This is a genomic window from Streptomyces sp. NPDC002784 (assembly GCF_053592135.1).
Map to the genome: position 1 here is coordinate 1 of NZ_JBSFVD010000025.1, position 81,573 is coordinate 81,573.

77 protein-coding genes and 5 pseudogenes are annotated in these 81,573 nt (G+C 72.5%); 34 read left to right on the forward strand and 48 right to left on the reverse strand.

Annotated features, from left to right (window positions below; all coding sequences use genetic code 11):
- From ACWD1Z_RS30725 to ACWD1Z_RS30750, 6 genes and pseudogenes are all read right to left on the reverse strand, one after another.
- Positions 1–143: pseudogene (locus ACWD1Z_RS30725) on the reverse strand (ABC transporter ATP-binding protein); the annotation flags it as partial.
- 32 nt (positions 144–175) lie between these two features.
- Entirely contained in the window at positions 176–1,282 is a 1,107-nt protein-coding gene (locus ACWD1Z_RS30730; protein WP_451123035.1) for an aliphatic sulfonate ABC transporter substrate-binding protein, read from the reverse strand.
- Positions 1,283–1,479: 197 nt separating this feature from the next.
- Positions 1,480–1,593: a putative leader peptide gene (locus ACWD1Z_RS30735; RefSeq protein ID WP_451123037.1), complete on the reverse strand. Its 114-nt coding sequence runs from the start codon at positions 1,591–1,593 to the stop codon at positions 1,480–1,482.
- 107 nt (positions 1,594–1,700) lie between these two features.
- A pseudogene (locus tag ACWD1Z_RS30740) lies at positions 1,701–2,033 on the reverse strand (acyl-CoA dehydrogenase family protein); the annotation flags it as partial.
- Positions 2,034–2,155: 122 nt separating this feature from the next.
- On the reverse strand, positions 2,156–3,142 hold the full coding sequence (gene sph, locus ACWD1Z_RS30745; RefSeq protein ID WP_451123039.1) for a sphingomyelin phosphodiesterase: 987 nt from the start codon (positions 3,140–3,142) through the stop codon (positions 2,156–2,158).
- Positions 3,143–3,263: 121 nt separating this feature from the next.
- Entirely contained in the window at positions 3,264–3,722 is a 459-nt protein-coding gene (locus ACWD1Z_RS30750) for a pyridoxamine 5'-phosphate oxidase family protein (protein WP_451123041.1), read from the reverse strand.
- A 155-nt stretch (positions 3,723–3,877) separates the two neighbouring features.
- Between ACWD1Z_RS30750 and ACWD1Z_RS30755 the strand changes: the two genes are divergently transcribed.
- Both ACWD1Z_RS30755 and ACWD1Z_RS30760 read left to right on the forward strand, forming a co-directional pair.
- The gene (locus tag ACWD1Z_RS30755) at positions 3,878–4,264 is read left to right on the forward strand and encodes a VOC family protein (RefSeq protein ID WP_451123043.1); all 387 of its coding nucleotides are present in this window, start codon (positions 3,878–3,880) and stop codon (positions 4,262–4,264) included.
- A gap of 598 nt (positions 4,265–4,862) precedes the next feature.
- Positions 4,863–5,927, forward strand: a complete 1,065-nt coding sequence (locus tag ACWD1Z_RS30760) for an adenosine deaminase (protein WP_451123045.1) — start codon at positions 4,863–4,865, stop codon at positions 5,925–5,927.
- Here the strand turns inward: ACWD1Z_RS30760 and ACWD1Z_RS30765 are convergent.
- Together ACWD1Z_RS30765 and ACWD1Z_RS30770 are read right to left on the reverse strand one after the other, a co-directional pair.
- Entirely contained in the window at positions 5,915–6,424 is a 510-nt protein-coding gene (locus tag ACWD1Z_RS30765; protein WP_451123047.1) for a mycothiol transferase, read from the reverse strand. The two genes, ACWD1Z_RS30760 and ACWD1Z_RS30765, sit on opposite strands and share 13 nt — an antisense overlap.
- Before the next feature lie 27 nt (positions 6,425–6,451).
- The gene (locus tag ACWD1Z_RS30770; protein ID WP_451123049.1) at positions 6,452–7,339 is read right to left on the reverse strand and encodes a LysR substrate-binding domain-containing protein; all 888 of its coding nucleotides are present in this window, start codon (positions 7,337–7,339) and stop codon (positions 6,452–6,454) included.
- Positions 7,340–7,466: 127 nt separating this feature from the next.
- On the opposite strand from ACWD1Z_RS30770, the gene mgrA reads away from it, so the two are divergent.
- From mgrA to ACWD1Z_RS30795, 5 genes are all read left to right on the forward strand, one after another.
- Complete coding sequence (gene mgrA / locus ACWD1Z_RS30775) at positions 7,467–8,456, forward strand: L-glyceraldehyde 3-phosphate reductase (protein ID WP_451123051.1); 990 nt, start codon at positions 7,467–7,469, stop codon at positions 8,454–8,456.
- A 293-nt stretch (positions 8,457–8,749) separates the two neighbouring features.
- Positions 8,750–9,160 carry a hypothetical protein gene (locus ACWD1Z_RS30780; protein WP_451123053.1) on the forward strand — a complete coding sequence of 137 codons (411 nt, stop codon included), beginning with the start codon at positions 8,750–8,752 and terminating at the stop codon, positions 9,158–9,160.
- A 46-nt stretch (positions 9,161–9,206) separates the two neighbouring features.
- Positions 9,207–11,549 carry an FHA domain-containing protein gene (locus tag ACWD1Z_RS30785; RefSeq protein ID WP_451123055.1) on the forward strand — a complete coding sequence of 781 codons (2,343 nt, stop codon included), beginning with the start codon at positions 9,207–9,209 and terminating at the stop codon, positions 11,547–11,549.
- Positions 11,550–11,558: 9 nt separating this feature from the next.
- The gene (locus ACWD1Z_RS30790) at positions 11,559–12,104 is read left to right on the forward strand and encodes a hypothetical protein (RefSeq protein WP_451123057.1); all 546 of its coding nucleotides are present in this window, start codon (positions 11,559–11,561) and stop codon (positions 12,102–12,104) included.
- On the forward strand, positions 12,094–13,098 hold the full coding sequence (locus ACWD1Z_RS30795) for a serine/threonine-protein kinase (protein ID WP_451123059.1): 1,005 nt from the start codon (positions 12,094–12,096) through the stop codon (positions 13,096–13,098). Before ACWD1Z_RS30790 ends, ACWD1Z_RS30795 begins: the two co-directional genes overlap by 11 nt.
- Here the strand turns inward: ACWD1Z_RS30795 and ACWD1Z_RS30800 are convergent.
- The gene (locus ACWD1Z_RS30800; protein WP_451123061.1) at positions 13,095–14,360 is read right to left on the reverse strand and encodes a streptophobe family protein; all 1,266 of its coding nucleotides are present in this window, start codon (positions 14,358–14,360) and stop codon (positions 13,095–13,097) included. The two genes, ACWD1Z_RS30795 and ACWD1Z_RS30800, sit on opposite strands and share 4 nt — an antisense overlap.
- A gap of 161 nt (positions 14,361–14,521) precedes the next feature.
- Between ACWD1Z_RS30800 and ACWD1Z_RS30805 the strand changes: the two genes are divergently transcribed.
- From ACWD1Z_RS30805 to ACWD1Z_RS30815, 3 genes are all read left to right on the forward strand, one after another.
- Positions 14,522–15,754 carry a DUF6777 domain-containing protein gene (locus ACWD1Z_RS30805; RefSeq protein ID WP_451123063.1) on the forward strand — a complete coding sequence of 411 codons (1,233 nt, stop codon included), beginning with the start codon at positions 14,522–14,524 and terminating at the stop codon, positions 15,752–15,754.
- Positions 15,755–15,851: 97 nt separating this feature from the next.
- On the forward strand, positions 15,852–16,304 hold the full coding sequence (locus tag ACWD1Z_RS30810; protein ID WP_451123065.1) for an ATP-binding protein: 453 nt from the start codon (positions 15,852–15,854) through the stop codon (positions 16,302–16,304).
- A gap of 124 nt (positions 16,305–16,428) precedes the next feature.
- A complete protein-coding gene (locus tag ACWD1Z_RS30815; protein ID WP_451123067.1) occupies positions 16,429–16,833 on the forward strand; it encodes a helix-turn-helix domain-containing protein in 405 nt (134 codons plus the stop codon).
- Between the two features lie 18 nt (positions 16,834–16,851).
- Here the strand turns inward: ACWD1Z_RS30815 and ACWD1Z_RS30820 are convergent, their stop codons facing one another.
- The 5 genes from ACWD1Z_RS30820 to ACWD1Z_RS30840 form a co-directional block, all read right to left on the reverse strand.
- On the reverse strand, positions 16,852–17,454 hold the full coding sequence (locus tag ACWD1Z_RS30820) for a ClpP family protease (RefSeq protein WP_451123069.1): 603 nt from the start codon (positions 17,452–17,454) through the stop codon (positions 16,852–16,854).
- 2 nt (positions 17,455–17,456) lie between these two features.
- Positions 17,457–18,095: an ATP-dependent Clp protease proteolytic subunit gene (locus tag ACWD1Z_RS30825; protein WP_389420219.1), complete on the reverse strand. Its 639-nt coding sequence runs from the start codon at positions 18,093–18,095 to the stop codon at positions 17,457–17,459.
- Positions 18,096–18,220: 125 nt separating this feature from the next.
- Positions 18,221–19,096: a geranyl diphosphate 2-C-methyltransferase gene (locus tag ACWD1Z_RS30830; protein ID WP_451123071.1), complete on the reverse strand. Its 876-nt coding sequence runs from the start codon at positions 19,094–19,096 to the stop codon at positions 18,221–18,223.
- A 52-nt stretch (positions 19,097–19,148) separates the two neighbouring features.
- A complete protein-coding gene (locus tag ACWD1Z_RS30835) occupies positions 19,149–20,192 on the reverse strand; it encodes a family 2 encapsulin nanocompartment cargo protein terpene cyclase (RefSeq protein ID WP_451123073.1) in 1,044 nt (347 codons plus the stop codon).
- A 30-nt stretch (positions 20,193–20,222) separates the two neighbouring features.
- On the reverse strand, positions 20,223–21,656 hold the full coding sequence (locus ACWD1Z_RS30840) for a family 2B encapsulin nanocompartment shell protein (protein WP_451123075.1): 1,434 nt from the start codon (positions 21,654–21,656) through the stop codon (positions 20,223–20,225).
- Positions 21,657–22,058: 402 nt separating this feature from the next.
- Between ACWD1Z_RS30840 and ACWD1Z_RS30845 the strand changes: the two genes are divergently transcribed.
- The gene (locus ACWD1Z_RS30845) at positions 22,059–22,859 is read left to right on the forward strand and encodes a VOC family protein (RefSeq protein WP_451123077.1); all 801 of its coding nucleotides are present in this window, start codon (positions 22,059–22,061) and stop codon (positions 22,857–22,859) included.
- Between the two features lie 46 nt (positions 22,860–22,905).
- The gene (locus tag ACWD1Z_RS30850) at positions 22,906–23,592 is read left to right on the forward strand and encodes a ribonuclease H family protein (protein ID WP_451123079.1); all 687 of its coding nucleotides are present in this window, start codon (positions 22,906–22,908) and stop codon (positions 23,590–23,592) included.
- Between the two features lie 9 nt (positions 23,593–23,601).
- On the opposite strand, the gene ACWD1Z_RS30855 is transcribed toward ACWD1Z_RS30850, so the two are convergent.
- The 3 genes from ACWD1Z_RS30855 to melC1 all read right to left on the reverse strand — a co-directional run bounded on the left by ACWD1Z_RS30855 (position 23,602) and on the right by melC1 (position 25,407).
- A complete protein-coding gene (locus ACWD1Z_RS30855) occupies positions 23,602–24,054 on the reverse strand; it encodes an SRPBCC family protein (protein WP_451123081.1) in 453 nt (150 codons plus the stop codon).
- Positions 24,055–24,161: 107 nt separating this feature from the next.
- Positions 24,162–24,986, reverse strand: a complete 825-nt coding sequence (gene melC2 / locus ACWD1Z_RS30860; RefSeq protein WP_451123083.1) for a tyrosinase MelC2 — start codon at positions 24,984–24,986, stop codon at positions 24,162–24,164.
- Between the two features lie 52 nt (positions 24,987–25,038).
- Positions 25,039–25,407: an apotyrosinase chaperone MelC1 gene (melC1, locus tag ACWD1Z_RS30865; protein ID WP_451123085.1), complete on the reverse strand. Its 369-nt coding sequence runs from the start codon at positions 25,405–25,407 to the stop codon at positions 25,039–25,041.
- 345 nt (positions 25,408–25,752) lie between these two features.
- Here melC1 and ACWD1Z_RS30870 point away from each other — a divergent pair, with 345 nt between their 5' ends.
- The 3 genes from ACWD1Z_RS30870 to ACWD1Z_RS30880 are packed head-to-tail and all read left to right on the forward strand — an operon-like array spanning position 25,753 to position 28,537.
- Positions 25,753–26,967, forward strand: a complete 1,215-nt coding sequence (locus tag ACWD1Z_RS30870) for an FAD-dependent monooxygenase (RefSeq protein WP_451123087.1) — start codon at positions 25,753–25,755, stop codon at positions 26,965–26,967.
- Positions 26,968–27,024: 57 nt separating this feature from the next.
- Positions 27,025–28,008: an aldo/keto reductase gene (locus tag ACWD1Z_RS30875; RefSeq protein WP_451123089.1), complete on the forward strand. Its 984-nt coding sequence runs from the start codon at positions 27,025–27,027 to the stop codon at positions 28,006–28,008.
- A 37-nt stretch (positions 28,009–28,045) separates the two neighbouring features.
- Positions 28,046–28,537 carry a DUF6328 family protein gene (locus tag ACWD1Z_RS30880; RefSeq protein WP_451123091.1) on the forward strand — a complete coding sequence of 164 codons (492 nt, stop codon included), beginning with the start codon at positions 28,046–28,048 and terminating at the stop codon, positions 28,535–28,537.
- Here ACWD1Z_RS30880 and ACWD1Z_RS30885 read toward each other — a convergent pair.
- On the reverse strand, positions 28,519–29,568 hold the full coding sequence (locus ACWD1Z_RS30885) for a hypothetical protein (RefSeq protein ID WP_451123093.1): 1,050 nt from the start codon (positions 29,566–29,568) through the stop codon (positions 28,519–28,521). The two genes, ACWD1Z_RS30880 and ACWD1Z_RS30885, sit on opposite strands and share 19 nt — an antisense overlap.
- A 100-nt stretch (positions 29,569–29,668) precedes the next feature.
- Entirely contained in the window at positions 29,669–30,640 is a 972-nt protein-coding gene (locus ACWD1Z_RS30890; RefSeq protein WP_451123095.1) for an LLM class F420-dependent oxidoreductase, read from the reverse strand.
- Positions 30,641–30,698: 58 nt separating this feature from the next.
- Between ACWD1Z_RS30890 and ACWD1Z_RS30895 the strand changes: the two genes are divergently transcribed.
- The gene (locus tag ACWD1Z_RS30895; protein WP_451123097.1) at positions 30,699–32,099 is read left to right on the forward strand and encodes a serine hydrolase domain-containing protein; all 1,401 of its coding nucleotides are present in this window, start codon (positions 30,699–30,701) and stop codon (positions 32,097–32,099) included.
- Here the strand turns inward: ACWD1Z_RS30895 and ACWD1Z_RS30900 are convergent.
- The 12 genes from ACWD1Z_RS30900 to ACWD1Z_RS30955 all read right to left on the reverse strand — a co-directional run bounded on the left by ACWD1Z_RS30900 (position 32,091) and on the right by ACWD1Z_RS30955 (position 47,174).
- Positions 32,091–33,638 carry a serine/threonine-protein kinase gene (locus tag ACWD1Z_RS30900; RefSeq protein WP_451123175.1) on the reverse strand — a complete coding sequence of 516 codons (1,548 nt, stop codon included), beginning with the start codon at positions 33,636–33,638 and terminating at the stop codon, positions 32,091–32,093. The two genes, ACWD1Z_RS30895 and ACWD1Z_RS30900, sit on opposite strands and share 9 nt — an antisense overlap.
- A gap of 132 nt (positions 33,639–33,770) precedes the next feature.
- Positions 33,771–34,796, reverse strand: a complete 1,026-nt coding sequence (locus ACWD1Z_RS30905) for a polyprenyl synthetase family protein (protein WP_451123099.1) — start codon at positions 34,794–34,796, stop codon at positions 33,771–33,773.
- On the reverse strand, positions 34,793–35,827 hold the full coding sequence (locus ACWD1Z_RS30910; protein ID WP_451123101.1) for a tetratricopeptide repeat protein: 1,035 nt from the start codon (positions 35,825–35,827) through the stop codon (positions 34,793–34,795). The genes ACWD1Z_RS30905 and ACWD1Z_RS30910 overlap by 4 nt, the downstream gene beginning before the upstream one ends.
- Before the next feature lie 177 nt (positions 35,828–36,004).
- A complete protein-coding gene (locus tag ACWD1Z_RS30915; RefSeq protein ID WP_451123103.1) occupies positions 36,005–36,682 on the reverse strand; it encodes an AIM24 family protein in 678 nt (225 codons plus the stop codon).
- A gap of 55 nt (positions 36,683–36,737) precedes the next feature.
- On the reverse strand, positions 36,738–38,171 hold the full coding sequence (locus ACWD1Z_RS30920) for a CAP domain-containing protein (protein ID WP_451123105.1): 1,434 nt from the start codon (positions 38,169–38,171) through the stop codon (positions 36,738–36,740).
- A gap of 85 nt (positions 38,172–38,256) precedes the next feature.
- The gene (locus ACWD1Z_RS30925; protein ID WP_451123107.1) at positions 38,257–39,444 is read right to left on the reverse strand and encodes a serine hydrolase domain-containing protein; all 1,188 of its coding nucleotides are present in this window, start codon (positions 39,442–39,444) and stop codon (positions 38,257–38,259) included.
- Positions 39,445–39,568: 124 nt separating this feature from the next.
- Complete coding sequence (locus ACWD1Z_RS30930) at positions 39,569–42,490, reverse strand: ATP-binding protein (protein ID WP_451123177.1); 2,922 nt, start codon at positions 42,488–42,490, stop codon at positions 39,569–39,571.
- A 94-nt stretch (positions 42,491–42,584) separates the two neighbouring features.
- Positions 42,585–42,935, reverse strand: a complete 351-nt coding sequence (locus tag ACWD1Z_RS30935; protein WP_451123109.1) for a UBP-type zinc finger domain-containing protein — start codon at positions 42,933–42,935, stop codon at positions 42,585–42,587.
- Positions 42,932–44,392 carry an ATP-binding protein gene (locus tag ACWD1Z_RS30940; RefSeq protein ID WP_451123111.1) on the reverse strand — a complete coding sequence of 487 codons (1,461 nt, stop codon included), beginning with the start codon at positions 44,390–44,392 and terminating at the stop codon, positions 42,932–42,934. The genes ACWD1Z_RS30935 and ACWD1Z_RS30940 overlap by 4 nt, the downstream gene beginning before the upstream one ends.
- A complete protein-coding gene (locus ACWD1Z_RS30945) occupies positions 44,389–46,065 on the reverse strand; it encodes an FAD-dependent oxidoreductase (RefSeq protein WP_451123113.1) in 1,677 nt (558 codons plus the stop codon). Before ACWD1Z_RS30945 ends, ACWD1Z_RS30940 begins: the two co-directional genes overlap by 4 nt.
- Positions 46,066–46,160: 95 nt before the next feature.
- Positions 46,161–46,793 (reverse strand): dihydrofolate reductase family protein, encoded by a 633-nt coding sequence (locus ACWD1Z_RS30950; RefSeq protein WP_451123115.1) that lies wholly within the window; start codon positions 46,791–46,793, stop codon positions 46,161–46,163.
- Between the two features lie 27 nt (positions 46,794–46,820).
- The gene (locus ACWD1Z_RS30955) at positions 46,821–47,174 is read right to left on the reverse strand and encodes a VOC family protein (protein ID WP_451123117.1); all 354 of its coding nucleotides are present in this window, start codon (positions 47,172–47,174) and stop codon (positions 46,821–46,823) included.
- Between the two features lie 61 nt (positions 47,175–47,235).
- Between ACWD1Z_RS30955 and ACWD1Z_RS30960 the strand changes: the two genes are divergently transcribed.
- Positions 47,236–48,111 carry a universal stress protein gene (locus ACWD1Z_RS30960; protein WP_451123119.1) on the forward strand — a complete coding sequence of 292 codons (876 nt, stop codon included), beginning with the start codon at positions 47,236–47,238 and terminating at the stop codon, positions 48,109–48,111.
- A gap of 1 nt (position 48,112) precedes the next feature.
- Here the strand turns inward: ACWD1Z_RS30960 and ACWD1Z_RS30965 are convergent, their stop codons facing one another.
- Together ACWD1Z_RS30965 and ACWD1Z_RS30970 are read right to left on the reverse strand one after the other, a co-directional pair.
- A complete protein-coding gene (locus ACWD1Z_RS30965) occupies positions 48,113–49,354 on the reverse strand; it encodes a DUF4032 domain-containing protein (RefSeq protein ID WP_451123121.1) in 1,242 nt (413 codons plus the stop codon).
- Positions 49,355–49,395: 41 nt separating this feature from the next.
- Positions 49,396–50,142 (reverse strand): MBL fold metallo-hydrolase, encoded by a 747-nt coding sequence (locus ACWD1Z_RS30970; protein WP_451123123.1) that lies wholly within the window; start codon positions 50,140–50,142, stop codon positions 49,396–49,398.
- Positions 50,143–50,291: 149 nt separating this feature from the next.
- On the opposite strand from ACWD1Z_RS30970, the gene ACWD1Z_RS30975 reads away from it, so the two are divergent.
- The 4 genes from ACWD1Z_RS30975 (at position 50,292) to ACWD1Z_RS30990 (ending at position 53,619) form a co-directional block, all read left to right on the forward strand.
- Positions 50,292–50,807 carry a toxin-antitoxin system HicB family antitoxin gene (locus ACWD1Z_RS30975; protein ID WP_451123125.1) on the forward strand — a complete coding sequence of 172 codons (516 nt, stop codon included), beginning with the start codon at positions 50,292–50,294 and terminating at the stop codon, positions 50,805–50,807.
- A gap of 114 nt (positions 50,808–50,921) precedes the next feature.
- Positions 50,922–51,764 (forward strand): DUF4097 family beta strand repeat-containing protein, encoded by an 843-nt coding sequence (locus tag ACWD1Z_RS30980; protein ID WP_451123127.1) that lies wholly within the window; start codon positions 50,922–50,924, stop codon positions 51,762–51,764.
- An 80-nt stretch (positions 51,765–51,844) separates the two neighbouring features.
- Positions 51,845–52,834: an ATP-binding cassette domain-containing protein gene (locus tag ACWD1Z_RS30985; protein ID WP_451123129.1), complete on the forward strand. Its 990-nt coding sequence runs from the start codon at positions 51,845–51,847 to the stop codon at positions 52,832–52,834.
- Positions 52,831–53,619: an ABC transporter permease gene (locus ACWD1Z_RS30990; RefSeq protein WP_451123131.1), complete on the forward strand. Its 789-nt coding sequence runs from the start codon at positions 52,831–52,833 to the stop codon at positions 53,617–53,619. Before ACWD1Z_RS30985 ends, ACWD1Z_RS30990 begins: the two co-directional genes overlap by 4 nt.
- Before the next feature lie 174 nt (positions 53,620–53,793).
- Here the strand turns inward: ACWD1Z_RS30990 and ACWD1Z_RS30995 are convergent, their stop codons facing one another.
- Positions 53,794–54,420 (reverse strand): alpha-ketoglutarate-dependent dioxygenase AlkB, encoded by a 627-nt coding sequence (locus ACWD1Z_RS30995; protein WP_451123133.1) that lies wholly within the window; start codon positions 54,418–54,420, stop codon positions 53,794–53,796.
- 154 nt (positions 54,421–54,574) lie between these two features.
- On the opposite strand from ACWD1Z_RS30995, the gene ACWD1Z_RS31000 reads away from it, so the two are divergent.
- Both ACWD1Z_RS31000 and ACWD1Z_RS31005 read left to right on the forward strand, forming a co-directional pair.
- On the forward strand, positions 54,575–55,174 hold the full coding sequence (locus ACWD1Z_RS31000; protein ID WP_451123135.1) for a TetR/AcrR family transcriptional regulator: 600 nt from the start codon (positions 54,575–54,577) through the stop codon (positions 55,172–55,174).
- A gap of 16 nt (positions 55,175–55,190) precedes the next feature.
- Positions 55,191–56,864, forward strand: coding sequence for an FAD-binding dehydrogenase (locus ACWD1Z_RS31005; protein ID WP_451123137.1), 1,674 nt, complete (start codon positions 55,191–55,193; stop codon positions 56,862–56,864).
- A gap of 3 nt (positions 56,865–56,867) precedes the next feature.
- On the opposite strand, the pseudogene ACWD1Z_RS31010 reads toward ACWD1Z_RS31005, so the two are convergent.
- Positions 56,868–57,114, reverse strand: a pseudogene (locus ACWD1Z_RS31010) (DUF488 domain-containing protein); the annotation flags it as partial.
- A gap of 38 nt (positions 57,115–57,152) precedes the next feature.
- On the opposite strand from ACWD1Z_RS31010, the gene ACWD1Z_RS31015 reads away from it, so the two are divergent.
- The 3 genes from ACWD1Z_RS31015 to ACWD1Z_RS31025 are packed head-to-tail and all read left to right on the forward strand — an operon-like array spanning position 57,153 to position 60,436.
- The gene (locus ACWD1Z_RS31015; protein WP_451123139.1) at positions 57,153–57,884 is read left to right on the forward strand and encodes a L,D-transpeptidase family protein; all 732 of its coding nucleotides are present in this window, start codon (positions 57,153–57,155) and stop codon (positions 57,882–57,884) included.
- An 18-nt stretch (positions 57,885–57,902) separates the two neighbouring features.
- Entirely contained in the window at positions 57,903–58,607 is a 705-nt protein-coding gene (locus ACWD1Z_RS31020) for a response regulator transcription factor (protein WP_451123141.1), read from the forward strand.
- Entirely contained in the window at positions 58,604–60,436 is a 1,833-nt protein-coding gene (locus ACWD1Z_RS31025; RefSeq protein WP_451123143.1) for a sensor histidine kinase, read from the forward strand. The genes ACWD1Z_RS31020 and ACWD1Z_RS31025 overlap by 4 nt, the downstream gene beginning before the upstream one ends.
- Before the next feature lie 7 nt (positions 60,437–60,443).
- Here the strand turns inward: ACWD1Z_RS31025 and ACWD1Z_RS31030 are convergent, their stop codons facing one another.
- Positions 60,444–60,698, reverse strand: coding sequence for a WhiB family transcriptional regulator (locus ACWD1Z_RS31030; protein ID WP_451123145.1), 255 nt, complete (start codon positions 60,696–60,698; stop codon positions 60,444–60,446).
- Positions 60,699–60,809: 111 nt separating this feature from the next.
- On the reverse strand, positions 60,810–62,024 hold the full coding sequence (locus tag ACWD1Z_RS31035; protein ID WP_451123147.1) for a saccharopine dehydrogenase family protein: 1,215 nt from the start codon (positions 62,022–62,024) through the stop codon (positions 60,810–60,812).
- Positions 62,025–62,145: 121 nt separating this feature from the next.
- Here ACWD1Z_RS31035 and ACWD1Z_RS31040 point away from each other — a divergent pair.
- A pseudogene (locus tag ACWD1Z_RS31040) lies at positions 62,146–62,849 on the forward strand (TetR/AcrR family transcriptional regulator).
- Between the two features lie 18 nt (positions 62,850–62,867).
- Here ACWD1Z_RS31040 and ACWD1Z_RS31045 read toward each other — a convergent pair.
- Positions 62,868–63,764, reverse strand: a complete 897-nt coding sequence (locus tag ACWD1Z_RS31045) for a LysR family transcriptional regulator ArgP (RefSeq protein ID WP_451123179.1) — start codon at positions 63,762–63,764, stop codon at positions 62,868–62,870.
- Between the two features lie 69 nt (positions 63,765–63,833).
- Between ACWD1Z_RS31045 and ACWD1Z_RS31050 the strand changes: the two genes are divergently transcribed.
- Both ACWD1Z_RS31050 and ACWD1Z_RS31055 read left to right on the forward strand, forming a co-directional pair.
- The gene (locus tag ACWD1Z_RS31050) at positions 63,834–64,448 is read left to right on the forward strand and encodes a LysE/ArgO family amino acid transporter (protein WP_451123149.1); all 615 of its coding nucleotides are present in this window, start codon (positions 63,834–63,836) and stop codon (positions 64,446–64,448) included.
- A gap of 78 nt (positions 64,449–64,526) precedes the next feature.
- The gene (locus ACWD1Z_RS31055; protein ID WP_451123151.1) at positions 64,527–65,807 is read left to right on the forward strand and encodes an MFS transporter; all 1,281 of its coding nucleotides are present in this window, start codon (positions 64,527–64,529) and stop codon (positions 65,805–65,807) included.
- 6 nt (positions 65,808–65,813) lie between these two features.
- Here the strand turns inward: ACWD1Z_RS31055 and ACWD1Z_RS31060 are convergent, their stop codons facing one another.
- Both ACWD1Z_RS31060 and ACWD1Z_RS31065 read right to left on the reverse strand, forming a co-directional pair.
- Positions 65,814–66,269, reverse strand: a complete 456-nt coding sequence (locus ACWD1Z_RS31060) for a cyclic nucleotide-binding domain-containing protein (protein ID WP_451123153.1) — start codon at positions 66,267–66,269, stop codon at positions 65,814–65,816.
- A 381-nt stretch (positions 66,270–66,650) separates the two neighbouring features.
- Positions 66,651–66,872: a hypothetical protein gene (locus tag ACWD1Z_RS31065; RefSeq protein WP_451123155.1), complete on the reverse strand. Its 222-nt coding sequence runs from the start codon at positions 66,870–66,872 to the stop codon at positions 66,651–66,653.
- A gap of 146 nt (positions 66,873–67,018) precedes the next feature.
- Here ACWD1Z_RS31065 and ACWD1Z_RS31070 point away from each other — a divergent pair, with 146 nt between their 5' ends.
- The 4 genes from ACWD1Z_RS31070 (at position 67,019) to ACWD1Z_RS31085 (ending at position 69,666) form a co-directional block, all read left to right on the forward strand.
- Complete coding sequence (locus tag ACWD1Z_RS31070; RefSeq protein ID WP_451123181.1) at positions 67,019–67,420, forward strand: ATP-binding protein; 402 nt, start codon at positions 67,019–67,021, stop codon at positions 67,418–67,420.
- 63 nt (positions 67,421–67,483) lie between these two features.
- Positions 67,484–68,305: an ANTAR domain-containing protein gene (locus ACWD1Z_RS31075; RefSeq protein WP_451123157.1), complete on the forward strand. Its 822-nt coding sequence runs from the start codon at positions 67,484–67,486 to the stop codon at positions 68,303–68,305.
- Between the two features lie 58 nt (positions 68,306–68,363).
- The gene (locus ACWD1Z_RS31080) at positions 68,364–69,206 is read left to right on the forward strand and encodes a DUF1206 domain-containing protein (protein ID WP_451123159.1); all 843 of its coding nucleotides are present in this window, start codon (positions 68,364–68,366) and stop codon (positions 69,204–69,206) included.
- 28 nt (positions 69,207–69,234) lie between these two features.
- Entirely contained in the window at positions 69,235–69,666 is a 432-nt protein-coding gene (locus ACWD1Z_RS31085; protein WP_383308988.1) for a hypothetical protein, read from the forward strand.
- 6 nt (positions 69,667–69,672) lie between these two features.
- Here the strand turns inward: ACWD1Z_RS31085 and ACWD1Z_RS31090 are convergent, their stop codons facing one another.
- The 4 genes and pseudogenes from ACWD1Z_RS31090 to ACWD1Z_RS31105 all read right to left on the reverse strand — a co-directional run bounded on the left by ACWD1Z_RS31090 (position 69,673) and on the right by ACWD1Z_RS31105 (position 75,840).
- Positions 69,673–71,784: an FUSC family protein gene (locus ACWD1Z_RS31090; protein ID WP_451123161.1), complete on the reverse strand. Its 2,112-nt coding sequence runs from the start codon at positions 71,782–71,784 to the stop codon at positions 69,673–69,675.
- 113 nt (positions 71,785–71,897) lie between these two features.
- The gene (locus ACWD1Z_RS31095; RefSeq protein WP_451123163.1) at positions 71,898–73,265 is read right to left on the reverse strand and encodes an NAD(P)/FAD-dependent oxidoreductase; all 1,368 of its coding nucleotides are present in this window, start codon (positions 73,263–73,265) and stop codon (positions 71,898–71,900) included.
- Positions 73,266–73,460: 195 nt separating this feature from the next.
- Complete coding sequence (locus ACWD1Z_RS31100) at positions 73,461–73,892, reverse strand: ATP-binding protein (RefSeq protein WP_451123165.1); 432 nt, start codon at positions 73,890–73,892, stop codon at positions 73,461–73,463.
- Positions 73,893–73,939: 47 nt separating this feature from the next.
- Positions 73,940–75,840, reverse strand: a pseudogene (locus ACWD1Z_RS31105) (AMP-dependent synthetase/ligase).
- Between the two features lie 165 nt (positions 75,841–76,005).
- Between ACWD1Z_RS31105 and ACWD1Z_RS31110 the strand changes: the two are divergent.
- Positions 76,006–76,239: a DUF6480 family protein gene (locus ACWD1Z_RS31110; RefSeq protein ID WP_389420271.1), complete on the forward strand. Its 234-nt coding sequence runs from the start codon at positions 76,006–76,008 to the stop codon at positions 76,237–76,239.
- A 13-nt stretch (positions 76,240–76,252) separates the two neighbouring features.
- On the opposite strand, the gene ACWD1Z_RS31115 is transcribed toward ACWD1Z_RS31110, so the two are convergent.
- The 4 genes from ACWD1Z_RS31115 to ACWD1Z_RS31130 form a co-directional block, all read right to left on the reverse strand.
- Positions 76,253–77,344 (reverse strand): glutamate--cysteine ligase 2, encoded by a 1,092-nt coding sequence (locus ACWD1Z_RS31115; protein ID WP_451123167.1) that lies wholly within the window; start codon positions 77,342–77,344, stop codon positions 76,253–76,255.
- Between the two features lie 104 nt (positions 77,345–77,448).
- Positions 77,449–79,659 (reverse strand): 1,4-alpha-glucan branching protein GlgB, encoded by a 2,211-nt coding sequence (glgB, locus tag ACWD1Z_RS31120; protein WP_451123169.1) that lies wholly within the window; start codon positions 79,657–79,659, stop codon positions 77,449–77,451.
- A 4-nt stretch (positions 79,660–79,663) separates the two neighbouring features.
- A complete protein-coding gene (locus ACWD1Z_RS31125; protein WP_451123171.1) occupies positions 79,664–81,031 on the reverse strand; it encodes a maltokinase N-terminal cap-like domain-containing protein in 1,368 nt (455 codons plus the stop codon).
- A 42-nt stretch (positions 81,032–81,073) separates the two neighbouring features.
- Positions 81,074–81,573 (reverse strand): alpha-glucosidase C-terminal domain-containing protein (locus ACWD1Z_RS31130; protein ID WP_451123173.1); only part of this gene is annotated, 500 nt, incomplete at its 5' end.

The window sequence follows — 81,573 nt, forward strand, 5'->3', positions numbered from 1 at the left end:
CCGGGCGCGACATCGAGGGTGATGTCGTCGAGGACGAGCTGCTGCCCGGCCGGGCCGGCGAAGGACTTCGACACGTGGTCGATGCGCGCGGCGTGGTCGACCGACGTGTCCGTGCCGTCGGCCTTGGGAATCGTGATGGCCATGGTCGTCACCTCCTGGGAGCTCTGGGAATCCGTTACTTGACGCCGAGACCGGCGTCGTCGACCTCGTCCTTGCCCTCGGCCGCGAGGACCTTGTTGAGGAGCGCGAGGTCGTAGATGCCGTCCAGGTCGGGCTGTTCGAGCAGACCGGCCTTCACCGCGTGCTCGGCCTCGGTGTCGAGGGTCGCGGCCAGCGGGTCGTCGAGGAAGCTGATCGACTTCCAGGCCGGGTCGATGACCTCGGCGGGCAGCGCCTTGCCGGACTCCTTCTCCAGGGCCTTGTTGGCGGATGCCTTGGCCTGGTCCGGATTGGCGTTGATCCACTCGTTGGTCTTCACCGAGCCGCGCAGTACGGCCTCGACGACGTCCGGGTGCTCCTTGAGGAACGTCTGGGACACGATGATGTTCGTGATCACGAACTTCTTGTCGGGCCACAGGTCGGCCTCGTCCAGCAGCACCTTCGCGCCGTCGGCGACCAGCTTGGAGGCGGTCGGCTCCGGCACCCAGGCGCCGTCGATGGAACCGGACTTGTAGGCGTCCGGGGTCACCTTGTTGTCGGTGCGGACGACGGAGACGTCACCCTTGCCGCTCTGCGCGTCGACCTGCCAGCCCTGTTCGGCGATCCAGTTGAGGAAGGCCACGTCCTGGGTGTTGCCGAGCTGTGGGGTGGCGATCTTCTTGCCCTTGACGTCCTTCAGGGACGTGATCCTGCCGGGGTTCACGACGAGCTTCACCCCGCCGGACGCCGAGCCGGAGATGATCCGCAGGTTCGAGCCGTCCGCCTTGGTGTAGCCGTTGATCGCGGGGGAGGGGCCGATCCAGCCGATGTCGATGGAACCGGAGTTGAGGGCCTCGATCTCGGAGGGGCCCGCGTTGAAGGTCGATGCCTCGATCGTGGTGCCGCCGAGTTCCTTCTGGAAGATGCCCTCCTCGACGCCCACCAGGGCGGTGGCGTGCGTGAGGTTCGGGAAGTAGCCGATCCGCACCTCGTCGGCGGAGAGCTTCTTGGCGTCGGCCGCGACCTGCGCCTGCTTGTCGTCGTCGGCGGAGTCCGAACCGTAACCGCATGCGGTGAGCAGCAGGGGGAGCGCGGCTATGGCGGCGAGGGTGCGCAGGGCGGTGAGCGGTCTTGCGGCAGACACGGAGGTGTCCTCTCGGGAGTCGTGGATCACGGGTACGCGGGCACACGCCTGCTCCGGGGAGGGCGCGGGTGATCGCTGAAGGGAGTAAGGGGGGGGCCGACAGGTTCGGCGAATGACTTGATGCAGGGCCACCGGGCCACCGGGTCGACACGGCTGGCTCAGGGCCTCGGGTCAGGCCGGAAGGTCGGCTCGCGGCCTCAGAAGGGCCGACAGATGGCGCTCGACGTACGGCGAAGGTCGATGTGGCGGCGGGAGGTCAGCAGCGGCAGCGAAAGCGCTGCGCGGACACACGGTCCCATGGCCACCCCCATCGATCCCTAGCTTTCCTACCTGGTTGCTAGGGATCGTGGCAGAAGTCGGCCGCCGACCCAAGAGGGTGTTCGCATGCTGGACGAGCTGATCTTGCTAAGTGAGATGCTCAGACCGGCAGAGTGAACGGCGGGTGCTCCCCGCTGAGGAAGTAGCCCCCCACGTCACGGAGTCGATGGATCACGGACTCCTGCAGCGTGTGGGTCCTGGCGTCGCGCCAGAAGCGGTCCAGGCCCAGGCGCGCGGAGGTGGAGCGGGCGCCGATGATGTCCAGGGCGCGGGCCGTGGATTCGTGTGCGGCCTTGGCGGCGGCGGCCTCGGCGACCGTCACCAGGACCGAGATCTCGGCGCCCTCGTCGTACGTGAGGTCCGCTCCGCGTCGCAGCCCGCCGTCCAGGGCCGTCAGCGCCTCGGCGGCGAGTGCGGACGCGGCGCGCGTGACACCCCTCGCCATCGCCCCGGGCTCCGCCGAGGCCCTGGCCCAGGTCACCGACCAGTTCTCCCTTTCTCCCTCGCCCTCGGCGGCGGCCCCGTACTGGCCGCCGCCGGCTGAACCCGCCGTGGTCAGCCCGCCGACCCGGTCACCGGGTAGTGGTCCGACAGATTGGTGTACGTGTGGTCGGTGCCCCAACTCGACACCGTCCAGGGCGCACTCCGCTCCTTGACGACGTCGTTCTTCCATACGGCCGGACGGGCGTGGCCCGCGCGGTGCAGGACGTAGTCCAGGTCCTCGCGCGGGTCGTCCGGGTAGCGGTCGCGCGCCAGGGAGTTGTCCTGGGTGTCGAAGGAGTACGGGTGCCCGGTGCGCGCGTCGGCGCCGACCAGACCGGCGTCGGTGAGCATCGTGCCGTACTCCGCGGTGTGCGAATCGACGTTCAAGTCGCCCGCGACCAGAACCTGTTCACCCGCCGGGATGTTCTTGGCGTCCAGGAACGCGTCGATCGTCCGGAACTGACGGCTGCGCATCGCGGCCGCCTCACCGGCGTCGCACCCGGGGTCGGTGGACTGGGCGTGCGTGCCCACGACGTGCACCTTGGTGCCGCCGACGTTCAACACCACGTACGCGAAGCCCTTGTTGGACCACCAGTCCGCGCCGCACGCGTCCTGGTAGACGTGCTGCTCCTTGCGGACGATCGGCCACTTGCTGAGCACCGTCACCCCGCCGTCCTCCGGCGTCGTCGCCGAGTACGCCCCGCCCGTCGCGTCCCAGCCGGTCCTGCTCCGGCCGACCACGGGCGTCTGGTACGGATAGGCGCTCGCGGCGGCCGACTTCAGCGCGTCCGAGGAGGAGTTGTCGAACGCCTCCTGGAGCACCACCACGTCGTTGCCCTGGAAGAACGGCGCCTTCACGATCTCGGCGGCCCGGTGGTCCTGGCCCCAGTTCGGGTAGAGGCTCTTGCTGAACAGGAACACGTTGTACGACAACACCCCCAGTGCCGGGGTCTGTTCGGCGGCGGACGCGGGGGGCGTCGCGCCCGCCAGGCCCGCGACGGCGAGCGAGAGGGCGAGCGCGGCCGATCCCTGTGCACGGCGCTGTGCGGAAAGCGTCACTGGTTCTCCCTGTGGTGGAGGGGGGTTGGGTGGCGCCGCACATCAAACCAGCAGGGGTTACCCTCAGGTAACACCTTTGGGGGATTCGGATGTCCCGGGGCGGTACAGGGGCCGAACCTGTCTAGACCAGCCAGTTCCCGTCCCGCATCAGATGCCGCTGCGGTAGCTCCCGCTGCTCGTGCCAGGCCTGTACGGCCAGCGGGCGCACCCGGAAGAAGGCGTACGGCGCGCGCTCGGCGCGCGGGTCCCAGCCGGTCCTGGCCGCGAACGCCTCCGCCGCCGCGGCCGGCACCTCCTCGGCGGTGAACGCCTCCGCCTCGCCGTCGATCAGGACGACGTCACGAGTGTCCCCGAACGCCAGCCGGGTGCGCCGCCCGCTGCGCAGATTGCGGCCCGTGGGGTTGGTGCCCCGGGTCGACAGCCACAGCGCCTCGCCGTCCCAGACGAACCAGAGTGCCACCAGACACGGCACGCCGTCGGCGTCCGCCGTGGAGACCCAGATGTCGATCTCCCGCTCCAGCCGGTGCAGGACGTCGCGTCGGCGCTGTTCGGGGGTGCGGGGCGGCTCGGTGATCGTCATGCCGGGGACGCTACCCAGCACCGGGCCGGGACGCCTCGGGCCGTGGGCCTAGGCCCGTGGACCGAGCCCCGCGCGGGGTCGCGGTCATGGACTGGCGCCCGGGTGGGTTTTACGTATAACCTCTCCCGTCAATCGCCCGTCCCCGGAAGGTACCGATGAGACGCATCGCCCTGGTCACCCTCGTCGTCGACGACTACGACGAGGCGATCCGCTTCTACACCGACGCCCTCGGGTTCCGGCTCGCCGAGGACAGCCCGCGCCCGGACGGCTCGCGCTGGGTCGTGGTGGAGCCCGGCGAGCAGGGGACCGGCCTGGTGCTGGCCCGCGCCAAGGGTGACGCCCAGGCCGCCCGGGTCGGTGACCAGACCGGCGGGCGCGTCGGGTTCTTCCTGCACACCGACGACTTCGCCCGCGACCATGCCCGGATGCTCGCCGCGGGCGTGACCTTCCTGGAGGAGCCGCGCCACGAGCCCTACGGCTCGGTCGCTGTCTTCCAGGACCTGTACGGCAACCGCTGGGACCTGCTCCAGCCCGCCGACTGAGCCCGGCCGTGCGGCACCGCAGGGAGCCGCCGGGCTGGCTTGAGCCCGGCCCGCCGCACCGCTGGGCAGCAGCTGGGGTGGCTCGGGCCCGGCCGCCGCACCGCCGGGCATTTGCTGGGTGGCTCAAACCCGCTGCCGCACCGCCGGGCAGCCGCCGAGCCAGCTCAAACCCGCCGCCGCACCGCCGGGCAACCGTCGGGGTAGCTCGGACCCGGTCCGCCGCACCACCGGGCAGTTGCTGGGGCCCGATCGGACTCGCCGACTGACCCCCGCAGGCCCGCACCGCCGGGCACCCGCCGGGCCCCGCTCAAGCCCGCCGACCAACCCTCGCCCGCCGCCCCACCGCGCACCCGCCGGTGCCCGCTCAAGCTCACCGCCCAGCCCCGTGCCGCACGCCGGGCAACAGGCAAAGCCCGCCCAGCCGCCCGGTTGAACCCTCCCTCGCTCCACCACTCTCCCAGCCACCCCGCCCGCTCAAGCTCACCGCCCAGCCCCGCCCGCCGGGCAACAGCCAATCCCCGCCCAGCCCGCCCGGCTGAGCCCCCGCCCGCTCCACCACCCCTCCCAACCGCCCCACCCGCCCAAGGAAAGACCCACCATGATCGCTACGCGCGTAGACACCGACGTGATCCGCCGGCTCCCCAAGGCCGTCCTGCACGACCATCTCGACGGCGGCCTGCGCCCCGCCACCGTCGTGGAGCTCGCCGAGTCCGTCGGTCACACCCTGCCGACCACCGACCCGGACGAGCTGGCCGCCTGGTACTTCGCGGCCGCGAACTCCGGTGACCTGGTCCGCTACATCGCCACCTTCGAGCACACCCTCGCCGTGATGCAGACCCGCGAGGGCCTGCTGCGCACCGCCGAGGAGTACGTCCTGGACCTGGCCGCGGACGGTGTCGTCTACGCCGAGGTGCGCTACGCCCCCGAGCTGAACACCACCGGCGGGCTCGCCCTCGCCGAGGTCGTGGAGACCGTTCAGGAGGGGCTGGCGGCCGGAATGGCGAAGGCGGCCGCGGCCGGCACCCCGGTCCGCGTCGGCACCCTGCTCTGCGGCATGCGCATGTTCGACCGGGTGCGCGAGGCCGCCGACCTGGCCGTGGCCTTCCGGGACGCCGGTGTCGTCGGCTTCGACATCGCCGGCGCCGAGGCCGGTTTCCCCGCCGCCGACCACCTCGGCGCCTTCGAGCACCTGCGCCGCGAGAACGTGCCCTTCACCATTCACGCCGGTGAGGCCGACGGCCTGTCCAGCATCCACCAGGCGGTCCAGATCTGCGGCGCCCAGCGCCTCGGTCACGGCGTGCGCATCACCGACGACATCGTCGACGGCAAGCTCGGCCGGCTGGCCGGCTGGGTCCGCGACCGCCGTATCGCGCTGGAGATGTGCCCGACCTCCAACCTGCAGACCGGCGCCGCCACCTCCATGGCCGAGCACCCCATCACCGCCCTGAAGGACCTCGGCTTCCGCGTCACCCTCAACACCGACAACCGTCTGGTGTCGGGTACGACGATGACGCGCGAGATGTCGCTGCTGGTCGAGCAGGCCGGCTGGACGGTGGAGGACCTGCGCACGGTCACGGTGAACGCCGTCAAGAGCGCGTTCATCCCGTTCGACGAGCGCAAGGCCCTCATCGAGGACGTCGTCCTGCCGGGTTACGCGCTCTGAAGCAGTCCGCGGACGTAGGCGGCCTGTCCGAGGTGCTGGAGATCGTCGGACAGGACGCTGACCAGCCGGACGCCCAGGGTGACCGGCGGGTCCCAGCGCTCGTCGACGATGCGCTCCAGATCCTTGGCGGGCAGCTCTCGCAGCGCCGCGAGGGTCTGGGCGTGGACGGCGTCGTAGTACCCGGTCAGCAGGTCACCGGAGCCGACCCGCACCTTGCCGACCTGCGCCGAGGTGTGCCCGTACCCGATGTCGCTGGGGGGCAGATCGAGGCCGAAGGTCTGCTGGAAGTCCTGGGTGAGCCACACCTGGTCCAGGCCGAAGGCGTCGGCGATGTGGTCGTCCTGGACGCGGGTGAGATGCCAGACGAGCCAGGCGATGGAGTTGGCGTCCGGGCCGGGCCGGGCGTGCAGGTCGTCGGGGGCGAGGCCCTCGACCGTGGCGTGGACTTCTTCCTGGATGCGGCTGAAACCGTCGATGAGGATGTCCTTGGCATGCATGGCTCCACCATCGCGCACAGCCGTCCCTCACGCGCCCTCTGCCTCCAGCAGTTCCATCAGCGCCCGCGCCGCCGGGCTCGTGGCCTGCGGGGGCGGCAGCAGGGCGACCGTCTCGTACACCCGCTCGCCGGTGCCCTTGACCGGCAGCGCGGTCAGTGACTCGCGCTTGTGCCGGAAGTGGCGCGGTACGACGGCGATGCCGAGGTTCTCGTCCACCAGGTCCAGCAGGCTGTGCACGTCGTTGACCTCCAGGGCGACCGTCCGCCGTACGCCCGCGGCGGCGAACGCGGCGTCGGTGGTGCGGCGCGGTCCCCAGTCCGGGTGGAAGTCGACGAACACCTCCGCGCCCAGCTCCTCGGGGGTGACCGCGGCTCCGGTGGCGGCGAGCCGGTGGCTCGGGTGGCACAGCACCGTCATGGGCTCGCTGGACAGGGGTACGGCGCGCAGCTGGTCGGTGTCCTTCTGCGCCGCACGCACGGCGAAGGCCAGGTCCAGGCGGCCGGCCGCGACCTCCTCCGCGAGCGCCCCCGCGCCGGCCTGGCGCAGGCAGATCTCCACGTCCGGATGGCGGCGCCGGAACGCGGCGAGCAGTCCCGCCACATGCACCCCGGCGATGCACTGCTCGGAGCCCAGCGCCAGCATCCCGCGCAGCACGCCCTGCACCGCGGCCACCGCCTCGTGGGCCGACCGCACCTGCGCGAGGATCCGCTCCGCCTCGCCCAGCAGCGCGCGCCCGGCCGGCGTGAGCGTCACGCTGCGGGTGGTGCGTACGAACAGCGGGGTCTGGAGTTCCCGTTCCAGGGAGCGGATCGAGGCGGAGAGCCCGGACTGGGAGACCATGAGCCGTTCGGCGGCCCGGGTGAAATGCTGGTCCTCGGCGACCGCGACGAAGTGCTGGAGATGGCGCAGTTCCATGGCTGAGAAGCGTATCCGCTGAATTCCATCGGATTCTTCTGTTGGACCGATGCCCACAGGTCACGGCAGAGTGGGCAGCGGTTCTCAGGGACCCTGGTTCCTCCGTGCCCACCCCTCTGGAGTCGCGTTGTACACCGCACACCCCGACCGCTACGCGGACATGCCCTACCGGCGCACCGGACGCAGCGGCCTCAAGCTCCCCGCCCTGTCCCTCGGTCTGTGGCACAACTTCGGCCCGGACCGCCCGGTCGAGACCCAGCGGGCCATCCTGCGCCGCGCCTTCGACCTCGGCGTCACGCACTTCGACCTGGCCAACAACTACGGCCCGCCGCCCGGCGCCGCCGAGTCGGCGCTCGGTGAGGCGCTGAAGGCGGACTTCGCGGCCTACCGCGACGAACTCGTCATCTCCACGAAGGCCGGATACCTGATGTGGCCGGGACCGTACGGCGAGTGGGGCTCGCGCAAGTACCTCATGTCCTCGCTCGACCAGAGCCTGCGGCGGATGGGCCTGGATTACGTCGACATCTTCTACTCGCACCGCCCGGACCCGGAGACTCCGCTGGAGGAGACGATGGGCGCGCTGCACTCGGCCGTCCAGCAGGGGAAGGCGCTGTACGTCGGTGTCTCCAACTACTCGCCGGAGCAGACCCGGGAGGCGGCCCGCATCCTCGGTGAGCTGGGCACCCCGCTGCTGATCCACCAGCCGCGCTACTCCATGCTCGACCGCCGCCCGGAGGAGGGACTGCTCGACGTCCTCGACGAACTGCGGATCGGCTCCATCGCCTACTCGCCGCTGGAGCAGGGCCTGCTGACGGGCCGCTACCTGAACGGCATCCCGGAGGACTCCCGGGCCGCGAGCGACAGTCCCTTCCTCAGCTCCGACGCCCTCACCGAGGACCTGGTGGCCCGGCTGCGCACCCTCGCCGACCTCGCCAAGGACCGCGGCCAGACGCTGGCGCAGATGGCGCTGGCCTGGGTGCTGCGCGGCGGCCGGGTGACCTCGGCCCTGGTCGGCGCGAGCAGCCCGCAGCAGCTGGAGGACAGCGTGGCGGCGATCGGCAACCTGGACTTCGACGCGGAGGAGCTGTCCCGCATCGACGAGGCCGTGAAGGCCTGAGCCCGAGGTGACGCCCCGCCGGATCCGGCGGGGCGTCGGTCGCCGGAGCGGCCGAAGGGGCACTCACCGCCGTCTTGCCTGGGAAAACCTGCCCCTATCGCCTTTCGGCCATCGATCTTGGCGAATATGCCAGGAGAGTGGCCAAAAAGTCATGGTGACAGTGATTCAGTAGTGAACATACTCAATCGCAGAGGGCACTTCACCCGCAGCGAAGACCCCATCACGCACAGCAGCTGAGCCGCCCGGAAAGCGAGGCCCGGCCCACCGGCGAGCGCACCACGGGGGAGTGAGACGTGCACGACGAATTCCTGTGCCATGTCACCGCATACGGCACCTGCGGCGGCCGGCGCATCGGCGTACCGCTCGGCACCTACCGGGCGCCCACCCTGGCCCTCGCCCTGTGGTGGCTGCGCGACCGGGCCGCGTGGATCGCCGAGCGGCTGGACCCGCACCCCGACGCCGAGCACTTACCCGCGGGCGCGCTCGTCCCGGTCGCCGGCACCGTGCCCGACGTGCCCGCCGTACTGCGCGCCTGGTGCGGGGACGCCGCTCAACAGGAGCTGGTCGCCGAGCAGTTGGCGGCCGGACGGCTGGTCCGTATCGCCACCCACGACGACACCACCGAGTACGAACTGCTCGCCGAGTCGATCGACGCGCTGCGGATGCAGCGCACCAGCCCCGCCCTGGTCGTCCCGGTCGCCTGATCCTCCGCGCCAGGCGCGCAAGTGGGCACATCGGTAGAATTCAGGCATGGCGGAGCGGCCGCTCGCACCGACTGCGCCCGTACTCGTGCTGGAGACCGAGTCGGGCTCCACCGTGATGACCCCGAGCCGCGACTACCACGTAGGACGCGACCCGCTCAGCGACATCGTCATCGACGACGCGCGCGTCTCCTGGCACCACGCGGTCCTGCGCCCCGAGTCCGGCCACTGGACGCTGGAGGACGAGGGCAGCACCAACGGCACCTACACCGACGGCCACCGCGTCCACGAGTGGGACGTCGGACCGGGCACCGTGATCCGCTTCGGCAACCCCGCCGACGGCCCCCGCGCCGTCCTCCTCGGCCGACCGGAAACCGCCGTCCCCGAGCGCCCCTCGGCCGTCTCGATGCCCGCCCAGACCGGCACCTTCCGGCAGCCGACGAGCGTCCGGCCGCTGCCCGCCCGTACCGTCCGCATCGGCCGCGCCGCCGACAACGACCTCGTCCTCGACGACCTCGTCGTCTCCCGCTACCACGCGGAGCTGCGCGCCCTGCCCGACGGCGGCCACGAGATCGCCGACCTGGGCAGCCACAACGGCACCTTCCTCAACGGCAGCCCCGTCACCGCCGCCCCCCTGCTCCCCGGCGACGTCGTCGGCATCGGACACTCGGCGTTCTGCCTGGTCGGCGACGAGCTCCAGGAGTACGTCGACACCGGCGAGGTCTCCCTGGAGGTGCAGGACCTCACCGTCGCCGTCGACCGCGGCCGCAAGACCCTCCTCGACGACGTCTCCTTCCCGGTGGGGGAGAAGTGCCTGCTCGCGGTGGTCGGACCGAGCGGCGCCGGAAAGTCCACCCTGCTCAACGCCCTCACCGGACAGCGGCCCGCCGACCACGGCACCGTCGTCTACGACGGCCGCGACCTCTACCGCGACTACGCCGAACTGCGCCAGCGCATCGGCCTGGTCCCGCAGGACGACATCCTGCACTCCCAGCTCACCGTCCGCGCCGCCCTGTCCTACGCCGCCGAACTCCGCTTCCCGCAGGACACCGCCAAGGCCGAACGCCGCGCCAGGGTCGACGAGGTCATCGGTGAACTCGGCCTGGAGCAGCGCGCCGGACAGCCCGTGCACAGCCTCTCCGGCGGCCAGCGCAAGCGCGTCAGCGTGGCCCTGGAACTGCTCACCAAGCCCTCCCTGCTCTTCCTGGACGAGCCGACCTCGGGGCTCGACCCCGGCATGGACCGCTCGGTGATGCACATGCTGCGCGACCTGGCGGACGACGGCCGTACCGTCATCGTCGTCACCCACAGCGTGCTCAGCCTGGACGTCTGCGACCGCCTCCTGGTCCTCGCGCCCGGCGGCCGGATCGCCTACTACGGCCCGCCCGAGGACGCCCTCGCCTTCTTCGGCTTCGCACAGTGGCCGGAGGCCTTCGAGGCCTTCGAACGCGACCAGCACCGCGACTGGGCCGGCGACTACGCCGCCTCGCCCCTGCACCGCCGCTATGTCGCCGACGCCGCCGCCCAGCCGCGGCTGCTGCGCTCCGGACCGGTCGTCATCACCCCGCCGAGCCGGCCGCGCAGCCGCGGCGCCCAGCTCGGCACGCTGATCCGCCGCTACGGCGCCGCGCTCAGCGCCGACCGCACCTTCCTCGCGATCATGATCGCCCTGCCGTTCGTGATGGGCGCCATGGCCCGCGCCCTGGCCGGCAGCGCCCTGACCCGCGAGACCGCGCTGAACGCCCTGCTCATCCTGTGCGTCGGCGCCGTCCTCACCGGCGCCGCGAACGCCGTGCGTGAACTCGTCAAGGAACGGGTGATCTACCGGCGCGAACGCGCCGTCGGCCTGTCCAGATCGGCGTACCTGATGTCGAAGGTCGTGGTGCTCGGCACGATCACCGTGCTCCAGGCCGTGGTGCTGACGCTCGTCGGCCTGCTCGGCGTCGATCTCAACGCCCCCGGCGGCGAAGGCGTACTGCTGCCGCCCCTGGCCGAGATCATCGTCGCCGTCGCCCTGCTCGCCTTCACCGCGATGATGCTCGGCCTGCTGGTGTCCGCGCTGGTGCGCAAGGAGGAGGTGACGATGCCGCTGCTGGTGCTGCTGGCCATCGTCCAGGTGGTGTTCTGCGGCGCCCTGCTGAAACTCGACGGCGTGCCCGGCCTGGAACAGCTGGCCTGGCTGGCGCCCGCGCGGTGGGCGCTGGGCGCGATGGCCGGCACCGTCGATCTGGCGCGGCTCGTGCCCGGCGACCTGACCGGCGACCCCCTGTTCCGCCACTCGGCGGGCGTCTGGCTGCTCGACATCGGCATGCTGATCGTGCTGTCGGTGGTCTTCGGCTACGTGGTCTCCCGGCTGCTGCGCCGCCAAGAACCCGTCGTGATGCGGAAGTAGGCCGAGGCCATGGCGACACCCGGATTCCGGCCCACGCACGTCGTCCCCGCCCGCGGGATGCCGGCCTGGCAGAGCCCCGACCCGGCCCGGCCCACCGTGCCGCTCGACCCGCTGCTGCCGGTGCAGCTCCTCGAGCGACGCGGCGACTGGGGCCACGTCCTGTGCGCCAACGGCTGGTCGGCCTGGGTCGACGGCCGCCACCTGGTCGCCGTGCCCCAGGACCCGCCCACCCCCGACGCCGCCCTGGCCCGCACCGCCGACCCCCGGCCCCAGCTCGTCCGCGCCGAGCAGAACCTCGCCCGCTACCGGGCCGCGCTGGAGGATCTCGCGGCCGGCGGCCTGGACGGCGAGTCCTTCCGCGACCGCACCCGCGGACTGCGGATCGGCGTGGTCGTCGAGGGCGAGCACGTATGGCTCTACGACACCGAACACGGACGCTGGGTCTACGCCGACGGCCTGCGACTGACCACCTTCGCCACGGACGAGGCGCCCCGCGCCGCCGCCGCGGACCGCGACCACACCGCCACCCAGGTGGTGACCCCGGATGGGCCATGAGACGAGCCTGTTCTCGGGCCGCCCCTCGGAGCTGATCGGCAAGCAGATCGCCGCCTACCGCATCGAGCAGGAGATCGGCCGCGGCGGCATGGCCGTCGTCTACCGGGCCCGCGACCTGCGCCTGGACCGCACCGTCGCGCTGAAGCTGCTCGCCCCCGAACTCGCCCGCAACGACACCTTCCGCCGCCGTTTCACCCATGAGTCCCGGGCCGCCGCCGCGATCGACCACCCGCACATCGTGCCGGTCTTCGAGGCGGGCGAGACCGACGGCGTCCTGTACATCGCCATGCGCTACGTCGCCGGCAGCGACCTGCGCCACCTCCTGGACCGGCAGGGCCCCCTGGCGCCGGCGACGGCCCTGCGGATCGCCGCGCAGGTGGCGTCCGCGCTGGACGCCGCCCACGAGCACGGGCTGGTCCACCGGGACGTGAAACCCGGCAACATCCTGGTCGCCCGCGGCACCGACAGCGACCACCCCGAGCACGCCTATCTGACCGACTTCGGGCTGACCAAGAAATCGCTGTCCCTGACCGGATTCACCACCGTCGGACAGTTCGTCGGCACGCTGGACTACGTGGCGCCCGAGCAGATCTCCGGCAAACCGGTCGACGCGCGCTGCGACGTGTACGGCTTCGCCTGCGTCGTCCACGAGTGCCTGGCGGCGCGGCCGCCCTTCCGGCGGGACGACGACATGGCGCTGCTGTGGGCGCACCAGTACGACGAACCGCCGCCGCTGACCTCCTCCCGGCCCGACCTCCCGGCACCGGTCGACGCGGTCTTCGCCAAGGCGCTGGCCAAGAGCCCCGACGACCGGTACGACTCCTGCCTGGCCTTCGTGGCGGCGCTGCGCCTCGCCCTGCGGGGCGACCCGGAGCGGGCCCACCCGCCGACCCGGGTGGACGTACGGGCCGTGGACCAGGGGGACGAGCGGGCCGAGGGGCCGAAGCCGCCGCCGCGGTGGGCCGAGCCGTTCTTCGGCGGGAGGTACAGCTAGCGCGGCACTTCGCCCCGTCGGTGCACCGGCCGGGCCAGCAGGGCGCCCAGGAATCCCGCCACCAGGCCCCACAGCAGCGCGAAGCCCAGCGCGCCCCAGATCCGCGGCCTCAGCACCAGCTCCCCGGCCAGATCGCCCCCCAGGTCGCCGATGCCGAGGACGGACAGGCCGTAGTGCGCCGAGATCCGGGCGACCAGGCAGATCATCAGCACCGTCAGCGCCAGCGCCACCGCCATCCGCACCGCGTGCTGCCAGGCCCGCATCCGGCGCGGGGAACGGGCCGCCATCACGAACGCGGCGGCGAGCACCAGGACCGCGTCGACGACCACCAGCCACCACACCCGGCCGTCGTGCTCGGCGAGCGTGCCCAGATTCAGGGCCGCGGTGTCCGAGCCGCGCAGCACCTCGTCCAGGACATGCGGCATCGGCAGGCCGAACGGGCCCTCGACCCGGCCGTCCCAGGTGGCGCCGAGGCCGACGGTGAAGGCCAGCCACACCAGGTTCGGCAGACCGAGCAGCAGCACCGCCAGGGTCTCCGCCGCGTGGCCGCGGGTGGCGGCGACGACCAGACCGATGACGGCGCCCAGAGCGGCGCAGGCGAGCAGCAGCACGACCATGGCGTACGCGGCGGGCCGCACCGCCTCCTGGAAGCGCAGCAGCCGGGCCGGCAGGGGAGCCCCGCGGGACACCAGCAGCGCCAGGACCAGCACGCCCGCCAGCCACAACAGGCCGAAGAGCAGGGTGAGCGGCACGTCCGCGCGGAAGCCGACCCGGGGCGTGACGCCGAACAGCTCACCCAGCTCGCCGAGCGCATCGTCGCCCAGCGAGACGGTGAAGGTCTGCCGGGCGGCCAGCGCCAGCCCGAGCAGCGCCAGCAGCCACAGCACGGCGATCCGGGCCGCCCATCCCGCCAGCTCGCGCGCCCCGGCCACCGCCCGGTGCCGCAGCGGCCGCAGGAAACCGGCGGCGATCACCAGCGCGCCGACGAGGGTGACGGACAGCGGGATCACGGCGAGGTCGGCCGCGGACTCGGCGAGGCCGCCGGCGTCGCCCGACATCTCCACGGCGCCGCCGACGGCGGTCACCACGGTCGCGGCGGCGACCCGCGGGAAGGCGCCGTCCGGGAGGCCGGCCGCCCCCGCCGCCCACAGGCCGAGCGCCGCGACGATCGCCATGGCGAGCAGTCCGGCCAGCACGGCGACGACGGCCTGCGGCCAGCCGTGGCGGGCCACTGCCTGGTCGGAGGGGGTGCGCGTGATCACCCTGCCACGCTAAGCAGCCTCCGTCCGCCCCGCCTGCCGGGAGGGCCGTCCGCGTCGGCTTGCGCGGCGCACCGGCCCGGAGCGCACAATGGTGATGATATGGAGAAACACGGCTATTCAGGTGAAAGGCCGTGAGAGTTCCCTATCGGGAAGAAGGGCTCGTGAGCGCCGAACCTCCCTCCTCGGGCAGGCCCACAGGACCCCCTTCGGGACCCCTGTCCGGCCCCTCGCAGCCGCCTACCGGTCCGCCCTCCCAGCCCCCGGGCGGCAGCGGCGGCGGCCTGCCCCCGAGCACCGGGGGCGGCGGTGTCCCCCCGCCACCGGAACCCCGTCGGCCTTGGTGGCGGTCCGTGCCGCGGATCGCCGTGCTCGCCACGGTGGTGGTCGCGGCCGTGGTCATCGCCGTCGTCCTCGGCCGCGGTGGCGGTGGCGGCGGTGGCTCCGCGGCGGGCGGCGAGGTCTTCCTCCAGGCCGCCGGGAAGACCGGCCCCGACCCCTTCACCGAGTCCACCGCCAAGGACAGCTCCGCCCCGCCGGCCACCCCCTCCCCGGCCACGGAGACCCCCACCGGCAACGCCGTCCGCGGCGTCGACGGCGCGGCGCCCGGCCTGTACGGCGGCACCCGCAACGCCGCCAGCTGCGACGTGGAGAAGCAGATCAAGGCCCTCCAGGCGGAACCGGCGAAGAACAGGGCGTTCGCCTCCGTCGCCCGCGTCGACCCCGCCGGAGTTCCGGCCTATCTGCGCGGCCTGACCCCCGTGCAGCTGCGCATGGACACCCGCGTCACCAACCACGGCTACCGCGACGGCACGGCCACCAGCTACCAGGCCGTCCTCCAGAGCGGCACCGCCGTCCTCGTCGACGACCGCGGAGTGCCCCGGGTGCGCTGCGCCTGCGGCAACCCGCTGACCGAGCCGGTGGCCCAGCGGAGCCCGAGGACCACGGGCGACTCCTGGCCGTCGTACACGTCCTCGAACGTCGTCGTGGTCGCCCCCGCCACCACCGTCGTCGAGGTCTTCGTCGTCCACGACCCCGAGCGCGGCGACTGGTTCGAGCGGCACCCCGGTGACACCGGTTCCAAGGACCGCAGGACGGACCCGCCCGCCCGCCAGCCCTCTCCGTCGATGACCGAACCGCCCTCCACGTCGACGTCCCCCGACGACCCGCCGGCGTGCCCGGACACGCCCGACGGCTCGGAGAACACCTGCCCGCCGTCCTCCATCACCCCCTCCGGCCAGATCCAGCCGCCGACCCCGGTGCCCCCGACCTCCCAGCCCCCGGCGGAGCCGGAGTCTCCCGGGACGACCACCCCCGAAGTGCCGCTGACCTCGGACTCGACCGCCACGGCGACCCAGTCCCTGCCGGGCGTCAGCCCGCTGACTCCGTCGATGTGACGTATCGGTCCCCTGTGCGGGGGGATGCGGAGCGCGGCACTGGGTACGAGCACTGATGCAGCAGTGTCCGGCCAGGTCGGCTTCGAGAGAGAAACGCATGATCGAACACGACGGGGCAGTGATTCCGACTGGTTTCGACGTGCCCGTGGAACCGCTCCGACGGGCGGCCCATTACACCGGTGAGCCGGGATGCATCGCCGAGGCGCGGTCCTTCGCCGCCCTCTTCCTCGGCAGGCTGCGCACCGAATGGTGCGCCCACATCGACGACCGCGCCCAGGAAGAGGTGCTCCTGGTGGTCAGCGAACTCGTCACCAACGCCGACCGGCACAGCAACGGCCCCTACATCCTGGAGCTGGAGGGCACCGACTCCGGGGTCACGGTCTGCGTCTACGACAGCAGCGCCGCGCTGCCCCGCCGCTTCCCGCGGGACCCCCAGCGCATCGGCCGGCACGGTCTGGAGATCGTGCACGCGCTGGCGGGGGACGTCGCCGTGGAACGGATCCCGGTCGGCAAGCGGGTCCGTGCGGTGATCGGCTTCGCCGGGCAGTGACCCGAACCGGACAGTCACCCGAACCGGCTCGGCTCGGCTCAACTCCCTGTTCGCTCCTGGCGATTCCTCCCAGCGCGGAACGCCGCGCCCTTCCCGTCCCGGCCCTGGCTCCTAGGCTGGGAGGGTGAGCAACCAAGCGCCGAACCAAGCCCGCGTCGTCCCGCTGCGCCCGCCCGCGCGCCCGGAACCCTCGCCCCCGCGGTCCGCCGGACCCACCACCAGGGAACCCCTGTGGCGGGACCTGGTCGGAGACGTCCTGCGACGCGAACGCCTCGCCCAGGAACGCACCCTGAAGGACGTGGCCGACGCCGCCCGGATCTCGATGCCCTACCTCTCCGAGGTGGAGCGCGGCCGCAAGGAGGCCTCCTCGGAGGTCCTCGCGGCCGCCGCCCACGCCCTCGGACTCGGCCTCGGCGACCTGCTGTCCCGGGCCCAGGGCGAACTGATCCGGCTCACCAGCCGCCACAGCCCGGTCCGCAGCCGCGGCACGGCCGGTTCGTCGTACGACGGACTCTGCCTGGCCGCCTGACGCCGCCGGCCCGGCGCCTCACACCCCGACGAGGCGCCGGTTCATCACCTGGTCGGCCAGGCCGTACGCCACGGCCTCCTCGGCGGTGAACACCTTGTCGCGGTCCATGTCGGCGCGCAGCGTCCCGACGTCGTGGTGGGTGTGCCGGGACAGCACATCCTCGACCTGGGCGCGGATCCGGACCATCTCCTTGGCCTGGAGCGTCAGATCGGAGACCGTGCCCTGCCGGCCACCGCTGGCCGGCTGCCCGAGCAGCACCCGCGCGTGCTCCAGCACGGACCGCCGCCCGGGATCCCCGCCGGCCAGCAGCACGGCCGCCGTGGACGCCGCCTGCCCCACGCAGACCGTGGCGATCGGCGCCTGCACGAAGGTCATCGTGTCGTAGATCGCCATCAGCGAAGTGAACGATCCGCCGGGGGAGTTGATGTAGATCGAGATCTCGTTCTCGGGCGCCGCGGCCTCCAGATGGAGCAGCTGCGCGATGACCACATTGGCCACCCCGTCGTCGATCTCCGTGCCGAGGAAGATGATCCGCTCGTTCAGCAGCCGGCTGAACACATCGAAGGACCGCTCGCCCTGCGGGGTGCGCTCGATGACGTTCGGAATCGTGTAACTGCCCATGACTACAGCCCCATCCGTCGCTTCGAGGCGGCCGGGCGGACGTCGGTGAGCGACTCCACCACCCGGTCGACCAATCCGTACTCCTGGGCCTCCTCGGCCGTGAACCAGCGGTCCCGGTCACCGTCCCGGGAGATCGTCTCCGGGCTCTGGCCGGTGTGCTCGGCGGTCAGCCGCTCGATGGTCCGCTTGGTGTGCTCCAGGTTCTCCGCCTGGATCTCGATGTCCGCGGTGGTGCCGCCGATGCCGGCCGACGGCTGGTGCATCATGATCCGCGCGTTCGGCAGGGCGAAGCGCTTGCCCGCGGTGCCGACGCTCAGCAGGAACTGGCCCATGCTGGCCGCGAAGCCCATGGCGAGCGTCGACACGTCGTTGGGGATCAGCCGCATGGTGTCGTAGATGGCGAGACCCGCGTGGACCGAGCCGCCGGGGCTGTTGATGTACAGGCAGATGTCAGTGCGCGGGTCCTCCGCGGACAGGATCAGCAACTGCGCGCAGACCCGGTTCGCGGAGACCTCGTCGACCTGGGTGCCCAGCAGCACGATCCGCTGCCCGAGCAACTGGGCGGCCAGCTGGTCGTCGAACCGGGTGGGCGCGGTGTCGCCCTCCTCCGCCCGGGGAGCGAGCGCGGTGAGTGGAGTCATGGGATCTCCTCGTCGTGGCGTGAATGCCGTCGACTCCACTGTTGCCCGCGCATTCCCCGCGCCGGGGCGTTCTCTGCCCGCGGCAGATCAGCCACGAGCAGAGGGGCCGTCCCGCCGGCGTCGGGTCAGATCCGGTCGGCCGCGATCAGCAGGTACTGGAAGCTGCCGTTGCGGTAGGCGGTCAGGAAGGTGTCCTCGATTCCGGTGACCAGGTGCTCGGCCTGCCGGCGCAGCTCCCAGTAGGGGATGGTCGCCGCGGTGAGGTCCTGCACGTGCACCGGCACCAGCCGGTTGCGGGCCATCGCCCGGAAGTACGCCGAGCGGGGATGGATGTCGCAGATGTAGTGGGCGTTGATCAGGGACACCTCGCGGGAGGCGCGCCCGTAGGTGTCGTTGTAGCAGCCGGTGATGACCACATAGCGTCCGCCGCGGCGCAGCAGCCGGGCGTGCTCGGCGAACAGCAGGTCCAGCTCGACGTACATGGTGGACTCGTTGTTCCACGAGGCGGCGAACGCGCCCGAGGCGAATCCGGTGTCGAGCATGTCGCGGCAGTGGTAGCGCACGCTGCCCTCGATGCCCCGCTTGCGGGCCTGCTCGTTGGCGAACTCGGCCTGCTTGGCGGAGATGGTGACCCCGTCGGCGCCGCAGCCGTAGCGCAGATGGGCCACGACGCTGCCGCCGCCGCGTCCGCAGCCGGCGTCGAAGACCCGGTCGGCGGGGGACAGCGGGCCGAGCCGGTCGGCGAGCAGCTCGGCCTGGGCGTGTTCCAGGCGGTGCAGTTCGGCGGTGATCCGCTCCTGGCGCAGCGCGGGGTCGGAGTCCTCCAGCACCGACCGGTCGACGTCCCCGATGCCGTAGTGGTGGTGGTACAGGTCGTCGATCCTGCCGAGTTCGAGGTTGACCGGGTTCTCCTCGGCGTTCCAGTAGTCCGCCACCCGGTGCTGGTACGTGGACTGGGGCGGCACCGGTGCGGTGGTGGTGCCGACGTCGGTGGAGCTCAACGCTGGTTCCTCTCGTGGGGGGACGGTGGGGCCGGTGTGTGCTGCGGGGCGCTCACCAGTAGTCGGGCAGGTGGTAGCGGTGGGTGTTGGTGGCGTGCCACTCGTGGTTGCCGGCGACCCAGGCCGCGAGGCCCTCGGTGTAGCGCGCGACGACGGGCGAGAGGGCGGAGACGGCGGCGGCCTCCTCCTCGAACGCCGCCATGATCCGGTTGTGGATCTCCACGGACTCCAGATAGGCGGCCTTCAGCCCGCACCGCTCGTTGGCGTCGACGACCACGGGCAGGTTCAGATGGGTCGGGTCGCTCGCCAGTTCCTTGGTGAAGGAGTACAGGTCATTGACGATCGTGGTGGCATTGCAGGCCAGCGCCGTCACCCGCTGGATCTCCGGGCGGGCGTGGAGCGCCGCGGGCAGTTCATAGCCGTCCACCGCGTCGACCAGTGACAGACAGGGCCGGAAGTTGTTGAACTGCCGCATCGTCAGGTACTCCCACACCCGCGGCAGGTACGCCGTCTCCGCCCAGGCGGCCTCGCCGAGGTAGCCCAGGTGGAGCCGGGCGATGTCGTGGACGAGCCGGTCGGTCTGGCTGGGCGTGGCGAAGGCGGCGTAGTCCTTCAGCGCCCAGTGGTACGCGCGCAGCGGCCCGTCCGCCTGGACGCCGAGCCGCCACTGCTCCTCCGTCTCGGGGGTGCCGTGGTACGGGTCGAGCGCCGACTGGGCGATGACCAGCCGCCCGCCCAGGCCGCGCGCCGAGGCGCCCCGGCCTTCGGAGACCTCGCAGTAGCAGCTGTCGACGACGTTCTCCGCGAGCAGCAGCTTGCCGGCGGCGGTGAGGCGTTCGAGGTCGGCGGCGCCGGGATGCTGGAGCACCACGGCCCGCCCGAACCGGAAGCCGGTGAAGTCGCCGGACCAGGCCCTGGGAAACAGATCCAGACCGCGCGCCCAGGCTTCGAGGCGCAGGTCCACCTCCGTCACCTTCCGCGGATCCGGTGGGACGGCGGGCCGGTACAGCAGGCCGGGCACGGCACCGCCGCGCCGGGTCCGGAGAGAGCGGGCCGGGCTCGGCGGGCCGGGCGGCCGGAACGTGGACGTGCTCATCGACGTACTCCCGTTCGGTCGGCGGTCCGTTCAGTCGGCGGTCCGGCCGATCTGGACGTTCTCCAGGATTCCGGCGGCGTCCGGCACGAGGATCGCCATGGAGTAGTAGGCGGTGACGAGGTAGCGCAGGATCGCGCTGTCGTCGATGCCCATGAACCGCACGTTCAGGCCCGGCTGGTACTCCTCGGGGATGCCGGTCTGGTACAGGCCGACCACACCCTGGTCGGCCTCGCCGGTGCGCAGCGCGATGATGCTGGTGGTGTGCTGCGGGCCGATCGGGATCTTGCCGCACGGGAAGAGCGGCACGCCCCGCCAGGCGGGCACCTCGTGGCCCTCGACGGTCACCGTGCCGGGCACCAGTCCGCGCCGGTTGCACTGCCGGAAGAAGGCCGCGATGGCTTTGGGATGGGCGAGGAAGAGCCGGGTCTTGCGGCGCATCGACAGCAGCTCGTCCAGGTCGTCCGGGGTCGGCGGTCCGGCGAAGGTGCTGATCCGCTGGTCGTAGGCGGTGTTGTGGAGGAGCCCGAACTCGCGGTTGTTGACCAGCTCCCACTCCTGGCGTTCGCGGATCTCCTCGACGGTGAGCCGCAGTTGCTGCTGGGTCTGGTCCATCGGGTCGTTGTAGAGGTCGGCGACCCGGGTGTGCACCCGCAGCACGGTCTGGGTGAGGGACAACTCGTACTCGCGCGGGGCGAGTTCGTAGTCGACGAAGCCGCCGGACAGCACCGGCTCGCCGACGTGGCCGGCCTGCACCGGCACATCGGCCTCGCCCTTGCGGTTCATGGGCTTGTTCTGCCGCTCGGCGTAGGCCTCCAGATGGGCGGCGAGCGAGGGGGCCCGGCCCACGTCCTCCATGAGCTCGTCCCAGGGCAGCACCAGCACCACCCCGGACGTCTCGGCCCGGACCGAGCTGAGCCAGAGCGGGTCGGCCTGGCCGACGGCCTCGTCGCCCAGGCCCTCGCCGTCGGTGACGACGCCGATGACCTCCTCCTCGCCGTACTTGCCGGCGGTGAAGCGGGTGAAGCGGCCGTGCACCACCAGGTAGGCCTCGGTGACCGGCTGTCCGGCCTCGAAGAGGACCTGCCCGGCGCGCACCTCGCGGACCCGGAAGCGGGAGGCGACCTGCTGGAGGACCTCGATGTCGCGGTAGCCGTGCAGCGCCGGCAGTTCGGTGAGCGTCTGCGGGATCACCCGGACGTCGTCGGCGCCGTTCTGCTCGAACTGCACCCGGCCGCGGCCGATGCGCAGCTGCAGACGCCGGTTGACCCGGTAGGCGCCGCCCCTGACGTCGACCCAGGGCAGCATCCTCAGCAGCCATCGGGAGGTGATGGCCTGCATCTGGGGTTCGGACTTGGTGGTCGTCGTCAGGTTGCGGGCGGCTCGCGTGCTGAGGCTGGTGAACGGGGGAGCGGTGGTGCCGGGTTCGTCGACGGTGGGATCGGCGGCGCTTTCGGGTGCGGACACAGTCCCTCCCTGGAAGGGGGTTCAGGGGTGAGCGGTGTGGTCGGTGAGACGGCAACCTCGTGGCACGGGGTGGACAGCACGCGCTGCCTGTACACAAGGCAAACAGCGGAGGTGAGGGCCGGGAACCGCGTGAAGGGGGCGGTTTCGCGCGCCGGATGTGCAAACCGCCCGATCGGGGCGGACTGCGAAAGCGCGTGTGATCCCACGCCGGTCATCATCGCCCGAACGGGCGGCGCACAGGGAGCGCGGGAGCCGTGCGAGCGTGCCGCCGCGCGCGGCTGGTTCAGCGGGGGCGTCGGCGCGGCCGGTGACGGCGCCGGGGTTCGTTCGGCGCGCGCTCGGCGTGGGGGGTGGATAGCGTGGGAAACCGGACCGGAAACCCGAGTCGGAGAGGCCGCGGTCATGGCGGTACAGCCAGAGGGAACCCCTTGTTGGGCCGATGCGATGTTCACTGACGTCGAGGGAGCCAAGAGCTTCTACGGCACTGTCCTCGGCTGGACCTTCGGCGAGGCGTCGACGGAGTTCGGCAGCTACACCCAGGCCTACGCGGACGGCAAGGCGGTCGCCGCCGTCGTCCCGCCCATGCCCGGGCAGGACGGCCCGTCCCAGTGGTGCCTGTACTTCGCGTCCCCGGACGCCGCCACCACCGCCGGCCGGATCCGCGACCACGGCGGCGAGGTGCTGATGGAGCCGATGCGCGTCGGCGACTTCGGCACCATGTGCCTGGGCCGCGACCCGAGCGGCGTCGTCTTCGGCGTCTGGCAGGCCGGCGCGCACGAGGGCTTCGAGGCGCCGCCCGAGCGGCCCGGCGCGTTCTGCTGGGCCGAGATCTTCACCCGGGAGCCGGAGAAGTCCGACGCGTTCTTCCCGGCCGTCTTCCCCGCGTACACCGCGCAGCGGATGGAGGACGACGGGGTCGACTTCCGGCTGTTCAACATCGGCGACAAGACGGTCCTGGGCCGGATGGCGATGACCGAGGAGTTCCCGCCCGAGGTCCCGGCGTACATCAACGTGTACTTCTCCGTCGCCGACTGCGACGATGCCGTGTCCAAGGCCACCGAGCTGGGCGCGGTCCTGCGGTTGGGGCCCATGGACACGCCCTTCGGGCGGTTCGCCTCGCTCAGCGACCCGCAGGGCGCGCACTTCTCCGTGATCGACACCACCACCATCGCGGGCGAGATGCCCAAGATCACCGACGTCTGACCGGGCGGGCTCGGGTCACCCCCGCGGCCCATGGCATGATCGGCGCATGCGTGAACGAGTAGTGGCCGCGTGCGACGGGGCTTCGAAGGGGAACCCCGGACCCGCGGGCTGGGCCTGGGTCGTCGCCGACGAGACGGAGACCCCGGCCCGCTGGGAAGCCGGACCGCTCGGCAAGGCCACCAACAACGTCGCCGAACTCACGGCCCTGGAGCGCCTGTTGGCGGCGACCGACCCCGGCGTACCGCTGGAGGTCCGGATGGACTCCCAGTACGCCATGAAGGCCGTCACCACCTGGCTGCCGGGCTGGAAGCGCAACGGCTGGAAGACCTCCGGAGGCAAGCCGGTCGCCAACCAGGAGCTGGTCGTACGCATCGACGAACTCCTGGCCGGCCGTTCCGTCGAGTTCCGTTATGTGCCCGCTCACCAGGTCGACGGCGACAAGCTCAACGACTTCGCCGACCGTGCCGCGAGCCAGGCGGCCACCGTGCAGGAGCCCGCGGGCAGCGGCCTCGTTTCGCCCGAGCCGCCGCCCGCTCCGGACGCCCCTGCCAAGGCGCCGCGCCGCCGCCCCGCGACCGCCAAGAAGAGCGGCGCCGGCTCCTCCGCGCGCACCATCAAGGCGAAGTTCCCCGGCCGCTGCCTGTGCGGCCGCTCCTACGCCGCGGGCGAGCCCATCGCGAAGAACGCGCAGGGCTGGGGTCACCCGGAGTGCCGCACGGAAGCGGCGGGATAGCTCAGGGACCTACACCACGGTGCCGCGCCAGGCGCCGGTCTCCCGGCCGCGGTCCTCGATGTAGGACTTGAAGCGCTCGAGGTCGCCCTTGGCCTGCCGCTTCACGAACCCGAGCTTGTCGCCGACCTTCTCGGCGAGGCTGTCCGGGTGGAAGTCCATCTGGAGCATCACCTTGGTGTGCTGCTCGTCGAGCCGGTGGAAGGTCACCACGCCCGCCTGATGGGCCTGGCCGCCGACCGTGGTCCAGGCGACCCGCTCGTCCGGGATCTGCTCGGTGATCTCCGCGTCGAACTCCCGCTGCACCCCGTCGACCTTCGTCACCCAGTGGGTGAGCGTGTCGCTGCGCTGCTCGATGCGCTCGACCCCGCTCATGAACTCGGGAAACGACTCGAACTGGGTCCACTGGTTGTACGCGGTGTGGACCGGGACGCCGACCTCGATGGATTCCTCGACCTGTGACATGAGTCGCCCTTCCTTGGTCTGTGTACGGTTCCCGGCACGGGTTACCGCGTGCCGTGGGGGACAAACCGCCGGAGGAGTGACTCGTTCCGCCGGGTCGTTCCGCCGGCTCAGGCCGCGTCGAAGGTGTAGTGCGGCGTGTGGTCCAGCAGGTCGGCGGGCCGTACGTCGTTCCACGGCTTCATCGTGTCGCCGAGGTCGATCACATCGGGGGTGCCCGCCGCCGGGAGGTAGCCGGAGCCGGGGTGCCGGCGCTGCCAGTCCGCCCAGAGCCGGTCCACGTAGGCGTGATGCAGCCAGAACACCGGGTCGTTGGGGGAGACCCCGGTGCCCATCTGCCCGCCCACCCACACATGCACCCGGTTGTGCAGATTGACCCCGCGCCACCCCTCCAGATGGTTGCGGAACCCGTCCGAGCCGCTGTTCCAGGGCGCCATGTCGTACGTCGGCATCGCCAGCACGGAGTCCACCTCGGCCCGGGTCGGCAGCGGGCGTCCGCCGCCGCCGAGGGCCCGGCGCAGATAGGTACGGCCGTCTATCCGGACGTTGACGGGCCAGTTGCCGGTGGAGGCGGCGAAGGGGCCGTCCATCACGCGGCCGTCCAGGCTCCGCCCGGTGCCGCCGAGGAAGTCCGGTGCCCACAGCGAGGCCCGTGCCGTGCGGTCGGCGGTCCAGTCCCAGTAGGGCAGCGCGACCGAGGGGTCCACCGCCTGCAGGGCGCGCTCGAAGTCGAGCAGGAATCTGCGGTGCCAGGGCAGGAAGGACGGCGAACGATGCCCCGTACGCTCGCCGCTGTCGGTGTCGGCCATGATGAAGGCGTTGTGCGTGGTGACGAACTCGTCGTAGCGGCCGGTGCGCTTGAGCTCCAGGACGGCGGCGACGAAGCGGCGCTTCTCGTCGGCGGTCAGGTTCGCCTGGTTCTTGCGGACGGTCATGTGCGAGGGCTCCCGGAAGTGCTGTAGCGGTAGGGGCAGGTCACTGGGCGGGTCAATTCGTGGGGAACGGCAGGAGTGCGGCGCCCTGGAGCTCGTCCACCGCGGCCCGCGCCGCGGCACGCGGGGTGGTCACCGGGTCGTAGTGGCTGACGACGCTGATCCAGCTGCCGTCGGCGTTGCGCATCACGTGCAGCTCCGCCCCGTCGACGAACACGGCGTAACCGGCGCCGTGGTCGTGGTGCCCGCCGCCCGAGCGGGCCCGGCCCTGTATCCGGCGGCCCTTGTAGACCTCGTCGAAGGGTGCGGGGGAGCCGGGGTGGTGGCCGGCGGCCCGGGCGGGGGCGGCGAGCGTGGCGGCTCCGGAGGCGGCGGCGAGGGCGGCCGCCGCGGTGAGCGCGCGGCGACGGCTGAGTTCTGGCATACGGATCTCCCGGGGTGGTTCGGCTGTTGACTCCGTATGCCTATCGGGGAAGGTGAGACGCGGTGAAATCCCTTCGGAGCGGTTGGCTGCGATCCGGACAATTACCTACATGTCGTGTAAGGTTGAACAAAGATGATCTCGCTGCTCCGGTGCTGGACCGCCCTCCGGAACGGGCAATTCCTTCTCCCGGGACCCCTGATCCGGATGGTCTTTCGCGGACGGGCGGGTCACCGGTGGCGTGGGTCACGCCGGGAAAGTGACGCGATCCGGAAGCGGGGCCGGGCGCGGTCGCGCTGCTACTCTCCGTCTCTGAATGATCGCAATGAGTGATTCCAAGGGGTGCGCGTGAAGGTCGACTGCGTCGGAGGCGGGCCCGCGGGCCTGTACCTCTCGATCCTGCTGAAGCTGCAGGACCCGTCCCACGACATCACCGTGTACGAGCGCAACGCGGAGGGTTCCACCTACGGCTGGGGCGTCACCTACTGGCGCGGACTGCTCGACCGGCTGCACGCGCACGACCCCGAGTCGGCGCGCGCCATCGCCGACAACTCGGTCAGCTGGAGCGAAGGCGTGGCCCGGGTAAGGGACCTGACCGCCCGTCAGCCCGGCGACGAGGGCTTCGGCATCGGCCGCCACCGGCTGCTGGAACTCCTCGCCGCACGCGCCCGCTCGCTCGGCGTGCGACTGGAGTACGAGCACGAGATCGACCCGGCCGCCCCGCTCCCCGGAGCCGACCTGGTCGTCGCGAGCGACGGAGTGCACAGCGCCCTGCGCACCCACCACGCCGCCCACTTCGGCAGCGAACTGCGGCCCGGCCGCAACCACTACATCTGGCTCGGCACCACCAAGGTCTTCGACGCCTTCACCTTCGCCTTCGTGGAGACCGGCCACGGCTGGATCTGGGCCTACGGCTACCGCTTCGGCCCCGACCGCAGCACCTGCGTCGTCGAATGCGCCCCCGACACCTTCACCGGGCTCGGCCTCGACCGCGCCGACGAGGCGGAGAGCCTCGCCCTGCTGGAGAAGCTGTTCGCCGACACCCTCGACGGCCACACCCTGATCGGCCGCTCCCCGGCCGACGGCAGCTCCCCCTGGCTGAACTTCCGCACCCTCACCAACCGCACCTGGCACCGCGACAACCTGGTCCTGCTCGGCGACGCCGCCCACACCACCCACTACTCCATCGGCGCCGGCACCACCCTCGCCCTGGAGGACGCCCTCGCCCTGGCCGGCGCCCTGCGCGAGCACACCGACCTGCCGCGCGCCCTCGCCCGCTACGAACAGGAGCGCAAGCAGGCCCTGCTGCCCCTGCAGAGCGCGGCCCGCTACAGCGCCCAGTGGTACGAGAACCTGCCCCGCTACATCCACCTGCCGCCCGAGCACATGTTCGCCCTCCTCGGCCAGCGCCACTCACCCCTGCTGCCGTACGTCCCGCCCCAGCTCTACTACCGCCTGGACAAGGCGGCCGGACAGCTTCAGGCACTGCGCCGGTTCAAGCGCTGGCTGGGCCCCAAGGTCGCCCGCACGGTCCAGGCCAGGACGCTGACCTCGCGCGAGTAGCCCGATCGGCGCCCGCCCCGCGCGGAAAGCGCGCGGGGCGGGTGGCAGACTGACGCCATGGACGAGCGCACATTCGGCAGGTCTCAGCAGCACGCATCCGTGATCGGTCTCGGCACCTGGCAACTGGGTGCCGACTGGGGCGACGTGGACGACAAGGAAGCCCTCGCGGTCCTGGAGGCGGCCGCCGAGGCGGGGGTGACCTTCTTCGACACCGCCGACGTCTACGGCGACGGCCGCAGCGAGGAGACCATCGCGACCTTCCTGCGCAGCCGGCCCGACCTGCACGTCATGGTCGCCACCAAGATGGGCCGCCGGGTCGACCAGAACCCGGAGAACTACGTCCTGGACAACTTCCGCGCCTGGAACGACCGTTCCCGCCGCAACCTCGGCATCGACCGCATCGACCTGGTGCAGCTGCACTGCCCGCCGACCTCCGTCTACGCCACGGACGAGGTGTTCGACGCCCTCGACACCCTGGTCGCCGAGGAGCGCATCGCCGCCTACGGCGTCAGCGTGGAGACCTGCGAGGAGGCGCTCACCGCGATCGCCCGGCCCGGCGTGGCGAGCGTGCAGATCATCCTCAACGCCTTCCGCATGAAGCCCCTGCGCGCGGTCCTCCCGGCCGCCCAGGAGGCGGGCGTCGGCATCATCGCCCGCGTCCCGCTCGCCTCCGGCCTGCTGTCCGGCAAGTACACCAAGGACACCGTCTTCCCCGAGAACGACCACCGCACCTACAACCGGCACGGCGAGTCCTTCGACGTCGGCGAGACCTTCTCCGGCGTCGACTACACGACCGGCGTCGAGGCCGCCGCCGAGTTCTCCGCCCTCGCCCCGGAGGGGTACACCCCCGCCCAGCTCGCCCTGCGCTGGATCGTCCAGCAGCCCGGCGTGACCACGGTGATCCCCGGCGCCCGCTCGCCCGAGCAGGCCCGCGCCAACGCCGCCGCGGCCGAGCTTCCGGAGCTGCCGGAGACGACCCTCGCCGCGATCCGTGACCTGTACGACCGCCGGATCAAGGAGCAGGTCGAGAGCCGCTGGTGACCGTTTGAAGGATCAACCTCGGGGTCACACGGAGTTCATGGATCAGGCAGCAGAGAGACGTTCCGGCCGCAACGAGACCGAGGACGAGCGGGCCGACCGGATGTGGACGGAGCTCATCCAGGAGATCCGGGTGGCGCAGATGGGGGTGCAGATCCTCTTCGGATTCCTGCTCACCGTCGTGTTCACCCCGGCCTACGCGGACCTGGGCGACACCGAGCAGACCATCTACATCGTGACCGTCGTCCTGGGCGCCACCGCCACCGGCGCCCTGATAGGGCCGGTGTCCCTGCACCGGCTGGTGTCCGGCCGGCGCATCAAGTCCCGGGCGGTGCAGTGGGCGTCCCGGCTGACCTTCGTCGGCCTGGTGCTGCTGCTGGCCACCACGACGTCGTCCCTGCTGCTGATCCTGCGGGTCGCCACCCACGACGGCTTCGTCCCGTGGCTGGTCACCGGCGTGGTGCTGTGGTACCTCCTGTGCTGGTTCGTCCTGCCGTGGTGGGTACGGCGCCGCTACACGTCCAACGAGTGACCGCCGGTGCCGCCGGTGCCCTTGGCGCCGCGCAGGGTGGCGATGCACGAGGCGATGGCGTGCTGCAGTTCCTCCAACTGCTGCACCATGTCGTCCTCGACGAACTCCTGCACATCGTCGAAGGTGAGCTCCTCGAACACCTTCGTCGCCCTCTGCAGGCTGCTGTAGAACTTCGTCCGCCGCTCCTGGACGCGTAGCTCGGGGTCCGCCTCCACGGTCTCGGCGACGAGGGTCTTCATCGTGTCGTAGGCCTCGGTGGCCCACTCCCCGGTGTCCTCGTCCTCGTCCAGCTCGTCGAGCAGGGACAGATGCCGCTCGGCCTCCTGGCGCAGGTCGACGGGCGCGTCGATGGTCTGCCCGGCGGGCGTCTTGACCAGCCCGGACTCCGCGATCTGGCGGACGTAGCCGATCCGGTCGGCGGCCCGGCTCTCGCTGGCGACGGCCTTCTTCAGATCGTCGGTGCGCACCACGTCACGGGCCAGCTCGGCCTGGAGCTCCGGGTCCTCCTTGATGCGGTCGAGCAGCGCGCCGCGGGCGGCGCGGGCGGTGGAGGGGTCGGCGAGGATCGCGGCACGCAGCGCGGTGGGGTTCTCCGCGACCTCCAGCGCCTTCGTGGGCCGGATGCCCTCCGCCTCGGCGGCCTGGGCGATGGCGGTGCCGCGCTCGGAGGCGGCGCTGGTGCGCGAGACGTAGTAGGTCAGCCACACGTCGGCGTCCGGCAGTTCCACCTCCGCGCCCGGCCGGAGCGCCTCGAAGTGCGGGACCAGACCGTCGTCGGCGGCCCGGTCCCAGGCCTTGTAGTAGCGCATGACACGCTCGGGCGAGCAGCCGGCGAGTTCGGCGAACTCCTTCGCCGACACCTTCGGTGTCTCGTCCGCGCTCTGGCCGCCGGGGCGCACGCTGCGCGCCACCATCAGGCCGAAGGTCCACCCGCCGGTGCGGGCGTACGCCCCGAACTCACGCGCGTCCCGCGCGACGAGGTCGGACAGCGGCGCGGGGGAGGGCTCGGACGGGGCGAACGCTAGGGTCACGGAGGACTCTCCTGGGTCTCGGCGGGAACTCGGAAGCGCACAAGCGCAGCGGCAGCCTATATGCGCCTGCATACGACGGTTTGCCGGACCCCTGGGTGTGTCATCCGAAGGCGTCGCGCAGCGCGGGCAGCAGGGTCTTCTCCGACCAGTCCAGGTAGGCGGGCTGCGACTCCCCGCCGATCTGCACCAGGGCGATCTCGCTGAACCCGGCCTCCGCGTACGGCCGTACGGCCTCGACGAAGGCCTCCGGGTCGTCCCCGCACGGGATGGACGCGGCGACGTCGTCCGGGGTGACGAACTGGGTGGCCGACTCGAAGGAATCCGGGTGCGGCAGCTCGGAGTTGACCTTCCATCCGTTGCCGAACCAGCGGAACTGGGCATGGGCGCGCTTGACCGCGGTGTCCCGGTCGGGGTCGTAGCAGACCGGCAGCTGGCCGACCCTCGGCTTGCCCTGCCCGCCGTGCCGGTCGAAGGCGTCCAGCAGACCCGCCTTCGGTTCCGTGGCGATCACCAGGTCCGCGACCCGGCCGGCCAGTGCGCAGGACTGCTTCCCGGAGACGGCGACGCCGATCGGCGTCGGCTGGTCGGGCAGGTCCCACAGCCGGGCCGAGTCCACGTCGTAGTGGGGGCCGTGATGCGTGACATGGCCCCCGTCGAAGAGCGCCCGGATGATGTCGATCGCCTCCTCCAGCATCTCGTGCCGCACATCGACGGACGGCCAGCCGCCGCCCACCACATGCTCGTTGAGGTTCTCCCCGGAGCCCAGTCCGAGGCGGAAGCGGCCCTCGGACAGCAGCTGCATGGTGGCCGCCTTCTGCGCCACCACCGCCGGGTGGTAGCGGAAGCTCGGACACGTCACATAGGTCATCAGCGGAATCCGCCGGGTCGCCTGGGCGGCCGCGCCGAGCACGGTCCACGCGTACGGCGAGTGACCCTGCGAGCGCAGCCAGGGAAAGTAGTGGTCCGAGGTCACGGAGAAATCGAAGCCGGCCTCTTCGGCGCGCACCACGTGGTCGACGAGGTCACGCGGGCCGGCCTGCTCGGTCATCATCGTGTATCCGATTTGCACCATACGGCCCGAGTCCCCGGCCGGGGTACGGGAAAACGGACCGGTGGGTAATGATCCCGTCATGACGACTCGCCCCCTGCCCGCCGGCCCGCCCGCCTCCCAGGGCGTGGACGCCTCCGGTGTGCACGCCTTCCTCGACGCACTCGAATCCGACCCCGAGATCGAGCCGCACAGCCTCATGATCATGCGGCACGGCAGCCTCGTCGCCTCCGGCTGGTGGGCGCCGTACTCCGCCGGGCGGCCGCACCTGCTGTACTCGCTCAGCAAGAGCTTCACGTCCACCGCCGCCGGGTTCGCCGTCGCCGAGGGGCTGCTCGACCTCGACACTCCGGTGCTCTCGTACTTCCCCGAGTTCGACGCCGACGTCACCGACCCGCGCAGCCGGGCGATGCTCGTGCGGCACGTGGCGTCGATGGCCAGCGGCCACGAGGCCGAGACCCTGGACCGGGCCCGCGCGCTGGACCCCGACGAGCTGGTACGGGGGTTCCTGCGGATCCCGCCGGACCGGGATCCGGGGACGGTGTTCGCGTACAACCAGCCCACCACCTACACGCTCGCCACGATCGTCCAGCGCCTCACCGGGCAGTCGCTCACCGACTATCTGCGACCCCGGCTCTTCGACCCGATCGGCATCGGTGAGGTGGCGTGGCTGCGGGACCGGACGGGCCGCGACCTCGGCTTCAGCGGGCTGCACGCCACCACCGACGCGATCCTGCGGCTGGGGCAGCTGTATCTGGGCGGCGGGATATGGGACGGGCGGCGGGTGCTGCCCGAGTCCTGGGTCGCCGAGGCCACCCGCCCGCACACGGCGAACGACGACGGGCCGATGGGCGGCGAGGACTGGCGGCAGGGGTACGGCCTGCAGTTCTGGATGTCGCGGCACGGCTACCGCGGGGACGGCGCGTACGGCCAGTTCTGTCTGGTGCTGCCCGAGCAGGACGCGGTGATCGCGACGACCGCGGCCACCGTGGCCATGCAGAAGCTGCTCGACATGGTCTGGACGCATCTGCTGCCCGCGTTCCGCCCCGGGCCGCTGTCCGGCCGGGAGGCCGCGGACGCGGCCCTGGCGCAGCGGCTGGCCGGGCTGGCGCTGCCGCCGGCCGTGGGCGAACCCGCGCCGCAGGGGTGGACCTCGGTCGCCTTCGACTCGGACTGGATCTCCGCCGAGGTCACCGCGACCGCGGACGGGCACCGGCTGACGCTCGTCGAGGACGGTGAGCGGCTGGAACTGCGGCTCGCGGACAGCGGCTGGAGCATCGCCGAGGAGCCGGTCCCCACCGCCGTGAGCGGCGGCTGGACCGACGCCGGCACGCTGGAGGTGGAGGTGATCTTCCTGGAGACGCCCCACCGGCTCGCCGTGACCTGCTCGCTGCCGGACCGCACCTGCACGGCCCGCTGGCGCACCGAGCCCCTGCATCCGCGGCGCCTGCTCAGGATGGGCGCGCCACGCCGGTCAGGCTGAGGGCTCCTGGAAGGTGCGCAGCGCGGTGGCCAGGCCCTCGCGGTTGCCGGGGTCGGCCCAGTCGGCCGCGGGCGCCGTCCACCGCAGCGAGTAGCCGCGACCGCCGCCGAGCAGGAAACCCCGGCCGAGGGTGCGCACCCGGGTGCCCTCGGCCTCGGCGAGCCACTCCATCTCGGCGGCCTCCCGGCCCCGGTACGTCGTCGGCCGGATCTCCCCGAGCCTGCGGTACCCGCCGGCCTGCCGCAGGCCGGGTTCCACGTCGCGCCAGACGGCCACCGGATCGGGGCCCACCCGTTCGCTGTAGGTGACGGTGAGCGTGCGCGCGTCGCCGTCCGCGCCGAGCACCACGCGGTACGCCAGGTCAGAGACCCGGTCGGTGCTCAGCGGCCGCCAGCCCTCGGGGAGCGTGACGGAGAAGCCCTCGGGGGAGTCGTAGCGGCGGAAGGGAGCCTCGGTGGGAGCGGGCGGCGGCGTGGCAGAAGCGCTGGGCGAGGCGGTGGCGGAGGGGCTGGGGGAGGCGGTGGCGGTGGCGGACGGGGGCGGGCTGGGCTTCGGTCCGGCGGCGGGGGCGTCGGAGCCGCCGGGCAGCCGGTCGGTGACCGCGAGCACGGCGACCGCGACGGTGACCACGGCCACGGCGGTCCCCGCGATCACGGAGCGGTGGCTCCAGCCCGGACCGTGCGCGTACCGCCCGCGCAGCCGCGGGCTCGGCACGGCCGCCGCGGTCTCCTCGTCCAGCACGCGGACGAAGGCCTCCCGGACCACCGGGCGGGGCAGCCGCTCCACGGCGTCCTTGCGCAACAGCCCCTGCACGGCCTGGGTGAGCGGCCCCGCCCGCACCGGAGTGCGCAGCGGGAGGCGGTCCACGCCCTTCAGCGTGGCCTCCGGCCGGCCCCGGTCACGGAACGGCGGGCGCCCTTCCACCATCGTGTAGAGCAGGGCACCCAGCGTCCACAGATCGGTGGCCGGCCCGATCGGCTCGTCCCGTGCCTGCTCGGGGGAGGCGTAGGCGGGCGCCGCCAGCCGGGGCGCGAGGGTGGCCCCGGCCAGCCCGAACCCGGCGACCACGAGGGACCCGTCGTCGCGCACGAACACCTGGGCGGGGCTGAGTTCGCCGTGCGCGAGGCCCTGTCCGTGCGCCGTCTCCAGCACGTCGAGCAGCTCCAGGCCGATGCGCGCGGCCCGGACGTAGTTCAACGTGCCCTGCTGGACGAGCAGTTCGCTCAACGGCACGCCGTCGATCCACCGGGTGACCACCCACAGCGTCCCCGACTCCTCGACCACGTCCACGACTTCGGCGACCCGGTGGGGCAGCAGCAGCGCCATCCGCTCGCAGGTGTGCAGGACGCGCGCGATGATCCGGCGCGCCTCCTCCCCGTCCGGGAGGTCCGGCAGCCCGACCTGGGTGACCAGGACCGGCCGCTCCACCGCGATGTCCTCCCCGTACCAGCAGACGCGGTTGGTCTCCCGGCTGACGACCTCGACGAGCCGGAATCTCCCGGCGACCGACACGGGTGTGGAGACGTGCGCCTTGACCATGGTCATCCCTCGCTGAACCCCTGGCTCTCACCTTTCCCACAGGTACGGCGGGCGTGACGGGGTGTGTTCAAGGATTCGCCGAGCGAGATGCGCCGATTCCCGATTGTTCATCCGGCGCCTCGAACACCCGTGTCACAGGTCGCGGCGCACCAGGAAGTCCAGCAGCGCCCCCAACTCCCCGGCCGCCCCGGCCTCCAGGGGTACGGCGTCCAGGGCGGCCTCGGCGACGGCGATCCGGCGCCGCGCCTCGCCGAGCGCCGCCGACCGGCCGCCCGCCTCCTCGATCAGCTCTGCCGTACGGCCGAAGTCCTCGCCCGCTTCGAGGAGTTCGGCCAGCCGTCCGGCCACGGGTGTGCCGAGGGCGGCCAGCACCGGGAACGTCTTCTTGCGTTCCCGCAGATCGCCGTGGACGGGCTTGCCGGTGACCGCGGGATCGCCCCAGACGCCGAGGACGTCGTCGACGATCTGGAAGGCGACCCCGAGGTCGCGCCCGGCGCGGTCCAGCGCGGCGACCGTCCCCGGCGGGGCGCCGCCCAGCGCGGCACCCAGGGCGGCGGCGCAGCCCAGCAGGGCGCCCGTCTTGTGCTCGGCCATCACCCGGTACTCCTCCGGCCGCACGCGCTGCGGCCCCGTCCACGGCCGGGTCGCGAACAGCAGGTCGTCGGCCTGCCCGCGCACCAGATCGCCGAGCGCCCCCGACAGCAGCCGTACGGCGCCGCCGCCCCCGGGCGCCGCGGCGAGCGTCCCGACGGCCAGCGCGAACAGCGCGTCGCCCGCGAGGACGGCAGGGCCGGTGCCGTACGCCTTCCACACGGTGGGGCGACGGCGGCGGTCCTGGTCGCCGTCCATGATGTCGTCGTGCAGCAGGGAGAAGGCGTGCACCAGTTCCACGGCCACCGCGGCGGTCGTCCCGGCCTCGGCGGGGCCGCCCGCGGCCTCCGCGCCGAGCACCGCCAGTGCCTGGCGCACCCCTTTGCCTCCGGCGGCGGCGGCCGGGGCGCCGCCCACCTCGCACCAGCCGAAGGAGTAGGCGGCCATCTCACCGACCCAGGGATGCAGCCGCCCCACGGCCTCGACCAGTGCCGGGCGGACCAACTCCCGGCACCGGTCCAGCACGTGAACGCCGGAAAGGGGAGCCGCGGAGGGAAGCGCCGTCACCGTCCGGCCTCCGCGCCCAGCTCCTCCTGCGCCCGGGCCACCATCTCCCGGGCGTGCTTCAGGCCGATCCGGTCCAAGGTCCGGGCCAGTTCCGCCAGTTCGGCCTCGGTCTCGGCGCTGTCCCGGCCCAGTCGGGCCCTGGACTTGGCCAGGCCCAGCCGGGCCAGGGCCTCCCCGCGCGGTTCGCTCATGGCGCGGAACCCGGCGAGCGCCTGCTCGTACAGGCCGCGGGCCTCGGCGTAACGACCCGCGCGGTACAGGACGTTGCCGCGCATCTTGTGGTTGTAGGCGAGCGCGCTGGAGAGCTTCATCGCCCGGCAGATCGTCTCCGCCTCGGACAGCAGCGCCAGGGCCCGCCCGGTGTCCTTGTCACGCACCGAGACGATGTCGGCGAGTCCGCGCAGTGCCCAGGCGTGCCCGCGCCGGTCGTCGGCGCGCGCGGCGATCCCGGCCGCCTCCTCGAACAGGGCGTACGCCGTGTCGTAGGCGCCGGTGTTGCGGTGGATCTGCGCGATGCCCTCCAGCGCCCACACCGTGTGCCGGGCCTCGCCGCGCCGGCGGGCCTCGGCCAGCAACTGCTCGTGCAGCCGCGTCACGGCCTCGTAGTCGCCCTGGATGCGGCCGGTCTCGGCGAGGCCGGCCAGGGAGTATCCGCGCACCACGACGTCCCCGCCGCGCTCACCGAGGTCGGCGGCGAGCTGGAGCAGCCGCCGGGCCAGCGCGAACTCCCCGCGCTGCCGGGCCAGGGTGCCGCCGCTCCACAGCGCCCAGGCCATTGCCGCGGTGTCCCCGGCCCGGCGGGCGGCCCGGTAGCTGGCCTTCCAGGCCCGGTCCGCCTCGCCGATCCGGCCGAGGCGCCGGTGTGCCTCGGCGACGGCGAGCCCGGAGCGGGCCGCCTCGCCGTGCCTCCCGGCCCGCTCGGCGGCCCGCAGTTCCTCGGTGCCGGCGGCCAGGACGTCGGTGAGCGAGGAGTTCACGGACAGGGTCGTCAGGGCGCCCTGGTACTCCGGGGCGAATGCCTTGCCGTACATGGATCCCTCTCGGTCCGTATACACAGCATCTCTACATTGAGCGTATACATGATGTGTATAGAGCGTCGGACACCCGCCCCGGCCCCCGACGGGCCAGGGCGGTGTCATCTGTTGCCGATCAAGACGTGGACGGAGCCGACGGGGTTGCCCGTGAGGCGCAGATCACCTCACGGACCGTCAGTGCTGCTGGGGCTTCTGCGGGGTCGCCTCACTCGGCCGTACGACCACGAAGCCCTCACCGCTCAGCATCAGCTGCACGGCCTCCCCGGAGCCGCCGCGCAGCATCGAACCGATGGACTGGGAGCGGTGCAGCGAGGTCGCGAGCCCCGCGCTCCAGCCGACCACCGCGTCCGTGTCGACGTAGACCGGGTACTGCGCCGACACCGGGATCACCAGAGGATTGCCGTCGCAGACCAGGCCCAGCCGGCCCTGGCCCGTGAACACGCTGTTGAACAGTCCGCCGCCGCTGATGCCGGCCCCCTTCACGGTGGCGATCCGGTACGACAGCGAGGCGTCGAAGCACAGGACGTTACGGCCGTTGACGGTGAACTCGTCGCCGGGGTCGAGCTCGACGACGAAGCAGTTCTGCGCCTCGTGCGCGAACCAGGCCTCGCCCTGGCCGCGCACCGCCATCAGCGGCAGCCCTTCCCCGGTGACCGCGCGTTTGAGCATGCCGCCCACGCCCTGGCCCTTGCGCTCGAACTGGAGGTTGCCGCGGTAGGCGATCATCGCGCCCTGGCGGGCCAGCATCTCGCCGCTCACCGTGTATCTGATGCACTTGGAGTTCTCGACGGTCATACCCGGCGCGGTGGCGGGCTGGACCATGTGCTCGCTGGAAAACAGATCACCCTTCATGAGGGCATCGTGTCGCGGACGGTGTCCCTCCGCCTAGCTCGCGCGGCAACCTGCCTCAGCCGCCGAAGAGCTGGGTCCAGTACGTGCCCGCTTCGCCGCCGCCCGCGAAGCCGACGCCGATGTGCGTGAAGTCGCGCTTGAGGATGTTGGCGCGATGGCCGGGGCTGTTCATCCAGCCCTGGACGACCTCGGCGGGGGAGCGCTGGCCGCAGGCTATGTTCTCGCCGATCGAGCGCCGCCGGGAGCCCGCCGCGGCCGCCCGGTCCCAGGGCCGGCTGCCGTCGGGGGAGGTGTGGGAGTAGAAGGCCCGCGCGACCATGTCGGCGCTGTGCGCCTGCGCGGCGGTGGTGAGGAACGGGTCGACGGCGAGCGGCGGGAGACCGGCCCCGGCACGTTCCCGGTTGGTGAGCTCCACCACCCGGGTGGCGGTCCTGGCCAGCTCCGCCGGGGTGGAGGGGCGGGCCCAGAGCGCCGTCCAGTAGACGTCCCCGGAGCGGGCGGGGGAGCATGCGAACCCGGCGTGGGTGAAGGCCGGGGCGAGCAGGGTGCGCCGGGACCGGTCGGAGCCCAGGCAGTACTCGACGAACTCGGCGGGCGAGCGCGGGCCGGACACCAGGTGCTCCCCGACGGTCACATACGCGTACCCGGTCGCGGTGACGCGCCGGTGGAGACCCGCACCGTCCAGGCGGTTCCGCGCCGCCATGGCGAGGGCGTGGTCCCGCGCGGCGGAGCTCAGACGGGCGTCCAGGGCGACGGGCGGGGCACCGGCCGAGGCCCGGGCGGCGTTGACGAGACGGGCGAAGCCGTCCGGATCGGAGGGCGCGCCCTCCGTGATGACCATGCCGAGGCCCGGGCCCGGGCCGGTGGGCGTGCTCTGTGCGGTGTTCGGCCCGAAGCCCCGTACCTGCCCGGTGGGCGTGCTCTGCGCGGTATTCGGCCCGACGCCCGGGCCGGTGGGCGCGCTCCCCGCGGTGTTCGCCCCGACGCCCGGGCCCGGCCCGGTGGGCGCGTCCTCCGCGATGTCCACCCCGAAGTCGCGGGCCAGGCCCGTCAGTCCGTCGGCGTACCCCTGGCCCAGGGCCCGCAGCTTCCAGCCGCCGCCGCGGCGGTACAGCTCGGCGAGCAGCAGCACGGTCTCCTGCCGGGGGCGCGGTGGGGCGAACCGGGCCAGGGTGCGGCCGCCCGCTCCGGTGACGTGCAGCGTCGGCGCGGGGAGGCCGCCGAGGGCGGTGCCGGGGTCGGCGGGGCTGATGACGACCGTGACCCGAGTGGCGCCCGGCCGCAGCCGCGCGGGGTCGACGGTCAGCGTGTCGCCGTGCAGCCGCGCGCCCGGGGCGGCCGGCTGGTTGTAGAACACGAAGTCGCCGTCGCCGCGGACCTTGCCGCCGTCGTCCGTGATGAGGGCGGACACATCGAACGGGCCGGGCACCCGGACGGCCACGGCGCCGTCCGGGAGGGGCACATTGCCCCCGGGGACCAACTCGCTCATGGGGCCGTCCTGATGTCCACGTACGCGTCCGGAGAGGTATGTCCGGAAAACGTGCGCCGCCCCGCGAGGGTTCCCGCCCCCCGACTCAGCGCCGGACAGCCCCCGGATCGATCCGCTCGCCGGCCGACGAACCGCGCTTCACCTTCGGCTTCTTGCCGCAGAACGCCGACTCCAGCGTGCCCAGCATGGTGGTGTGCACCGTGCCGTTGTTGGAGGTGTTGGCGAGCGCCGCCAGGCTGCGCCGCCCGTCCTTGGAGGCGAACGCGTAGGTGTAGAAACCCTGGACGGCACCCGTATGCCCGTACACGGACACCCCGCACGACAGGTCCCGGCGCCGCAGCCCGAGCCCGTACGCCTGACCGGAGCCCGCGGGCACCCACCGCTTCATCTGCGCCAGTTGCGCCGCCGAGGTCAGCCGGCCGCCGAGCAGCGCCGACAGGAAGGTGTTCAGGTCCCGCGCGCTGGAGATGACGGCCCCCGCGCTCTGCGCCCAGGAGACCGTCTGCTCGGTGGCGTCGACCAGCGCGGCGCCCGGTGTGTCCGGGGTGAGGTAGCCGCGGGTGTACCGGCCCGGGATGCGGGTGCCGGGGTGGACGTAGAAGGTGTCGGTCAGCTTCAGCGGCTCGATGATCCGGTTCTGGTACTCGGCGCGCAGGGTGTTCCCGGTCAGCTTCTTGATGAGCATGCCGGCGACGACGAAATTGGTGTTGGAGTAGGTGTAGGCGCCGCCCGGCGCGGTGGTGCGGGGCCTGGACAGCGAGCGGGCCAGCAGCTGCCGGTGCGTGAAGACCTTGGTGCGCACCGCCTCGAAGCCGGGAACCGTCTCGGCGAACATGTCGTTGGTGTAGTCGTACAGGCCGCTGCGGTGGTTCAGGACGTGGCGCACGGTGATCCGGTCGTCGGGCAGCAGCCCGGGCAGATGGCGGTTGACCGGGTCGTCGAGCTTCAGCTTCTTCTCGTCGACCAGTTGCAGCAGGACCACGGCGGTGAAGGTCTTGGTGACGCTGCCGATGCGGAACCGGTCGGTGGTGGTGAGGGCGCGCAGTGTGGCGCGGTCGGCGATGCCCGCGGCGATCGTGGAGACGGTGCCGTGATCGTCGACGCGGGCCATCGCGCCGGGCGCGCCCTGCTGCATCGCGGTGCGCAGGACGCCCCGCAGGGCCGCGAGATCGGGCTCGGGTCCCTGGGGTGCCGCGTGCGCCGGGACTGTCAGGAGGGCGAGGAGGACCGCCGTCCCCCACGCCGTGCCCTTGCCCACCGTTGCCGAGTCCATCCGCGCCCTCTCTCCCTGCTGACACTCCGTCACGGCGACGCACAGTAGTGCCAGGGAGAGGAGAAAAGATGCTCATTCGAGGTCCGAACGGACGCGTCTCACCCGTACGGGAAAGGCGGAAGTCTCAGCCGGACGTCGTCGGCTCCGGCGCGATCAGCCCCTCGCGGTAGGCGACGGCCACCGCCTCACCGCGGCTCGCGGCGCCCAGTTTGGCGAGGATGTTGGAGACGTGGACGCTCGCCGTCTTGCCGCTGATGAAGAGCTCCTCGCCTATCTGCCGGTTGCTGCGGCCGCGGGCCAGCAGCCGCAGCACGTCCTGCTCCCGGGCGGTCAGCGGGGACGCGGTCGGTTCCCGCGTGTCCGACAGGCGGGCCCGGCGGATGAGGGCGTCCACCCGTTCCAGCAGCGGCAGCGCGCCCAGCCGCGCGGCCGTCTCCCGTACCGCCGCCGCCTCGACGGCCGCCTCCTCGCGCCGCTCGGCCGTCACCAGCGCCTCGGCGTAGCGGTACCGGCAGCGCGCCCGCTCGTAGGCGTCGCCGTAGTCGACCGCGGCCACCGCCTTGGCCCAGGCCGCCACCTCGGGCCCCGCGGTCGCCCGCAGCCACTCGGCCTCGGCGCGGGCGAGCCACGCCATGCCCTCCGGACCCTGCGGCGTCCGGTTGGCGCTGTGCACGGCCGAGTCCCGCGCCAGCTCCATCAGCTCCGTCGCGGTGTCCGCCCAGCGCCCGGCCCCGGCCTCGTCGCCGCCGTGCCGCAGCTCGACGGCGCGGTCGGCCACGGCGGACAGCGCCAGCGCGGCGAGCCGCACCGTCACATCGGGGCGGAAGCCCGCGTCGTCGGTGAGCGCCGCGACCGTGGACCGCACCCGCTCGACCGCCGCCTCGGGATCGCCCGCCATGGCGGCGGCGTCGGTCAGCACGATGCCCGCGATCAGCGCGGCCATCCAGTCGAACGGCCCCTCCAGCAGCGCCCGGGCCCGGTCGGCGGCCGTCAGGTCCCCGCGCGCCAGCGAGACGTACCAGGCGGGCCCGGACGTGTAACCGCCCGCGGGCGGCAGCATGTCGGCGTCGCTCGCCGCGGCCCGCAGGCACTCGTCCCAGCGGCCCAGCGTGTACAGCACCAGCAGCCGGAGATAGCGCATCTCCATCGGATACGACGAGGACAGCAGCCCGGCGCGGCGGGCCCGGTCGAGCCCCTCGGTCAGCCACGGCAGGCACTCCTCCAGCTCGCCCGCCTCGTAACTGCCCATGGCGAAGTGGAGCAGGGCCCGCAGCTCCACCGCCGCGTTGCCCGCGGTCCGCGCCAGGTCCCGCGCCTCGCGCAGCCGTGCCCGGCCCTCGGGGCTGCGCCGGCCGTCGCCCTCGAGGATCGCCAGGGAGACGAGCAGGTCGGCCCGGGCGTCCGTGACCCCCAGCCGCTCGGCGACGGCCAGCGCCTCGTGGGCCACCCGCAACGCCGTTTGCCCCTCCCCGACCTGACGGGCCGCCAGCACATGGGTGGCGGCCGCCCACACCCAGGTGGGCGACGGCGGCTCGGCGGGGATCAGGGCCAGCGCCTCACTGCTGTGGGCGAAGGCCGCGCTCAGGTTGTCGACGGTCATCAGATTGCCCGCGAGGGTGTACCGGACCCGGGCGGCCAGCTCTGAGTCCTCCTGCTGGTCGACGCCCGCCAGCGCGGACCGGGTCAGCGCCACCGCGCGGTGCGCCTCTCCGGCGTGGGCGGCGGCCGAGGAGGCGCGCAGGGTGAGCGTCACCCGGTCGTGGCCCTCGCCCGAGGGGCGCGCGGACGGCTCCACCGACGGCCACAGATCGAGCACCGCCTCCAGATGCCGCAGCTCCTCGGCGGGCGCGCCGACCCGCCGGGCGTGGTCGGCGGCCTCCAGCGAGGCGGTGAGCGCCTCGGCGAGCTCATGGCTCTCGCGGTAGTGGTGGGCGCGCTCGGCCGCGGTCTCGGCGCGCCGGGCCCGGCCGGCGAGCAGCCGGGCGAACGCGCCGTGCAGCCGGGACCGTTCGCCGGGCAGCAGATCGGCGTAGACCGCCTCCCGCGCCAGGGCGTGCCGGAAGGAGTACGTGTCACCGTCGCCGGGCACCAGCAGTTGCCGGCCCAGGGCCTCGCGCAGCGCCGACTCCAGCTCGGCCTCGGGCAGTCCGGCCGCATCGCGCAGCAGATCGTGCTCGACGCGCCGCCCGGCGACCGCGGCGGTGCGCAGCACCTGCTGGGCGGTCTCGGACAGTTGCTCGAAGCGGATCAGCAGGACGTCGGCGAGACCGCTCGGCACCCCGCCGGCCTCGGTGTCCGTGGCCGCGAGAAGCTCCTCGGCGTAGAAGGCGTTGCCCTCGGCGCGCTCGACGATCCTGCGGACCGTGGTCTCCGGCAGCGGGCGTTCCTCCAGGGCCCGTACCAGCTCGGCCACTTCGGTGTCGTCGAGCGGCCGCAGCTCCAGCCGCTCCACCGCGGGCAGCCGGACCAGCTCCGCCAGCAGCGGGCGCAGCGGATGCCGCCGGTGCAGATCGTCCGCGCGGTAGGAGGCCAGCAGCGCGACCCCGCCCGCCGGCCGCTGGAGCACACCCCGGCTGAGCAGGAACCGCAGCAGATCCCGGGAGGACTGGTCGGCCCAGTGCAGGTCCTCCAGGACGAGCAGCAGCGGCGCGGTGCCGGCCAGGTCGGCCAGGAGCGCGGCCATGCCCTCGAACAGCTGGAGCCGGGAGTCCCGCGCGGTGTCCGTGCCGCCGCCCAGCATCCGGCCGACGACCGGATGTCCCGCGAGCACGTCGGCGAACCGCGGATCCGCGGCGAGCGCGCCGAGCACCTCGGTGAACGGCAGGTACGGCAGACCGACGTCACCGAGGTCGACGCAGTGGCCGGTGAGGACGGTCATGCCGTCCGCCGCGCCCCGCGAGGCGATCTCGTCCAGCACCCGGGTCTTGCCGACTCCGGCGTCCCCGGCGACCAGGACGGCCCGCGCCTCACCGGCACGGGCACGCTCCAGCACACCGAGGAGCCGGGCCAGCTCGTGTTCTCGGCCGATGAGGGGCGCGGGGGCCATGGTCTGCGTCACTCGCTCATCCTGGCACGCGTGTGCGACCGAAGGGGGTGCGGGGAAGGGCGTGACCAGCCACGGCCCGCCCCGCCCCCCCGCCTCAGGCGCGCCGCAGCGCCTGGGCCCAGTCCGCGGGCACCCGCCCAGCGGGCCCCGGCGAGGGCTGCTCCGCGGGATGGCTGACCGGCGGCGCCAGTTCCGGCCCCGACTCGTACAGCTCGGAGGAGCCGTAGTCCCAGAACCACTCCTCGCCCGGCTCGTAACTCTGCACGACGGGATGCCCGGTGGCCTTGAAGTGCCCGGTGGCGTGCCGGCCGGGAGAGGAGTCACAGCACCCCACATGCCCGCACTGCGCACACCGGCGCAGATGGAACCACCATCCGCCGTGCTCGTCGCACTCCACGCACCCGGCGCCGCTGGGCGACGCGCCGGGATCGATTCCCTCGGTCATACGGACTCCTCAATCGTGTCGTCGTCAGCGGCGGCGGTGAGCGGAAGCAGCACCTGGAAACGGGTATCGCCCGGCTCGGACTCCACCTGGAGGGACCCGTGGTGCTTGTTGACCACGATCCGCCAGGAGATGTCCAGACCCAGGCCGGTGCCCTCGCCGACGGGCTTGGTGGTGAAGAAGGGGTCGAAGATCCGTCCGCGGATCTCCCGCGGGATGCCGACGCCGGTGTCGCGGAACTCCACCAGCAGCCGGTCGTGCTCCCGAGCCGTCCGCACGGTCAGCGTCCCTTCCCCGCCCGCGCTGTTGACGGCGGAGACCGCGTTGTCGATGAGGTTCGTCCACACCTGGTTCAGCTCCGCCGGGTAGGCGGGGATCTCCGGGAGGGTGCGGTCGTACTCCTTGACGACCTTGATCTGCGGGCCGATCTTCCCGGAAAGCATCAGCAGGGTGCTGTCGAGGAGTTCGTGGACGTCGACGCTGCGGAAGGGGGCGCGGTCGAGCTGCGAGTACTGCTTGGCGGCGTCGACCAGGTGCGAGACACGCGTGGTGGAGTCCGCGATCTCGTCCATCAACAGCTCGGTCTCCACCGTGTAGTTGAGCCAGCCGATCGCCCCGGGGAGGATGTCCTCGTCCACGGCCGCGGCGACCTGCTCCAGCCAGTCCACGTCAAGTCCGGCCTGCACGAAGGCCGGTGCGAGCCGCCAGCCCTCGCTGATGCCGTGGTCGTCGAGCCAGTCGGTGAGCGCGTCCTCGCGGTCGGCCGCCTCCAGCGGGCCCAGGGCCGGTGCCTTGCCTACGCGTTCGGCGGTGCGCTCCTGGATGTCGATGAGGCTCGCCAGGCTCTCGCGCGGGTACGGGCCGGAGGAGATCACGGCCAGCTTGTGCCGCATCTTCGCCACCCGCTCGCGCAAGGAGGCGGTCGCCCGCACGGCCGCCGCCGCGGGGTTGTTGAGCTCATGGGTGAGACCCGCCGACAACGAGCCGAGCGCCAGCAGCCGTTCGCGCTGGCCGATGACCCGCTGGGTGTTCTTCGAGCCGAAGAAGAGCCCCTCCAGCAGGTGCACGGCCATCGGGAACCATTCCCGCATGACGGCCGCGAACGTGTCGGCGGGCAGCACGAAGAACCGCGTCGGCTCCGTCACGCGCATGGAGTTGTTGTAGACCTGCCGCTCCCGGTCGCCGAGATAGGCCTGCATGGCCCCCGAGTACACGCCTCGCTGGGAGCTGCGGATCACCTCCACGTCGTCCGTGCCGACCCGGCGGGACAGCACCACCGTGCCCTCGACCATGACGTAGAAGCAGGTCGCCGGTTCGCCCTCCGCGTACACCGGCCCCGGCTCGAACCGCTCCATCCGCCCCTCGGCGCACAGTCTGCCGAGCTGCTCGGGGGAGAGCTTCTCGAACAGGAACAGCGAGCCGATCTCCGCGGGGCTGCACGGCACGGGCCGGCCGCTCACGACTGCTCCAGATAGCGGTGGACGAGCATCACGGCCATGGCTCCCTCTCCTACGGCGGACGCGACCCGCTTGGCGGACTCGGCGCGCGCGTCGCCGGCCACGAAGACGCCCGGCACATTGGTCTCCAGGTGGTACGGCGGCCGGTCCAGCTCCCAGTCCGCCGGCGGCCGCCCGTCGGGGGTGAGGTCGGGCCCGGCGAGGATGAAGCCGCCGCTGTCGCGCAGCACGGTGCCGTCCAGCCAGTCGGTCAGCGGGGCGGCGCCGATGAAGACGAACAGCCACTGCGCGTCGACGAGTTCGCTCTCCCCGCTGTCCAGGTCGCGCAGCGTCAGCTGTTCCAGGTGGCCGTCGCCGTGGGCGGCCTCGACGACCGTCCTCGGGCGGACGCCGATGTTGGGCGCCTCGTTGATCTGCTGGATCAGGTAGTGCGACATCGACGCCGACAGATCCGCCCCGCGCACCAGCAGGGTCACCGACTTGGCGCCCTTGGACAGGTACATCGCCGCCTGCCCCGCGGAGTTGGCGCCGCCGACGATGTACACGTCCTGCCCCTGGCAGGAGGGCGCCTCGGTCAGCGCGGAGCCGTAGAACACCCCGCAGCTGGTGAGTTCGGCGCAGCCGGGTGCCTGGAGCTGGCGGTAGGAGACACCGGTCGCCAGGATCACGCTGTGCGCGGCGATGGCCGAGCCGTCGGAGAACCGCACGAGTCGCGCGGCGCCGCTGACCTCCAGGCCGGTGACCTCGCGGGCGGTGAGGACCTCGGCGCCGAACCTGGCGGCCTGCCGGCGGGCCCGGTCGGTGAGCTGGGCGCCGGAGACGCCGTCCGGGAAGCCGAGGTAGTTCTCGATCCGCGAGCTCTGTCCGGCCTGCCCGCCGGTCGCCGACCGCTCCACGAGTACCGTCCGCAGCCCCTCGGACGCCCCGTACACCGCGGCGCCGAGCCCGGCCGGACCGCCGCCGATGACGACGAGGTCGTAGAAGTCGGCGGTCGGCGTGGTGGCGAGGCCGACGTGCGCGGCGAGCTCCGGCGCGTCCGGCTCGACCAGCGGTGTCCCCTCCGGCGTGATCACCAGCGGCAGCCGCTGCCCGTCCTCGCCCGCGGCGGCGAGCAGCCGCCGCCCCTCGGGCTCGTCGGCGGAGTACCAGCGGTAGGGCACCTGGTTGCGGGCGAGGAACTCCCGTACGTCGGACGAGCGGGCCGACCACCGGTGCCCGACGACCTTGGTGGCGGGCACCGGCCGGTACTCGCTGCTCCGCCACGCCTCCAGCAGGTCGTCCAGCACGGGGTAGAGCTTCTCCTCGGGCGGATCCCACGGCTTGAGCAGGTAATGGTCGAGATCGACGACGTTGATGGCGTCGATGGCCGCGCTGGTGTCGGCGTACGCGGTGAGCAGGATCCGCCGCGCGCCGGGGTGGATGTCCATGGCCCGCTCGAGGAACTCGATGCCGTTCATCTGCGGCATCCGGTAGTCGGCCAGGATCACGGCCACGAGATCACCGCGCAGCTTCAGCTCCCGCAGTGCCTGAAGCGCGGACTCCCCGGACTCCGCGCGCACGATCCGGTACGACTCGCCGTAGCGCCGCCGCAGGTCACGGGCGACGGCACGGGAGACCCCCGGGTCGTCGTCCACGGTCAGGATGACGGTCCGCGCGGATTCGGCGGCCTGTGCCATACGTCTCCCACCCCGAGAGTGTCCGGTGCCCGGGCACGGCGACCGCAGCCGCCGGGCCGGCTGTGGCCATCGTATGTTCGATCGCCGCGCTTCGCTCAGCCGGTCGCCTCGCCCAGCACGCGGTAGGTCAGGTGGGTGACCCGGCTCGCCGCGCGGGACGCCACCTGCTCCAGCCGCAGCGGCGGGACGCCCTCGAACAGGCGCGTGCCGGCGCCGATCGTGAGGGGCGCGATGTGCAGCCGCAGTTCGTCGGCCAGGCCGGCGGCGAGGTACTGGTTGACGGTGGTGGCGCCGCCGTGGACCAGGACCTCGCGGTCGCCCGCCGCCGCGCGTGCCTGCGCCAGTGCCGAGTCGATTCCGTCGGTGACGAAGTGGTACGTGGTGCCGCCGGCTATCGGCTGCGGCTCGCGCGCGTGATGGGTGAGCACGAACACCGGCGCGTGGAACGGCGGGTTCTCGCCCCACCAGCCGTTCCACTGCCTGTCCCACGCGCCGCGCACGGGGCCGAACATGTTGCGGCCCATGATGAAGGCCCCGGCGCCGGCCAGCCGGTCGATCTCCTCGCGGTTCTCGTCGGGGGTGTCGAACATCCAGGCGTGCAGCCCGGCGCCCGAACCGTCCCCGCCGTCGTCCCCGAAGGGGCGTTCCTCGCTCTGGTGCAACCCGGCCGAGTAGCCGTCGGCCGAGACCGTGAGGTCGCAGACCACCTTGCCCGTGCGTTCGCTCATCGCGTTCTCCTCCGTCGCGTGGTGCGGTCAGCGGTGCCGCGCGGCCAGCACGCAGAACTCGTTGCCCTCGGGGTCCGCCAGCGTCACCCACGGCTGCTCGCCCTGGCCGACGTCCGCGGGGCGGGCGCCCAGGGCGAGCAGCCGGGAGACCTCGGCCCGCTGGTCGTCCGGGCGGAAGTCGAGGTGCAGCCGGTTCTTGCCGGCCTTCTCCTCCGGTACCGGCACGAAGATCAGGCCCGGGAGGCGGTCCGGCTCCGGGCGGATCTCGTACTCGTCGGCGGAGTCGTTGAGGACCGTCCAGCCGAGGGCCGCCGCCCACCAGGCGCCCAGGGCCGCCGGATCCGCGCAGTCCACCACCACTTGCTCCCACTGCAATGCCATGGGCGCAGGGTAGTGAAGACTGTGGGCACCGACGTGACCGCGACACAGGAGGAACCCCGCAATGACGCGCCCGATCACGGCAGGATTCGACGGGACCGAGGAGAGCATCGCCGCCTTGGGCTGGGCGGCTCGGGAGGCGGTTCGGCGAGGGCTCGCGCTGCGGGTGGTGCACGCCTGGCGGTTCCAGGCGCTGGAGGCGGTCGAGGAGGCCGATCCCGACACGCAGGCCCAGTGGGCGCGGGAAGCGGTGGCGGCGGCCGCCCGGGAGATAGGGGAGCGGCATCCCGGTCTGGAGGTGTCGACGGACGCCTTGGAGGGCGGGCCCGTGGACGCGCTCGTCGCCGCCGCCGCGGACGCCGAGATGCTCGTCCTGGGGTCCCGGGGGCACGGCGCGGTCGTCGGGTTCCTGCTCGGCTCCGTCGGGCAGCAGGTGATCGTGGAGGCCGAGCGGCCCGTCGTGCTCGTCCGGGCCGAGGACAAGCCCTCCGCCGAGGTCGCCGGGCACGAGATCGTCGTCGGTCAGCAGGGCGATCCGGAGGACAGCGCGGCGGCGCTGCGGTTCGCGTTCGAGACGGCCGCGGCGCGTGGTGCCACGGTGCGGGCCGTACGGGCCTGGACGCTGCCGCCGCTGTTCGCGTACAGCCCGGCCTCGCTGAAGCTGCTCGACGACGCGGGCGGTCTGGAGCCGTTCGAGCAGAAGGCGCTGGCGGCGGCGCTGCAGCCGTGGCGGGACCGGTTCCCGGACGTCCATGTCGTGGAGCACGTCGAGATGGGCAGCGCGGGGCAGGTGCTGTTGTCGGTGGCCGGGCGGGCGCAGCTGATGGTCGTCGGGCGCCGCGCCCACCGTACGGCCGTGGGTGCGCGGATCGGCTCGGTCGCGCACGGCGTGCTGCACCACGCCGGCTGCCCGGTGGCCGTGGTGCCGCCCGCGTCCTGAGTCAGCCCGCCTCCCCCGAGGTGGGCTGGAGCGTCTCCCGGGCCGTGGGGAGGATGTTCTTGATGTAGTCCTCCACGGCCGTGTCCAGCCCTATGTCGTGCTGCGAGCGCTCCGACAGGTACCAGCGGTGTTCGAGGAGTTCGTGGTAGATCTCCGCGGCGTCCATCGAGCCGCGCAGTTCGAGCGGGACCGCCCGTACCGTCGGGCGGAACACGTCCCGCACCCAGCGGTGGGCGAGGACCTCGGGGCGGGCGGCGAGGGGGTCGCCCGGGGCGTAGTCGTCCTGGGTGGCCATCCAGCTCTCCAGGTCGTTCAGCAGCCGCCGGGCCTGGTTCTCCTCGGTGTCCAGGCCGGTCAGGCGCAGGAGCTGGCGCTGGTGGTGGCCGGCGTCGACGACCTTGGGCACGAAGGTGACGGTGTCACCGTTGGAGGAGTGCTCGATCTGCATCTCCGCGACGTCGAAGCCGAGGTCGTTGAGGCGGCGTATCCGGCGCTCTATGTAGTGGTACTTGCCCGCCGGGTAGACCGAGGTGCGGGTCAGCTCCTGCCACAGGCCCCGGTAGCGGGCGCAGATCTCGGTGCCGAACTCGATCGGGTCCACCGACGGGTGCAGCGCCCCGGAGGCCTCCAGGTCCAGCAGTTCGCCGCTGATGTTGACGCGGGCGAGGTCGAGGTCGTAGTCCCGCTGGCCGGTGCTGAGCCGGGGGTGCAGGTCGCCGGTCTCGGCATCGACCAGGTAGGCGGCGTAGGCGCCCGCGTCGCGCCGGAAGAGGGTGTTGGACAGCGAGCAGTCGCCCCAGGCGAACCCGGCCAGGTGGAGCCGCACCAGCAGCACGGCCAGGGCGTCCATCAGCCGGTGCATGGTCGCCGGGCGCATCGTCGTCTCGAACATCGAGCGGTACGGCATGGAGCCGCCGAGGTGGCGGGTGACCAGCACCGACTCCAGGGGCGCGCCCTCGGCGTCGGCGCGTCCGGTGACGACGGCGAGGGGATCCACCGCCGGGATGCCGATCCGGTCCAGGTCGCGCAGCAGCTCGTACTCGCGCAGGGCGGGCCGTTCGGCGAGCTCCTTGACCGCGATGACCTCCTCCCCGGCGCGGGCGTAGCGCACGACGTGCCGGGAGATACCGCGCGGCAGCGGCACGAGGTACTCCTCGGGCCACTCCTCAAGCGGCAGGTGCCAGGGCAGCTCCAGCAGGAGCGCGGGGTGCTCCGGGTTGGTCGCGCTGATCTGAAGGGCCATGGGCGGGGTGTCCTCGTCTCGCCGGTGATCGTCACCTCACCCTAGACGGCGCGCTCCCTGGCCTGAAGTGCCGCTTCACGGACCGGACCGCGGTGGGCGGGGCCGTGCCCGGGCAGGACCAGGTCGGCCTCCAGGGCACCGAGCAGGTCCAGCGAGGCCAGGGCGCGGGCGCGCTCGCGGTGGAACATGCCGAGCAGCAGATGCGGGCCCTTGACACGGGAGGTCGGGTGGCCGCTGACCAGGGCGTCCCCGGTGATCAGGGCGCCGCTGTCCGGCAGGCGGAAGGCGCAGTGGCCGTCGGTGTGGCCCGGCGTGTGCACCGGCACCGGGTGTCCCGGCAGATCGAGCGGGGCGCCCGTCGCGAAGGCCGCCGGCGCGGTGACCGGGACGTGCGCCGTGCCGCCGGAGCGGAGCGCGTGCAGCGCCCACGGCACGACGCCCGGCCGCCAGCCGTTGCGCAGGACCTGGCCCACGGACACCTGATGGAGGAACTCCCGCCGGGCGTGCGGCACTTCGGCCTCGTGCAGCAGGACGGGCGTGCCATACGTCGTGCGCAGGTACTCGGCCGAACCCACGTGGTCGTTGTGGGCGTGCGTGATCAGTACGGCCGCCACCGCCTGCGGTGAACTCCCCACCTCTGCAAGGGAGGCGAGCAGGTGCTCCCGGTCGCCCGGGTAGCCGGTGTCGATCAGCGTGGCCGCGTCCCCCTCGGTGAGGATGACCCAGTTGGTGTTGCTGCCGTGCACCAGATGGATGCCGTCGGCCACTTGCCGCACGTTCGCCCGCATGACCGTCCCCGTTCCGAGGTTGCCGCTCGACGGGATCAGCAAAGCAGATCGCGCGGCGGGCGCCGGACCGGGTGCGTCCTGGCGCCACATGGTGCCATCTGGCGCCATCGGGGTTGCGGGTGGCGCCATGATAGTGCCACTATGGTGTCATGGACCTCACCCCGTACGTCGAAACCCTCCGCCGGGAACTGGCGGTGGCCGCCGAGGCCGGCGGTGACCAAGCCCGCGAGCTGGCCGAACGCCTCACCGCTCCGCTGGAGTCGGCGACCCGGCTGACCCTGCTCAACGTGCTCTCGGACGCGATGGACGAGATCACCCGCGAGCTCGCCCCCGGCTCGGTCGACGTACGGCTGCGCGGACTCGACCCCGACTTCGTGGTGACCGTGCCGCCCGCCTACGACAGCGCCCCGGCGCAGCCCGCCGCGCCCGCCGAACCGCTCACGCCGGTGGCGGACGCCGAGGAGGGCGGCACCGCCCGGGTCAATCTGCGTCTTCCGGCCCACCTCAAGGCGCGCGCCGAGGAGGCCGCGAGCCGGGAGGGCCTGTCGGTCAACGCCTGGCTGGTGCGGGCCGTGTCGGCGGCGGTCGACGGAGGCCCGGCGCGCCCGCGCCCCACGGAGAGGACCCGCACGGTCGGGCAGAGCTTCACGGGCTGGGTGCGCTAGGCCCGCTCCGCACGGGAGGGGCGGACCTGCCGTCATCGCGGCCCGCGCCCCAGCACGTCACCCCATCACGTCCCCCTGCGGGACGCCCCACGGACACACGAGGACGGTACAGCCATGCCCGCATTCGACACCCCCGGCCCGATTTCGGTCAGCGCCCGCGTGGACGCCGGTTCCATCCGGTTCTCCGCGGGCGACCGCCTCGACACGGTCGTCGAGGTACGGCCCCGCGATCCGAAGCGGGACCGGGACGTGCGTGCCGCCGAGGTGACCGAGGTCTCCTACGCGAGCGGTGTGCTGACCATCCGGACCAAGCACCGCCGTCTCGTCGGACCCAGCGGCGTCGTCGACGTGGTCGTCGACCTGCCCACCGGCTCGCGTGTCGACGCGACCGGCGCCTGGGCCCAGATGCTCGGCGAGGGCCGGCTCGGCGAGGTCCGCGTGAAGACCGCGGTCGGCGACATCCGCCTCGACACCACGGGTCCGGTGGAGCTGAGCGCGTCGCACGGCCAGATCACCGTGGACCGGGTCGAGGGCAGGGCCGAGATCACCTGCAGCACCGGCAATGTGCGCGTCGGCACCGTCGACGGCCCCGCCGTCCTGAAGAACTCGCACGGCGCCACGATCGTCGGCGCCGTGACCGGCGAGCTGCGGGTGAGCGGCGCCAACGGGGCCATCGACATCGCGCGCGCCGAGAGCTCGGTCACCGGCACCTCGACCAACGGTCTGCTGCGCGTCGCCGATGTCGCGCGCGGGGAGGTTCAGTTGGAGACCTCCAACGGGTCCATCGAGGTCGGCATCCGCGAGGGCGCCGCCGCCTGGCTCGACGTCAGCTCCAACCGCGGGCAGGTGCGCAACGCGCTCGCCGTGTCCGAAGCCCCGGCGCAGACCGAGGATACCGTCACGGTCCGCGCCCGGACCAACTGGGGCAACATCGACGTCCTCCGCGCCAAGGCCTGACCCCGCGAGGTCGGCCCCGACCCGCTCACTACTCCCACTTCTTCAGCCTTCGAACGGGGGGCGCCATGCCTTCATCTGTCATGCCCACGTCCAGTCCGGGGGGCGGTTGCCCGGCTCCGGCCGCCGTCTTTGCCGCCGGTCTGCGCAAGTCGTACGGCGACCGGACGGTCCTGGACGGCGTCGATCTGCGGATCCCGGCCGGATCCGTGTTCGCGCTGCTCGGGCCGAACGGCGCCGGCAAGACCACCGCGGTGAAGATCCTCTCCACCCTCGTCACCGCCGACGGCGGCCGGGCCGAGGTCGCGGGTCACGACCTCGCCACCGATCCGCAGGCCGTGCGTGCCGCGATCGGCGTCACCGGACAGTTCTCCGCCGTGGACGGGCTGATCACCGGCGAGGAGAACATGCTCCTCATGGCGGACCTGCACCACCTGCCCCGGCGCGAGGGGCGCCGGGTCACCGCCGAGCTGCTGGAGCGCTTCGACCTCACCGGGGCCGCGAGGAAGCCCGCCGCCACCTACTCCGGCGGCATGAAGCGCCGCCTGGACATCGCCATGACCCTGGTCGGCGATCCGCGGATCATCTTCCTCGACGAGCCGACCACCGGGCTCGACCCGCGCAGCCGCCACACCATGTGGCAGATCATCCGTGAGCTGGTCACCGGCGGCGTCACGGTGTTCCTCACCACCCAGTACCTGGAGGAGGCCGACGAACTCGCCGACCGGATCGCCGTGCTGCACGACGGCAGGATCGCCGCCGAGGGCACCGCGGACGAACTGAAGCGGCTCATCCCCGGCGGCCACGTCCGGCTCCGCTTCTCCGACCCGGCCGCCTACCGCTCCGCCGCCTCCGCGCTGCGTGAGACCACCCGCGACGACGAAGCGCTGGCGCTCCAGATCCCCAGCGGCGGAAGCCAGCGCGAACTGCGCGCCATCCTCGACTGGCTGGATGCCACCGGGGTCGAGGCCGACGAGCTGACCGTGCACACCCCCGACCTCGACGACGTGTTCTTCGCCCTCACCGGCGGCGCCGCGACCGTCCCCGACCAGCCGAAGGAGAACGCCCGATGAGCTCCCTCGCCCTCACCGTGCGCGACTCGTCCACGATGCTGCGCCGCAACCTCCTGCACGCCCGGCGCTACCCGTCCCTGACCCTCAACCTGCTGCTGACGCCGGTCGTCCTGCTGCTGCTCTTCGTCTACGTCTTCGGCGACACCATGAGCGCGGGCATCGCCGGCGCCGCCGACCGCTCCGCGTACGTCGCCTATGTCGTCCCCGGCATCCTGATGATGACCATCGGCGGCACGGTGGTCGGCAGCGCGGTGTCCGTCGCGATGGACATGTCCGAGGGCATCATGGCCCGCTTCCGCACGATGGCGATCCACCGCGGGTCGGTGCTCATCGGGCACGTCCTCGGCAGCGTCCTCCAGGTGATCATGAGCGTGGCGCTGGTGGGTGCCGTCGCCGTGGCCATCGGCTTCCGGTCCCGTGGGGCCACGGTCCTGGAGTGGCTGGCGGCGTTCGGCCTGGTCACGCTCGTCGCCCTGGCGCTGACCTGGATCGCGGTCGGGATGGGCCTGGTCAGCCCGAACGCCGAGGCGGCGAGCAACAACGCGCTGCCGTTGATCCTGCTGCCGCTTCTGTCGAGCGCTTTCGTGCCGATCGAGGCGATGCCGGGGTGGTTCCAGCCGGTCGCCGAGTACCAGCCGTTCACACCGGCCATCGAGACCCTGCGCGGGCTGCTGCTGGGCAGCGGGATCGGCCACAACGGATGGCTCGCGGTGGCCTGGTGCCTGGGCCTGTCGGTGCTGGGCTACGTCTGGTCGAAGGCGACCTTCGGCCGTGACCCGAAATGACGGGGCCGGTGCACCCGGCGGCCACCCGCAGTGACGGGGGCCGGTACACCCGGCGCCTGCCTCAAGCAGCGGCCGTCACTGCATCCGGCGCCTGCCTCAAGCGGCGGGCACTGCATCCGGCGCCTGCCTCAAGCGGCGGGCACTGCATCCGGCGCCTGCCTCAAGCGGCGGCCGTCACTGCACCCCGTGCGGCCGGAACTGGATGCTGATGCGCGGTCCCGTCGCGCGCGAGCTCTTCGGGACCGCGTGCTCCCACGTCCGCTGGCAGGAGCCGCCCATCACGATCAGGTCGCCGTGGCCCAGCGGGCGGCGCACGGTCTCGCCCCCGCCCATCGGGCGCAGCAGCAGATCCCGGGGCGCGCCCACCGAGACGATCGCGACCATCGTGTCCTCGCGTGCACCCCGGCCGATCCGGTCGCCGTGCCAGGCGACGCTGTCCCGGCCGTCGCGGTAGAAGCACAGCCCCGCCGTGGTGAACGGCTCGCCCAGCTCCTCGGCGTAGTGCGCGCACAGCGCGGCCCGCGCCTCGTCCAGCACCGGATGCGGCAGCGCGTCGCCCGCCCCGTAGAACGCGAGCAGCCGAGGCACGTCCACGACGTGGTCGTACATCTTCCGGCGCTCGGCGCGCCAGGGCACCTCGGTGGCGAGCTGTTCGAACAGGGTGTCCGAGCCGCTGAGCCAGCCGGGCAGCACGTCGATCCAGGCGCCCCGGCCGAGCGCGGTCCGGCGGATCCCGTCGAGGGACCCGAGCCTGACCTGGTCCGTCTGGTCGAAGAGGGATCCCTGGAGGTGCGTGGTCATGGCTCCAGCGTACTCCTTAATCGAAAGCCTGTTCCTATCCGCAGCCGGGTCCGACCAGCCCCTTTCGATGCACTGATGTATCGGATACATTCACGCATCGAACGACGGACCGACCGGGAAGGCGGCCAGGGTGGCGGAGCAGACGGCGCGGCGCGTGACCAGGCGTCGCGTGCGCACCCGGGCCAATCTGCTCGACGCCGCCTTCGAGGTCTTCGCCGCCAAGGGGTTCGGCCGGGTGTCGATCGAGGAGGTCTGCGAGGCCGCCGGCTACAGCCGGGGCGCCTTCTACTCCAACTTCGCCAGCCTCGACGAACTCTTCTTCGCCCTGTACCGGCAGCGCGCCGACCTGATCGCCGAGCAGGTCGCGGGCGCGCTGGCGCTGGACGGGCCCGCGCTCGACGTACCGCAGTCCGTGGACCGGGTCACCGAGGTCCTGCTGCTCGATGTGGAGTGGCTGCTGGTGAAGACGGACTTCCTGGTGCACGCGGCCCGGGACCCGGCCGTCGCGCAGAGCCTGCTGGAGCACCGCGAGCGGCTGCGCGCGGCCATCGCCGACCGGCTCGCCCGGGCCACCGGGCACACCCGGCTGCCCGCCGTGCTCGGCGGCATCGACGGCGCCGCGCGCGCGGTCGTCGCCGCCTACGACGGGGTCACCACCCAACTGCTGCTGGACAAGGACGTCGACAGCGCCCGCGCCTGGCTCAAGCAACTGCTCACCGCCCTGCTGACCGACGGCAGCGGCACTCCCCACTGAGGAAGGGAACGGTCGCATGGATGCCGACGTCATCGTCGTCGGAGCGGGCCTCGCGGGCCTGGTCGCCGCGCATGAACTCACCAGCCGGGGCCGCCGGGTCGCCCTGGTGGACCAGGAGAACGCCAACAACTTGGGCGGACAGGCCTTCTGGTCGTTCGGCGGGCTGTTCCTCGTCGACTCGCCGGAGCAGCGGCGCCTGAAGATCAAGGACTCCTTCGAGCTGGCCTGGAACGACTGGCAGGGCAGCGCCGGGTTCGACCGCGTCGACGACGAGGACTCCTGGGCGGTGCGCTGGGCGCGGGCCTACGTGGAGTTCGCGGCGGGGGAGAAGCGGTCCTGGCTGGCGGGGCACGGCATCACGTTCCTGCCCACCGTCGGCTGGGCCGAGCGCGGCGACCTCAGGGCGCACGGCCACGGCAACTCGGTGCCCCGCTTCCACATCGCCTGGGGCACCGGCACCGGCGTGGTCGAGCCGTTCGTCGGGTACGCCGAACAGGCCGCGCGCGACGGGCTGCTGACCTTCCACCACCGCCACCGGGTCGACGAACTCGTCATCGAGGGCGGCCAGGCGCGCGGCGTGCGCGGCACCGTCCTCGCCGAGGACACCTCGGCCCGCGGCGTGAAGTCCAACCGCGAGCGCGTCGGCGACTTCGAACTCACCGCCCAGGCCGTCGTCGTGACCACCGGCGGCATCGGCGCCGACCACGACATCGTGCGCCGCTACTGGCCCGAGCGCCTCGGCACCCCGCCCGCCGAGATGGTCACCGGCGTCCCCGCCTACGTGGACGGCCGGATGCTCGACATCAGCGCCCAGGCGGGCGTACGGCTGGTCAACCGCGACCGCATGTGGCACTACACCGAGGGCCTGCAGAACTGGGACCCGATCTGGCCCGGCCACGGCATCCGCATCCTGCCGGGACCGTCCTCGATGTGGTTCGACGCGCTCGGCCGCCGCCTGCCCGACCCCTGCCTGCCCGGCTACGACACCCTCGGCACCCTCAAGTACCTGCGCACCACCGAGGACATCGCCGGGTACGACCACTCCTGGTTCATCCTCACCCGGAAGATCATCGAGAAGGAGTTCGCGCTCTCCGGCTCCGAACAGAACCCCGACATCACCGCCAAGGACCGCGCGGGCTTCCTCAGGGAACGCGTGCTAGGCAAGGGCGCGCCGGGACCGGTCGACGCGTTCCTGCGCAAGGGCGCCGACTTCGTGACCGCCCCCAACCTGGAGCAGCTCGTCGAGAAGATGAACGGCCTCACCGGCAAGGCGCTGCTCGACCCGGCCGGCCTCCGGCGCCAGATCGAGGCCCGCGACCTGCAGCTGGCCAACTCCTACAGCAAGGACGCCCAGGTGCAGGGCATCCGCAACGCCCGCCGCTACATCGGCGACCGGCTCGGCCGGGTCGCCACCCCGCACCGCATCCTCGACCCCGCCGCGGGCCCGCTGATCGGCGTCAAGCTGCACATCCTCACCCGCAAGACGCTGGGCGGCATCCAGACCGACCTCGACTCCCGCGCGCTGGGCGCCGACGGGCAGCCGGTGGACGGGCTGTACGCGGCCGGTGAGGTGGCCGGCTTCGGCGGCGGCGGGGTGCACGGCTACAACGCGCTGGAGGGCACCTTCCTCGGCGGCTGCCTGTTCTCCGGGCGGGCGGCGGGACGGGCCGCCGCCCAGCAGACCCGCTGAGCGTCAGCCCAGCAGCCGGGCCGGGACGGCCGCGTGACTCTCCTCCGGAGTCCTCGCGGCCGTCAGCAGCGCAACGGCCCCCTTCCGCGCCAACTCCCTGACATCTCCGAGGAGTTCGGGCTCGTACCGGCGGCCGAACTCCCCGCAGGCCCCCTCGCCGCGCGTGGTACCGGCGCCGCAGCCCGGTCGACGCGGTCAGCGCCTCGGGCCACTGGTCCACCCGGGCCGCGTCCTTCGACACCCCGCGGGGCTGACGGGTTCCTCACAAGTGTCCGGCAAGGTCGACGCATGATCACGCCGAACCCGCGGGCCGCGCTGCTGGCCGCCTGCCTCCTGCTCACCGGATGCGGCACCGGCGCCGCGGCGACCACCCCGACCACCGCGGCCCCCACGAAAAGCGCGCCCCAGCCGGAGATCTCGCTGGACCTGGCCCCGCAGCAGATCCCCGGCCTCGGCGCCAGGACCTGGGCCGAGGTGCCCTCCGCCACCCGCCAGGCACTCGTGGTGACCGGACGCGGCAAGAACTCGCCCCACTCCACGGCCGTCCTGCACGAGCGCACCGACGCCGGATGGGAGGCGGGCCCGAGCCTGCCCGCGCACAACGCGCTCAAGGGCTGGACCGACCACCACCTGGCCGGTGATCTGCGCTCACCCATCGGCGTCTTCACCCTCACCGACGCCGGCGGACGCCTGCGCGACCCCGGGACCCGGCTGCCGTACGACCACGGTCCGGGCTTCACCGCGACCGGTACCGGTTTCGAGGGCGAGCCCCTGGCGGGCTCCTTCGACTACGTCATCGCCATCGACTACAACCGCAAGCCCGGCACCACACCGCTCGACTGGACCCGCCCGCTGGGCGACGGCCGCGGGGGCGGCATATGGCTCCACGTCGACCACGACGGACCCACCCAGGGCTGTGTGAGCCTCGCGAAGGACCATATGAGAACGCTGCTCCTGGCCCTGGACCCCGCCAAGAAGCCCGTCGTCGTCATGGGCGACGCGAAGTCCCTCGCCCGCTGACCGCCTAGGATCCGCCGCGTGTGCGCACATGTGCTGGTCGCCGAGGACGACGAGATGCAGGCCGAACTGATCCGGCGCTCCCTGCTGGTGGAGGGTCACACCGCCACGGTGGTCCACGACGGCCCCGCCGCCCTGGACGCCGTCCGACGGCTGCGCCCCGACCTCGTCGTGCTGGACCTGATGCTCCCCGTGATCGACGGCTTCGGGGTGTGCCGGGTGCTGCGCCGCGACCCCGGGAATCCCGACATCCCGGTGCTGATGCTCACGGCCCGTTCCGCCGAGGACGACCTCCTGCTCGGTCTCGAACTGGGCGCCGACGACTACATGACCAAGCCGTACAGCCCGCGTGAGCTGATGGCCCGGATCCGCACCGTGCTGCGGCGCAGCGGGCGGGCCGCGGACCGGCGGGAGGATCCCGTCGTACGGGCGGCGGGCCTCGCCGTCGATCCGGTGCGGCACGAGGTGCGCTGCGACGGGGAGCCGGTGGAGTGCACGCCCGCCGAGTTCCAGATCCTGCTCGCCATGACCGCCGAGCCCGAGCGGGTGTTCTCCCGGCGGCAGTTGCTGGAGTGCACCCGGGGCACCGACCGGGCCTCCACCGAGCGGGCCGTGGACGTCCACATCATGAACCTGCGCCGCAAGATCGAGGCCGATCCGCGGCGGCCGGTCCGGCTGCTGACGGTGTTCGGGGTGGGCTACAAGCTGAGCGGCGGCCGCGGATGAGATCCGGCATACCCCTGTGCAAGCGGCTCCTGGTCCGGCTGCTGATCGCCTCGGTGCTGATCGCGGTGTGCTCGGTGGCGGCGACGGCATGGCTGGCGGTGGAGACCACTACGCGCGCCCTGCGCGAGGAACAGGGCCAGGTCCTCGCCGACGACATGGACGTCCTCGACCGGCTCAGCGGCTACGCGGCCACCCACCCCGACTGGAAGGGCGTACCGGGCACGCTGCGCGAGCTGTCCGACCGGATCGGCCGGCGCATCGCCCTGACCACCGGCGACGGCGACGGCACGGTGATCGCCGACTCCGCGGCGCCCGGCACCCCGCTGCCGCCGCGGGCCGCCGCCACCGTCGACCCGCTCACCATCGACACCCACACCGACCGCGGCGCCCAGCGCGGCGGCACCGACCCCCGGCTGGTCGGCCCCTACTGGCTGCCCGCCGACGAACGCGCCCGGCTGGACCGGCTGGCCGGGCAGCGGCGCGCGTGCTTTGCCCGCAACGGCATCGAGGCGACCGTGGAGCGCACCCCGAGCGGTCGCCCGGTCCTCACCGACGACGACGGCAGCGCCCTCGACTACGTGCCCACGGAATGTGCCGACGGACGGCTCAACACGCCCACCGCCACCGAGGACAAGGCGCTGACCGAGCTGACCGAACGCGCCCGCGCCTGCCTGGACGCACGGGGCCTGGAGTTCCACGAGCCGCTGTTCGTCGCCGTGGACGTCACCGAGCGCAGGATGACCACCCGCTACCTCATGGGCAAGCTCCTGACGCAGCCGCACGGGAGCGCCCAGCGGCAGGCGCAGGACTGCGTCGAGCAGGCCCGCCGGGCCCAGCTCGACCCCTATGCCGCCCCGCCCGCCCACCTGTACCTCGGCGTCGGGGACCGGCCCGCCGTCCGCTTCGACCTGTCCCCGGCCAACTGGACCAAGGTCGTGGGCACCGCGGGCCTGGTGCTCGCCGTCACCGTGGCCGTGACCGCCGTCGTCGCCACCCGGCTCGTCAGGCCGCTGCGGGCGCTGACCGCCGCCGCCCAGCAACCCCCGGACCGGCATGTGCGGGTACCGGTCACCACCCGGGACGAGACCGGGATCCTCGCGGCGGCGTTCAACGAACTCACCGACCGCCGGGCCCGGTTGGAGGCCCAGCGCAAGGCGATGGTCAGCGACATCGCCCACGAACTGCGCAGCCCGCTCACCAACATCCGCGGCTGGCTCGAGGTCACCCGGGACGGCCTCGTCGACCCCGACCCCGCCCTGCTCGGCTCGCTGCACGAGGAGGCGCTCGTCCTGCAGCGCGTCATCGACGATCTCCAGGACCTCGCCGACGCCGACGCCGGCACCCTGCGGCTGCACCGCGAGCCGGTCCGCGCCGACGAACTCCTCGACCAGGTAGCCGCCGCCCACCGGGTCGCCGCCGACGCGGCAGGGGTCACCCTGCGCACCTCGGCGCAGGGCGACCCCTGGCTGGACGCCGACCCGGTACGGATGCGGCAGGCGCTCGGCAACCTCGTCTCCAACGCGCTGCGGCACACCCCCTCGGGCGGCTCCGTGACCCTGTTCGCGCGCCACGACGGCGACGCCGTGGTCCTGGAGGTCACCGACACCGGCTGCGGGATCGCGCCCGAGGATCTGCCGCACGTCTTCGACCGCTTCTGGCGGGCGGAGAAGTCCCGCAGCCGCCGCACCGGTGGCAGCGGGCTCGGCCTGCCCATCGTCCGCCACCTGCTGGCCGCCCACGGCGGCACGGCCGAGGCGGCGTGCGAACCCGGCACCGGCGCGGTGTTCACGCTCCGGCTGCCCGGGTGCGGCCCGCCGCAGGACCCCTGACGGGCCGCTAGCCGCTGCGGCGGCGCGCGGAGGCCCGCCGCCGCAGCAGCGCCAGGCGCTCCGTCTCGGTCGTCGCGCCCCAGACGCCGACCGCCTGGCGGGTGTCCAACGCCCACTCCAGACACCGCTCCTGCACCGGACAGCGCCGGCACACCTCCTTCGCCTGCTGCGCCTGCATCAGTGCCGGCCCCGAGGTACCGATCGGGAAGAAGAGTTCGGGGTCCTCGTGACGGCATTCGGCCCGGCCCCGCCAGTCATCCATCGAAGTCACCTGCGCCCTAACGTCGTTCGTGCCTTTCGGATGCGTTTAGTCGCTTTCGGGTGACCTGCCGACACGGAAGTGAAACCACGGATTTCTGAGCAGGCCCCGCGGTCACTGCTCGCGCAGGCCCCACGGGGAGCCGTAGGCGGTCAGCAGATCCAGGAACGGGCGGGCCGGGAACGCCTCCGGGCCGAGCACGCCGGCGCCCGACCAGGCGCCGCCGGCGAGGAGTTCGAGCGCGACGACCGGGTTGACGGCCGTCTGCCACACCACGGCCTGGCTGCCGTACTCGGCCATCGACCACGCGTTGTCGACGACGTGGTACAGGTACACCTCGCGCGGCGCCCCGTCCTTCACGCCCCGCACCCAGGTGCCCGCACAGGTCTTGCCGCGCATCCGCTCGCCGAGGGTCGCCGGGTCGGGCAGGCAGGCGGCGACCACGTCCCGGGGCGAGACCCGCACCGGCCCGTCGGGGCCCGGCACGGTCACCGGCTCGGTGCGGTCCAGGCCCAGCAGATGCAGCGTCCTGAGGGTGCTGATGAACTCCTCGCCGAGCCCGTACTTGAAGGTGACGCGGCGGGCGTCCACCCAGCGCGGGACCAGCAGCACCTCCTCGTGCTCCACGTTCACGCACTCCACCGGCCCGATGCCCTCCGGGAAGTCGAACACCTCGGGCTCGCTGAAGGGCTCGGTGGTGAACCAGCCCCGGTCGGCCTCGTAGACGACCGGCGGGTTGAGGCATTCCTCGATCGTGGTCCAGATGCTGAAGGAGGGGGCGAAGTCGTAGCCGTCGACGGTGAGGTTCGCGCCGTCCCGGACGCCGATCTCCTCGATCTCGTCGAAGAGTTCGTCGGCCGCGTACCGGGCGAAGACATCGGACAGGCCCGGCTCCACGCCCATGCCGACCAGGGCCAGCGCGCCGTCCTCCGCCCACGCGTCGGCCTCGGCGAACTGCTCGTCGCCGAGCTTGACGCCGCACTCGCGGTACGGGTGCTCGGCGTGCGGACGCGACAGGGACATCGCCATGTCGACATAGGTGGCACCGGCCGCGCGCGCCGCCCGGAACAGCGGCATCACGAAGCGCGGGTCGGTGGCGTTGAGCAGGACGTCGCAGGAGTGGCGCCGCAGCAGCGCGGCCACCGCGGCCTCGTCGCCGGCGTCGACCCGCTCGGCCCGGAACCGGGGGTCGCCGAGGTGGGCGACGGCCGCCTCGGCGCGCGCCGGGTCGAAGTCGGCGACGATCATCGCCCCGAAGAACGAACGCCGGGCGGCGATCCGGGTCACAGCGGTGCCGACACCGCCGGCGCCCACGAGCAGTACACGCATGACGAGAACTCCCTGTCGGAGCGGATCAGAAGGACTGGGAAAGAACGCGGGGCCCCGACGGAGATACAACGCCCGCCCTTCACGTAAGGTCAATCGCGTTGGCATAAGGCGGGAGGCGGGCGTGCCCAAACCGGTGGTCCCCGAGGGAAGCGGCGCCGGCGCCGTCCGACCAAGAGCGGCACGGTGCTGTCCGAGGCGCTGATCGTGGAGACCGCGCTGCGGCTGCTGCGCGAGCACGGCAGCACCGGGCTCACCGCCCGCCGCCTCGGGCTGGCCCTGGACGCCGATCCGAGCACCCTGTACCGGTACTTCCGCGGCATGGACGACCTGACCCTCGCGATCGGTGACGCGCTCATCGGACAGGCCCTGCACGGCTGGCGGCCGACGGGGGAGTGGCGGGCGGACCTCAGGGCGGTCGGCCTCAGGATCCACGCCGCCTACGTCGCCCATCCGCAGGCCGCGCTGCTGACCACGAACCGGGTCACCGGCCGGGCCAACGAACTCGCCGCCGACGAGGCGGTGCTGGACGTGCTGCGCACCGCCGGTTTCCCGCTCGCCGAGACGGTCCGGATCTACCACGCCTTCATCGACCAGACCCTGGCCTTCGCCGCCTTGGACGCCGCCTCCCTGGCCCTGCCGAGCGCCGCGCTCCGTGCCGACGAGGCGATGTGGCGCTCCACGTACGCCCGTCTGCCCCGCACCAGCCATCCCCGCATCGCCGAGGCGGCGCCCCTGCTGGCGACCCGCATGGTGACCAGCGCCTATCCGACGGCCCTGGAGATGCTCCTGGACAGCGCGCAGGCCCGGCTGCACCCGGCGCGCTAGCTCCGTCCTGATGTGGACCTAGACGTCCAGCACCTCGGCCGCCGTCCTCGCCACCACCTCCGCGACCGTCGCCAGCGCGGGGGAGTCCAGCTTCCACTGCTGCCAGTACAGCGGCACGTCCACCGGCCGCTCCGGGGCGAGGCAGACCAGCCGGCCGTCGCGCAACCGGGCGCCGGCCTGGATCTCGGGCACCATGCCCCAGCCGAGCCCGGCCTCGACGGCCGCCAGGAACCCCTCCGACGTGGGGATCCGGTGCCGGACCGCGCCGGTGCCGTCCCGGCGCAGGCGGCGCAGGAAGGCGTCCTGGAGTTCGTCGCTGCGGTCGAAGGTCACCACGGGCGCTTCCGGCAGCGCCTGACGCAGCGGTCCGGCCAGATGCCGCTCGACGAAGCCGGGGCTCGCCGCGGCGACGTACCGCATCCTGCCGAGCGGCCGTACCGAGCACCCCGCCACCGGCTCGGCCGCGGAGGTCACCGCCGCCATCACCAGGCCCTCCCGGAGCAGGGCCGCGGTATGGGCCTCGTCCTCGCGGCGCAGTTCGAAGCAGAGCCGTGGGCCGGACGGCACGCGGGTGAGGGCGTCGAGGAACCAGGTCGCCAGGGAGTCGGCGTTCACCGCGACCGACACCCGGGTCGGTTCCCGCTCCGCGCCGCCCATGCCCAGCTCGGCCCGCGCGTCGCGCTCCAGCCGGGCGAGCTGGCGCGCGAACCGCACCACGACGGCGCCCGACTCGGTGGGGCGCACCGGTTTCGTCCGCACCAGCAGCACGCGCCCCGTGCGCTGTTCGAGCGCCTTCACCCGCTGGCTGACCGCGGAGGGCGTCACGTGCAGCTCGGCCGCGGCGGCCTCGAACGTCCCCTCGTCCACCACCGCGAGCAGCGTACGCACTTGGTCCAGCGGCAGCTCCGTCACCATCACGAGAGCTAAGGGTACGTAAGAATCTTTAGCTGTACACACGGTGGGGGCGTCTCTAGCGTCGGAGCCATGCCCATCGCTCTCACCACCGCCGCCGCCGGTTTCGGCACCGGCCTCTCGCTCATCGTCGCCATCGGCGCCCAGAACGCCTTCGTCCTGCGTCAAGGCATCCGCCGTGACGCGGTCCTCGCCGTCGTCGGCATCTGCGCCCTGTCCGACGCCGCGCTCATCGCCCTCGGCGTCGGCGGCGTCGGCGCGGTCGTGGTGGCCTGGCCGGGCGCGCTGACGGCGGTCGGCTGGATCGGCGGAGCGTTCCTGATCGCCTACGGCGTCCTCGCCGCCCGGCGCGTGTTCCGTCCGGCCGGTGCGCTGCGGACGGACGGGGAGGCCACGGGGTCGCGCCGGCGCGCGGTGCTGACCTGTCTGGCGATGACCTGGCTCAACCCGCACGTCTACCTCGACACGGTGTTCCTGCTCGGCTCCGTCGCCGCCGACCGCGGTGACCTGCGCTGGACGTTCGGGCTCGGCGCCGTCCTCGCCAGCCTGTGCTGGTTCACCGCGCTCGGTTACGGCGCCCGGCTGCTCAGCCCGCTGCTCGCCCGCCCCGCGGCCTGGCGGATCGTCGACGCTCTGGTCGCCGCCATGATGCTCGTCCTCGGTGTGTCACTGATTCTCGGAAGCTGAGATCACGCAACCCGAACTCCCGCTCGGCACCGCCATGGTGCACCCTGGTTCCCGAAAAAGATGTAGCGAGCAACCAGGATGTGTGTGGACACCGGCGAAGAGCGGGCGGCGCCCGAGAAGACCCCACGAGTCAGGCGCCGCTGGGTCATGGACACCCGCCCGCTGCGCCGCCCCGCCTACCGCCGGCTGTGGTCCTCGACGATCGTCACCGCGGTCGGCAGCCAGCTCACCGCGGTCGCCGTCCCCAAGCAGATCTACGACATCACCGGCTCCTCGGCCTGGGTCGGCTACGCGAGCCTCGCCGGACTGCTGCCGCTGGTGGTGTTCGCGCTGTGGGGCGGTGCGGTGGCCGACAGCATGGACCGCCGCAAACTGCTGCTGATCACCAACTGCGGCATCGCCGTCACCTCGGTGCTGTTCTGGCTCCAGGCCGTCGCGGACCTGGAGTCGGTGCCGGCCCTGATGGTCCTGCTCGCCGCCCAGCAGGCGTTCTTCGGGCTGAACGCGCCGGCCCGCAACGCCTCCGTCGCCCGGCTCGTCCCGGCGGACGAACTGGCGGCGGCCAACGCCCTCGGCTCGACCGTGATGCAGACCGGCCTGGTCGCCGGTCCGCTGCTGGCCGGAGCCCTGATCCCGGTCATCGGGCTGCCCGAGCTGTATCTGCTGGACGCGCTGGCGCTGTGCGTGACCGTATGGGCGGTGCACCGGCTGCCCGCGCTGCCGCCCCTGGCCGGGTCGACGGTCCGGCGGGCCGGGCTCCGGGAGATCGGGGCGGGGTTCCGTTACATCGCCCTGCACAAGGTGCTGCTGCTGTCGTTCCTCGCCGACGTGATCGCCATGGTCCTCGGCATGCCCCGGGCCCTGTTCCCGCAGCTCGCCGCCGAGACCTACGGGTCCTACGGCGAAGGCCTCGCCCTCGGTGTGCTGTTCGCCGCGATCCCGGTCGGCGCGGTGCTCGGCGGGCTGTTCTCCGGCACCTTCTCCCGGGCACGCCGGCACGGCCTGATGGTGATCGGCGCCGTGGTCGCCTGGGGCGCCGCCATCACCGGCTTCGGGCTGAGCCGCGGCCTGTGGCTCGCGGTGGCGTTCCTGATCGCCGCCGGGGTCGCGGACATGGTGTCGATGGTCTTCCGCGGGGCGATCCTGCTGTCCGCCGCCACCGACGAGATGCGCGGCCGGATGCAGGGTGTCTTCACGGTCGTCGTCGCGGGCGGACCGCGCCTCGCCGATGTGCTGCACGGCACGGCGGGCTCCGCCTTCGGCGCGCGCCAGGCGGTCGCGGGCGGCGGCCTGCTGGTCGTGGTGGCGATGCTCGGCCTGGCCCTCGCCGTCCCGGCGCTGCGCCGCTACCGGGTCTGACGCCCCCTACAGGGCGCTGCGCCGGCGCATCCCGTACTGCTCCATGAGCTTGCCCCGGGTCATCTCCAGCCGGTGCGCGAGGATCTCGGCGACCGTGCGGACCAGGATCATGCCGAGCTGCTGGTCCTCCTCGCACAGCCGGAGCACGGCCGCGGCGTCGAACTCGTAGGCGCGCACCGGGCTGAACGCCTCCGCGCCGAAGTCCCACCGGTACGGCGGGAACAGCCAGGACCAGCCCAGCAGATCGCCGGAGCCGAGGCTGGCGACGGTGACCCGCTGCACGGAGGTCACCTGCTGGTCCAGTGATACGGCGCCGGAGCGGATCACCCAGAACCGGTCGGCGGTGCCGCCGGCCTCGAAGATACGGGCGTCCTCCGGGAAGGAGACTTCCTTGGCCGCCGTCATCAGATGGCTGCGCTGCGGCGGGGGAAGGGCGGTCAGCAGTTTGGTCGCTTTGGTCATGACACGGGGCTCCTCGCCGGCGTCGGGGTTCCGGGGCTTTCCCTACGCCCATTTCAGCCGCTGCCGAGGCGAAGAGCACCTTGACGGACTACAGAACCGGTGGAGATTTCCGCGGGCATGAAAAAGCCCTGGCTGGACGGGGGAAGCCAGCCAGGGCCGTATGCGGGGTCCGGGGGACGGTTCACATCGACCCCGCGACCACGTATGGATGAAAGGTAAACCATCTCTGGTCACCGTGTGAAACCACCAGCGGGTCACGTGACCCGTTTCACTCCGGGCCGGCCGTCGGGACCGCCCGAGGCCGGCACACCGCCGAGGAGGACCGCGTCACGGAGGATCTCCCGGACCGCCGGATCCGCGCCGCGGGCGTGCGGGCCCCGCTCAGGGCTCCTGCGCATGCGCGCCCGGTGTCACGATCTCGTCCAGCACCCGCAGCACGGCCTCGTAGGCGACCGCCCGCACGTCGGCCTCCCGCGCTCCGTCCGGGTCACTCGCCCGCAGTTCGACGCTGCGGGTCCGCCAGGTCTGCTCCTCCTGTCGCGCGCAGGTCCGGGCGCGCTGGATGCGCCGTAGCAGTTCGTCTGAGTCCACGACATCGGTCATGGATTCCGCGTACCCCGTGGTGGCCGGTTCGAGCGTCCGGCCGGGTGCCGGAAGGTTTGACCCGCCCGGTAAGGGCGAGCCGGGAAGGAGGGAACGCAAGGCGCCACGGGGAGCGCGCCCCTCTATACGATTCACGGAGTCAGATGATGCGCGGGGAGCACAGCACACAGTCCGTGAGCGAACCGGCCCAGGCACGCCGGGCCGTGGAACGCGCGGTGGCCGACCACTGCCGCACCACCGGTGCGGCGCCCGACCGCATGGCGGTCCACGACGCTCTGCTGGTCGCTTCGGAACTCACCACCAACGCGATCGTGCACGGCGGCGGAGTCACCGACTTCCGCGTCGATCTCGTCGATCCCGGCGTACGGGTCTCGGTGAGCGACCGCAGCGACTGCCTTCCGGTGGTCACCGAACCCGGCGAGCGGCGCTCGCCCCGCCGTTTCGGCGGCCACGGCTGGCGGATCGTGTGCCGTCTCGCCCGTGACGTGCAGGTATCGCTGCTGCCCGCGGGCGGCAAACGGATCAGCGCCCTGGTGCCGCTGCTCTGAAAACCTCGCGTGTATGACGAAACGAAGAGGGCAGGTGCGGTTGCGACCCACCTGAGGAGTTCCATGACCGATACCGAGGGGGAGCTGGAGCGGCTCCGCGCCGAGGTGCGCGATCTGCGCGCCCGCGCCCTGACCCATCCGCTGATCGCACAGGCCCAGGGCATGCTGCAGGAGCGCTACGCGCTGCCCGACGCGGACAGCGCGTTCTCGCTGATGCGGCGGGCCTCGCAGCAGCACAACGTGCGCATGCGCACCCTCGCGGAGGCCGTGGTGACCCTGCCGCGCCCCGACGAGCGCGCGGCGCTGTGGTTCACCGGCCGGGCCCGGACCGTGGAGCCGCCCCTGATCTTCCCGGCCGCCCGGGAGACCGGCAGCGAGACCCGGGGCGCCGTCCTGACGGCGGTACTGAGCCAGACGCTCGCCGTGGTGGACACCGACATGGGCAATGTGCAGCTCGCCGACCGCGCCCGCACCGGGTTGCGGATCGAGAAGCACACCGGGCACACCGCGGACTTCCTCGACTTCTTCGCCTACGTCGGTGCCGACGGCACCGCGTGCGCCCGGGCGGCCCGGGACGTCGCCCAGTTGACCGTGCACGACGTGGAGGCGGACCCGGTCTTCACCGAACCGGCCCGGGAGGCGATCCTCGCCTCGGGCAGCAGGTCCGTCCACAGTGTGCCGCTGGCCACCGCCTCCGGCCAGTGCCTGGGCATCGTCTCGGCACACTTCGAGGGCCTGCTCAAGGACATGACGGCGGCCCAGCTCAAGGCCCTGGAGGAGGTCGGCGCCCAGGCGGGCCGCTGGCTGGCCTGGTACGACCGCACCGTGGTCCTGGACGCCCTGGAGCACCTGCACGCCCTCGGCCGCCGGAGCAGGCGGCGCTGACCGGTCTTCCGACGTGAGTCCCGCCGCAACCGGGGCATTCGAAGTCCGGGAGGTCCTGATGAATATGAGTGCCGTGGTCGGGGCGGGTCGCACCCCGTCCGGGTCGAAGGCCGCCGGTTCGATGACCGAGGGCGCCGCCCGGGCGGGACTGGCCGCGCGCGGGGTGATCTACCTGCTGGTCGGAATCCTCGCCCTGCAGATCGCCTTCGGCGGCCGGCGCCGCCAGGCGGACCGCCAGGGCGCCCTGGCCGAACTGTCCGAGAAGCCCTTCGGCTCCGTCCTGCTGTGGGCCCTGGGCATCGGCCTGGTCGGCATGGCCCTGTGGCGGCTGTCGGAGGCGGTCTTCGGCCGCGTGGGACCGAAGGGCCACAAGCCCCACAAGCGCCTCCTGTCCGCGGGCAGGTGTCTCTTCTACGGCTTCGTCGCCTACTCCGTGCTGCGCTTCGCGGCGAACGGCGGCAAGGGCGAGGGCGGCGGCTCCGCCGACCAGCAGTCCCGCGACATCACCGCGACGGCGATGGAGCTGCCCGCCGGACAGTGGATCGTCGGGGCGGGCGGGGCGGGCATCATGGTCGCCGGGGCGTGGATCGGCGTCCAGGCGATCCGCCGCAAGTACCGCAAGGATCTGAAGCTCGGCGAGATGTCCCGGACCGCGCAGCGGCTGACGGACGTGACGGGCGTGGGCGGCGGCCTGGCGCGCGCAGCGGTCTTCGCCGTGCTGGGCGCCTTCGCCGTACGCGCCGCCGTCGACTACGAACCCGACGAGGCCAAGGGCCTGGACGACACCCTGCGCTCGTTCGCCGAGACGGGGCTCGGCCCGTGGCTGCTGGCCGCCGTCGCCTGCGGTCTGGTGCTGTTCGGCCTGTTCTCCTTCATGATGGCCGCCCGGCGACGCGTCTGAGACTCCGGATAAGGGGAACGCGGGGCAGATGAACGACTACGAGCTTTCGCCCGACGGCCGGCCCGTGGACATCTACCTCGGCCTGCTGCGCGCCCGAATGGACACCGAGGACTACCTCCGCCTGCTCGACGTCGTCGAACCCGTCCTGCGGGCCATCGACGAGCGGCGGCTGCCACCGGCCGAGTTCGCCCTGGACGACGACGGCGAGGAGCAGCTGCCCCAGGAGATCCGCGACCAGGCCGCCCTGGTCATCGCCACCGCGGTCACCGGCCGGATGGACAACGAGGTCGTCGAGATCGACCTCGGGGACACCGGCTCGGTCCGGGTGGTCACCGACTCGGCCACCGCCTCCGACCCCGACCGCCTGGACGAGATCGCGTCCTACATCAGGACGCGCCGCCACGACGACGAGGAACTGCGCGGCATCGCCGAGGCGAGCGGCCTGCCCACCGACTTCTGACCGGTCTCAGGCGCCGTCCGCCGGGCCGACCGGTGCCCCCAGCGGGCGGGCCAGGCCCACCACGGACTCGTCGAGCCGCTGCAGGTGCCGCAGCACCCGGTCGGTGACCCTGCCGTACCGGCTGCCGCCCGGCACCTGCGGCTCCAGCAGCGAGGCGATGCTCGGACCGGTCTCCACCCGGTCCTCGGCCCGCTCGTCGGCGACATGCGCGGCGATGGCCCCGATGTTGTGCGCGATGCGCCGCCCGGCCCCGCGCAGCCGCGGATCCGCCGCGATCGAGGGATGCGTGGGCAGCAGCTCGGCGGTCGCCGCCAGCGAGCGCGCGTGATAGGCCGCCGTCTCCAGCAGCGCGACCACATAGCGGGCGGTGTCACGGCGGGCCCTGAGCGGGGTCACCGGATGCGTCAGCGGCTTGGTCGCGGCCCGCAGATCGGCCAGCGCCTGGTCCAGGTCCCGCGCCTGGTCCAGCAGCTCCACCGGCGGCCCGCCGCTCAGCTGCTCCACGGCCGTCCCGGTGACCTCGCCCAGCCGCTCCAACACGGTGCCGAGCAGGTCATTGGTCCGCCGGTCGGTGGCGATGGGCAGCACCAGCGCCGCCGCGAACACCCCGCAGGCCGCCCCCAGCGCCGTCTCCTCGATCCGCAGCACCAGCACCGCGAGGCTGTAGGTGTGCAGCAGGGTGTAGAGCAGCCCCAGCGCGGCCGTGACGAAGAACGACATCAGCGTGTACGACAGGGGTGCGGTGTAGAACATGCAGAACACGAAGACCAGCACCAGCGCGAACGCCGTCCAGGTGTGCTGCCCCACCAGCCCCGCCAGCACGATGCCGGCCACCACCCCGAACACCGTGCCGAGCAGCCTGCGGTAGCCCTTCACCAGGATCTCGCCGGTGGAGGAGGTGTTGAGGAAGACGATCCAGCAGGTCAGCACCGCCCAGTACCAGCGGTGACTGGACAGCAGCTCCCCGCCGACGATGGCCAGCGCCGAGCCGACGGAGACCTGCACGGCGGCCCGGGTGGTCGGCCTGCGCAGTCCGGTCGGCTCCTGGGCCGCGGTGTCCTCCGCGCCGTCGATGGCGGCGTCCTCGGCGTCCAGCTCCTCGCGGGACCTGGCGGTGGACGGGGTGTCGTCCGACTCGTCCTGCGGCCCGTCCAGCGCGGTCCGCAGCCCCAGGACGGCCCGGGCGGCCTCGCCGATCCCGCGGAAGGCGTCCTGCACGGCCGGGGAGGCGGCGGGCAGGTTCTCCTCGTCGCGGTAGGACAGCAGGCGGTTGCGGACCTGGGCGAGAGCGGTGCCGCCCGGGCGCTGGACCAGCAGCTGCAGGCCGCGCAGGTCCCGGCGCAGAATCTCGGCGGCCTCGTCCCGGACCGGCAGCCGTCCGGCCGTCGGGACAAGGGCGCCGGGCAGGTGCAGGGTCAGGGTGTCCGTGCGTTCGGCGCTGCGGGCGGTGAGCAGCAGCAGGCCCAGCCGCTCCGCGGCGATCTCGGCGTGCGCCACCCGCCGCTGCACCAGCCGGGCCGTGCTCTCGTCCGCCGTGCCCTCCTCCAGGCGCCCCTGGATCATCAGCGCCGTCTCGTGCAGCCGCGCCGTTCCCTCGCGCACGCTCCGCAACGCCCGGTCCGCTTCCCCGGGGCCCGCGTCCAGCAGTTCCAGCTGGGCCGACACCAGCTGCGCCAGCCGGGCCCGGAACGCCTCGCGCAGCCGCTCCAGCGTCCCGGCCGGTGTCTCCGGCACCACCGCGAACCGCACCAGGGCGCTGCACACCACGGCCGTGACCACGGAGACGTACAGCTCGGGCAGGTCCGCGACGGTGGCGCCGACGAACAGGGACACGAAGTACAGCTGGAAGCCGATCAGCCCGAGCGCGGTACCGCGGTCGCCGAACCGGCGGCTGTAGACGGCGCCGAAGATCAGCGCGACGAAGAAGAGATCACCGGCGATCACATGGGAGTGCAGCAGCGCGGCCAGGGTGACGGAGGTGAGCGCGACCGGCAGGCCGAGGGCGAGCGTGACGGCCTGCGGGCCGCGCTGCTTCTCCCGTACGGCGAAGGTGGAGACCATCGCCGCCATCGCGCCCGCGACCAGATGCGGCACATCGGCGCCGAGCAGGGCGAGCACGACGAGGGCGAGCGCGATCGAGGCGACCGTGCGCAGCCCCGCGGCCAGCCGCAGCAGCCCCGGGTCGGACGCCGCGACCCGATCCCGCAGCCGTGCCCGCCCCGTGCCGGTGGCTATCCCCGACCCTCCGCCATGTGCTCCCGCAGCTGCTCCGGCGTCAGATAGGCGTCGGTGTACTCGAAGTCCCTCAGCTTGGCGGGCTTGCGGGCCTGGAAGCCGGTGCGCACGAAGTCGTCGCCGGCGATGGCGTTGAGCACCCAGTTCGTCATCACGCGCGTCTTGGCGACATTGGTGCGCAACGCCGACCAGTGGTAGCCGCGGGCCACCGCCTGGGCGGGCAGCCCGCGCAGTTCCACCCCGAGCGGCTTGGACACCGCGTCCCGGCCGCCGAGGTCGACGACGAGCCCGAGGTCCTTGTGGACGTACGGCTTCATCGGCTGGTTGCGCAGGGTCGCGATGACGTTGTCGGCGACGACCTTGCCCTGGCGCATGGCGTGCTGGGCCGTCGGCGGGCAGACGGCGCCCTCCTCGCCCTTGGCCCGGTCCGGCACCGCCGCCGCGTCGCCCAGCGCGAACACCCCGTCGTGTCCGGGCAGGTTCATCTCGGCCGCCACCGCGAGCCGCCCCCGGACGGTCTCCGCGCCGAGGGTCTTGATGAGCGGGCTGGCGACGACCCCGGCCGTCCAGATCAGGGTGCGGGTGGGCACCACCCGGCCGTCGGTGAAGGTGACCTCCTCCGGGCTCGCCTTGGCGATGGACACCCCGAGCGAGATCTCGATGCCCCGCTTGCGCAGGACGTCCTGGGCGCTGCGGCCCAGCTTGTCGCCCAGCTCGGGCATGAGCTTGGGGGCGATGTCGATCAGATGCCACTTGATCAGGCCGGGATCCAGCCGGGGGTAGCGCTTGACGGCGGCCCGGGTGAGCCGGTTGAGGCAGGCCGCCGTCTCGGTGCCCGCGTAACCGCCGCCGACCACCACGAACTGCAGCCGCGACTCCCGCTCCGCCGGATCGGCACTGGCGTCGGCCAGGTCGAGCTGCGAGATGACGTGGTCACGGATGTAGGCGGCCTCGGCGAGCGTCTTCATCCCGAACGCGTGGTCCGTCAGGCCGGGGATGTCGAAGGTGCGGGTGATGCTGCCGGGCGCCAGCACGATGTAGTCGAAGGGCTCGTTGACGATCTCGTCGGTGATCGTGCGGATGACGCACACCTTGGCCGCGAGGTCCACGCCGATGGCACCGCCCGGGATGATCCGGGTGCGGTACTTGCGGCTGCGGCGCAGGGAGACCGCGATCGACTGGGGCGTCAGCACGCCGGAGGCGACCTGAGGCAGCAGGGGCAGATAGAGCTGGTAGGCGAACGGCGTCACCAGGGTGACGTCGGCCTCGTCGGCGGCGAGCTTGCGCTCCAGACGGCGCACGCACCCCACTCCGGCGAAGCCTGCGCCAACCACCAGGATCCTGGGTCGTGTCACGGTGTTCATCCCTTCTGCGGCTCCAGGCGGTCTGATACGACGTCGTTCGCCTGCCCCTGGATCGCTGCCTCGCACCTCATCGATCCCACCGCGCTCCCGGCCGCTCCGCCAGTCGGGTGCGGCAGGCAGATGAACGACATGTTCGAGCCACACTGCCCCACGGGGGCCTTGCGCACACTGGGTTCCCAAAGATCGGCCGCGCAGTCACCACGGCAGGAAGACGTGGACGTCCTTGCCGCGCTCATGGGTGATGACGCCGACCTGATGGCTCAGGCTCTGCACCAGATACCAGCCGACTCCGCGGCCGCCGCTGTGCGGGTCGAAGGCACGGGGGGCCGGCGGCTCCGGACTGGTGTCGCGCAGGACCACGTGCACACCGTCGAAGGCTCTGCTCAAGCGCAGCTCGAACGGGCCCGGGGCGTATTCCACCGTGTTCGCCGCCAGCTCCGTGACCACCAGCAGGATGTCGTCCCGGTGGTCGGGCGCGGCGGGTGGCGAGACCCGCGCCAGGTCGCGGAGGTATGCCTCCGCGACCATGCGTGCCTCGGTCACGTCCGCCAGCGCCCCCGCGAAGCGGACGAGACGGTCTGCAATGTCCTGTCCAGCCAAGGTGTCGTCGTCCGTCTCTCCCCCCATGCACCTGCGCTGTCCGGCTTCCCCGCTCGCCGCGACCTACGCACAGGTCACCGGAAGACGTTGTCCGCGTCGTCCCACACCGCCGACTCGTCCGGCACCGGCTGCCGCCGGGTCCGGGCGCGGGCCTGGTACATCGCGTCGATCTCCAATGCGTAGTGCCGCACGATAGCGTCCCTGCGCAATTTCATCGACGGCGTCAGCAGTCCGTTGCTGAGGTCGAACGGCTCCGGCAGCACCCGGAAGACCCGGATCGACTCCGACCGCGACACCGTGCTGTTGGCGGCCGCCACCGCCCGCGCGATCTCCTCCCGCAGCGCGTTCTCCTCCCGGGCGTCCCGGCTGCGCGGGTCGGAGCGCGGCTGCAGGGTGCCGCGCCAGTACGCCAGGAAGTCCGGGTCCAGGGTGAGCAGCGCCCCGACACAGGGCCGGTTGTCGCCCACCACCACCGCCTGATGGATCAGCGGGTTCATCCGCAGGCGCTGCTCCAGGGCGGCCGGAGCGACGCTCTTGCCGCTGCTGGTGATGATGACGTCCTTCTTGCGGCCGGTGATCGTCAGATAGCCGTCGGAGTCGAGGATCCCGAGGTCCCCGGTGGCCAGCCAGCCACCCCGCAGCACGGCCCGGGTCGCCGCCTCGTCGTTGACGTAGCCCTGGAACACCGACGGCCCGCGCACCAGGATCTCCCCGTCGTCGGCCACCCGGACGTCCATGCCGGGCAGCACCTTGCCGACCGTCCCCGACCGCTCCTGGCCGGGCGGCTGCGCGGTGACCCCGCCGGCGGTCTCGGTGAGCCCGTACCCGTCGTTGAGGTAGATGCCGATGCCCTCGTAGACAGGGAGATCTCCCGGTTCAGGGGTGAGCCGCCGGAGGTCGCCCGGCGGATCCGGCCGCCCAGGGCGCGGCGCAGCCCGCGGTAGACCGTCCGCTCGTACAGCGCGTGCTGGAGGCGCAGGTCGAAGCCGGGCCCGGGCCCCTCGCCGAGCCGGTGCCGCTCCAGGGCCGCGGCGAAGTCCCGTGCCGTGTCGGCGGCCCGCTCGAACAGCGAGCCCCGGCCCGACTGGCGGGCGGAGCGCAGGAAGTTCTTGTAGATCTTCTCGAAGACGGACGGGACGGCGCAGAAGTACGTCGGCCGGAACGAGCGCAGCGCCGAGGCGAGGGAGTCCCCGCCCGGGTCGGACTCGTGGCCCATCAGCATCCCGCCGCGCACGCACAGTCCCTGCACCATGAGCCCGTACGCGTGCGAGAACGGCAGGAAGGCGAGCACCGACGCCTGTCCTCCCGGCGGCACCACCAGGTGCCCCCAGCCCGCCAGCAGCGTGTCGCACCCGTTGGCCAGGCTCCGGTGGCTCAGCGCGCAGCCGAGCGGGCGGCCGGTGGAGCCGGAGGTGTAGGAGATCACGGCGGTGGAGTCCGGCAGCACGATGCGGCGCAGCGAGTCGACCGCGGCGAGCGGCACGAAGGCGCCCCGCTCGACCAGCTCGCCCAGTGCCCCCGCGTCCAGCTGCCAGACGTGCCGCAGCAACGGCAGCGAGGCGCACACCGAGCCCACGGTCATGACCGACTGCTCGTCCTCGACCACCACCCCCACGCATCCGGCGTCCCGGAGGATCCACTCCACCTGCTCCCGCGACGCGGTGGGGTACACCGGCACGACCTCGGCGCCCACCGCCCACAGGGCGTGGCTGAAGACCGTCCACTCGTACCGGGTGCGCGCCATGATCGCCACGCGGTGGCCGGGCGAGATCCCGGAGGCGACCAGACCCTTGGCCACGTCGACCACCGTGTCCCGCACCTCGACCGCGCTGATCTCGGTCCACTCGGCGGAACCGGGCAGGCGGCGCGCCAGCATCGGCAGCGTGGGCTCCACAAGCGCCCGTTCGAAGATGCTGTCGGCCAGCCCGCCGCCCGGCGGCGCGGAGACGGAGGGAGCCAGGGCGAAGTCGCGCATGCGCAGCTCCTGTCGTGTACACGGTGTGACGCCACCGACGAGGAGGGTTATCGGCGGTGCTCGAATCTAGCCGAGGTACGAGCGAACCGGGCCGGAATCCGACAAGTCCGCAGAGCTGATCCGCCGCCGCTGATGATCTCGGCGAGATAGGGGGACTCGGGGGGCATGAACCACATCAACCCTGATCCGGAGCCCGAGCGCACCACCGGTCTGGAACCGGGCGGTTCGGTACCACCGGGCGAAACCCCGCCTGCGGAGAGCAGCATGCCCGAAGCGGGCCCGCGCGAGACGCACAACCCGACCACGGGCTGGGCCAAGGGCCCGATCCTCGTGATCCTCGTCCTCGCCGTGCTCTGCGCGGGCTTCTTCCTGACCTACGCCATCATGCTCATGCTGTGAGGCGCCTCCCGCCTCAATCCTGAGTGCGCCGGACGCACTCGAGGACCACGTCCCGAAGGCTGCCGGTGCGCTCCAGCAGCTCGCGCTGCACCCGGGCGCCGTTGCCGCGCTCCAGCAGCTCGGCGACGCCCGCCCGGGCACGGTCGAGGTCGCCGTGGTCCTCCAGCGCCTCCCCGACATGGTCGAGGAGGGCCTGCACCACGGCGCGGGCCGGCATGGGCCGCATCGTCACGGGGTGCAGCAGCTCCCCGGTGACGCCCGCCCGGGCGGCCTGCCAGGCCGCCAGCCGCAGCACGCTGACGCTGTGCGGCGCCGGCTCGACCCCCGCCCGCCACTCCCGTGCGGCGGTCTCCACCAGGCCGCGGGCCAGGTTGGCGATCAGGACGGGGGTGTCGGCGTGCAGACTCACGTCCGACACCCGGATCTCCACGGTCGGGAAGTTCCGGGACAGCCGGGCGTCGAAGTACACCATCCCCTGGTCGAGGATCACCCCGGTGTCGATCATGTCCTTGACGACCTGGTGGTACCGCTCGGCCGACCCGAAGACCTCGGTGGGACCCGCCGACGGCCAGCGCTGCCACACCCGGCTGCGATAGCTGCTGTACCCGCTGTCCTTGCCCTGCCAGAAGGGCGAGTTGGCGCTCAGCGCGCTCAGCACCGACAGCCACGGCCGGATCCGGTCGATGACGGCGACGCCCTCTTCGTCGGACTCCACGCTCACATGCACATGGCAGCCGAGGACGAGCTGCTCCTGGGTGGCGATGCCGTACTGCTCCGCCATCCACCGATAGCGCCGGCCCGCGCCGACGGCCGGGCTGACCGGCATCGGGGAGGTGGCCAGCGCCGCCACGGCACAGCCCAGCTCGCCGGCGTACCGCGCCGCCTCCTTGCGGCACCGGGCGATCTCCCGGCTCAGGCCGTCCATGCTCGACTGCGGCTCGCTGGCGTACTCCAGCATCTGGTCGTGCAGTTCCTTCTCGAACACGTCGTGCCCGTCCGCGCTCTCCCGCTCGGCGCGCGCGATGATCGCGGCCGACCGGGCCCGCGGTTCACCCGTCTCCGGATCGACAAGGAGGAGTTCTTCCTCCACACCTACGGTGCGCACCTGTGGCACCCCTTCTATGGCCCGACGCGATGACGACGAGGTTTCGTCGTACGCCCCGACTGCCCGCTACCTGGCAGTCGGACACCTGGCATCGCCTGCGGGCCTCAGGAGGGATACGGCGTCAGCCAGACCGTCGCCAGCGGAGGCAGGGTGATCCGGATCCCGTCCTCCTCCGGCTTGACCGGCCCGGGGTTGGTGATGTCGCCGCCTCCGTACCGGGCCGCGTCCGTGTTCAGGGTCTCCTCCCAGACGGTGCCGCCCTCGGGCACCCAGATCCGGTAGTCCTCCCGCACGACCGGGGAGAAGTTCGACACCGCGAGCAGAGGAGTGCCGTCGGCGGCGTACCGGAGGAAGGCGAAGACGTTGTCGTCGGCCGCGTCGCCGAGGGCCCACTGGAAGCCGCCGGGGTCGGTGTCCCGCTGCCACAGCGCCGGGGTGGCGAGGTAGGCGGTGTTGAGGTCGCGGACCAGGTCCCGGACGCCCCGGTGGTCGGGCTCGGCGCTGTAACCGGGGTCCAGCAGCCACCAGTCCGGGCCGTGCGGCTCGGACCACTCCGCGCCCTGGGCGAACTCCTGCCCCATGAACAGGAGTTGCTTGCCGGGGTGGGCCCACATGAAGCCCAGGTAGGCGCGGTGGTTGGCGCGCTGCTGCCACCAGTCGCCGGGCATCTTCGACACCAGCGCCTGCTTGCCGTGCACGACCTCGTCGTGGGAGATCGGCAGCACGTAGTTCTCGCTGTAGGCGTACACCATCGAGAAGGTCATCTCGTTGTGGTGGTACTTGCGGTGGACGGGCTCGTGGCTGATGTAGCCGAGCGAGTCGTGCATCCACCCCATGTTCCACTTCAGCCCGAAGCCGAGCCCGCCGCTGTCGGTGGGCCGGGTGACCCCCTCCCAGGCGGTGGACTCCTCCGCGATGGTCACCACGCCGGGCGCCCGTCGGTACACCGTGGCGTTCATCTCGCGCAGGAACGCCACCGCGTCCAGGTCCTCCCGGCCGCCGAACACATTGGGCGTCCACTGGCCGGAGTCACGGGAGTAGTCGAGGTACAGCATCGAGGCGACCGCGTCCACCCGCAGCCCGTCGATGTGGAACTCCTCGCACCAGTACACGGCGTTGGCGACCAGGAAGTTGCGCACCTCGACCCGCCCGAAGTCGAACTCGTAGGTGCCCCAGTCGGGGTGTTCGGCCCGCCGGTCGTCCCCGGGTTCGTACAGCGGCTCCCCGTCGAACCGGGCCAGCGCCCAGTCGTCCTTGGGGAAGTGGGCGGGCACCCAGTCCATGATCACGCCGATGCCCGCCCGGTGCAGCGCGTCGATCAGGAACTTGAAGTCGTCGGGCGTGCCGAGCCGGGCCATGGTCGCGTAGAAGCCGGTGATCTGGTAGCCCCAGGAGCCCGAGAACGGGTGGTGGGCGACCGGCATGAACTCCACGTGCGTGAAGCCGAGGTCCTTGACGTAGGCCGGGAGCACCTCGGCCAGCTCACGGTAGGTCAGCCCGGGCCGCCAGGACGGCAGGTGCACCTCGTACACCGAGAACGGCGCCACATGCACCGGGACGTCCCCGCGGTGCGCCATCCACTCCGCGTCGTCCCACTCGTAGCGGGAGGAGTGCACGATGGACGCGGTGTCCGGCGGGATCTCCGCGAACCGGGCCATCGGGTCGGCCTTGAGGAAGCGGTGGCCGTGCCGGGAGTGGATCTCGAACTTGTACCGGGTGCCCTCGCCGACACCGGGCAGGAACAGCTCCCACACGCCGCTGGCGCCCAGGGAGCGCATCGGGAAGGCGGTGCCGTCCCAGTAGGTGAAGTCCGTGGCGACCCGCACGCCCTGGGCGTTCGGCGCCCACACGGTGAACCGGGTGCCGGTGACGCCCTGGTGGGTCATCGGCTCCGCGCCGAGCGCCTTCCACAGCTGCTCGTGCCGGCCCTCCCGGATCAGATGGAGGTCCAGCTCCCCGAGGGCGGGCAGGAAGCGGTACGGGTCGTCGACCTCGTGCTCGCCGTCCTCGTACGACACGAGAAGGGTGTACGCCGGGATCTTCTTCCGCCGCGGCACCACCCCGGCGAAGAGACCGTCGCCCTCGGAGACGAGCTGTCTGCGTCTGCCGTCGATCACCACGCTCACCGCGCGGGCGAACGGGCGCAGCGTCCGGAACATGATCCCGCCCTGCACCACATGGGCGCCGAGCAGCGCGTGCGGGTCGTGGTGGGCGCCGGCCAGCAGACGACCGCGGTCGTCGGGGTCCAGCGGCGGAGCCGTCCCGCACCGGGCGGGTCCTGACGGCTCGGGCAGCGAGGTGTCACGCAACGCCATGGGGTCAGCCTCCTCGTACGGCGAGACGCTCGATCGCCGCCATCGGTACGGGCAGCCAGTCCGGGCGGTGCCTGGCTTCGTAGAGCACTTCATACACGGCCCGGTCCGTCTCGTAGGCGCGCAACAGGCCGTGTTTCTTGCGGGGGTCCCATCCGGCGGCAGCCGCGTAGCCCGCGCAGAACGACTCGCGGCAACGGAGGGCCCACTCCGGCCGCCAGGGCCGGCGCTGGCGTGCCGCGTAGTCGAAGGAGCGCAGCATTCCGGCGATGTCCCGGACGGGGGAGTGCAGGTCGCGCCGCTCGGCGAGCGGGCGGGAGGGTTCGCCCTCGAAGTCGATCACGAACCACTCCCGTCCGGCCCGCAGGACCTGCCCCAGGTGCAGGTCGCCGTGGATCCGCTGGGCGGGCGGGCCGGGGTCGCAGGTGGTGAGCGCCCCGAACGCGGTCCGCAGGCCCGGCACGAAGGACTGCAGGGCCGGTACGCAGTGCGCCGCGGAGTCCAGCCGCTCGGTCATCGCCGCGGCCGTGGCGGCGTTCTCGCGGCGGGTCTCGCAGGGGAACGCCGAGGCGAGCGCGAGGTGGACCTCGGCGGTGGCCCGGCCCAGCTGGTGGGCCTCCGCGGTGAAGTCGTCACCGGAGGCGAGCGCCTGGAGCGCCAGCGTCCAGCCGTCGGTCGCGTCCCGCAGGAACGGCTGGAGCACGCCCAGCGTCGCGTCCCACGGACGGGTGGTCCGGAACCAGGCGACCGGTGCGGGGACACGGCGGCAGCCCTGCCGGGCCAGCGCGCCCGGCACCTCCAGATCCGGGTTGACACCCGGCTGGATCCGCCGGAACACCTTCAGCACGAAGGCGTCGCCGTACACCAGCGAGGAGTTGGACTGCTCGGCGTCCATCAGACGCGGCGCGAGTCCGGACGGGACCTGCACGGGGGAGCAGGACTCGAAGCGCAGCGGGCCGGCGGTGCCGGGGTGCCGCAGCCGGTCCAGGAGCAGCTGTGCGGAGCGCAGGTCCTGCAAGGCGTCGTACACCGTGAGACCGGCGAGCGGGCCCTCGTCGGCCCGTCCGATGAGGCTGCGGCCCAGGCGCGGCGAGGGGTGCTCGCGCACCCCGAGCAGCAGCTGGTAGCAGTCGCCGGCCGGGGGCGCGGTGGTGCCGCCGGGGGCGGGCACCGGGACATGGCCGGCGTGGACCAGCAGATGCAGACAGCCCGGGAACAGCTCGGTCATGGACAACAGGGCCAGGTCGGTGACCGGCCGGTCCTTGCCCGCGAACCACCGCTGCCGCGGCAGCCACTGACGCAGCAGACCGCCGAGCGAGACCATGATGTCGGCTACGGCCGGAGGGCTCGGTCTGAGGGATGCGGTCTTCGGCATGGTGACGCGTCCTTTCGTCGGCACACGCTCAAGGGGACACGCTCAAGGGGCGGACGCTCGGTGTCGGCGGCCGATGCGGGAGGCGACTCGGGAGAGCCGGAACCAGTAGAAGCCGTGTCCCGCCAGCGTCAGCAGGTACGGCAGTTCGCCGATGGCCGGGAAGCGGACCCCGCCGAACAGCTCGACCGGATGCCGTCCGTCGAACTCGCGCAGATCGAGCTCGGTCGGCTGGGCAAACCGGGAGAAATTGTTCACGCACAGGACGAGATCGTCCTCGTACTCCCGCAGAAAGGCCAGCACCGCCGGGTTGGACGACTGCAGTTCCGTGAAGGAGCCGAGTCCGAAGGCGGGATTCTGCTTGCGGATCTCGATCATCCGGCGTGTCCAGTGCAGCAACGAGGAGGGCGACGCCATGGACGCCTCGACGTTGGTGACCTGGTGACCGTAGACCGGGTCCATGATCGTGGGCAGGAAGAGCCGGCCGGGGTCGGCGGTGGAGAAGCCCGCGTTCCTGTCCGGCGTCCACTGCATGGGGGTGCGGA

What these genes read in the sequence shown, in the direction of transcription:
- ACWD1Z_RS30735 (WP_451123037.1), bottom strand. Translation starts at nt 1,593, where the DNA reads ATGGGGGTGGCCATGGGACCGTGTGTCCGCGCAGCGCTTTCGCTGCCG.
- ACWD1Z_RS30750 (WP_451123041.1), bottom strand. Translation starts at nt 3,722, where the DNA reads ATGACGATCACCGAGCCGCCCCGCACCCCCGAACAGCGCCGACGCGAC.
- ACWD1Z_RS30755 (WP_451123043.1), top strand. Translation starts at nt 3,878, where the DNA reads ATGAGACGCATCGCCCTGGTCACCCTCGTCGTCGACGACTACGACGAG.
- ACWD1Z_RS30760 (WP_451123045.1), top strand. Translation starts at nt 4,863, where the DNA reads ATGATCGCTACGCGCGTAGACACCGACGTGATCCGCCGGCTCCCCAAG.
- ACWD1Z_RS30765 (WP_451123047.1), bottom strand. Translation starts at nt 6,424, where the DNA reads ATGCATGCCAAGGACATCCTCATCGACGGTTTCAGCCGCATCCAGGAA.
- ACWD1Z_RS30770 (WP_451123049.1), bottom strand. Translation starts at nt 7,339, where the DNA reads ATGGAACTGCGCCATCTCCAGCACTTCGTCGCGGTCGCCGAGGACCAG.
- ACWD1Z_RS30785 (WP_451123055.1), top strand. Translation starts at nt 9,207, where the DNA reads ATGGCGGAGCGGCCGCTCGCACCGACTGCGCCCGTACTCGTGCTGGAG.
- ACWD1Z_RS30790 (WP_451123057.1), top strand. Translation starts at nt 11,559, where the DNA reads ATGGCGACACCCGGATTCCGGCCCACGCACGTCGTCCCCGCCCGCGGG.
- ACWD1Z_RS30795 (WP_451123059.1), top strand. Translation starts at nt 12,094, where the DNA reads ATGGGCCATGAGACGAGCCTGTTCTCGGGCCGCCCCTCGGAGCTGATC.
- ACWD1Z_RS30810 (WP_451123065.1), top strand. Translation starts at nt 15,852, where the DNA reads ATGATCGAACACGACGGGGCAGTGATTCCGACTGGTTTCGACGTGCCC.
- ACWD1Z_RS30820 (WP_451123069.1), bottom strand. Translation starts at nt 17,454, where the DNA reads ATGGGCAGTTACACGATTCCGAACGTCATCGAGCGCACCCCGCAGGGC.
- ACWD1Z_RS30825 (WP_389420219.1), bottom strand. Translation starts at nt 18,095, where the DNA reads ATGACTCCACTCACCGCGCTCGCTCCCCGGGCGGAGGAGGGCGACACC.
- ACWD1Z_RS30835 (WP_451123073.1), bottom strand. Translation starts at nt 20,192, where the DNA reads ATGAGCACGTCCACGTTCCGGCCGCCCGGCCCGCCGAGCCCGGCCCGC.
- ACWD1Z_RS30845 (WP_451123077.1), top strand. Translation starts at nt 22,059, where the DNA reads ATGGCGGTACAGCCAGAGGGAACCCCTTGTTGGGCCGATGCGATGTTC.
- ACWD1Z_RS30850 (WP_451123079.1), top strand. Translation starts at nt 22,906, where the DNA reads ATGCGTGAACGAGTAGTGGCCGCGTGCGACGGGGCTTCGAAGGGGAAC.
- ACWD1Z_RS30855 (WP_451123081.1), bottom strand. Translation starts at nt 24,054, where the DNA reads ATGTCACAGGTCGAGGAATCCATCGAGGTCGGCGTCCCGGTCCACACC.
- melC2 (WP_451123083.1), bottom strand. Translation starts at nt 24,986, where the DNA reads ATGACCGTCCGCAAGAACCAGGCGAACCTGACCGCCGACGAGAAGCGC.
- melC1 (WP_451123085.1), bottom strand. Translation starts at nt 25,407, where the DNA reads ATGCCAGAACTCAGCCGTCGCCGCGCGCTCACCGCGGCGGCCGCCCTC.
- ACWD1Z_RS30875 (WP_451123089.1), top strand. Translation starts at nt 27,025, where the DNA reads ATGGACGAGCGCACATTCGGCAGGTCTCAGCAGCACGCATCCGTGATC.
- ACWD1Z_RS30880 (WP_451123091.1), top strand. Translation starts at nt 28,046, where the DNA reads ATGGATCAGGCAGCAGAGAGACGTTCCGGCCGCAACGAGACCGAGGAC.
- ACWD1Z_RS30890 (WP_451123095.1), bottom strand. Translation starts at nt 30,640, where the DNA reads ATGGTGCAAATCGGATACACGATGATGACCGAGCAGGCCGGCCCGCGT.
- ACWD1Z_RS30895 (WP_451123097.1), top strand. Translation starts at nt 30,699, where the DNA reads ATGACGACTCGCCCCCTGCCCGCCGGCCCGCCCGCCTCCCAGGGCGTG.
- ACWD1Z_RS30900 (WP_451123175.1), bottom strand. Translation starts at nt 33,638, where the DNA reads ATGGTCAAGGCGCACGTCTCCACACCCGTGTCGGTCGCCGGGAGATTC.
- ACWD1Z_RS30910 (WP_451123101.1), bottom strand. Translation starts at nt 35,827, where the DNA reads ATGTACGGCAAGGCATTCGCCCCGGAGTACCAGGGCGCCCTGACGACC.
- ACWD1Z_RS30915 (WP_451123103.1), bottom strand. Translation starts at nt 36,682, where the DNA reads ATGAAGGGTGATCTGTTTTCCAGCGAGCACATGGTCCAGCCCGCCACC.
- ACWD1Z_RS30920 (WP_451123105.1), bottom strand. Translation starts at nt 38,171, where the DNA reads ATGAGCGAGTTGGTCCCCGGGGGCAATGTGCCCCTCCCGGACGGCGCC.
- ACWD1Z_RS30925 (WP_451123107.1), bottom strand. Translation starts at nt 39,444, where the DNA reads ATGGACTCGGCAACGGTGGGCAAGGGCACGGCGTGGGGGACGGCGGTC.
- ACWD1Z_RS30930 (WP_451123177.1), bottom strand. Translation starts at nt 42,490, where the DNA reads ATGGCCCCCGCGCCCCTCATCGGCCGAGAACACGAGCTGGCCCGGCTC.
- ACWD1Z_RS30935 (WP_451123109.1), bottom strand. Translation starts at nt 42,935, where the DNA reads ATGACCGAGGGAATCGATCCCGGCGCGTCGCCCAGCGGCGCCGGGTGC.
- ACWD1Z_RS30945 (WP_451123113.1), bottom strand. Translation starts at nt 46,065, where the DNA reads ATGGCACAGGCCGCCGAATCCGCGCGGACCGTCATCCTGACCGTGGAC.
- ACWD1Z_RS30950 (WP_451123115.1), bottom strand. Translation starts at nt 46,793, where the DNA reads ATGAGCGAACGCACGGGCAAGGTGGTCTGCGACCTCACGGTCTCGGCC.
- ACWD1Z_RS30955 (WP_451123117.1), bottom strand. Translation starts at nt 47,174, where the DNA reads ATGGCATTGCAGTGGGAGCAAGTGGTGGTGGACTGCGCGGATCCGGCG.
- ACWD1Z_RS30960 (WP_451123119.1), top strand. Translation starts at nt 47,236, where the DNA reads ATGACGCGCCCGATCACGGCAGGATTCGACGGGACCGAGGAGAGCATC.
- ACWD1Z_RS30965 (WP_451123121.1), bottom strand. Translation starts at nt 49,354, where the DNA reads ATGGCCCTTCAGATCAGCGCGACCAACCCGGAGCACCCCGCGCTCCTG.
- ACWD1Z_RS30970 (WP_451123123.1), bottom strand. Translation starts at nt 50,142, where the DNA reads ATGCGGGCGAACGTGCGGCAAGTGGCCGACGGCATCCATCTGGTGCAC.
- ACWD1Z_RS30975 (WP_451123125.1), top strand. Translation starts at nt 50,292, where the DNA reads ATGGACCTCACCCCGTACGTCGAAACCCTCCGCCGGGAACTGGCGGTG.
- ACWD1Z_RS30980 (WP_451123127.1), top strand. Translation starts at nt 50,922, where the DNA reads ATGCCCGCATTCGACACCCCCGGCCCGATTTCGGTCAGCGCCCGCGTG.
- ACWD1Z_RS30985 (WP_451123129.1), top strand. Translation starts at nt 51,845, where the DNA reads ATGCCCACGTCCAGTCCGGGGGGCGGTTGCCCGGCTCCGGCCGCCGTC.
- ACWD1Z_RS30990 (WP_451123131.1), top strand. Translation starts at nt 52,831, where the DNA reads ATGAGCTCCCTCGCCCTCACCGTGCGCGACTCGTCCACGATGCTGCGC.
- ACWD1Z_RS30995 (WP_451123133.1), bottom strand. Translation starts at nt 54,420, where the DNA reads ATGACCACGCACCTCCAGGGATCCCTCTTCGACCAGACGGACCAGGTC.
- ACWD1Z_RS31005 (WP_451123137.1), top strand. Translation starts at nt 55,191, where the DNA reads ATGGATGCCGACGTCATCGTCGTCGGAGCGGGCCTCGCGGGCCTGGTC.
- ACWD1Z_RS31015 (WP_451123139.1), top strand. Translation starts at nt 57,153, where the DNA reads ATGATCACGCCGAACCCGCGGGCCGCGCTGCTGGCCGCCTGCCTCCTG.
- ACWD1Z_RS31025 (WP_451123143.1), top strand. Translation starts at nt 58,604, where the DNA reads ATGAGATCCGGCATACCCCTGTGCAAGCGGCTCCTGGTCCGGCTGCTG.
- ACWD1Z_RS31030 (WP_451123145.1), bottom strand. Translation starts at nt 60,698, where the DNA reads ATGGATGACTGGCGGGGCCGGGCCGAATGCCGTCACGAGGACCCCGAA.
- ACWD1Z_RS31035 (WP_451123147.1), bottom strand. Translation starts at nt 62,024, where the DNA reads ATGCGTGTACTGCTCGTGGGCGCCGGCGGTGTCGGCACCGCTGTGACC.
- ACWD1Z_RS31045 (WP_451123179.1), bottom strand. Translation starts at nt 63,764, where the DNA reads ATGGTGACGGAGCTGCCGCTGGACCAAGTGCGTACGCTGCTCGCGGTG.
- ACWD1Z_RS31050 (WP_451123149.1), top strand. Translation starts at nt 63,834, where the DNA reads ATGCCCATCGCTCTCACCACCGCCGCCGCCGGTTTCGGCACCGGCCTC.
- ACWD1Z_RS31055 (WP_451123151.1), top strand. Translation starts at nt 64,527, where the DNA reads ATGTGTGTGGACACCGGCGAAGAGCGGGCGGCGCCCGAGAAGACCCCA.
- ACWD1Z_RS31060 (WP_451123153.1), bottom strand. Translation starts at nt 66,269, where the DNA reads ATGACCAAAGCGACCAAACTGCTGACCGCCCTTCCCCCGCCGCAGCGC.
- ACWD1Z_RS31065 (WP_451123155.1), bottom strand. Translation starts at nt 66,872, where the DNA reads ATGACCGATGTCGTGGACTCAGACGAACTGCTACGGCGCATCCAGCGC.
- ACWD1Z_RS31070 (WP_451123181.1), top strand. Translation starts at nt 67,019, where the DNA reads ATGCGCGGGGAGCACAGCACACAGTCCGTGAGCGAACCGGCCCAGGCA.
- ACWD1Z_RS31075 (WP_451123157.1), top strand. Translation starts at nt 67,484, where the DNA reads ATGACCGATACCGAGGGGGAGCTGGAGCGGCTCCGCGCCGAGGTGCGC.
- ACWD1Z_RS31080 (WP_451123159.1), top strand. Translation starts at nt 68,364, where the DNA reads ATGAATATGAGTGCCGTGGTCGGGGCGGGTCGCACCCCGTCCGGGTCG.
- ACWD1Z_RS31085 (WP_383308988.1), top strand. Translation starts at nt 69,235, where the DNA reads ATGAACGACTACGAGCTTTCGCCCGACGGCCGGCCCGTGGACATCTAC.
- ACWD1Z_RS31095 (WP_451123163.1), bottom strand. Translation starts at nt 73,265, where the DNA reads ATGAACACCGTGACACGACCCAGGATCCTGGTGGTTGGCGCAGGCTTC.
- ACWD1Z_RS31100 (WP_451123165.1), bottom strand. Translation starts at nt 73,892, where the DNA reads ATGGGGGGAGAGACGGACGACGACACCTTGGCTGGACAGGACATTGCA.
- ACWD1Z_RS31110 (WP_389420271.1), top strand. Translation starts at nt 76,006, where the DNA reads ATGAACCACATCAACCCTGATCCGGAGCCCGAGCGCACCACCGGTCTG.
- glgB (WP_451123169.1), bottom strand. Translation starts at nt 79,659, where the DNA reads ATGGCGTTGCGTGACACCTCGCTGCCCGAGCCGTCAGGACCCGCCCGG.
- ACWD1Z_RS31125 (WP_451123171.1), bottom strand. Translation starts at nt 81,031, where the DNA reads ATGCCGAAGACCGCATCCCTCAGACCGAGCCCTCCGGCCGTAGCCGAC.